General features: G+C 74.2%; 99 protein-coding genes, 4 pseudogenes and 1 riboswitch (1 of these 104 cut by a window edge). Of the genes and pseudogenes, 55 read left to right on the top strand and 48 right to left on the bottom strand.

Features of this window, described 5'->3' with window-relative positions:
• Both AB0J24_RS16450 and AB0J24_RS16445 read left to right on the top strand, forming a co-directional pair.
• Positions 1–127: the 3' end of a 4'-phosphopantetheinyl transferase superfamily protein gene (locus tag AB0J24_RS16450; RefSeq protein WP_358681816.1), read on the top strand. 581 nt of this gene lie to the left of the window's left edge; only the last 127 of its 708 coding nucleotides appear in the window; its start codon lies beyond the left edge, outside the window; its stop codon occupies positions 125–127.
• Positions 124–1,608 (top strand): DNA polymerase IV, encoded by a 1,485-nt coding sequence (locus tag AB0J24_RS16445; RefSeq protein WP_358681813.1) that lies wholly within the window; start codon positions 124–126, stop codon positions 1,606–1,608. Before AB0J24_RS16450 ends, AB0J24_RS16445 begins: the two co-directional genes overlap by 4 nt.
• Positions 1,609–1,624: 16 nt before the next feature.
• Here the strand turns inward: AB0J24_RS16445 and AB0J24_RS16440 are convergent, their stop codons facing one another.
• The 7 genes from AB0J24_RS16440 to AB0J24_RS16410 all read right to left on the bottom strand — a co-directional run bounded on the left by AB0J24_RS16440 (position 1,625) and on the right by AB0J24_RS16410 (position 9,888).
• On the bottom strand, positions 1,625–2,008 hold the full coding sequence (locus AB0J24_RS16440; RefSeq protein WP_358681811.1) for a hypothetical protein: 384 nt from the start codon (positions 2,006–2,008) through the stop codon (positions 1,625–1,627).
• A gap of 37 nt (positions 2,009–2,045) precedes the next feature.
• A riboswitch (cobalamin riboswitch) is annotated at positions 2,046–2,230 on the bottom strand.
• A 46-nt stretch (positions 2,231–2,276) separates the two neighbouring features.
• Positions 2,277–3,497, bottom strand: a complete 1,221-nt coding sequence (gene cobA, locus AB0J24_RS16435; protein ID WP_358681808.1) for a uroporphyrinogen-III C-methyltransferase — start codon at positions 3,495–3,497, stop codon at positions 2,277–2,279.
• A 178-nt stretch (positions 3,498–3,675) separates the two neighbouring features.
• Complete coding sequence (locus AB0J24_RS16430; protein ID WP_358681806.1) at positions 3,676–4,044, bottom strand: cobalamin biosynthesis protein; 369 nt, start codon at positions 4,042–4,044, stop codon at positions 3,676–3,678.
• On the bottom strand, positions 4,041–5,486 hold the full coding sequence (locus AB0J24_RS16425; RefSeq protein WP_358681803.1) for a cobyrinate a,c-diamide synthase: 1,446 nt from the start codon (positions 5,484–5,486) through the stop codon (positions 4,041–4,043). Before AB0J24_RS16425 ends, AB0J24_RS16430 begins: the two co-directional genes overlap by 4 nt.
• Positions 5,480–6,094, bottom strand: coding sequence for a cob(I)yrinic acid a,c-diamide adenosyltransferase (gene cobO, locus AB0J24_RS16420; RefSeq protein ID WP_358681800.1), 615 nt, complete (start codon positions 6,092–6,094; stop codon positions 5,480–5,482). The genes AB0J24_RS16425 and cobO overlap by 7 nt, the downstream gene beginning before the upstream one ends.
• A gap of 12 nt (positions 6,095–6,106) precedes the next feature.
• Positions 6,107–8,359, bottom strand: a complete 2,253-nt coding sequence (locus tag AB0J24_RS16415) for a VWA domain-containing protein (protein ID WP_358681798.1) — start codon at positions 8,357–8,359, stop codon at positions 6,107–6,109.
• Positions 8,356–9,888: a cobyric acid synthase gene (locus AB0J24_RS16410; protein ID WP_358681996.1), complete on the bottom strand. Its 1,533-nt coding sequence runs from the start codon at positions 9,886–9,888 to the stop codon at positions 8,356–8,358. Before AB0J24_RS16410 ends, AB0J24_RS16415 begins: the two co-directional genes overlap by 4 nt.
• A gap of 47 nt (positions 9,889–9,935) precedes the next feature.
• Between AB0J24_RS16410 and AB0J24_RS16405 the strand changes: the two genes are divergently transcribed.
• Both AB0J24_RS16405 and AB0J24_RS16400 read left to right on the top strand, forming a co-directional pair.
• Positions 9,936–10,895, top strand: a complete 960-nt coding sequence (locus AB0J24_RS16405) for an SURF1 family protein (RefSeq protein ID WP_358681795.1) — start codon at positions 9,936–9,938, stop codon at positions 10,893–10,895.
• A gap of 52 nt (positions 10,896–10,947) precedes the next feature.
• Positions 10,948–11,346 carry a hypothetical protein gene (locus AB0J24_RS16400; RefSeq protein ID WP_358681792.1) on the top strand — a complete coding sequence of 133 codons (399 nt, stop codon included), beginning with the start codon at positions 10,948–10,950 and terminating at the stop codon, positions 11,344–11,346.
• A gap of 134 nt (positions 11,347–11,480) precedes the next feature.
• Here the strand turns inward: AB0J24_RS16400 and AB0J24_RS16395 are convergent, their stop codons facing one another.
• Positions 11,481–12,479 carry a cobalamin biosynthesis protein gene (locus AB0J24_RS16395; protein WP_358681789.1) on the bottom strand — a complete coding sequence of 333 codons (999 nt, stop codon included), beginning with the start codon at positions 12,477–12,479 and terminating at the stop codon, positions 11,481–11,483.
• 51 nt (positions 12,480–12,530) lie between these two features.
• On the opposite strand from AB0J24_RS16395, the gene AB0J24_RS16390 reads away from it, so the two are divergent.
• Positions 12,531–13,166 (top strand): flavin reductase family protein, encoded by a 636-nt coding sequence (locus AB0J24_RS16390; RefSeq protein ID WP_358681787.1) that lies wholly within the window; start codon positions 12,531–12,533, stop codon positions 13,164–13,166.
• A gap of 9 nt (positions 13,167–13,175) precedes the next feature.
• Here AB0J24_RS16390 and AB0J24_RS16385 read toward each other — a convergent pair whose 3' ends face one another.
• Positions 13,176–14,873 (bottom strand): AMP-binding protein, encoded by a 1,698-nt coding sequence (locus AB0J24_RS16385; protein WP_358681784.1) that lies wholly within the window; start codon positions 14,871–14,873, stop codon positions 13,176–13,178.
• Positions 14,874–15,054: 181 nt separating this feature from the next.
• Between AB0J24_RS16385 and AB0J24_RS16380 the strand changes: the two genes are divergently transcribed.
• Complete coding sequence (locus AB0J24_RS16380; protein ID WP_358681781.1) at positions 15,055–15,714, top strand: hypothetical protein; 660 nt, start codon at positions 15,055–15,057, stop codon at positions 15,712–15,714.
• A gap of 267 nt (positions 15,715–15,981) precedes the next feature.
• Positions 15,982–16,392: an SsgA family sporulation/cell division regulator gene (locus AB0J24_RS16375; protein WP_358681778.1), complete on the top strand. Its 411-nt coding sequence runs from the start codon at positions 15,982–15,984 to the stop codon at positions 16,390–16,392.
• A 173-nt stretch (positions 16,393–16,565) separates the two neighbouring features.
• Here AB0J24_RS16375 and AB0J24_RS16370 read toward each other — a convergent pair.
• A pseudogene (locus tag AB0J24_RS16370) lies at positions 16,566–16,934 on the bottom strand (DUF5709 domain-containing protein); the annotation flags it as partial.
• Positions 16,935–17,079: 145 nt separating this feature from the next.
• Between AB0J24_RS16370 and AB0J24_RS16365 the strand changes: the two are divergent.
• Entirely contained in the window at positions 17,080–17,589 is a 510-nt protein-coding gene (locus AB0J24_RS16365; protein WP_358681775.1) for a helix-turn-helix domain-containing protein, read from the top strand.
• A 6-nt stretch (positions 17,590–17,595) separates the two neighbouring features.
• Here the strand turns inward: AB0J24_RS16365 and lnt are convergent, their stop codons facing one another.
• From lnt to cobF, 3 genes are all read right to left on the bottom strand, one after another.
• Positions 17,596–19,146: an apolipoprotein N-acyltransferase gene (lnt, locus tag AB0J24_RS16360; RefSeq protein ID WP_358681772.1), complete on the bottom strand. Its 1,551-nt coding sequence runs from the start codon at positions 19,144–19,146 to the stop codon at positions 17,596–17,598.
• Positions 19,147–19,257: 111 nt separating this feature from the next.
• Positions 19,258–20,748: a polyprenol phosphomannose-dependent alpha 1,6 mannosyltransferase MptB gene (gene mptB, locus AB0J24_RS16355; RefSeq protein WP_358681770.1), complete on the bottom strand. Its 1,491-nt coding sequence runs from the start codon at positions 20,746–20,748 to the stop codon at positions 19,258–19,260.
• 20 nt (positions 20,749–20,768) lie between these two features.
• Positions 20,769–21,566 (bottom strand): precorrin-6A synthase (deacetylating), encoded by a 798-nt coding sequence (gene cobF / locus AB0J24_RS16350; RefSeq protein WP_358681767.1) that lies wholly within the window; start codon positions 21,564–21,566, stop codon positions 20,769–20,771.
• 149 nt (positions 21,567–21,715) lie between these two features.
• Between cobF and AB0J24_RS16345 the strand changes: the two genes are divergently transcribed.
• Positions 21,716–22,888, top strand: a complete 1,173-nt coding sequence (locus AB0J24_RS16345; RefSeq protein ID WP_358681765.1) for a glycosyltransferase family 4 protein — start codon at positions 21,716–21,718, stop codon at positions 22,886–22,888.
• Here the strand turns inward: AB0J24_RS16345 and AB0J24_RS16340 are convergent.
• Genes AB0J24_RS16340 through AB0J24_RS16330 form a run of 3 tightly spaced genes read right to left on the bottom strand, consistent with a single transcriptional unit; the run spans position 22,885 to position 27,822 of the window.
• Positions 22,885–23,640, bottom strand: coding sequence for a fumarylacetoacetate hydrolase family protein (locus AB0J24_RS16340; protein WP_358681762.1), 756 nt, complete (start codon positions 23,638–23,640; stop codon positions 22,885–22,887). The two genes, AB0J24_RS16345 and AB0J24_RS16340, sit on opposite strands and share 4 nt — an antisense overlap.
• Before the next feature lie 3 nt (positions 23,641–23,643).
• On the bottom strand, positions 23,644–26,610 hold the full coding sequence (locus AB0J24_RS16335) for an FAD-linked oxidase C-terminal domain-containing protein (RefSeq protein ID WP_358681759.1): 2,967 nt from the start codon (positions 26,608–26,610) through the stop codon (positions 23,644–23,646).
• Between the two features lie 48 nt (positions 26,611–26,658).
• Positions 26,659–27,822, bottom strand: coding sequence for an aminotransferase class V-fold PLP-dependent enzyme (locus AB0J24_RS16330; RefSeq protein WP_358681756.1), 1,164 nt, complete (start codon positions 27,820–27,822; stop codon positions 26,659–26,661).
• A gap of 154 nt (positions 27,823–27,976) precedes the next feature.
• Between AB0J24_RS16330 and AB0J24_RS16325 the strand changes: the two genes are divergently transcribed.
• Positions 27,977–29,377 (top strand): SLC13 family permease, encoded by a 1,401-nt coding sequence (locus AB0J24_RS16325; RefSeq protein ID WP_358681753.1) that lies wholly within the window; start codon positions 27,977–27,979, stop codon positions 29,375–29,377.
• A gap of 132 nt (positions 29,378–29,509) precedes the next feature.
• Here AB0J24_RS16325 and AB0J24_RS16320 read toward each other — a convergent pair whose 3' ends face one another.
• Positions 29,510–30,244 (bottom strand): GntR family transcriptional regulator, encoded by a 735-nt coding sequence (locus tag AB0J24_RS16320; protein WP_358681750.1) that lies wholly within the window; start codon positions 30,242–30,244, stop codon positions 29,510–29,512.
• 82 nt (positions 30,245–30,326) lie between these two features.
• On the opposite strand from AB0J24_RS16320, the gene AB0J24_RS16315 reads away from it, so the two are divergent.
• Positions 30,327–31,505 carry a CoA transferase gene (locus AB0J24_RS16315; RefSeq protein WP_358681747.1) on the top strand — a complete coding sequence of 393 codons (1,179 nt, stop codon included), beginning with the start codon at positions 30,327–30,329 and terminating at the stop codon, positions 31,503–31,505.
• A 29-nt stretch (positions 31,506–31,534) separates the two neighbouring features.
• Here the strand turns inward: AB0J24_RS16315 and AB0J24_RS16310 are convergent, their stop codons facing one another.
• Complete coding sequence (locus AB0J24_RS16310) at positions 31,535–32,962, bottom strand: glycosyltransferase (protein ID WP_358681744.1); 1,428 nt, start codon at positions 32,960–32,962, stop codon at positions 31,535–31,537.
• Positions 32,963–33,560: 598 nt separating this feature from the next.
• Between AB0J24_RS16310 and AB0J24_RS16305 the strand changes: the two genes are divergently transcribed.
• On the top strand, positions 33,561–34,700 hold the full coding sequence (locus AB0J24_RS16305; RefSeq protein WP_358681741.1) for an NlpC/P60 family protein: 1,140 nt from the start codon (positions 33,561–33,563) through the stop codon (positions 34,698–34,700).
• Between the two features lie 140 nt (positions 34,701–34,840).
• Here AB0J24_RS16305 and AB0J24_RS16300 read toward each other — a convergent pair whose 3' ends face one another.
• On the bottom strand, positions 34,841–38,521 hold the full coding sequence (locus AB0J24_RS16300) for an ABC transporter ATP-binding protein (protein WP_358681738.1): 3,681 nt from the start codon (positions 38,519–38,521) through the stop codon (positions 34,841–34,843).
• A gap of 376 nt (positions 38,522–38,897) precedes the next feature.
• Between AB0J24_RS16300 and AB0J24_RS16295 the strand changes: the two genes are divergently transcribed.
• The gene (locus AB0J24_RS16295; RefSeq protein WP_358681735.1) at positions 38,898–39,809 is read left to right on the top strand and encodes an ABC transporter substrate-binding protein; all 912 of its coding nucleotides are present in this window, start codon (positions 38,898–38,900) and stop codon (positions 39,807–39,809) included.
• A 61-nt stretch (positions 39,810–39,870) separates the two neighbouring features.
• Here AB0J24_RS16295 and AB0J24_RS16290 read toward each other — a convergent pair whose 3' ends face one another.
• The 3 genes from AB0J24_RS16290 to AB0J24_RS16280 all read right to left on the bottom strand — a co-directional run bounded on the left by AB0J24_RS16290 (position 39,871) and on the right by AB0J24_RS16280 (position 42,549).
• A complete protein-coding gene (locus tag AB0J24_RS16290; RefSeq protein ID WP_358681732.1) occupies positions 39,871–40,599 on the bottom strand; it encodes a TetR/AcrR family transcriptional regulator in 729 nt (242 codons plus the stop codon).
• Positions 40,600–40,666: 67 nt separating this feature from the next.
• Entirely contained in the window at positions 40,667–41,758 is a 1,092-nt protein-coding gene (gene galT / locus AB0J24_RS16285) for a galactose-1-phosphate uridylyltransferase (RefSeq protein ID WP_358681729.1), read from the bottom strand.
• Positions 41,755–42,549: a DeoR/GlpR family DNA-binding transcription regulator gene (locus tag AB0J24_RS16280; protein ID WP_358681726.1), complete on the bottom strand. Its 795-nt coding sequence runs from the start codon at positions 42,547–42,549 to the stop codon at positions 41,755–41,757. Before AB0J24_RS16280 ends, galT begins: the two co-directional genes overlap by 4 nt.
• A gap of 230 nt (positions 42,550–42,779) precedes the next feature.
• On the opposite strand from AB0J24_RS16280, the gene AB0J24_RS16275 reads away from it, so the two are divergent.
• The 4 genes from AB0J24_RS16275 to AB0J24_RS16260 all read left to right on the top strand — a co-directional run bounded on the left by AB0J24_RS16275 (position 42,780) and on the right by AB0J24_RS16260 (position 46,195).
• The gene (locus tag AB0J24_RS16275; protein WP_358681723.1) at positions 42,780–44,465 is read left to right on the top strand and encodes a sodium:solute symporter family protein; all 1,686 of its coding nucleotides are present in this window, start codon (positions 42,780–42,782) and stop codon (positions 44,463–44,465) included.
• Between the two features lie 19 nt (positions 44,466–44,484).
• On the top strand, positions 44,485–44,790 hold the full coding sequence (locus AB0J24_RS16270) for a hypothetical protein (protein WP_358681720.1): 306 nt from the start codon (positions 44,485–44,487) through the stop codon (positions 44,788–44,790).
• A gap of 279 nt (positions 44,791–45,069) precedes the next feature.
• Positions 45,070–45,696: a YigZ family protein gene (locus tag AB0J24_RS16265; protein WP_358681717.1), complete on the top strand. Its 627-nt coding sequence runs from the start codon at positions 45,070–45,072 to the stop codon at positions 45,694–45,696.
• A 4-nt stretch (positions 45,697–45,700) separates the two neighbouring features.
• Entirely contained in the window at positions 45,701–46,195 is a 495-nt protein-coding gene (locus AB0J24_RS16260; RefSeq protein WP_358681714.1) for a GNAT family N-acetyltransferase, read from the top strand.
• A 6-nt stretch (positions 46,196–46,201) separates the two neighbouring features.
• Here AB0J24_RS16260 and AB0J24_RS16255 read toward each other — a convergent pair whose 3' ends face one another.
• From AB0J24_RS16255 to AB0J24_RS16245, 3 genes are read right to left on the bottom strand one after another with little or no spacing between them, the layout of a single operon-like run.
• Positions 46,202–46,990, bottom strand: a complete 789-nt coding sequence (locus AB0J24_RS16255) for a crotonase/enoyl-CoA hydratase family protein (RefSeq protein WP_358681712.1) — start codon at positions 46,988–46,990, stop codon at positions 46,202–46,204.
• Positions 46,987–48,228 (bottom strand): MFS transporter, encoded by a 1,242-nt coding sequence (locus tag AB0J24_RS16250; RefSeq protein ID WP_358681710.1) that lies wholly within the window; start codon positions 48,226–48,228, stop codon positions 46,987–46,989. Before AB0J24_RS16250 ends, AB0J24_RS16255 begins: the two co-directional genes overlap by 4 nt.
• A gap of 42 nt (positions 48,229–48,270) precedes the next feature.
• Positions 48,271–49,167 (bottom strand): alpha/beta hydrolase, encoded by an 897-nt coding sequence (locus tag AB0J24_RS16245; protein ID WP_358681708.1) that lies wholly within the window; start codon positions 49,165–49,167, stop codon positions 48,271–48,273.
• Between the two features lie 202 nt (positions 49,168–49,369).
• Between AB0J24_RS16245 and AB0J24_RS16240 the strand changes: the two genes are divergently transcribed.
• From AB0J24_RS16240 to AB0J24_RS16220, 5 genes are all read left to right on the top strand, one after another.
• Positions 49,370–49,978 carry a hypothetical protein gene (locus tag AB0J24_RS16240; RefSeq protein ID WP_358681705.1) on the top strand — a complete coding sequence of 203 codons (609 nt, stop codon included), beginning with the start codon at positions 49,370–49,372 and terminating at the stop codon, positions 49,976–49,978.
• A 71-nt stretch (positions 49,979–50,049) separates the two neighbouring features.
• Positions 50,050–51,822, top strand: coding sequence for an SDR family oxidoreductase (locus AB0J24_RS16235; protein ID WP_358681702.1), 1,773 nt, complete (start codon positions 50,050–50,052; stop codon positions 51,820–51,822).
• A 40-nt stretch (positions 51,823–51,862) separates the two neighbouring features.
• Entirely contained in the window at positions 51,863–52,873 is a 1,011-nt protein-coding gene (locus AB0J24_RS16230; protein ID WP_358681699.1) for a metal-dependent hydrolase, read from the top strand.
• A complete protein-coding gene (locus AB0J24_RS16225; RefSeq protein ID WP_358681696.1) occupies positions 52,870–53,889 on the top strand; it encodes a PDR/VanB family oxidoreductase in 1,020 nt (339 codons plus the stop codon). Before AB0J24_RS16230 ends, AB0J24_RS16225 begins: the two co-directional genes overlap by 4 nt.
• A 28-nt stretch (positions 53,890–53,917) precedes the next feature.
• Positions 53,918–54,520, top strand: coding sequence for a TetR/AcrR family transcriptional regulator (locus tag AB0J24_RS16220; protein ID WP_358681693.1), 603 nt, complete (start codon positions 53,918–53,920; stop codon positions 54,518–54,520).
• A gap of 9 nt (positions 54,521–54,529) precedes the next feature.
• Here the strand turns inward: AB0J24_RS16220 and AB0J24_RS16215 are convergent, their stop codons facing one another.
• Together AB0J24_RS16215 and erm are read right to left on the bottom strand one after the other, a co-directional pair.
• Positions 54,530–55,723 carry a phosphodiester glycosidase family protein gene (locus AB0J24_RS16215; protein WP_358681690.1) on the bottom strand — a complete coding sequence of 398 codons (1,194 nt, stop codon included), beginning with the start codon at positions 55,721–55,723 and terminating at the stop codon, positions 54,530–54,532.
• A 170-nt stretch (positions 55,724–55,893) separates the two neighbouring features.
• Positions 55,894–56,667 carry a 23S ribosomal RNA methyltransferase Erm gene (gene erm / locus AB0J24_RS16210; protein ID WP_358681687.1) on the bottom strand — a complete coding sequence of 258 codons (774 nt, stop codon included), beginning with the start codon at positions 56,665–56,667 and terminating at the stop codon, positions 55,894–55,896.
• Between the two features lie 378 nt (positions 56,668–57,045).
• Here erm and AB0J24_RS16205 point away from each other — a divergent pair, with 378 nt between their 5' ends.
• The 4 genes from AB0J24_RS16205 to AB0J24_RS16190 are packed head-to-tail and all read left to right on the top strand — an operon-like array spanning position 57,046 to position 59,079.
• Positions 57,046–57,822 (top strand): DUF1990 family protein, encoded by a 777-nt coding sequence (locus tag AB0J24_RS16205; protein ID WP_358681993.1) that lies wholly within the window; start codon positions 57,046–57,048, stop codon positions 57,820–57,822.
• Positions 57,823–57,835: 13 nt separating this feature from the next.
• A complete protein-coding gene (locus AB0J24_RS16200; RefSeq protein WP_358681684.1) occupies positions 57,836–58,246 on the top strand; it encodes a DUF5313 family protein in 411 nt (136 codons plus the stop codon).
• Between the two features lie 5 nt (positions 58,247–58,251).
• Positions 58,252–58,692 (top strand): nucleotidyltransferase domain-containing protein, encoded by a 441-nt coding sequence (locus AB0J24_RS16195; RefSeq protein WP_358681681.1) that lies wholly within the window; start codon positions 58,252–58,254, stop codon positions 58,690–58,692.
• Complete coding sequence (locus AB0J24_RS16190) at positions 58,693–59,079, top strand: HepT-like ribonuclease domain-containing protein (protein WP_358681678.1); 387 nt, start codon at positions 58,693–58,695, stop codon at positions 59,077–59,079.
• Between the two features lie 61 nt (positions 59,080–59,140).
• Here AB0J24_RS16190 and AB0J24_RS16185 read toward each other — a convergent pair whose 3' ends face one another.
• Entirely contained in the window at positions 59,141–60,403 is a 1,263-nt protein-coding gene (locus AB0J24_RS16185; protein ID WP_358681675.1) for a Glu/Leu/Phe/Val dehydrogenase dimerization domain-containing protein, read from the bottom strand.
• Between the two features lie 209 nt (positions 60,404–60,612).
• Between AB0J24_RS16185 and AB0J24_RS16180 the strand changes: the two are divergent.
• Positions 60,613–61,533 (top strand): annotated as a pseudogene (locus AB0J24_RS16180) (LysR substrate-binding domain-containing protein); the annotation flags it as partial.
• A gap of 396 nt (positions 61,534–61,929) precedes the next feature.
• Here the strand turns inward: AB0J24_RS16180 and AB0J24_RS16175 are convergent.
• Positions 61,930–62,403: pseudogene (locus tag AB0J24_RS16175) on the bottom strand (LLM class flavin-dependent oxidoreductase); the annotation flags it as partial.
• A 73-nt stretch (positions 62,404–62,476) separates the two neighbouring features.
• Entirely contained in the window at positions 62,477–62,575 is a 99-nt protein-coding gene (locus AB0J24_RS16170; protein ID WP_358681672.1) for a putative leader peptide, read from the bottom strand.
• A 695-nt stretch (positions 62,576–63,270) separates the two neighbouring features.
• Between AB0J24_RS16170 and AB0J24_RS16165 the strand changes: the two genes are divergently transcribed.
• The 10 genes from AB0J24_RS16165 (at position 63,271) to AB0J24_RS16120 (ending at position 72,048) form a co-directional block, all read left to right on the top strand.
• Entirely contained in the window at positions 63,271–64,368 is a 1,098-nt protein-coding gene (locus AB0J24_RS16165; RefSeq protein WP_358681669.1) for an ABC transporter substrate-binding protein, read from the top strand.
• A 30-nt stretch (positions 64,369–64,398) separates the two neighbouring features.
• Positions 64,399–65,223, top strand: coding sequence for an ABC transporter ATP-binding protein (locus AB0J24_RS16160; RefSeq protein ID WP_358681665.1), 825 nt, complete (start codon positions 64,399–64,401; stop codon positions 65,221–65,223).
• Positions 65,213–66,250, top strand: coding sequence for an ABC transporter permease (locus AB0J24_RS16155; RefSeq protein ID WP_358681662.1), 1,038 nt, complete (start codon positions 65,213–65,215; stop codon positions 66,248–66,250). The genes AB0J24_RS16160 and AB0J24_RS16155 overlap by 11 nt, the downstream gene beginning before the upstream one ends.
• A gap of 181 nt (positions 66,251–66,431) precedes the next feature.
• The gene (locus AB0J24_RS16150; protein ID WP_358482113.1) at positions 66,432–66,509 is read left to right on the top strand and encodes a putative leader peptide; all 78 of its coding nucleotides are present in this window, start codon (positions 66,432–66,434) and stop codon (positions 66,507–66,509) included.
• Positions 66,510–66,779: 270 nt separating this feature from the next.
• Positions 66,780–67,625 (top strand): ABC transporter permease, encoded by an 846-nt coding sequence (locus AB0J24_RS16145; protein WP_358681659.1) that lies wholly within the window; start codon positions 66,780–66,782, stop codon positions 67,623–67,625.
• Complete coding sequence (locus AB0J24_RS16140) at positions 67,598–68,347, top strand: ABC transporter ATP-binding protein (protein ID WP_358681657.1); 750 nt, start codon at positions 67,598–67,600, stop codon at positions 68,345–68,347. The genes AB0J24_RS16145 and AB0J24_RS16140 overlap by 28 nt, the downstream gene beginning before the upstream one ends.
• A complete protein-coding gene (locus AB0J24_RS16135) occupies positions 68,344–69,471 on the top strand; it encodes an LLM class flavin-dependent oxidoreductase (protein ID WP_358681654.1) in 1,128 nt (375 codons plus the stop codon). The genes AB0J24_RS16140 and AB0J24_RS16135 overlap by 4 nt, the downstream gene beginning before the upstream one ends.
• On the top strand, positions 69,468–70,592 hold the full coding sequence (locus AB0J24_RS16130; RefSeq protein WP_358681651.1) for an Rrf2 family transcriptional regulator: 1,125 nt from the start codon (positions 69,468–69,470) through the stop codon (positions 70,590–70,592). The genes AB0J24_RS16135 and AB0J24_RS16130 overlap by 4 nt, the downstream gene beginning before the upstream one ends.
• A complete protein-coding gene (locus AB0J24_RS16125; RefSeq protein ID WP_358681648.1) occupies positions 70,589–71,068 on the top strand; it encodes a cupin domain-containing protein in 480 nt (159 codons plus the stop codon). Before AB0J24_RS16130 ends, AB0J24_RS16125 begins: the two co-directional genes overlap by 4 nt.
• Positions 71,065–72,048: an ABC transporter substrate-binding protein gene (locus tag AB0J24_RS16120; protein WP_358681645.1), complete on the top strand. Its 984-nt coding sequence runs from the start codon at positions 71,065–71,067 to the stop codon at positions 72,046–72,048. Before AB0J24_RS16125 ends, AB0J24_RS16120 begins: the two co-directional genes overlap by 4 nt.
• A gap of 45 nt (positions 72,049–72,093) precedes the next feature.
• Here the strand turns inward: AB0J24_RS16120 and AB0J24_RS16115 are convergent, their stop codons facing one another.
• Entirely contained in the window at positions 72,094–72,945 is an 852-nt protein-coding gene (locus AB0J24_RS16115) for a hypothetical protein (RefSeq protein ID WP_358681642.1), read from the bottom strand.
• A gap of 28 nt (positions 72,946–72,973) precedes the next feature.
• On the bottom strand, positions 72,974–74,791 hold the full coding sequence (locus AB0J24_RS16110; protein ID WP_358681639.1) for an NAD(P)/FAD-dependent oxidoreductase: 1,818 nt from the start codon (positions 74,789–74,791) through the stop codon (positions 72,974–72,976).
• A 159-nt stretch (positions 74,792–74,950) separates the two neighbouring features.
• On the opposite strand from AB0J24_RS16110, the gene AB0J24_RS16105 reads away from it, so the two are divergent.
• The 4 genes from AB0J24_RS16105 to AB0J24_RS16090 all read left to right on the top strand — a co-directional run bounded on the left by AB0J24_RS16105 (position 74,951) and on the right by AB0J24_RS16090 (position 79,455).
• Entirely contained in the window at positions 74,951–75,619 is a 669-nt protein-coding gene (locus AB0J24_RS16105; RefSeq protein WP_358681636.1) for a response regulator transcription factor, read from the top strand.
• A gap of 4 nt (positions 75,620–75,623) precedes the next feature.
• A complete protein-coding gene (locus AB0J24_RS16100; RefSeq protein ID WP_358681634.1) occupies positions 75,624–77,003 on the top strand; it encodes a HAMP domain-containing sensor histidine kinase in 1,380 nt (459 codons plus the stop codon).
• Positions 77,000–77,935, top strand: a complete 936-nt coding sequence (locus AB0J24_RS16095) for a TAXI family TRAP transporter solute-binding subunit (RefSeq protein WP_358681631.1) — start codon at positions 77,000–77,002, stop codon at positions 77,933–77,935. The genes AB0J24_RS16100 and AB0J24_RS16095 overlap by 4 nt, the downstream gene beginning before the upstream one ends.
• A gap of 104 nt (positions 77,936–78,039) precedes the next feature.
• Complete coding sequence (locus AB0J24_RS16090) at positions 78,040–79,455, top strand: Nramp family divalent metal transporter (RefSeq protein ID WP_358681628.1); 1,416 nt, start codon at positions 78,040–78,042, stop codon at positions 79,453–79,455.
• A gap of 55 nt (positions 79,456–79,510) precedes the next feature.
• Here the strand turns inward: AB0J24_RS16090 and AB0J24_RS16085 are convergent, their stop codons facing one another.
• Positions 79,511–80,338 carry a hypothetical protein gene (locus AB0J24_RS16085; protein ID WP_358681625.1) on the bottom strand — a complete coding sequence of 276 codons (828 nt, stop codon included), beginning with the start codon at positions 80,336–80,338 and terminating at the stop codon, positions 79,511–79,513.
• Positions 80,339–80,429: 91 nt separating this feature from the next.
• Between AB0J24_RS16085 and AB0J24_RS16080 the strand changes: the two genes are divergently transcribed.
• Together AB0J24_RS16080 and dinB are read left to right on the top strand one after the other, a co-directional pair.
• Positions 80,430–82,337: a hypothetical protein gene (locus AB0J24_RS16080; protein ID WP_358681623.1), complete on the top strand. Its 1,908-nt coding sequence runs from the start codon at positions 80,430–80,432 to the stop codon at positions 82,335–82,337.
• Between the two features lie 25 nt (positions 82,338–82,362).
• Positions 82,363–83,622: a DNA polymerase IV gene (gene dinB, locus AB0J24_RS16075; RefSeq protein ID WP_358681991.1), complete on the top strand. Its 1,260-nt coding sequence runs from the start codon at positions 82,363–82,365 to the stop codon at positions 83,620–83,622.
• 114 nt (positions 83,623–83,736) lie between these two features.
• Here dinB and AB0J24_RS16070 read toward each other — a convergent pair whose 3' ends face one another.
• Positions 83,737–85,539 carry an ABC transporter ATP-binding protein gene (locus AB0J24_RS16070; protein ID WP_358681620.1) on the bottom strand — a complete coding sequence of 601 codons (1,803 nt, stop codon included), beginning with the start codon at positions 85,537–85,539 and terminating at the stop codon, positions 83,737–83,739.
• A gap of 110 nt (positions 85,540–85,649) precedes the next feature.
• Between AB0J24_RS16070 and AB0J24_RS16065 the strand changes: the two genes are divergently transcribed.
• Positions 85,650–86,084, top strand: a complete 435-nt coding sequence (locus tag AB0J24_RS16065; RefSeq protein ID WP_358681617.1) for a MarR family transcriptional regulator — start codon at positions 85,650–85,652, stop codon at positions 86,082–86,084.
• 37 nt (positions 86,085–86,121) lie between these two features.
• On the opposite strand, the gene AB0J24_RS16060 is transcribed toward AB0J24_RS16065, so the two are convergent.
• The 5 genes from AB0J24_RS16060 to AB0J24_RS16040 form a co-directional block, all read right to left on the bottom strand.
• Positions 86,122–86,394 carry an alpha/beta fold hydrolase gene (locus AB0J24_RS16060; protein ID WP_358681614.1) on the bottom strand — a complete coding sequence of 91 codons (273 nt, stop codon included), beginning with the start codon at positions 86,392–86,394 and terminating at the stop codon, positions 86,122–86,124.
• Positions 86,395–86,443: 49 nt separating this feature from the next.
• Positions 86,444–87,877, bottom strand: a complete 1,434-nt coding sequence (locus tag AB0J24_RS16055) for a wax ester/triacylglycerol synthase domain-containing protein (protein ID WP_358681611.1) — start codon at positions 87,875–87,877, stop codon at positions 86,444–86,446.
• Positions 87,870–89,360 (bottom strand): HAD-IB family hydrolase, encoded by a 1,491-nt coding sequence (locus AB0J24_RS16050; protein ID WP_358681608.1) that lies wholly within the window; start codon positions 89,358–89,360, stop codon positions 87,870–87,872. Before AB0J24_RS16050 ends, AB0J24_RS16055 begins: the two co-directional genes overlap by 8 nt.
• Positions 89,347–91,698, bottom strand: a complete 2,352-nt coding sequence (locus AB0J24_RS16045) for a glycerol-3-phosphate 1-O-acyltransferase (RefSeq protein WP_358681605.1) — start codon at positions 91,696–91,698, stop codon at positions 89,347–89,349. The genes AB0J24_RS16050 and AB0J24_RS16045 overlap by 14 nt, the downstream gene beginning before the upstream one ends.
• Before the next feature lie 174 nt (positions 91,699–91,872).
• Complete coding sequence (locus AB0J24_RS16040) at positions 91,873–93,279, bottom strand: aspartate aminotransferase family protein (protein ID WP_358681603.1); 1,407 nt, start codon at positions 93,277–93,279, stop codon at positions 91,873–91,875.
• A gap of 119 nt (positions 93,280–93,398) precedes the next feature.
• On the opposite strand from AB0J24_RS16040, the gene AB0J24_RS16035 reads away from it, so the two are divergent.
• Positions 93,399–94,901 (top strand): PucR family transcriptional regulator, encoded by a 1,503-nt coding sequence (locus tag AB0J24_RS16035; protein WP_358681601.1) that lies wholly within the window; start codon positions 93,399–93,401, stop codon positions 94,899–94,901.
• Positions 94,902–94,934: 33 nt separating this feature from the next.
• Here AB0J24_RS16035 and AB0J24_RS16030 read toward each other — a convergent pair whose 3' ends face one another.
• A complete protein-coding gene (locus AB0J24_RS16030; protein WP_358681598.1) occupies positions 94,935–95,987 on the bottom strand; it encodes a glycosyltransferase family 4 protein in 1,053 nt (350 codons plus the stop codon).
• 292 nt (positions 95,988–96,279) lie between these two features.
• Here AB0J24_RS16030 and AB0J24_RS16025 point away from each other — a divergent pair, with 292 nt between their 5' ends.
• Positions 96,280–96,456, top strand: a complete 177-nt coding sequence (locus AB0J24_RS16025) for a hypothetical protein (protein WP_358681595.1) — start codon at positions 96,280–96,282, stop codon at positions 96,454–96,456.
• A 126-nt stretch (positions 96,457–96,582) separates the two neighbouring features.
• Here the strand turns inward: AB0J24_RS16025 and AB0J24_RS16020 are convergent, their stop codons facing one another.
• Positions 96,583–97,212 carry a DedA family protein gene (locus tag AB0J24_RS16020; RefSeq protein ID WP_358681592.1) on the bottom strand — a complete coding sequence of 210 codons (630 nt, stop codon included), beginning with the start codon at positions 97,210–97,212 and terminating at the stop codon, positions 96,583–96,585.
• Between the two features lie 389 nt (positions 97,213–97,601).
• Between AB0J24_RS16020 and tatA the strand changes: the two genes are divergently transcribed.
• Positions 97,602–97,841, top strand: coding sequence for a twin-arginine translocase TatA/TatE family subunit (gene tatA, locus AB0J24_RS16015; RefSeq protein WP_358681590.1), 240 nt, complete (start codon positions 97,602–97,604; stop codon positions 97,839–97,841).
• 64 nt (positions 97,842–97,905) lie between these two features.
• Here the strand turns inward: tatA and AB0J24_RS16010 are convergent, their stop codons facing one another.
• From AB0J24_RS16010 to AB0J24_RS16000, 3 genes are all read right to left on the bottom strand, one after another.
• Positions 97,906–98,544, bottom strand: a complete 639-nt coding sequence (locus tag AB0J24_RS16010; protein WP_358681587.1) for a vitamin K epoxide reductase family protein — start codon at positions 98,542–98,544, stop codon at positions 97,906–97,908.
• Positions 98,541–99,191, bottom strand: a complete 651-nt coding sequence (locus AB0J24_RS16005) for a thioredoxin domain-containing protein (protein WP_358681584.1) — start codon at positions 99,189–99,191, stop codon at positions 98,541–98,543. Before AB0J24_RS16005 ends, AB0J24_RS16010 begins: the two co-directional genes overlap by 4 nt.
• A 79-nt stretch (positions 99,192–99,270) precedes the next feature.
• Complete coding sequence (locus AB0J24_RS16000) at positions 99,271–99,597, bottom strand: hypothetical protein (protein WP_358681581.1); 327 nt, start codon at positions 99,595–99,597, stop codon at positions 99,271–99,273.
• Positions 99,598–99,775: 178 nt separating this feature from the next.
• Between AB0J24_RS16000 and AB0J24_RS15995 the strand changes: the two genes are divergently transcribed.
• The 3 genes and pseudogenes from AB0J24_RS15995 to AB0J24_RS15985 all read left to right on the top strand — a co-directional run bounded on the left by AB0J24_RS15995 (position 99,776) and on the right by AB0J24_RS15985 (position 101,352).
• On the top strand, positions 99,776–100,261 hold the full coding sequence (locus tag AB0J24_RS15995) for a cupin domain-containing protein (RefSeq protein ID WP_358681578.1): 486 nt from the start codon (positions 99,776–99,778) through the stop codon (positions 100,259–100,261).
• Positions 100,262–100,298: 37 nt separating this feature from the next.
• A pseudogene (locus AB0J24_RS15990) lies at positions 100,299–101,087 on the top strand (methyltransferase); the annotation flags it as partial.
• Complete coding sequence (locus tag AB0J24_RS15985) at positions 101,002–101,352, top strand: methyltransferase (RefSeq protein WP_358681989.1); 351 nt, start codon at positions 101,002–101,004, stop codon at positions 101,350–101,352. The pseudogene AB0J24_RS15990 and the gene AB0J24_RS15985, both read left to right, overlap by 86 nt.
• Before the next feature lie 75 nt (positions 101,353–101,427).
• On the opposite strand, the gene AB0J24_RS15980 is transcribed toward AB0J24_RS15985, so the two are convergent.
• Positions 101,428–102,093 (bottom strand): TetR/AcrR family transcriptional regulator, encoded by a 666-nt coding sequence (locus tag AB0J24_RS15980; RefSeq protein WP_358681576.1) that lies wholly within the window; start codon positions 102,091–102,093, stop codon positions 101,428–101,430.
• Positions 102,094–102,191: 98 nt separating this feature from the next.
• Between AB0J24_RS15980 and AB0J24_RS15975 the strand changes: the two genes are divergently transcribed.
• The gene (locus AB0J24_RS15975; protein WP_358681573.1) at positions 102,192–103,247 is read left to right on the top strand and encodes an NAD(P)-dependent alcohol dehydrogenase; all 1,056 of its coding nucleotides are present in this window, start codon (positions 102,192–102,194) and stop codon (positions 103,245–103,247) included.
• Here the strand turns inward: AB0J24_RS15975 and AB0J24_RS15970 are convergent.
• Genes AB0J24_RS15970 through AB0J24_RS15960 form a run of 3 tightly spaced genes read right to left on the bottom strand, consistent with a single transcriptional unit; the run spans position 103,172 to position 106,055 of the window.
• A complete protein-coding gene (locus tag AB0J24_RS15970; RefSeq protein ID WP_358681570.1) occupies positions 103,172–104,158 on the bottom strand; it encodes a DUF418 domain-containing protein in 987 nt (328 codons plus the stop codon). The genes AB0J24_RS15975 and AB0J24_RS15970 overlap by 76 nt on opposite strands.
• Positions 104,155–104,826, bottom strand: a complete 672-nt coding sequence (locus AB0J24_RS15965) for a response regulator transcription factor (protein ID WP_358681567.1) — start codon at positions 104,824–104,826, stop codon at positions 104,155–104,157. Before AB0J24_RS15965 ends, AB0J24_RS15970 begins: the two co-directional genes overlap by 4 nt.
• Positions 104,823–106,055 (bottom strand): sensor histidine kinase, encoded by a 1,233-nt coding sequence (locus AB0J24_RS15960; protein WP_358681564.1) that lies wholly within the window; start codon positions 106,053–106,055, stop codon positions 104,823–104,825. Before AB0J24_RS15960 ends, AB0J24_RS15965 begins: the two co-directional genes overlap by 4 nt.
• A gap of 2,106 nt (positions 106,056–108,161) precedes the next feature.
• On the opposite strand from AB0J24_RS15960, the gene AB0J24_RS15955 reads away from it, so the two are divergent.
• The 4 genes from AB0J24_RS15955 to AB0J24_RS15940 all read left to right on the top strand — a co-directional run bounded on the left by AB0J24_RS15955 (position 108,162) and on the right by AB0J24_RS15940 (position 114,770).
• Positions 108,162–111,749, top strand: coding sequence for an FAD-binding and (Fe-S)-binding domain-containing protein (locus tag AB0J24_RS15955; protein ID WP_358681562.1), 3,588 nt, complete (start codon positions 108,162–108,164; stop codon positions 111,747–111,749).
• Positions 111,750–111,907: 158 nt separating this feature from the next.
• Positions 111,908–112,303, top strand: a complete 396-nt coding sequence (locus tag AB0J24_RS15950) for a hypothetical protein (RefSeq protein ID WP_358681559.1) — start codon at positions 111,908–111,910, stop codon at positions 112,301–112,303.
• Positions 112,304–113,143: 840 nt separating this feature from the next.
• Positions 113,144–114,112, top strand: coding sequence for a substrate-binding domain-containing protein (locus tag AB0J24_RS15945; protein WP_358681557.1), 969 nt, complete (start codon positions 113,144–113,146; stop codon positions 114,110–114,112).
• Positions 114,113–114,131: 19 nt separating this feature from the next.
• A complete protein-coding gene (locus tag AB0J24_RS15940; protein WP_358681554.1) occupies positions 114,132–114,770 on the top strand; it encodes a hypothetical protein in 639 nt (212 codons plus the stop codon).
• The last annotated feature ends 62 nt before the right edge of the window (positions 114,771–114,832 follow it).

Raw genomic sequence — 114,832 nt, 5'->3', positions numbered from 1 at the left:
CGACGTCGACACCCCGCACCCGGACCATCCCGGGGCCGTCGCCGGGGCCGGGCCGGTCGTGCCGCCGATCACGGTCGCGGACGGTGACGCCGTCCTGTCGGTGGTCCGGGGCACCATGGGCAGGTGAGCTCGCCGGACCGGCCGGGCGCGGCCGCAGCGCGCTGGGTGCTGCACCTGGACATGGATGCGTTCTTCGCCTCCGTCGAGCAGCTGACCCGGCCCACGCTGGCCGACCGGCCGGTGCTGGTCGGCGGGGCCGGGCCGCGCGGTGTCGTCGCGGGCGCCAGCTACCAGGCACGGGTGTTCGGGGCGCGCTCGGCGATGCCGATGGGACAGGCCCGGCGGCGCTGCCCGCACGCCACCGTGCTGCCTCCCCGCTTCGGGCTGTACAAGGCGATCTCGGAGGAGGTGATGGGGGTGCTCGCCGAGTTCTCGCCGGTGCTCGAACCGGTCTCGGTGGACGAGGCGTTCATCGAACCTCCCGGGCTGGCCGGTGCCGCCCCGGAGGCCGTGCAGGACTTCGGGGCCCGGCTGCGCGCGGCGGTCCGGGAGCGGACCGGGCTGCCCGCATCGGTCGGCGCCGGGTCCGGCAAGCAGATCGCCAAGATCGCCTCCGAGCTGGCGAAGCCGGACGGTCTGCGGGTCGTGCCGCACGCCGACCAGCAGGCCGTGCTCGATCCGCTGCCGGTGCGCTCGCTGTGGGGCATCGGTCCGGTGTCCGGCGAGGCGCTGCGCCGGATCGGGATCGAGACGATCGGCCAGCTCGCCGCGATGGACGGTCGCGAGGTCACCGGGGTGCTCGGCTCGGCGATGGGCACCGAACTGCACCGGCTGGCCCGCGGGATCGACGACCGCCCGGTCGCCCCGCGCGGCGCGGCTAAGCAGATCAGCGCGGAGACGACGTTCGACACCGACCTGACCGCGATGTCCGCGGTGCACGCCGCCGTCGAGTCGATCTGCGTCGCCGTGCACCGCAGGCTGGTCGCCGACGGCCGCGCCGCACGCACCGTGACGGTCAAGGCCCGCACCGGGGACTTCGTGACCCACACCCGCTCGGAGACGACACCGTTCCCCAGCCGCGACCTGTCGACGCTCGTCGCGGTGGCCCGCCGGCTCGCCGACACCGCGGTGGGCGAGGGCGGCGTGCGGCTGCTCGGGGTGTCGGTGTCGGGGTTCGGCGACGAACCACCGCTGGCGCTGTTCGACGCGGTGCCCTCGGCCCAGGGGTGGCGGGCGGCGCCCGCGGGCTCGGGCGGCGGCGAGCCGGCCGGCAGTGACCCGGTCGCCGCAGTCCCGATCGTCGGGCGGCCGGACACCGAGGGCCGGGGGCACGTCAGCGCACCGGTGGCCGTCGAAGCGGCCGCGGGCGTCCCGGCAGCGGACCTGCCGGTGCACCGGGAGCAGGCCGCCGACCGCCCCTGGCGGGCGGGGGACGACGTCGACCACCCCGATCACGGGCACGGCTGGGTACAGGGTGCCGGGCACGGCCGGGTCACCGTCCGCTTCGAGACGGCGCTGACCGGGCCGGGACGAACCTGCACCTTCGACGCCGCCGACCCGCAGCTGTCCCGCGCCGATCCGCTCCGGAGCTGGCGACCGGCCGGCTGAGACACCGGGACGAGCGTCAGCCGATCAGCGGACTGCGGTGCGGCGGGGCGACCCGGGTGCCCGCAGTGAGCCGGACGTCGATACCGGGTGCTGTGCGGGCCAGACCGTCGAGCACCGCGACCAGCGCGACGTCAGCGGCCGGGTCGCCGGCCACCAGCAGCACCCCGCTGCCGGTGGGCTCGCCTGCCGCCCACCCGGTGAGCCGGGAGACGGCGTCGGGCGGGGAGATCCGCTCCACCCGCCACGCCTCCGCGTAGAACAGGGCCACCGACTCGGGGCCGCCCGGGAAGGCGAAGACGGTGTCCGCCTCCATGATCAGGTCCTCGCCGCCGGAGCCGACCGAGGCTCCGTCCGGCCCGGTGCCGAGTACGACCAGGACCGGGCACGCGCCGACGCTCATCGCTCTGTCCTCCTCGAGGGTCCGCGCCCTCAACAGTGGGAACTCCTGCGACGACGGACAGTCTCCTGGCTCCCGGATCATCGCGCTCCCCCGCCTTCCCACCCTCATCGGGCAGTGGCTGCGGGTGGGGAGCGCTCCCCGGTGACAGTGGCGGGACCGCGCCGGAATCACACCGGCTTCCTGCACCGTCGTCGGGGTCAGCCCATCACGTGCCGGTCGGAGGGTCAACAACGGGGGCCGGTGACGCCCGCCCGGCGGCACGGTCCCGTCACGGCCCGACGGGCGCCTCCAGCCCCGCGACCGGGCCGATCACCACGATCGCGGGCGGGCTGACGTCCTGCTCGGCCGCGACCCGGCCGGCCGTCTCCAGGGTCGCGCGCACCGTCCGCTGGATCCGGGTGGTGCCGTCCTGCACGATCAGCACCGGGGTCTGCGGGTCGCGGCCGTGCTCGACGAGGACCTCGGCGAACCGGCCGAGCCGCTCCACCGCCATCATCAGCACGATCGTGCCGGTCATCCGGCCGAGCGCGGTCCAGTCGGTGAGACTGCGCGGGTCCTCCGGGGCGACGTGCCCGGAGACGACGACGATCTCGTGTGCCACCCCCCGGTGGGTGACCGGCGTCCCGGCGACGGCGGGCGCGGCGAACGCGCTGGTGATGCCGGGGACGACGGTGACCGGCACCCCCGCGGCGGCGCAGGCCTGGACCTCCTCGAACCCGCGCCCGTAGACGAACGGGTCGCCGCCCTTGAGACGCACCACGAACTTCCCGGCCCTGGCGTGCTCCACCAGCAGCTCGTTGATCTTCTCCTGGGCCATGGCACGGCCGTAGGGGATCTTCGAGGCGTCGATGACCTCGACGTCGGGCGGGAGCTCGTCCATCAGGTCCCGGGGCCCCAGCCGGTCGGTGACGACGACCTGCGCCCTGGACAGCAGCCGCCGCCCGCGGACCGTGATCAGCTCCGGGTCACCGGGGCCGCCGCCGACCAGCGCGACACCCGGCTGCGGCGGCTCGGCGTTCTCGTCGACGACGCCGGACTGCAGCGCTTCGACCAGCGCCGTCCGGACCGCGGCCGAGCGGCGGTGCGCACCGCGGGCCAGCACACCGACGGTCAACCCGTCGTGCTCACCGGTCGCGGGGGTGACGGCGGTGCCCCGGGAGCCGTCGTCGGCGCGGACGCAGAACACCCGGCCCCGCTCGGCCTCCGCGACGACGGCCTCGTTCACCGCCGCGTCGTCGGTCGCAGCGATCACGTACCAGGCGCCGGCGAGATCACCCTCGGCGTAGCGGCGGCCGGTCCAGGTGATCTCACCGGCGGTGACCATGCCCTCGACGGCCGGGGTGACCTCGGGGGACACCACCTCGACCAGCGCTCCGGCGGCGATCAGCCGGGTGACCCGGCGCTGGGCGACCTGGCCCCCGCCGACCACGACGACACGCCGGCCGGACAGGTCCAGACCGACCAGGTACTGCTCGTTCTGCGCGCTCAACGACGATCCTCTCCCGGGCGCGGCGTGCCCTTCCTCGCGCTCCGTGCCGGTTCCGGCCCTGCGGACCGGGCCGGCGAACCCCCGGCTCCCGTTCGGCGGCGGCGGTCGAGGATAACGACCGGCGCGCCCCGGCAGACCGCGCCGAGGCCAACCCCACACCCGGGCCGCTGCCGGGCGCTCACGGGGCCGCTGCCCGCGCCACCGCGACGGTCACGCCGCGCCCGGCGGTCTTGGGCACCACCAGCACGGCCCCGGGGCCCGCCGCCAGGAGCGCCGCGGCCTCGGCGACCGAGGGCGTCCCGGTGGCGGCGGCGACCCGGTCGCTCGGCGCCGGCACCACCACCCCGGCGAGTCGCCCGGCCGGGTACCCGCGCGGGATCCGCGGTGCGACGGCCTGCAACAGGCCGGGCTCGCCCGCCCGCCGGTCCAGCGTCGCGACCACCGCCCGGGCCAGGTCGAGGTCGTGCTCGCCGGCCACCCGGCGCAGGAGCTCCACCAGGGCCGCGGCGGGCACCCCGGGCCGCAGCCCGACCCCGACGGCCGTCACCGGTCGCGCGGCGACGGACCCGCCGCGAGCACCCGGGCCGCTGGTCGTGCGAGGTCGACCAGGCGCGCGACGACGTCCGGGTTCCCCGCCGGATGGGTGTGCAGGAACGACGCGTGCACCCCGGCCACGACGTGTCCCTCCGGCTCCCCACCGCGCCACGCCCAGGCCGGCGCGGCACCGGCCCGCGGCGTGACCGCGCAGCGGTGGAACTCGTGTGCCCCCACCCGGGAGCCGGGTGGGAACAGCGGCGACGCCGACACCGCGACCGCCTCCCGGTAGCCCAGGGTCAGGCGGTCGGTCATCGCGGCCGAGGCGTCGAGCACGCCGCACATCGGGATCCCGTCGAGGTCCCGGCACAGGTAGAGCAGCCCGCCGCACTCGGCGTGCACCGGCGCACCGGTCGCGGCCAGCCGGGCGACGGCCGCCCGCAGCGACCGGTTCTCCCCCAGCGCGCCGACGTGCTCCTCGGGGAACCCGCCGGGCAGCACCAGCGCACACGTCCCGTCGGGTAGGTCCGGGTCGCGCAGCGGATCCACGCCGACGACCCGGGCACCGGCCGCCGCGAGCAGCTCGGCGTGCTCGGCGTACCCGAACCCGAACGCCGGGCCGCCCGCCACCGCGACGACCGGCGCGACCGCCGCACGACCGGGCGCCGCGGCCGCTGCGGGCCGGCCGGGACCCGGGGTCCGGCCGGCCGGCCGGTCCGTGACGGCGGCGATCTCCGCGTGCGGGTCCCAGACCGGGCCGTCGGGCAACGGGCGGGCCAGCGCCAGCACCGCGTCGAGATCGACGTGCGCCGCGACCAGCTCCGCCATCGCGTCCACCGCCGCGGTCGCGGCGGCACCGTGCTCCGCCGCGGTGACCAGACCGAGATGGCGGGACGGCACGGCGAGCTCGGCGCGCCGCGGGAGGGCACCGAGCACCGGCAGCCCGACCTCGTCGGCGGCCGAGCGCAGCACCTCCTCGTGCCGCGCCGACCCGGTCCGGTTCAGGATCACCCCGGCCACCTCGACCGACGGGTCGAACGACCGGAAGCCGTGCAGCAGCGCGGCCAGCGACCGGGACTGCCCGCGGACGTCCACCACCAGCACCACCGGCGCGCCCAGCGTGGCGGCGACCTGCGCCGTCGAACCGGCGCCGTCGGGGATGCGGCCGTCGAACAGCCCCATCACACCCTCGACGACGGCGACGTCGCAGTCCCGGGAGCCGTGCCGGGCCAGCGGCGCGAGCCGCTCGGCACCCTGCAGCACGACGTCGAGGTTGCGGCCCGGCCGGCCGGCGGCGAGGGTGTGGTAGCCGGGGTCGATGTAGTCCGGACCGACCTTGAACGGTGCGACCCGGGTGCCCCGCCGGCGCAGCGCGGCCATCAGGCCGGTGGAGACCGTCGTCTTCCCGCTCCCCGACGACGGCGCCGCGACGACCAGGGCGCGGGCACTCACCACTCGATCCCCCGCTGCCCCTTCTGACCGGCGTCCATCGGGTGCTTGACCTTGGTCGTCTCCAGCACCAGGTCGGCCGCGTCGACGAGCGGCTGCGGCGCGTCCCGGCCGGTGATGATCACGTGCTGGTGCCCGGGGCGGCCGGTCAGCTCGGCGACCACCTCGTCGACGTCGATCCAGCCCCACTTCAGCGGGTAGGTGAACTCGTCGAGCACGTACATCCCGTGCCGCTCGTCGCGCAGCCTGCGGCGGATCTCGGCCCAGCCCTCGCGGGCGTCGGCGGCGTGATCGGTCTCGGAACCCCGCCTGCGCGACCAGGACCAGCCCGAGCCCATCTTGTGCCACTCCACGGGGCCGCCCTGCCCGGTCTCGTCGTGCACCCGGCCGAGCGCGCGGAACGCCTCCTCCTCGCCGACCTTCCACTTCGCGGACTTCACGAACTGGAAGACCCCGATCGACCAGCCCTGGTTCCAGCCGCGCAGCGCCATGCCGAACGCTGCCGTCGACTTCCCCTTCATGACGCCGGTGTGCACCACCAGCAGCGGCCGGTTTCGGCGCTGCCGCGTGGTCAGTCCGTCGTCGGGTGTGACGCTCACCTGTCCCTGCGGCACGGTGGCCTCCTCTCAGGCGGCGCGGGCGGACCGGACGAGGTCCCCCACGCTCTCGGCGGTCAGCTCGTCGAGGGTCACCAGCTCGCCACCGGCGGACGCGGCGAGCGGCGCGGCGAGACCGAGCCGGACGTGCCCGCTCTCGCAGTCGACGACGACGGTGTGCACGCCGTCGGCGGCCAGCAGACCGGCGGCGCGGCGGGCGTCGGCCACCGGGTCGCCGCCGGGGCGGGCGGGCACGGTGGCGCGGCCGTCGGTCAGCAGCACCACGAGCGGGCGGCGGCGCGGGTCGCGACGGCGTTCGGCGGCGAGCACCGAGCGGGCCCGCAGGATCCCCTCGGCGAGCGGTGTCCGCCCACCGGTGCGCAGGGTCGCGAGCCGCTGTTGCGCCGTGGGGACCGACGAGGTCGGTGGCAGTGTGAGCTCCGCGGCCCGGGCCCGGAAGGTGACCAGCCCGACCTTGTCGCGGCGCTGGTAGGCGTCGCGCAGCAGGCCGAGGACGGCGCCGGAGACCGCCGTCATCCGCTTCCGTGCGGCCATCGAGCCGGACGCGTCGACGACGAACAGCACGAGGTTCCCCTCGCGTCCCTCGCGCTCGGCGCGGCGCAGGTCGTCGCGCTGCAGGAGCAGCCCGGGGCCGCGGCGTCCCCGCCGTGCCTGGTGCGGCGCCGCCGCCAGGACGGTGGCGGGCAGGTGCAGGTCGGCCGCCCGGGTGGTGCCCGCGCCGGTCGGCCGGACGACCCGGCCGGTGTCGGTGCGGGCCCGCGACCGGCGGCCGGGCGCACCCGCTCCGAGTCCGGGCACGGTGAACTTGCGGATCGTCGCCCGGCGCAGCCGCGCGGCGTCCCCGACGACGAGCGTCTGCCCGCCGTCACCGCCCGGGCGCCGCCCGGCGCCGTCCTCCGGTTCGGTGACCGCACCGTCCGGGAGGCCGGCGGGATCGGGGCCGCCGTGCGCCGGACCGTCCTGGCGGCCGGTGCCGCCGGGGTTCTCCGGGGCCGCGGACTCGGGGCCTGCCGGCCCGGAGCGGCCCCCGCCGTCCGGCTCGGTGCCACCCTGGTCCGGGCCGTCCGGGCCGCCGGGATCCGAACCGCCCGGGTCACTGCCGTCCGGGTCACTGCCGTCCGGGTCGCTGCCGTCCGGACCACTGCCGTCCAGGCCACCGCCATCCGGATCATCGCCGTCCGGACCACCGTCGGGGCCCGGGTCGTCGTCGGGACCGAGATAGTCCTCGGCGTCGCGCAGGGCCTCGTCGAGGTCCTTCTCGTCGATCCCCGGTTCGTCGAACGGGTCCCGGCGGCGCCGGTGCGGCAGCGCGAGCCGGGCGGCGACCCGGACGTCGTCCTCGACCACCGCGGTGCGCCCCTCCCAGGCCGCGTGCGCCGCCGCGGCCCGGCTGATCACGAGGTCGGCGCGCATCCCGTCGACGTCGAACCGGGCGCAGACGAACGCGATCCGGCGCAGCTCCCGGTCCGGCAGCCGGACGGCGGTGACCCGCTGCTGGGCGGCCCGCAGGCGCGCCGCGGTGTCCGCCTCGGCGTCGGCGAACCGGGCGGCGAACCCGTCCGGGTCGTCCTCGAACGCCAGCCGCCGCCGGGTCACCTCGACCCGGGTGTCGACATCACGGGAGGCCCGCACCTCCACGGTCAGCCCGAACCGGTCGAGCAGCTGCGGGCGCAGCTCGCCCTCCTCCGGGTTCATGGTGCCGACCAGCAGGAACCGGGCCGCGTGCGAGACCGAGACACCGTCGCGCTCGACGTGCGCGCGGCCCATCGCGGCGGCGTCGAGGAGCAGGTCGACGAGGTGGTCGTGGAGCAGGTTGACCTCGTCGACGTAGAGCACACCGCGGTGCGCGTCGGCGAGCAGCCCCGGCTGGTAGGCACGCCTGCCCTCGGACAGCGCGCGTTCCAGGTCGAGCGACCCGACGAGACGGTCCTCGGTCGCCCCCACCGGCAGCTCGACGAGCCGGGCCGGGCGGGTCGTCCGCGGCGGCGCCGGCGCGTCGGCGAGCGGGTGCGGCCCGTCCGGGCAGTCCGGGTCGGGGCCGGCCGGGTCGCAGCCGAACCGGCAGCCCTCGACGACCTCGAGGTCCGGCAGCAACGCGGCCAGCGCCCGCACCGCCGTCGACTTCGCGGTGCCCTTCTCCCCGCGCACCAGCACGCCGCCGACGCCGGGGTGCACGGCATTGAGCAGCAGCGCCAGCCGCAGGTCGTCGTGCCCGACGACGGCGGAGAACGGGAACCGGAGGGACGTCACCGCAGCGCTCACCCGGCCGAGGCTGCCAGACCGGACGTCAGGACCGGGAGATCCATCGGCGCACCGTGTCGGATCACATGTTCAAGTGACGACGTTTCCAGGTGTCGTTCCACCAGGTCGGCCAGCAGGTCCGCCTGCCGGGTCCGCTCGGCCGCGAACGACGTGTCGTCCGCCACCCGGAACCCGTCCCGGCCCGCCTCACCGGCCAGCCGGGTCAGCAGCGCGCGCCGGAAGCCGTCGTTCTCGGCGAGGCCGTGCCAGTGGGTACCGAGGACGTGACCCCGGTCGGACCCCTCCGCGCCGACCAGCCCGGGATCACCGGAGCGCACCACCCGGCCGTGGTGGATCTCGTACCCGGCCACCGGGTGCCCCCAGGCCGTCGACGTCGGCCGCGCCAGGTGCTTGGCCCGGTCGAAGGAGATCTCCAGGTCCAGCAGCCCGAGCCCGTCGACGGCGGTCCCCGCGGCGGCCTCCACCCCGTGCGGGTCGGTGATCGTTCGCCCCAGCATCTGGTAGCCGCCGCAGATGCCGAGCACCGGGCGGCCGGCGGCGGCGTGCGCGAGCACCGCGTCGGCCATGCCCGAGGACCGGAGCCACCCGAGGTCGGACACGGTCGACTTCGACCCGGGCAGCACGACGACGTCGGTGTCGGCGATCCGTGACGGTTCGGTCACGTAGCGGACCGCGACCCCCGGCTCGCAGGCCAGCGCCTCGGCGTCGGTGGCGTTCGAGATCCGCGGCAGGCGGACCACCGACACCCGCAGCCACTGCGCACCGCGCGGTGGGGCCGGGCGGCCCAGCACCCCGTCGGCGACGGCGGACAGCGAGTCCTCCGCGTCCAGCCACAGCCCGTCGGCGAAGGGCAGCACGCCCAGGGCGGGACGCCCGGTGAGCGCCCGCAGCTGCTCCAGCCCCGGTTCGAGCAGCCGGACGTCCCCCCGGAACTTGTTGATCACGAACCCGGCGACGAGTGCCTGGTCCGCCGGTTCGAGCACGGCGAGCGTGCCGAACAGGTGCGCGAGCACCCCGCCCCGGTCGATGTCCCCGACGACGAGCACCGGCAGGTCGTTGCGCCGGGCGAGACCCATGTTCGCCAGGTCGGTCGCGCGCAGGTTGATCTCCGCGGGGGAACCGGCGCCCTCGCAGACGACGACGTCGTAGCGCTCCCGCAGCCGGCTCAGGGAGTCGCCCACGACCTCCGCGAGCGCCGCGGTGCGGTGCCGGTAGGACAGTGCCGACACCTGCCCGTCGGCCCGCCCCCGGACCACGACCTGCGACGTCCGGTCGCTGCCCGGTTTCAGCAGCACCGGATTGAGGTCGACACCGGGGGTGATCCCGCAGGCGTGGGCCTGCATCGCCTGGGCCCGGCCGATCTCCCCGCCGTCCGGGGTCACCACCGAGTTGTTGCTCATGTTCTGGGCCTTGAACGGTGCCACCGACACCCCACGGCGGTGCAGCCAGCGGCAGATGCCGGCCACGACGGCGCTCTTGCCCGCGTCCGAGGTCGTCCCGGCGATCAGCACCGCGCCCGAGAGATCCACTGCCACACCGGTCAGTATCCCCGGGCGGCCCGACTACCCTGGACGGCGTGCGTTTCCTGCTCCGGCCCGGCTGGCTCGCCTTCATCGGCGTCGTCTGCGCGTTCGTGGTGGCCTGCTACACGCTGCTCGCACCGTGGCAGTTCGACCGCGAGGCCGAGCGGGAGGCGCAGAACGCGGCCATCGCCGCCGCCGACGGCACCCCGGCGGTCCCGTTCGCCGAGCTGGTCCCGCCGGGTGAGGCCGTCTCGCCCGACGACATCTGGCGCCGGGTCGAGCTGACCGGCACCTTCGAGCAGCAGGCCGAGTCGCTGGTCCGGCTCCGGGTCGTCGACGGCGCACCCGCCTACGAGGTGCTGACGCCGCTGCGGCTCGACGACGGGCGCCTGGTCGTGGTCAACCGTGGCACGATCGCCGGCGGCGAGGGCGGCGTGGTGCCGGAGTTCGCGCCCGCGCCCACCGGCACCGTGAACATCGAGGGGCGGTTGCGGCTCAACGAGAACGATCCGCAGGACAGGCCGCCGCTGCACGAGGGCGGGACCACCCAGATCTACGCCGCCGACTCCCGTGCCGTCGCCGAGGCCACCGGGACGGACCCGGTCGAGGGCGTCGTCACCCTCGACGAGGGCCAGCCCGGGGTGCTGAACCCGATTCCGATCGCACCGCCCGCAGGCGGAGCACCGTTCAGCAACTTCTCCTACGCGCTGCAGTGGCTGACGTTCGGCCTGGTCGCCCTGGTCGCGTTGGGGATCTTCATCCGGCTGGAGCTGCTGCAGCGGCGCGGCGGCCGGGCGGCGCCGGGCAACCTGCGCGACCAGCTCTCCGGCCGGGACGGCTACGGCTCGGACGACGGCCCCGGCGAACACACCGACGAGCGCACGGCCGAACGCACGGGGCAGCGCACGGGGCAGCGCACCGAGGAGCCGACGGCCGAGGGCGCCGCGGCGGGCTCCTCCGTGGTGCCGGCCGGAGACGGCTCCGGCAGCGCCGAGGGCCGCGCGGACCGGTGACCGCCCGGCGCTAGGGTCTCGCGCGCACACATCCCGCTCCCCGAGGAGAGACATGGACCGCGCGACCGCTTTCCGGGCCCTTCGCGACCTCGGCGCCGCCGCCTGGTTCGGGGGCTCGCTGATGGGGGTCTCCGGGCTGAACGCCGCGGCGGACGCGGCGGGCGGCCCGGCCGACCGGCAGCGGGTCGCGACCGCGGGCTGGTCGGCCTGGACGCCGTTCGCGCGGGCCGCGCTCGCCGCCACCCTGGCCGGGGGGATCGGGCAGCTGGCGGTCCGGCGCGGTGACGACGACGCGGTCGGTGTCGGGCTGGCCGTCGCCGCGGCCGGGCTGACCGCGGGCACCGCGGTGCTCGGAGCCCGCGACGACACACCGCAGCCGGCGATCCGCGTGGCCGAGTGGGCCGTCCCGGTGCTGCTCGCAGGCGTGATCCTCAGCGGCGCACGGCGCTGACGCGCGGCAGCAGGCCCCCGGCGCCAGGTCTCCGGCCGGCGTGCGGTTGCAGGGTTCGGGCCTGCGCGGCCTGCCGTCAACCCCACACCTGCGTCGCGGCGATATCGCTCACGAGGTGAGCGACAAGGCTCGACCTACCCCCACGGTGGAGTCACCCGCTGACCGGGCCCGTCGGCTGCTGCACCGGATCCGCTTGCACCGGGTCGGGCCGCGACGAGGGCCACGCCGACCGCCAGCACGCCGGCCGTCGCCGCGACCAGGCGGGACAACCGCGCGGCCCGAGCCAGGTCGGCCGGGCCCGGGCGGCGCCCGTCGCCCAGAGTCGGCCGGTTCTCGGTGCCGTGCGCGTAGGTCGTCGGTCCGCCCAGGCGCAGACCGAGGGCGCCGGCGGCAGTGGCCTCGACCGGGCCGGCGTTCGGGCTGGGATGCGCGGCGGCGTCACGTCGCCAGGCCCGCAGCGCAGCCCTCGGCGAGCCACCGACCAGCGGGGCGAGCGCGACGGTGAGCAGCGCGGTCACCCGGGACGGGACGAGGTTCACCAGGTCGTCGAGCCGGGCCGCGGCGCAGCCGAACCGCTCGTAGCGGGCGGACCGGTAGCCGACCATGGCGTCCAGCGTGTTCACGGCCCGGTACCCGAGCAGCCCGGGCACGCCGGCGAGGGCGCCCCAGACGAGCGGCCCGACCACCGCGTCCGAGGTGTTCTCGGCCAGCGACTCGACCCCGGCGCGGGCCATGCCGCCGGAGTCGAGCAGCGCGGGATCGCGGGCGCACAGGTGGGGCACCCGCCTGCGGGCCGCGGGCAGGTCGTCCGCGGCGAGTTCGGCAGCGAGCGCGCCGCCCTCGCGGACCAGCGACGTCCCACCCAGCACCGCCCAGGTGGACGCGGCGGTGACGACGGTCCGGGTGACCGGCCCTCCCGTCCGGGCGGCCAGCGCACCGACCGCGACGGTGCCGCCGACGAGCACCGCCGTGTACGCCGCGCCGGCGGCCCGGGAGTCGCGGTACAACCGGCGCTCCAGCCGGGTCGCGAGCGAGCCGAACGCCGCGACCGGATGCCCGCGCCGCGGATCACCGAACGCCGTGTCCGCCAGGATCCCGATCATCAGCCCGGCCGCCCGGGCACCGTCGCGCATGCAGGTGACGGTAGGTCGGCGCGCCGATCACCGAACAGGCAGGATCACCCCATGCGCACCGACCACACGCCGGACGAGCTGGGCGCCGGCCCGTTCTACAAGCTGCTGACCAGTGTCGTCGTCCCCCGGCCGATCGCGTGGGTGTCCACCCGCTCGGCCGAGGGCGTCGACAACCTGGCGCCGCACTCGTTCTTCACGGTCTCCTGTGTCGACCCGCCGATGGTGCAGTTCACCTCGGTCGGGAAGAAGGACTCGCTACGCAACGCCACCGAGACCCGCGAGTTCGTGGTCAACCTCGCCGGCGAGCCGCTGTTCGAGAAGATCAACGCGACCGGAACCGACTTCCCCGCCGAGATCAGCGAGTTCGCCTCGGTCGGGCTCACCGCGGAGCCGAGCACCACCGTCACCCCGCCGCGGGTGGCGGAGTCCCCGGTCGCGCTGGAGTGCGTGCTGCACTCGGCGATCGAGCTCGGGAACTCCACCGTGGTGATCGGCCGGGTGGTGAACGCCGCCGTCGACGACGACGTGTTCACCACCGACTCGCGCGGCAACACGCTTCCCGACGTGCGGCGCCTCGCCCCGCTCGCCCGGCTCGGCCGCAACGAGTGGGCCCGGCTCGGCGAGATCCTGGAGATCACCCGGATCCCCTACCGCGACTGGCCGGGCCACTTCGCGGCCGAGGACTGACGCCGGCGCCTAGAGCGTGTACTCCGTCCCGACCCGCGCCTGCGGATCGGAGTGGATCTCGTTCTCCCGGCCGCGCAGCTCCACCCGGCGGATCTTGCCGGAGATCGTCTTCGGCAGCTCGAAGAACTCCAGCCGGCGGATCCGCTTGTACGGCGCGAGGTTGTCGTAGGCGAACCGCAGGATGTCGGTCGCGGTCTCCTCGTTCGGCTCGTGCCCGGCGGCCAGCACGACGTAGGCCTTCGGCACGGCCAGCCGCACCGGGTCCGGCGACGGCACCACCGCGGCCTCCGCGACCGCCGGGTGCTCGATGAGCACGCTCTCCAGCTCGAACGGGCTGATCCGGTAGTCGCTGGCCTTGAAGACGTCGTCGGCGCGGCCGACGTAGGTGATGTAGCCGTCCGCGTCCCGGGACCCGACGTCACCGGTGTGGTAGAAGCCACCGGCCATCGCCTCGGCGTTGCGCTCCGGGTCACCGGCGTAGCCGACCATCAGCCCGGTCGGGCGGTGGTTCAGGTCCAGGCAGATCTCGCCCTCGTCGCCGACTTCGCCGGTCACCGGGTCGACCAGTGCCACGACGAACCCGGGGATCGGGCGGCCCATCGACCCCGGCTTCACCGGCTGTCCCGGCGGGTTCCCGATCTGGACCGACGACTCGGTCTGCCCGAACCCGTCCCGGATCTTGCGTCCCCACGCCTTCTCGACCTGCTCGATGACCTCCGGGTTCAGCGGCTCACCCGCCCCGACCACCTTGGTCGGCGGGTTCGCCAACCCGGACAGGTCGGCCTGGATCAGCATCCGCCAGACCGTCGGCGGGGCGCAGAAGCTGGTCACCCCGCAGGAGTCGAGCACTCCGAGCACCGACTCGGCGTCGAACCGGGCGTAGTTCATCACCAGCACCGTCGCCTCGGCGATCCACGGCGCGAACACGTTCGACCAGGCGTGCTTGGCCCAGCCCGGTGAGGAGATGTTGAGGTGCACGTCCCCGGGCTCCAGCCCGATCCAGTACATCGTGGACAGGTGCCCCACCGGGTACGAGGTGTGCGTGTGCTCCACCAGCTTCGGCTTCGCCGTGGTGCCGGAGGTGAAGTAGAGCAGCAGCGTGTCGCTCGCCGCCGTGCGGCCGTCCGGCACGAACGCCGGGTCCGCCGAGTACGCCTCGCCGGAGTAGTCGCGCCAGCCCGGTACCGCGCCGCCCACCGCGATCCGGGTGAAGTCACCGACGACGTCGTCGAACTTCACGGTGTCCGACGCGGCGGCGACGACGTGCCGGGCCGCGCCCCGGTCCACCCGGTCCTGCAGGTCCACCGGCGTGAGCAGGGTCGTCGCCGGGATGACGACGGCGCCGAGCTTCATCGCCGCGAGCAGCGTCTCCCACAGCTCCAGCTGGTTGCCCAGCATCAGGATGATCCGGTCGCCGCGACCGACGCCCTGGGCGCGCAGCCAGTTCGCGACCCGGTTCGAGCGTTCGGACAGCTCGGCGAAGGTCCAGTGCGCCTGCGAGCCGTCCTGCTCGACGATCCAGAGGGCCCGGCGTGCACCGCGCTCCGGATCGGCGGCAACCACGTCGAAGTGGTCCAGCGCGAAGTTGAACTCGTCGAGCTCGGGCCAGCGGAAGTCTCGGTAGGCGGTGGTGTAGTCCTCACGATGGGTCAGCAGAAAGTCGCGTGCTGCGAGGAACTTCTCCGTCGCCGCGGTACCGGACGCCATTTCTCGTACACCTCGTCGGGCTCGTGCCGGGGCCGCTCCCCGTCGCTCATGAGCGACCCTAACCACTCCGACCGCTCCCGGCACCGTTCGTCCCGCCGGGGCGGCCGGTGGGCGTCGATCACCGGAACGGGGCGGCGTTGCCTCGCGGGCACGGAGCGGACCCGGCTCTACGGTGCCCCGCGTGACCGCACCGGACCTCCCGCAGGTGACCCACGCCGGGGCCGCACGCGGCCGCGCGGCCGGCAACCGGGCGGGACGGCTCGGGCCCCGGGTGGTGCTGCGTGGTGCGTTCGTCGGGCTGGCGATGCTGGTGCTCGTCGTCCTGCTCGTCGGCTGCGGGAACGCCGCGCTGCCCGAAGCGCCGCCGACGTCCGGCCCGCCGGTCTCCGCCCCGCCGAGCACGGACCCGACGACCGCATCGCCCCCGCCCGTCCCGTCCGGTGCGCCCACCCCGGCCGGGGAGCCCGCGCGTCCCGCCCCCGCACCGACCGGCGGGGGCGACGGGACGCACGGGGCGCCGCCCCCTCCGCAGGCGGTGCCAGAACCCCGGGCGGAGCAGGACGTGCCGCTGTGGCCCGCGGGCGACACCGCGACCGCACAGCGGATGCAACAGCAGGCCGATCGCGGCGGTGACCCCTGGCTGCTCGACCCGCGAGAGGTCACGATCTCCTACGTCGGCGCCGAACTCGGCTACCGCGACCCCACGCTCACCGAGCTGGCCCCCGGTGTCCACGACGTCACCGACGGCCGGTCGCCGGCGAGGGCGACCGTCACGCTGGAACAGACCGTGCGCGAGGGCCCCGGCGGGATCTGGTTGGTCACCGCCGTCACCCGGCACTGAGCGCCGCGCCGGGCACCGGGCCCGCCGGCGTCGACCCGAGGGGACTACCCGGTGTCACCGGATCCGGCGACCTCGACGGCCGTCTCCCCGAGCCCGCCCGATCGTTGGACCCGCTGTGCCACTTCCGTATCGTGACGTGAACGACAGATGGCGCGAACGGGTGAATCCGCGTCGGATGTGCAGCGCCGGGGACCTTTCCGGCGATGTTCCCGGTGAGGCCGCGGCACACCACGGCGGTCCGGGGCACGGTTTCGGAGGGCGAGCGAGATGACCAGCGACTCGATCCAGCAGGACGTCTTCACCGTGCTGCACGGCCAGGCGTCCCCGATCGTGAGCCGCTGGGCGTTCCGCGCGGCCGACCCGTTCGCGATCTCGTTCTCCGTGCGCCGCTCCGCGGACCGCTGGATCGACTGGCTGGTCGCCCGCGACCTGGTCATCGAGGGGCTGACCACGCCGACCGGCATCGGTGACATCCGGATGGCGCCGCGGCGGGTCGACGGCTACGACGTCGTCGAGATCGAGATCCGCTCCGACGGCGGGTCCGCGGTCCTCGAGGTCGACCGTGACCTGCTCGCCCAGTTCGTGGAGGCGACGCTGGAGATCGTCGACCTCGGCGAGGAGAACGACCACCTCGATCTCGACGGCGCCATCGCCCGGCTCACCGGCAGCGCTGCCTGACCGGTAACGCGCTCAGCTGCGGTCCGGCCACTCCGGGTGGTTGTCGGCGTCCACTCGGCGTGCGCCGCGGCCTCGTCGGCCCGGTCGGCGTCCTCCGCCAGCTGGGCGCTGACCTCCGGGTCGCCGGCCGGCGACTCGTCGACCACCGGGACGAGCCGCTGGTCCGCCTCGTGCACGGCGGCCTCCTCCGCCCCGGCCGCCCCGCCGTCGATGCCGACGTCGTGCGCCGCACCGTCCACCGCGGGCCCGCCGTCGGGTGAGTCGGTCACGTTCACCAACCGGCCCGAACGGTCGGTGTCCGCCGTCGACAGCTCGTCCGGCACCTCCTTGGCGAGCCGCTCGTCGTGGGTCTCACCGGCCCTCTCCCCGGCCGGGGTGACGGCGTTGTCGTCGACCCCGTACGGCCGGTCCGGCGGCACGTAACCGGAGTCCAGCGGGTCGGCGTCCGAGGGGCCGGTCAGCGCCTCGTCGGTGTCGAGCTGCAATGCCGACGCCAGGTCCGGCGCCTCCGGCTGGAACTCGTTCTCGTCGCCTGCGGCCATGTGTTCCACGTCCTCCGGGTTTCGGATGTCGGCTCGGATGGTCCCTGCGGCTGTACCCGGGCACCGCGAGTGCCATGCGCACGCCGGGTGGGCGCTACCGTCCACTGACCTGATCAATCGCGATCCGCAGGAGAGGAGCCCGCCCGTGGCCGCCGAGTCCGGTGCCCCGCCGCTGCGTTCCGGTGACGCCACCCGACGGGCGCTGCTCGCGGCGGCCGCGGACCTGTTCGCCGAGCACGGCTACGACCGCACCCCGGTGCGGGCGATCGCCGAGCGCGCCGGGGTCAACCAGGCGCTGCTGTTCCGCTACTTCGGCAGCAAAGAGGCGCTGTTCGCCCGGGTCGCCGCGGAACGCGCGCTGGCGGTGCTGCACGGCGGCCCGCCCGAGGAGCTGCTCGAGCGCACGATCCGCTCGATCTTCGACAGCGGTACCGGTCCCGAGCACGATCTGTTCGGCTCGGTCGTCCGCTCGGCGGGCACCTCGGAGGCGGCGGCAGCGGTGCGGGTCGAGCTGCTGCTGGCCTGGCTGCTCGGGCTGAGCCTGGTGCACCCGGTGCTGCCGGACGGTTCCATCGGCCGCAGCACCACCGAGGACCTGCTGACGCACGTCCGGCGGACCGCGACCGCCCTGCTCGACGGCCCGCTCGACCGGTGAGCCGGCTCAGGGCCTGCCGGTCCGGCGCCTGCGGTGTCGCACCGCCCCGGCCAGACAACCGCCGACCGCGGCGGCGACGAACAGCATCTCCACGGCACCGCCCCACCGCGTCGCCGGCGTGACGTCGGTGCGCAGCGGCACCTGCTCGACGACCGTCGCCGCGGTGTACATCTCGGTGGAGCGGGCGACGCTGCCGTCCGGCCGCACCACCGCGCTGACCCCGCTCAGCGCCGGGACGACGACCGCCCGGCCGTGCTCGACGGCGCGCAGCCGGGCCATCGCGAGCTGCTGGTAGGTCATCTCCCCCGGCCCGTACCAGGCGTTGTCGGTGGGGACCACCAGCAGCTGAGCCCCCCGCCCGGCGGCCTCGCGCAGGACCCAGTCGTAGGCGACCTCGTAGCAGATCCCCACCCCCAGCCGGGTGTCCGCGAGATCGATCCGGCCCGGCCGGCCCCCGGCCAGCAGGTCCGGGACGTCGACGAACGGGGTGACCAGGCTGGCGATCGGCCGCAGCGGGATCCGCTCGGCGAACGGGACGAGCTCCTGCTTGGCGTACCGCTCCCCCGGGCCGGTCCGAGGGTCCCAGGCGACGACGGCGTTCTCGGTGCCGTCCGCGTGGCGGTACATGGCGCCGATCAGCGTGGGGACACCGAGATCGGCGACGGCGCGGTCGATCGCCGGGTCGGTGCCGTCGGTCCCGGTGGCCCCCTCCGGCCAGAGCACCAGGTCCGGTCGCGGGACGGTGCCCGCCCGGATCTCGTCCGCCAGCTCGGCGGTGACGGCCAGGTGGTTGCGGCGCAGCAGGTCCCGCGCGCCGAGCAGGCCGAGACCGAGGTCCGGTGCGTTGCCCTGCACGAGCGCGACGGTGCGCGTCCCGGCCTGCGCGTCGGCCGGCGGCGCGGGCACCCCGACGAGCGCGACCACCAGCAGCAGGACCGGTACCGCGCGCAGCAGGGTCGGGCGGGTGACCAGCGCCGCCGCCGTGAATCCGGTCGCGACCACCGCGAAGGTCACCAGCGGGGCACCGCCGAACGCGGCCAGCGGCAGGTACGGGCCCTCAGCCTGGCTGAACGCGACCCTGCCCCAGGGGAACCCGTTGAGCGGGATCCGGCCGCGCAGCGCCTCCTGCAGCACGAATGCCGCGGCCGCCCACAGCGGGGCGCCCGGCAGCCGGGACAGCAGCGGGACGACCGCGCCGAACGCAGCGGTGAACACCGCCATCAGCGCGGAGAGCCCGACCCACGGCGCCGGCCCGAACTCCTGGCCCAGGAAGTTCTCGATCCACACCAGATGCGGCAGGAAGAACGCCAGCCCGAAGACGAACCCGATCAGTGCGGCCCGGCGCACGGTCGTCCGCTGCAGCGCCCACCAGAGCAGGGCGAAGGCGATCGGTGCGGTCCACCACACCAGCCGGGGCGGGAACGCGAGGTGCAGCAGCACCCCCGCCGGGAGCGCCGCGGCGTGGCGCAGCGGGACGCTCCGCAGCGCGCGGAGGCGCTCCCTCGGTGTGCTGCGGCCCCCCGGGCCGTCCGCACGGCCGGTCACGACACCGCTCATCGCTCATCCGCTCCTCGCGATCGACGCCCCCATGATCCGGGACGCCGGGCCCGGACGACCGCACCGGGGGCCCGCATCACACACCGGCGAGCCGGCCCGTTGTCCCGCAGGCTAGACCGCGGGCCGGCCGGTGTGCCCCGCCCGTTCCGCCATCCGGTCCCGGTGCAGGAGCGCCGGCAGTACGGCCCCGGCGACGAGCACCGCCGTCGCGTACGCCACGACCAGTGTCCACGGCCGATCACCGTGATCACCGGCGAGCGGCGGGAGCAGTACCGCGAACACCCCGCAGACGGCGGCGATCCCGGTGCGGGCCCGCGTCGTCAGCGGGGACGCCGCCAGCGGGAGCACCGCCCACAGCAGGTACCAGGGGTGCAGCACCGGACCGAACAACACGATCAGCCCGAGCACGGCACCGCACGCCGGGACGGCGTCGATCCGGCCGCGCAGCTGGCGGTACAGAACGAAGGCGATCCCGGCGACGGTGAACACCGCTCCGGCGATCCGGCCCGCGGCGATGAGCGGGCCGGTGACGTCGGCACCGGCGAGTGCACCTGCGGCGAAGCCGGACCAGTTCGTCGGCGCCATCCAGCTCCACAGCGTGCCCGGGGTGCCGACCGAGCGTGTCCAGCCTAACCCGGCTCCGGTGAGCACCGACACCGCCGAGGCGACGGCGGCGAACGCGACCGCCATCCCGATCCCGGCCACCACGAACTGCCGCGCCGCACCGCCCCGGCGCCGTATCGATGTGGCACCCCGGCGCCGTGCCAGCGCCGTGCCGATCACCGCGAGCGCCGCCAGCACGGGCAGTTTCACCAGTGCCCCCAGCGAGACGAGCAGCACCCCGGCGCCGAGCCGCGCCCGTCCGATGCGCTCCCGCGACGCGTCGAGTGCCTCCAGCGCGAGCGCGGTGCCGGCGAACCCGAGCCCGAGCATCAGCGCGTCGTTGTGCACCCCGCCGACGAGGTGCAGCAGGACCAGCGGGTTGCCGGGGCCGAGCCACATCGCCACCGCGGGCGACGCGCCGGAGAGCGCGCAGAGCCGGGGCACCGCCGCCACCAGCAGCACCAGCCCGGCGACCGCGGCGAGTCGGTGCAGCGCGACACCGGCGACCGGGCCCCCGCCCGCGAGGGCGGCGACGATCCGTGCGGACGCGGTGAACAGCGGTCCGTACGGCGACGGCGCGTCCACCCAGTGCCCGTCCACCAACGCCCCGGGCCCCGAGGCGGTGCCGAGCGCCGCGCGCGGCCCGACGAGATGCGGATCGAGTCCGCGGTGCGCGATCTCGCCCTGGGCGAGGTAGCTGTAGACGTCGCGGCTGAACAGCGGTGGCGCGAACAGCAGCGGCGTCGCCCAGAGTGCGAGCGTCCGGACCGACCAGGCCACCGGCGGCGCCGCGCCGCGCAGCACCCGGCGCCCGACCATCGCCCACGCCAGCACCAGCAGACCGGTGCCGGTGACGCCCGCGGCCAGTACCGGGGCCGGTGCCGGGGCCGGTGCCGGGGGCGCGGTGGCGAGCACCGCCCACGCGCCGCCGGTCAGCAGCACAGCGCCGGCGAACCCGGTCCATCGCAGCGGGCCGGCTCGTGTCGTGTCGCTGCCCATGGACCTGCCGACCGCCGCGCTCAGCGGTCCTCGGCCCCCCGGCGCAGCAGGTAGGTGTCCATGATCCAGCCCTTCCGTTCGCGGGCCGCGGCGCGCACCTGCAGGATCTCGTCGCAGACCTCGTCCAGCGGACCGGCGACCAGCAGCTGGTCGGGGGTGCCGAGATAGGCGCCCCAGTAGACGTGGAGCTCGGCGCGCTGCCGCGGGGGGAGCGTCGCGAACGCGGTGCGGCCGTCGAGCATCACCACGACGTCGTCGACGTCGTCGGGCATCCCCTCGGCGATCCGACGGCCGGTGGTGATCAGGACCGGCCGTCCGACCCGGTTCAGGATCAGCCGGTGCGCTGCGGCCAGCGCGGCGACGCTGGAGATCCCGGCGATCGACTCCACCCGCCAGTCACCGCCGGGCGCGTCGGCCAGCACCCGGTCGAGCAACCGCAGCGTGCCGTCGTAGAGCGAGGGATCGCCCCAGACCAGGAACGCGCCGGTCTGCCCCTCGGCGAGCTCGGTCTCGAGCATCGTGCGGTACAGCTCGGCCCGCCGGTCCTGCCAGTCGACGACGACGTCGCGGTAGCGCGCGTCGTCGTGCACCACGTCCGCACCACGATTGCGGTCCACCTCCGGGGCGACGACGATCCGGTGTTCACCGTCCGGGCGGTGCCGGCGGAGGATCTCGGTGCGCAACGCGAGCAGGTCGTCCTTGGCTTCACCCTTGTCGATGACGAACACGACGTCGGTCCGCCGCAGGGCGTCGACCGCCTGGAGCGTGAGGTGCTCCGGGTCGCCCGCCCCGATCCCGATCACCAGCACCGTGCGCACGCGGTGACGGTAATCGACGGCCCCGCTGCGCCCGGCTCCTGTCCCCCGATACGCGCAGCGTCCCGGCCGTCACGGGTCGTCGTCACTCGGTAGTGTCGACCCCTCGCCGAGGTGACGTCCCCAGATCCGTCCCGGGAGGCAGAGGCACGATGAAGATCGGACACCTGGTCGAGTCGCTCGATCCGTGCGGTGTGTCGGCCGCGGTCGCCGACCTCGCGGCCGCCGGTCCGGCGGCCGGGTACGGCCTCGTCGTGGTCGCGCTGACGCCGTCCGCCCAGCCCGGGATCGCCGCCCGGCTCGACCGGACGGCCACCCCGGTCGTGGAACTGAATCTCGCTCCGTGGGATCCGCGGGCGGTGCCCCAGGTGCTGCGGGCCCTCCGCGAGCACGGGGTCGACGTGGTGCACACCCACGGGCTCCGGCCCGACGTCGTCGGTTCGGCCGCCGCGGCCCGGCTGCGGATCCCGGCCGTCTCGACGCTGCACCACATCCGCACCCAGCCCGCGGACCGCGGCGACCACCTGCGCCGGACGGCGAAGACACTGGCCCGCAAGCGCTTCGTCACCCGGACCATCGCGACGTCGATGCTGCAGCGGGACTGGTACCGGGCCGCCGCCGGATCGACGGCCGGGCTGTCGGTGATCCCGGACGGTGCCGCCGACCCCGGGACCGGGACCCCCGAGGCGGCCGCACGGTTCCGGCGCGGGCTGGGCGTCGCCGAGAACGAGGTCGTCGCGGCCTCGGTGGCCCCGATGCGGCGCGGGCAGGGACAGGACATGTTGCTCGACGCCGTCGCCGAACTCCCACCGGACGAGCCGGTGACGGTCGTGCTGGGCGGTGACGGTCCGCTCCGGCCGTGGCTGGAGTCGCGGGTGGCAGGTGACGAGCTGCTGTCCGGGCGGGTCGTGTTCCGCAAGGACATCGACCCGGTGGAGCTGCTGCAGGCCGCGGACGTGCAGCTGCACACCACCCGGCACGACACGATGCCGCGCCGGCTGGTCCTCGGGCACGGCACCGGGACGCCTGCGGTGGCCACCCGGGTCGGTGGGATCCCGGAGATCGTGACCCCCGAGACCGGCGCGTTGACGCCGGTCTCGGCGTCCCGGATCGCCGAGGAGCTGGTCCGGACGGTCCGTGACCCGCAGCTGCGGGCGCGCCGCGGCACCGCCGCGCGCGCACGTTTCCTGGAGCGGTTCGAGGACTCGGTGTGGGCCGAGGCGCTCGGCGCGGTCTACCGCAGCGCGCTCGGACTCGCCGGCGCCCCGGCCCCGGCCGAGCTGGACGCACCGGAACCGGTGCTGCCGCGACACGGGTCCGGCTAGCGCCGCACCACCGGATTCGTGAGGGCCCCGATCCCCTCGATCTCGACGGTCACCCGGTCCCCCGGGTTCATCGGCCCGACCCCGGCCGGGCTTCCGGTGAGCACGACGTCACCGGGTGCCAGCGTGATCCACCGGGTGACCCAGGCCAGGACGTGCGGCACGTCGAAGATCATCGCTCCGGTGTCGGACCGTTGCACGGTCTCCTCGCCGAGCCGGGTGGTCAGGGTCAGCGGCCCGGGCCCCGGATCGGTCTCGATCCACGGGCCGAGCGGGCAGAACGTGTCGGCGCTCTTCGCCCGGGTCCACTGCCCGTCGGCCCGCCAGTCGTCGGCGGTGACGTCGTTCGCGCAGGTCAGACCCAGGACGTACCGCATGGCATCGGACTCGTCCACGTCCCGGGCGAGAGTGCCGATCACCACCGCCAGCTCGCCCTCGTACTCCAGCCGGCTCACCTCCCGGGGGTGGCGCACCGGTTCCCCCGGTCCGACGACGGCGTTCGGGGCCTTCAGGAACAGCGCCGGACGGTCCGGCCAGGGCCGCCGCTTCTCCTCGAGCTGGCACGGATAGTTGCTGCCGACACAGACGATGGTGCGGGGTTCGCAGGGCGCGGTCAGCCGCAGCTCGTCGAGCCGCCCGGCGACCGCCCCCGGGCCGGTCGGGCCGAGCTCCCGCACGATCTCCCCCCTCGGGCCGAGTTCGATGCAACCGGTACGCACGGGTCCGCCGTCACCGTCGAACCGGACGATGCGCACCGGTCAGCCCCGCCCGCCGAGCGCCTCGCGCACCAGTTCGAGGGGATGCCACGCGGTCCGGCCGGCGCCGTGGAAGATCTGCTGACGGCAGGAGACGCCGGTGGCGGCGACCAGCGTGTCCGCGGGCTCCGCCTCGATCGCCGGGAACAGCCGGTCCCGGCCCACGTCCATCGAGGTCGTGTAGTGCTCGGCCTCGAAGCCGAACGAGCCGGCCATCCCGCAGCAGCCCGCATCGATCTCGGTGACGTCCAGGCCGGGGATCCGGCGCAGCAGCGCCAGCGTGGCGGCGGTACCGACCTCGGCCTTCTGGTGGCAGTGACCGTGGTAGACGACCCGCCGCCCGCTGAGCCCGGACCGCTCCGGCAGCACCAGCGATCCACCGTCGATCGCCTCGACCAGCAGCTCCTCGACCTGCCGGACCCGGACACCGACCTGTGCCGCGTCGGCGGCGTGCGCCGTGTCACCGAGCAGCGCGAGCGTCTCGTCGCGCAGCGTGAACACGCACGACGGCTCGCAGCCCACGATCGGCGATCCGTCCGGGGTGTCCCCGGCCAGCGAGGTCACCAGCCCGGACGCCTTGCGGCGGGCGTCGTCGAGCAGGCCCTTGGACAGGCTGGACCGGCCGCAGCAGCCCCCGCTCGCGAGCTGCACGGTCCAACCCGCGGCCTCGAGCAGCTCGATCGCGGCCCGGCCGATGTGCGGCTCGGTGTAGGTGGTGAACGAGTCGGCGAGCCAGGTGACGGTTCCGGCGCTCCCACCGGCCGGGTGCCGCCTGCGCTGCCAACGGACCAGGTCGTCACGCACGAACCGGGGCAGGGGCCGTGCCGCGGTGATCCCGACGGTGCGCTCCATGATCCGGCGCAGGAAGCCGATCCGGCCGGGCAGGTTGGACAGCGGCGCGGTCGCGGCGCCCAGCCGGTTCAGCGTCCGGATCGCCCCGAACACCCGCGACCGCAGCGGGGTGCCGTGCTGCGCGTGCTGCTGGTACAGGGCCTCGGCCTTCAGAGACGCCATGTCGACGCCCATCGGGCACTCGCTCTTGCAGGCCTTGCACATCAGGCAGAGGTCGAGGATCTCGTGCAGCCGCTCGTCGCCCAGCGCGGCGGCCGGGTCCGGCTCGGACAGCGCCTTCACCAGCGCGTTGGCCCGGCCCCGGGTGGAGTGCTCCTCGTTCAGTGTGACCTGGTACGACGGGCACATCACCCCGGCGGTGGTCTTGCGGCAGAGCCCGATGTTCATGCAGCGGTCGGCGGCGTCGCGCATGCCGGTGGCGGAGCCGGATCCGATCACCTCGAACGACAGCGCCGTGGTCAGCGGCGGGGCGGGCGGCAGGGCGTCCCGGTCGCGCAGGTTGTCGGTCATCGGTGGTGCGTCGACGATCTTCCCGGGGTTCAGCACCCCCGCCGGGTCGAACAACGCCTTGACCCGGCGCATCGCCTCGTACAGCTCGTCGCCGAAGATCTCCCGGTTGAACTCCGAGCGGGCCAGGCCGTCGCCGTGCTCAGAGGAGTTGACGCCGCCGTACTCGGCGACCAGATCCTTGATCTTCTCGGCGACCACCCGCATCGTCGCGACCTGCTCCGGGTCGGTGAGGTCGACGAACGGGCGGATGTGCAGGCAGCCGACGGAGCAGTGACCGTAGAATCCGGCCTCCAGTCCGTGCTCGTCGAGGATCGCGGCGAACCGCTCGGTGTAGGCGGCCAGGTGCTCGGGAGCGACCGCGGTGTCCTCGACGAACGCCAGCGGACGCCGGGTGCCCTCACCGGCCGCCATGAGCAGCCCGAGGCTGGACTTGCGGACCTTGAGCAGCGCGGCCTGTTCGGCCGGGGTGACCAGCCGCAGCGTGTGGTAGCCGTGCCCGTTGCGCTGCCACAGCTCGGTGAGCACGTCCAGCTTCGCGACCAGCTCCGGCTCGTCGTCCCCGGAGAACGAGACGAACAGCAGTGCCGCCGGGTCACCGACGAGATGATTCCCCAGGTCCGCGTACTCGATCTTGTTCCGGGACAGGTCGAGAATCGTCCGGTCCATCATCTCGACCTGGTGCGGACCGCAGCTCAACGCGTCCAGGGTGGCCGACACCGCACCGTGCACGGTCGCGAAGTGCCCCACCGCGTACACGGTCCGCTTCGGCTTCGGCACCAGGTCGACCACCGCCCGGGTCGCCACCACCAGCGTTCCCTCGGCGCCGACGACGAACTTCGCCAGGTCGAACGGGTTCGCCCCGCCGTAGCCAGCGAGCCGGTCCAGCCGGTAGCCGCAGGCCCGTCGCCAGAACAGGGGCATCCCGTCGGCGATCGCCTTCTCGTTCGCGTCGACCAGCGCCGGCAGCTCCCGGTAGATCCGGCCCTCCAGGGTGTCGGCCTGCGCACGCCGCAACCGCTCGGCCTCGTCGACCGGTTCGAGACGGGCGGTGGAACCGTCGGCGAGCACCACGTCGAGCGCGCGGATGTGGTCGATCGTCATCCCGAAGGTGAGCGAACCGCTGCCGGCGGAGTTGTTGCCGAGCATCCCGCCGATGGTGGCCCGGTTGCTGGTGGAGGTGTCCGGGCCGAACATCAGCCCGTGCGCTCCGGCGGCCAGGTTGAGCTGGTCCTGCACCACCCCGACCTCGACGACGGCGGTGCGGGCGGCCGGGTCGATCTCGACGATCCGGTTTAGGTGCCGGGAGGTGTCCAGCACGATGCCGGGGCCGACGGTCTGCCCGGCCAGGCTGGTCCCCGCGCCGCGCGGGACGACCGGCACGCCGAACTCGCCCGCGATCCGGACGGTCTCCGCGACGTCGTCGTGGGTACGCGGGAACACCACGCCCAGCGGCGTGATCGCGTACATGCTGGCGTCCCGGGAGAACAGATGACGGCTGTAGTCGTCGAACGCGACCTCCCCGGCCAGCCGGGAGCCCAGCGTCTGCTCCAGGTCGGGGGCGGCGGCGTGCGGGGTGGTGGTCGTGCCGGCGGTCAGCTCGGTGGTCATGCGGGGGCGTCCTCTCGCGGCGGTGCTTCTCCGACGTGGCGACCGGGTTCAGGCCTGCAGGAGCTCCAGCGCGGCGTCCAACCCTCGTCCGTCCACCTGGACCCCGGCCATGCGCAACCCCATCTGGACCCCGGCCAGGGTCCCGGCGAGTGTCAGGTCGTTGAACGCGCCCAGGTGCCCGATCCGGAAGACCCGCCCGGCCAGTCTGCCCAGCCCGGCGCCGAGCGACATGTCGAAGCGGTCCAGGATCACCGCGCGCACCTTGTCCGCGTCGACACCGTCGGGCACCAGCACCGCGGTCAGTGCGCCGGAGTACTCGCGCTCGTCGAGGGCGAGCACCTCCAGCCCCCAGCCACGGACCGCCGCCCGGGTGGCCTCGGCGTGCCGGGCGTGCCGGGCGAAGACGTTCTCCAGTCCCTCGGCGTGGAGCAGCCGCAGCGCCTCGCGCAGCCCGTAGAGCAGATTCGTGTTCGGGGTGTAGGGGAAGTAGCCGCGCTCGTTCGCCGCGAGCATGGGCCCCCAGTCCCAGAAGGTGCGGGGCAACCGGGCGGTGCGGGACGCGTCGAGCGCCTTGTCGCTGATCGCGTTGAAGCTCATCCCGGGCGGGAGCATGAGGCCCTTCTGCGACCCCGCGACGGTGACGTCGACGCCCCACTCGTCGTGCTGGTAGTCGATCGAGCCGAGCGACGAGATCGTGTCCACCAGGAGCAGCGCCGGGTGCCCGGTGGCGTCGATCGCCGCCCGGATCTCCGGGATCCGGCTGGTCACACCGGTGGAGGTCTCGTTGTGCACCACACAGACCGCCCGGATCCGGTGCGTGGAGTCGACGGCGAGCCGCTGCGCGAGCACCGCCGGATCGGCGCCGTGGCGCCAGTCACCGGGAACGACGTCGACCTCCAGTCCCAGGTTCCGGGCCATCTCCTGCCAGAGCGTGGCGAAGTGCCCGGTCTCGAAGGTGAGCACGGCGTCACCGGGGCTGAGCGTGTTGACCAGCGCCGCCTCCCAGGCACCGGTGCCGGTGGCCGGGTAAATGACGACCGGCCCGGTGGTGCCGAAGACCGGCCGGATGTCGCGCAACAGCTGAGCTCCGAGCTCTCCGAACTCGGGGCCGCGATGATCGATCGTGGGCGCCGACATCGCGCGGAGCACCGAGTCCGGCACGTTCGTCGGCCCCGGGATCTGCAGGAAGTGCCGGCCGGCTGCGTACGTCATGGGTTCCCCTCCGCTCGGCGCCCGCGGTTCCGTATCACGGAAACCGGGTCTCGCGGACAGACGGTATACCGTCTACAGTCTCCCGTCGAGACAGTGCTCGTCTCGGAACATCCCTGAACCCTGACTGCGTCAACGCCGACCACAGAGGATCACGATGTCCATCGAACTCATCACCGTCGTCGCCCTGGGCCTGGTGTTCCTGATAGCGACGGTCCTGCCGGTGCACATGGGGGCGCTGGCCTTCGTGGCGGCCTTCGTGGTCGGAACCGCGTTCGTCGGCGAGGACACCGACGACATCGTCGGAGGTTTTCCCGGGGACCTGTTCGTCATCCTGGTCGGGGTGACGTTCCTGTTCGCGATCGCGAAGGGGAACGGCACCGTGGACCGGCTCGTCCAGCTGGCGGTGCGCGCCGTGGGCGGCCGGATCGCGCTCATCCCGTGGGTGATGTTCGGCGTGACCGCCGTGCTCACCGCGGCGGGCGCGGTGGTCCCCGCGGCCGTCGCGATCATCGCCCCGATCGGGATGGGTTTCGCCCTGCGCTACCGGATCAACCCGATGCTGATGGGCCTGCTGATCATCAACGGGGCCAGCGCCGGTGGGTTCTCCCCGATCAGCATCTTCGGCAGCATCGTCAACGGCGTGGTCGGCCGCAACGGGCTGCCCAGCAACCCCGGTCTGCTGTTCGTGTCGTCGTTCATGTTCAACCTGGTGCTCAGCGTCGTGGTGTTCTTCCTCTTCGGTGGACGCGAGCTGCTGCGCCGCTCGGCGGAGAACACCGCCCTCGGCGGGGGTGGCCGGATCGCTGTCGCAGCGGAGCCCGCGACGTCGGTGGCACTGGGCGGTGGCGCCGTGGGGCACTCGCGGGCCGCGACCGCGACCGGTGGCAACCGTGGTGGCGGTGGCCGTGGCGGTGACACCGACGCGGGGGCCACCGACGGCGAGCCGGAGCACCTCCCGCTGGAGCGCGACCACATCCTGACCGTCCTCGGCCTGCTCTTCCTGGCCGTCGGGGCACTCGCCTTCGGTCTCGACGTGGGCTTCACCGCGCTGACGGTCGCGGTGGTGCTGTCGCTGATCTCGCCGACCTCGGCGAAGGCGGCGGTGGGTCAGGTCGCGTGGCCGACGGTGCTGTTGATCTGCGGGATCGTGACGTTCGTGGCCCTGATGGAACGGGTCGGCACGATCGACTGGCTCGGCAACATGGTGTCGCAGATCGGCGCGCCGCTGTTCGCCGCGATCCTGATCTGCCTGATCGGTGCCGTGGTCTCGGCCTTCGCCTCGACCACCGGCATCCTGGGCGCGCTCATCCCGCTCGCCGTGCCGTTCCTGCTGGGCGGTGAGATCGGTCCGATCGGACTGATCATCGCGCTGTCGATCTCCTCGTCGGTGGTGGACTCGTCGCCGTTCTCCACCAGCGGCGCGCTGGTGGTGGCGAACTCGCCGACGGAACAGACCGACCGGGTGTTCCGCGGCCTGATGATCTGGGGCTTCAGCATGTGCGTCGTGGCACCGCTGCTCAGCTGGCTGATCTTCGTCGTACCCGGCTGGGGCTGATCCGGCACACCCGGCGGCCGGCCCCGCCGGGTCGGCGACCCCGACGACCTGCGACGACCTGCGAGGAGCACGATGTCCGCACCGCCCGCGCCGGGCGGGCGTCCGCGCCCGCCGCACCGACGCCCGGGCCGCTCAGCCGCCGCGGCGCGCGGCGAGCCAGCTCTCCGACTCCGGGCTGCCCCCGTCGAGCTGGTCGACCACGCCGAGCAGGAACGATCCGTGGCCGTGCGCGGTCAAGGCACGCTGGACCGCATCCGGATCGCCGGCCTCGATGACCTCCAACAGCTCGCGGTGCCGCTCGACGTTGTCCAGCAGGCTCTCCCGGTCGCGCCGGGCGGTCCGGTTCAGCGCCATGCAGAGCTGCAGCTGCGAGGACAACGCGCGGTAGGCCTCGGTCAACCGGGAGTGCCCCGCGAGATCGACGACGGCGAGATGGAAGTCGAACTTGTGCTGCAGGAAGCGGCCCTCGTCGGCGGCGCGGGCGGTCTCCGAGAACGACCGCAGCGCGTCGTGGCAGCGGGCCAGCCGGGCGGGCGAGCGCACCGGGATCCCGAACCGGACGGCGATCGACTCCAGTTCCTCGCGCAGCGTCACGATCTCGTAGACGTCGTGCCTGCTCAGGGCGCGGACCGTGGCGCCGCGACGGGGATGGGAGACGACGAGGCCCTCGTGGCCCAGCCGCTGCAATGCCTCGCGCAGCGGCGGACGGGACACGCCGAGGCGTTCGGTGAGCCGCGCCTCGACCAGCCGCTCCCCCAGTGCGAGCTCGCCGGAGAAGATCATCGCCCGGATCGCGTCGGTGGCCAGATCGGCCATGCTCGGCGGGGCGACGATTCGCCCCGGCACTCCGGACTGCACCGCGGTCACGGTCACCACCTCGATTCCGACCCCACTCTGTATACCGTATAGCAGACCGTCACGGCGGCCCGCAGGAACCAGGAGCCCCCGCATGACGACCGATCCTCCCCCGACCGGGGTACTCGTGCTCGAGGTCGGCGCCTTCATGGCCGCCCCCTTCACGACCATGCAACTGGCGGACCTCGGCGCCCGGGTCGTCAAGATCGAGCCGCCCGGTGGCGACCCGACCCGCTCCGCGGGCCCGTTCCTGAACGGTGAGAGCTCCCCGTTCCTGCGGTTGAACCGGAACAAGGAGTCGGTCGTGCTGGATCTGAAGCAGCAGCGTGACCGGGCGGCGTTCCTCGCGCTGGCCGACCGGGCCGACGTCGTCGTGGGGAACCTGCGGCCCGGCGCGATGGACCGGCTCGGGCTGGACGCCGGGACGCTGCGCGGACGGCGTCCGGAGCTGGTCTACGCCTCGGCGTCGGGCTGGGGCCAGGACGGTCCGGCCGCGGGGCGCGCGGGGCTCGACATCCTGGCCCAGGCCGCGAGCGGGCTGATGAGCGTCACCGGCGGACCCGGCGGGGGCCCGGTCAAGGTCGGTGTCCCGGTCTGCGACCTGGTGACCGGGTTGTACGTGGCGCTCGCGGTGACCGCGGCGCTGCGCGAGCGGGACCGGTCCGGCAGCGGTCAGTACATCGACGTGTCGCTGCTGGAGTCCGGGGTCTCACTCGCCGTCTGGGAGGCCGGGATGTACTTCGGCGACGGCGAGGTACCCGTCCGGCACGGTTCGGCGCACCAGCGCTACGCGCCCTACCAGGCCGTCCGCACCGCCGACGGGTACGTGACCGTCGGCGCGAACACCGAGCGGTTGTGGGTGTCGCTGTGCGACGCGCTCGGGCTGGCCGCGCTGCGCGAGGCCCCGCGGTTCGCCGACAGCGCCTCCCGGATGGCCGCGCGCGACGAACTGGTGGAGTTGATCGAGCAGGTCACGACCGGGCTCTCGACGGACGCCGTGTGCACCGCCCCGGACGGGGTCGGCGTCCCGTGTGCGCCGATCGCCGGTTACGACGAGGTGTTCGACGATCCGGTGCTGCGCGAACGCGGGTTCTTCTGGGACGCCCCGCACCCCGGGCTCGGGCCGGTCCGCCAGCTCGGCTCGCCGATGCGCTTCTCCCGCACCCCGGCCCGCCGCGGTGACGCGGGGCCCCCGCTCGGCTCGGCGACCTCGGCGGTGCTCGGGGAACCGATGGCGCGCCCGGTCGGACCGACCGAGCACCCGGGCATCTGAACGCCCGGGGTGGGCCGGCGCGATGTGGCTCAGCGCCCATCGGGTGCGGTCAGCGGCGGACAGCTGCCGCCCTCGGCCAGCACCTGCCGCCGGGTCCGCAGGTAGAGGATCGGGCCACCGGCCAGACCACGCAGCTTCCGCACCGCCGCACCGTCGGGCAGTGCGACGGTCTCGTGACGGCGCTGCCCCGCGTCCGGGGGCGTCCCCGCCGCGCCGGACGCACCCGCCGGGGTGGCCGCCCCGGCACCCGGACCGGCATCCGAGCCCCCACCGGCGCGGGCCGCGGCCGCTGCGCGAGCGGTGGCGCCGGGATCCGGGCCGTCCGCTGCAGCACCGGCCGACTCGCGACGGACGATCTCGCGCAGCCGGGCTATCGCGGCCGGGAACCGGCGCAGCGCGAGCCGGCGGGCCGGCCCGTCCAGCGCGACCTTCCCCAGGAACGCGCCGAGCCCGAGCGCGTAGCCCCCGAGCTGATCACGCAGCTCGCCGTCGGACGGGCGGTGGTGGTGCCACACGTAGGCGGCGGGCAAGTAGGCGAGCGTGCCGCCGTCCAGCACGATCCGGACCAGCAGCTCGATGTCCTCGCCACCGCGGGTGGGCCGGCCGGGGCCGAGTGCCTCGTCGAAGCCACCCAGCTCGCGGACCCGCCGGGCCCGCACGGCGAGGTTGGCGCCGATCCCGAACAGGCCCGGGGAGAAGGGGAACACCGCCGAGTCCGCCGGCGGGTCCTCGAGCCGGAACCGGCGCGGGGAGAACCCCTTGTTCCAGGCCAGCGCGACGTCCGCGGCCCGCTCCTGCGGGGTGTCCAGCCGGGCGGCCAGCACCGGTCCGCTGAGCCCGGTGAGCCCGGGATCGGTGGCGAAGGCACCCGCGATCCGGGAGGCCCAGTGCCGGTCGGGCTCGGTGTCGTCGTCGGTGAAGGCGACGACCTCGGTCCGCGCCTCGGCCAGTCCCCGGTTGCGGCCGACAGACACGCCACGGCGGCGTTCGTGGACGTAGCGCACCCGCTCGTCGCCGAGCGCGGTGACCACGTCCCGGGTGCGGCCGTCCGGCGGGTCGTTGTCGACGACCAGCACGGTCACCCGCGCGTGGTCGCCGGCCAGGATCGCGGCGAGACAGCGGCGCACGCTGTCCGGGCGACCACGGGTGGCGACGACGACGGTGATCGGATCGTCGGAGGTGGGGGGCGGCTCGGGCGGGGTGGCGGCGACGACCGCGGCGGTGGCCCGGTCGATGTCCTCGGCACCGGCCCGGCCCCCGGTGAGCGGGACGTCGACCTGGCCGACGGGCAGGCCGGCGTCGGTGACCAGCAGCCGGGCGGCGGTGAAGCGCGGGGGAACGTTCAGGCCCGCCCCGGGCGGCCCGTCCGGGGCACGCCGGTGGGCGGTCTCCCCGACCCAGATCGGGCCGGGTGGTCGGTCCGGCACTGCGGGGACCTCCGGTGTGAGTGTCGACATGCGGTGGTGGTGGGTTCGTACCGGATGCCCGGTCCCGTTCACCTCACCGGCACCGCCGGACGCGGGCGGTGCCGGCACGGCGTCCCGCGCGAGGTTCAGTCGTGGCCGCTCCGGTGTCCGTTTCGCCCGGCGCAGGACCCCGGCCGCCGACCCGATCGTGGCAGAGCACCCGGCCCGGTGCCGTCGCACGCTCACCGGCGGCCCGGGCGGCCGTGTGAGCGGTAGCCCTGCGCCGTCCGGCCCACCGGTCGATCCGGCACCCGCACCGTCACCCACTCGCACCGACCGTTCGTCGCAGAAACCACCTCCGAGACCTCGAACGGCGCAGTGCGCCCACCGTTCGGCGGCAGTTCTGCGCGTGAATCGCGCAGGAACCGCCGCTCGTCGCACATCCGGCGGGGCTGACAGGCATGTGAGTCACGGAGCGGTTACGGTCCTTCGTGCTGGTCGACGCAACGTCGGCTGGTGCGCCTGGTCGGCCGTCCGAACCCCGCCTGCCGACACTCCCCCTGGCGCCCATCCAGCACGCGGCGGGGGCGGGCAGGTCCGGCTCGACGCCGGTTCCGGCAGTGTCCGCAGCGGCGGCGAGGAACCACGAATGACCACTGCACTGAATCCGGTCGAGACCCCCGCGACCGAGCTCCCCGACATCGGTACCCCACGTCGTCGTCGCGACCGTGACGCCGGCGCCGGCATCTCCGCGGCCGAGCTGCTGTCCCGCTACGCGGAGGCCGGGTTCGACACCCCCACCTCCGGTGGCCGCCGGGCCGCCCGGGCCGCCCGGACCGGCGCCTTCGGCCCGGCCATCGAGCAGATCGACACCCCGGCGACCGGGTTCCCCGTGGCTCCCCTCCCCGGCGCCGACGACTCGATCGTCTCCCGGGACCTCCCGGCGGGCGTCACGTCGCGGTCCGCGATCGGCCTGGTGAGCGGCACCTCCGACACCGGTCCGTTCGGTCGCAACCCGCGTGCGGTGGCCGCCACGATGTCCGCGACGCTCGTCGGGGCCACGGCGGTGATGGGGGTCGTGACAGCGATCAGCGCCCCCGACGACCAGGCCGCGGAGGAGCACTCCGCCGGGGTGGGTCTCGCGGGGGTCAACAACGAGGCGACGATGACGCTGTCGCTGCCCGCCGCGGGCTCCGAGCAGGGCGGCGCCGGGACCAGCGAGGCGGCGACCACCCTCGGGAACGGGCTGGAGCAGGCCACCGCAGCGGTGCCGCAGGCGTTCGAGCAGGCCGACGCGGCGCGGATCGCCGCGGTCGCCCAGCAGGAGGCGGAGGAGCGCGCCGAGCGGGAGCGGGCCCGCGCCGGGGAGCGGGCGGCGAACAACGCGGGCCGGGGCGCCGGATCGGGCGCCGGTGACGTCGTCGGCGACCTGAGCGGGTCCGCCACCGGCCTCCAGGCGCTCGCCACCGCGAAGACCGCCCTCGGCGCCCCCTACAAGTGGGGTGCCACCGGCCCGAACGCCTTCGACTGCTCGGGTCTGATGGTGTGGGCCTTCGAGCAGGCCGGCATCGACCTGCCGCGGACGTCCAGCGCCCAGTCGCAGATGGGCGGCCAGTCGGTCTCCAAGAGCCAGCTGAAGCCCGGTGACATGGTGTTCTTCTACTCGCCGGTCAGCCACGTCGGCATCTACGCCGGCAACGGCAAGATCCTGCACGCGTCGACCAGCGGTGAGCCGGTCAAGTACTCCGACATCGACGCGATGCCGTTCCACAACGCGATCCGGGTCTGACCGGGCACGACGCGACGTGGTGGGGCCGGCCCCTGGGGAGGGGCCGGCCCGACCGGCGTCTCCGGTCCTCCGTGGGCCCGGGCAGGAACCGCGGTTCCGGCCCGGCCGCGGTTCCGGAAGCTCGCCGCGATCGTGACCGTTCAGCCCTCCGCGGCGGCCAGTGCGCGGTCGTGGGCGGCGCGCAGCCTGCGGTAGACCGGGCTGGCCCCCAGCAGCTCCTCGTGACTGCCGACGCCGTCCACCCGCCCCTGGTCGAGGACGACGATCTGATCGACGTCACGGACGGTGTCGAGCCGGTGGGCGATCACGATCACCGTGCGGCCCGCGGCCAGCGAGCCGATCGCCTGCTGGATCCGGGCCTCGGTGTCCGGGTCGACCGATGCCACCGCCTCGTCGAGGACCAGGACCGGCGAGTCCTTGAGCAGCGCGCGGGCGATCGAGAGCCGCTGACGCTGACCGCCGGACAGGCTCGTCCCACCCTCCCCCACGACGGTGTCCAGTCCGTCCGGCAGTGCCGCCACGAACTCGGTGCACTGTGCGGCGTCCAGGGCCCGGGCGATCTCCTGGTCCGTGGCGTCGGGGCGGCCGAGGGTGACGTTGAAGCGCACGGACCGGTCGAAGAGGTAGACGTCCTGGTACACCGACGTCACCGTCGCCAGCACCGACATCGAACCCAGCTCGCGGACGTCGACCCCGCCGATCGCCACACTGCCCGAGTCGACGTCCCAGAACCGCGACACCAGGTTCGCCACCGTCGACTTGCCCGAACCGGACGGCCCCACCAACGCGGTGACGGTGCCCGGCTCGGCGGTGAAGGAGACCCCGCGCAGGGTCTGCTCCCCCGCGACGTAGCTGAACTCGACGTCGCGGAACTCCACCGACGCGGTCGCCGGGGTCCTCGGCTCCGCCGGCTCCGGGAGCACCGGTGCCTCCCAGACCTCGGCGATCCGCCGGGCGATCTGCTGCTGGTTGCGGCGGTATCCCGCGAGCGCGTTGAGCTCCTGCAGCGGCTGGTAGAGCACCAGCGACAGCACCAGGAACAACAGCAGCGTGGTCGCCGAGAGCGAGGCCGGGTAGAGGGCCGTGCCGAGCAGGATGAGCAGCACCGACCCGAGCTCGAGCGAGATCGACGCCAGCGCCACCGACGGGGTCGCCCGCACCGACATGGCCACGCTCGCCGCACGGAGCTCCTCGACCGCGACCCCGTAACGGCGCGCGGGGGCGGAGTCGGGGTAGGCCCGCAGCACCGCGGCGCCGCGGACGTTCTCCAGCAGTCGTGAGGTGGTGCGGGTCCGCACCTCGTGCAACGGTCCGAACACGGCCCGGTAGATCCGGTCCGATACGGCCGTCAGCAGCAGGAACAACGGGAGCCCCGCGAGTGCGGCCAGTGCCAGGCGCCAGTCCAGGACGAACAGCAGCACGGCGGCGAGGACCGGCTGGACGAGGCCGCCCAGCAGCTGCTGCGGGGTGTTCTGGAAGTCCAGCATCACGACGTCGTTGTTCACCATCGTGGACATCCGGCCGCTGTCGAACCGGGACAGCAGGCCGAGCGGCATCATCCGCAGGCGGTCCAGGATGGACAGCGACACGTCGGCCTTGGCCTGGTTCGCCACGGCCCAGACGACCTGGTTGGCGCGTTCGATCGCCACGACCCGCAGCACCATGAACAGGACGAGGTAACCGGTCAGCCCCCACACGACCGCGTCGCTCAGGTCCCCGACCACCGCCTGGCGCAGGGTGAGGAAGATGGCGACCACGGGGGCGCCGCGGACCAGTCCCTCCAGGACCAACCGCAACGTCCCCTGGCGGGCGAGCCGGCCCCAGCCCCGGCCGACGAGTGTCCGCCACTGCCGGAAGAAGCCCATCCGCCCCAGCCCCGGGGTGATGATCGAGGCCGCGGCGCGCGACCACTCCTCACCCGGGTCATCGCTCCGGCGGACGGTAGCCGGGAGCGTGTCCGGGACCTGCGGGGGTGCGGCGGCGGATGTCGCCGAGCCCAGGGTCCAGCCGGTGGTCGACCGGTACGCGTCCCACATCGTCCGGTACCGCGGGGATCGTTCGAGCAGCTCGGCGTGGGTACCCTGGTCCAGGATGCGCCCGTGCTCGAGGAGCACGAGCCGGTCGGCGTGCACCACCGATCCCAGCCGGTGGGCGATCACGATCACGGTCCGGTCCCGGGCCAGCTCGCGCACGGCTGCGCCGGCGGCCTCCTCGTTCTCGGCGTCGAGGAAGGCCGTCGCCTCGTCGAGCACCACGACCGGGGAGTCCTTGAGCAGGGCCCGCGCGATCGAGATCCGCTGCCGCTGCCCACCGGACAATCTGCCCCCGCCGGATCCGAGCACCGTGTGCCAGCCCTGTGGGAGCCCGTCGGCGAACTCGTCGACCCGGGCCCGGACGCCCGCGGCCCGGACCTCCTCGTCGGTGGCCCCCGGCCGGCCGATCCGGATGTTCTCCAGCACGGTGTCGTCGAACAGGTAGTCGTCCTGCTGGACGAGGGCCACCTGGCGCATCAGCTCGGCCGGGTCGACCTCACGCACGTCGATCCCGCCGACCCGCACCGCGCCCTCGTCGACGTCCCAGAACCGGGCGACCAGGCGGGCCAGGGTCGACTTCCCGGCACCGGTCTCACCGACCAGCGCGACGAAGGAGCCGGGGGTGATCTCCAGATCGATGCCGGAGACCACCTTCTGCTCGCCGTAACCGAAACCGACCCCGTCGAACTCGACCCGCATGCCCCCGGGCTCCCGGACGGGGGTGCGCGGCTCGGCGGGCACCGGCAACAGTGGCTCGGCAAGGATCTCGGAGATGCTGCCCGTGGCCATCTGCAGCCGGGTCGTCAGGGTGGCCAGGGTCAGGATGAGCCCGAACAGCGGCGCCGCGTAGCCGAGCCCGATCAGCAGGAACAGCACCAGGGTCGGCAGCTCGATCGAACCGTGCACGTACAGCAGGCCCGCGGTGGGCAGCAGCGCGGCGATCGGGAGCGCGGTGACGCCGGTCAACAGTGCGGCGAACCAGCGGACCGGTGAGCGCAGCAGCCCGTCGGCGGCGTCGCGGAACGCCGCGACCGCCTCACGTGCCTGGTGGTAACCGGTGTCCGGGCGCAGGAACCCCCGGATCACCCGCATGCCCTGCAGGTAGGACAGCACCGCGCGGTTCATCGCGCCGAGCGTCTCGTACTGGGCCGCGTTGTTCTTCTGGGCCGCGGCCATGCCGGCCGCGCCGACCACGACGGCCAGCACGAGGGCGACCAGGGTCACGAGCGCGAGCCGCCAGTCCACGGCGAACAGCACCGCCGTGGTGGCCAGGGGCACCGCGGCCGCGGCCGCGGCGTCCGGCACGCCGTGGGCGAACGCTTCCTCCAGCTGCTCGACGTCGTCCTGCAGCACCTTCTTCAGCTCACCGGGCGAGCGCGACTGGACCCGCCCCAGCGGCATCCCGCGCAACCGGGCCATCAGCTCGACCCGCAGGTCCGCGAGCACCCGGTAGGCCGCGACGTGTGCCACGTGGGTCGCCAACCCGGCGGCCACGGCCCGCACGACCAGCGCGATCGCCGCACCCACGGCCACCGTGACGAGGTACCCGCGGTCCGCCGGGCCGTCCCCGGCGAAGAGTTCGGCGGCCACCAGATAGACCGCGACGTACGGCGCAAGGCCGGCCGCCGCCCCGATCACCGAGAGCACGGCGGCCACGACGAACGCCAGGCGTCTGCGCCGGGTGATCCCTCCGACGGTCGGGGAGTTACGGGGATCCGCGCCGGCCGCCGCCGACGGCTCGGCGGCGGGCTCCTCCCCCGAGCGGCTGCGGTTCTCGACGACGGTCACGACGGGTCCTTCCCGGAGTGCCCACGGCCTCCAGATCGGCGACTGGAACGGCGGAGACCGCCGACGGGTGTTATTAGTACACACTTGGTGACTTTTATGGAAGCCCCGACGGACGCCTCCCGGCCCGGTCTCGTCCACATGGGCCACCCCGCTGGACCGCGCGGTCGAGCGACCAGGCTCAACAGCCGATCCTGCTTCACGATCCGGTCTCGATACCGCCTGTCGACCCCGGGTCAGGTTGACGAGCAGCATCAGATCGGTCGACGTTGGTCAGGTGAGCCTAACCTCTTGTTCATACCTGTTACGGGCAGTCGCCGGCGCCGTGGCCGCCGTTTCGGCGCTCCTCCTCACCGGCTGCGGTGGAACGGTGCCGGCCGTGCCCGCCGCGCCTGATGCCGATGCGGGGGGATCGTTCCCCGTCACGGTGGCCCACGCGCTCGGCGAGACCGTCGTCCCCGGCGAGCCCCAGCGGGTGGTGACGTTGGGGCCCCAGAGCTTGGACACGGTCCTGGCACTCGGGGTCCAGCCGGCCGGTGCGGTGCTCCCCTTCTACACACAGGAGCCGCTCCCCTGGCAGCAACCGCACCTCGACGATGCGACCACGCTGATCCCCGGGGCGCCCGACTTCACGCCGAACTACGAGGCCATCGCGGCACTCGATCCCGACCTGATCGTGGGCCCCGACCTGTTCACGATGCCGGACGCCTACTCGCAGCTCAGCGAGATCGCACCGACGGTCGCCTATGCCGAGAACCCGCAGACCGATGACTGGGAGACCACGACCCGCCTGGTGGGGACGGCCCTGGGCAGGACCGCGGACACCGACCGGTTGCTCGCCGAACTCGACACCGAGGTGACCGCCACCCGCGACGCCCACCCGGGAGCGGCGGGCCGTACCTGGAGCCTGTCGGTCGCCACCGGTCCGGACGGCCTCGGCGTGCTCGTCAACCCCCAGGACCCGCTCGCGGTGCTGCTGGGCGAGCTCGGTCTGCGCCAACCGGAGGGGGTCACCTCCCTGGAGGCCGGCCCGGGCGGTGTCGCACCGATCAGCCTGGAGCAGGTGCGTGCCGTCGAGGCCGACCTGATGATCGTCGTCCACCCCGCACCGGACGTACAGGAGGCGCTGGAGGGCAACCCGCTGTTCGCCGGGATCCCCGCCGTGGGCGGCCCCGGTTACCTCGGGGTCGACCTGGTGACCGGTACGGGACTTCGCACCCCCAGTCTGCTCGCCCTGCCCTGGTCGCTGGACCAGCTCGACCCGGCCCTGGCGGCGATCGCCGAGGGCTGAGACCGGGTACGGAATCGGGTGGCCCGCCCTCCCCCGGGGCGGGCCACCTCTGCTCCGAGGTTCAGGCCACCGGACGCCTGCGGTCGATCCAGCAGACCAGCATCTCCACCAGGTCGGCGAACCGCTGGTCGATCCGGTCCTCCGGGGTGCCGGTGTCGGCGCCGAGGATCCGGTGGGTGTGGGTGAGGTCGAGATCGGAGTGGCTCTCCAGCAGCCGCGCCGGTGTGGGCTGCCACTGCTCCTCCCCGTGGGCGGCCACGACGTTGCGTCGGGTCCGGGCGTCCCACTCCTCGATCTCGGCGAAGCCCGCAACCGTCCCGATGATCAGCTCCCACGCGCGCAGGGTGTCGGCCGGGCTCAGCCCGACCGCCGACAGGAACGCGAAGCACCGTTCGTTGTTGAGCAGCATCTGCGGGTGCACCTCGTCGGTGACGTCCGCGCTCTGCGACAGTGTCAGGATGCCCGGGTACCGGCGGTACCAGGCCCGCGCCACCTGGCAGAACTCCGCGACCGACGCCTCCCAGTCCGCAGGATCCAGCACCGGTGCCTGCCACTCGCCCTGAGCGAGCACCGACGCCGCCATCAGGGCGTCGGCGCGGTCGGCGACCACCTTGTACAACGCACGGGGGGTCACCCCGAGTCGCTCGGCCAGCGAGCGCATCGTCACCGATCCCACGCCGCCCTCCGCGATCAGGTCGAGGACGGTGCGACCGATGGACGAGCGGGTCAGCACAGCGCGTCCGCCCCGGTAGCGCACCCGCTCCTGCTCGGGACCACGGATCGACACCATCTCCGCAGGATAGGCGGCCTTCACCCAGTGAATCCGCACGATCTGCACGGCGCGACGGGGACGCGACTCAGCCGACCGCCCGCAACCGCTCGGCGACCGCCTCGGGCAGCACGTCGGAGATGAACGCACCGGCCCCGGACTCCGAGCCGGCCAGATACTTGATCTTCCCTGGTGCCCTGCGGATCGAGTGCACCCGCAGGTGCAACCGGGCGTCGGCGCGGCCATCGGCCTCCCGGACCGGGGCCTGGTTCCAGCTCGCCACGTAGGGCAGCTCGTCGTCGTAGAGCGCGTCGAGCCGGCGCAGCACGTCGGGGTAGAGCGTGGCGAACTCGGCCCGCTGCGCCTCGTCGAGCGCCGGGAGGTCCGGCGTCGGGTGGTGCGGGTACAGGTGCACCTCGACCGGCCAACGGGCCGCCTCGGGGACGAACGCCGTCCAGTGCTCCCCCGCGACGACGACACGCTCACCGGCCCGCTCGGCGGCCAACCGGAGGTCGAACAGGTTGTCCCCGGTGGCCGCCCGGTGCGCGGCCACGTGCGCGAGCATCCGTTGCGGGAACGGCGGCAGGTAGGGGTAGGCGTAGATCTGGCCGTGCGGGTGCGAGAGCGTCACCCCGATCTCGACGCCCCGGTTCTCGAACGGGAACACGTACCGCACACCCGGCCGTGAACCCAGCTCGGCGGTCCGGTCGATCCAGGCCTCCAGGACCAGCCGCACCCGGTCGGGCGGCAGCCGGGAGAACGGCGTGGCGTGGTCGTCGGTGAAGCAGATCACCTCACACCGCCCGGACTCCGCGAGCGGGCTCTCCCCGGCCGGCTGCGGGGCGGGCGCACCCGGGGCCGAGCCGAACGACGGGAACCGGTTCTCGAACGCGACCACCTGGTACTCCGGTGACGGCACCTCGCTGAGCCGGCCGCCGCGGCTCGGGCACAGCGGGCACTCGTCGGTGGGCGGCTGGTAGGTGCGGTCCTGGCGGTGCGCCGCGATCGCGATCCACTCCCCGGCCAGCGGGTCGAAGCGCAGCTGCGAGGCCGGCACGACCCGGGGCAGGTCGCGACGGTCCACCAGGCCGGCGGGATCGCGCGGCGGTGAGCCCGGCTCGTCGAACCAGCGGATCTCCCGGCCGTCGGCGAGCCGGGTCACCGTGCGGTGCGCGATCACGGCTGCTCCGGTCGGGCCACGATCACGCGGTCGATCTCACCGTCGAGCACCGCGCGGTCGGCATCGGCCAGGCCCGAGTCGGTGACCAGCACGTCCGCCTCGTTCAGCTCGGCGATCGTCGAGATGCCGACCGTGCCCCACTTCGTGTGGTCGGCGACGACGACGAGCCGGCGGCCGGCGTCGACCAGTGCCCGGTCGGTGTCGCGCTCGGTCAGGTTCGGGGTGGAGAACCCGGCGGCGGCACTCATCCCGTGCACGCCGAGGAACACGATCTCCAGGTTGAGCGAGCGCAGCGCGGCGATCGCGATCGGGCCGACCAGGGCCTCGGACGGGGTGCGCACCCCGCCGGTGAGGATCACGGTGGTGCCACGGGCCTCGGCTCCACCGGCGTGGAGCGCCTCGGCGACGGCAGGCGAGTTCGTGACCACGGTGAGCCGCGGGATCCGGGCGAGCCGGTGCGCGAGCCGCCACGTCGTCGTCCCGGCGGAGAGCCCGACCGCGGCCCCCGGTTCGACCAGCGCGGCTGCCTCTACCGCGATCGCCTCCTTCTCCGCGAGCTCGCGGACCGCCTTCGCCGCGAAGCCGGGCTCGGTGGTGGTGTGATCGCCGACCACCGTCGCGCCGCCGTGCACCTTGTCGAGGAGCCGGTGCCGGGCCAGCACGTCGAGGTCGCGGCGCACCGTCATCTCCGACACGCCCAGGTGTTCGGCCAGCTCGGAGACCCGGACCGCGCCCCGGGTACGCACGCGTTCCACGATCATCTCGCGCCGCTGCTCGGCGAGCAGGCTCACGACGGTGCGCCCAACATGTCCTTCACTCGCACAGGCTGCAACAGAACCGCACGTCGGGCAACCAGCCGACCTCCTGAACGAGCCCCACTCGAGTAAGAGTGTTCACTTCTGTCCGTCTTCGGTCTACCTTGTGCGTTGATTTGCGCAACGTAACCGAGCGCAATGCCCACTCGACGGTGAGGAGCGTCCGACATGGACCTGTGCGGGACCGCCCTGCGGACGGGCGCGACATGACGACCGAGGAGATCCTCCGGCTCGACCCGAACCTCGTCGACTACCTGCTCGTCGCGTTCTACTTCGTGCTCGTGCTGGGCATCGGTTACGCGGCCCGCCGCTCGGTCTCGTCCAGCCTGGACTTCCTGCTGTCCGGGCGGTCGTTGCCCGCCTGGATCACCGGCCTGGCCTTCATCTCGGCCAACCTGGGCGCGATCGAGCTGATCGGCATGGTCGCCAACGGTGCGCAGTACGGCATCCCGACCGTCCACTACTACTGGCTCGGCGCGATCCCGGCGATGGTGTTCCTCGGCATCGTGATGATGCCGTTCTACTACGGCTCGCAGGCACGCAGCGTGCCCGAGTTCCTGCTGAAGCGGTTCAACCGGACCACCCAGCGGGTGCAGGCGGTGGTCTTCGCCGTCGCGTCGATCCTGATCGCGGGTGTCAACCTGTTCTCGCTCGGCCTCGTCCTGGAGGCACTGCTCGGCTGGTCGCTGTACCTCGCGATCCCGGTCGCGGCCGTCGTCGTGCTCGGCTACATCTCGCTCGGCGGGCTGTCCGCGGCGATCTACACCGAGGTCCTGCAGTTCTTCGTGATCCTCGCGCTGCTCATCCCGCTCACCGTGGCCGGGTTGAACCGGGTCGGCGGCTGGGACGGCCTGACCCGCGCCGTCACCGAGGGCCCCAGCGGGGGCGCCGACCTGAACGCCTGGCCGGGTACCCCGCTCACCGAGATCGCGAACCCGTTCCTGTCGGTGCTGGGCATCGTGTTCGGACTCGGCTTCGTGCTCTCCTTCGGCTACTGGACGACGAACTTCGCCGAGGTGCAGCGCGCGCTGTCGGCGAAGAGCATGTCCGCCGCACGCCGCACCCCGATCATCGGCGCCTTCCCGAAGGCGCTGGTGGTGCTCGTGATCGTGACCCCGGGCATGATCGCGGCGATCCTGGTCCCGCAGATCAGCGCGGTGAAGGCGGGCGGCGGCGAACCCGTCGACGGCATCACCTACAACAACGCGCTGTCGCTGCTGATGAAGGAGTTGCTCCCCAACGGCATCCTCGGCGTCGCGATCGCCGGGTTGCTCGCCGCGTTCATGGCGGGCATGGCGGCCAACATCAGCTCGTTCAACACGGTCTTCACCTACGACATCTGGCAGGACTGGGTCCGCCCCGGCCGGGACGACCGCTACTACCTGCAGGTCGGCCGGTCGGTCACGATCATCGGCTGCGTCCTGGCGATCGGCACGGCGTTCATCGCGTCCGGCTCGGCCAACCTGATGGACTACATCCAGTCGCTGTTCAGCTTCTTCAACGCCCCGCTGTTCGCGATCTTCATCCTCGGCCTGTTCTGGAAGCGGATGACCGGCCCGTCGGCGTGGATCGGGCTGCTCGGCGGCACCGCTGCCGCGGTCACGGTGGACGTGCTGGTCCGTACCGGGGTGCTCAACATCTCCAACCAGGCGGGGAGCTTCCTCGGCGCCATCGCCGCGTTCGTCGTGGGGGTCGGGGTGGCCGGCGCGGTGTCGGTGGTGACCGCGCCGCGACCCGAGTCCGAGCTGGTCGGCCTGGTCTGGAGCCTCACCCCGAAACAGGCACGCATGCACTCGACCGACGGTGACGACGCCGGCTGGTACCGCTCGCCCGCCGTCCTCGCGGCTGCGGTGCTGGCCCTCACCGTGGTCCTCTACGTCGTGACCGGCTGACCGGAACAGGAGCCCAGAGATGACCGACGAACCGGCCGGCGGCCGGGCGGGCGCGAACGCACCCGTCTCGACGACCGCGACCAACCTGTTCGACCTGCGCTCGGTGATCGCGCTGCTGTTCGGCGTCTACGGCGTCGTGCTCGTGATCATGGGCGTGGTCTCCGGCGACGATCCGGCGAACCTGGCCAAGACCGGCGGGACGAACCTGAACCTGGACACCGGCATCGGCATGCTGGTCATCGGCGCGCTGTTCGTGCTGTGGGTGTGGCTGCGCCCGCTGCGGGTCCCTGCTGCGCCGGCGGACGAGGCCCCGCCGCCCTCGTGAGGGGGGGTCGGCGGCGCTGCGCGCCGGGCGTCGGGTAGACCGGGTCGAGCGCCTGCAGGGTGTGGGCGTCGATCCGGCGACCGAGCCGGCTCAGGGCGGCGCGCAGTCCGCGCGGGAGGTGCAGCGTGGCGACGGTGTCGCTCATGACCGGAGATCCCTGCTCCGTCGAGGAAGTGCGAGTACCCGCACCGGGCCGCGGTGGCACCGGGACGTTCCGGGGTGCACCGGATCCGTCCGGGGCGCTCGGCGGCGCCCTGTGACCGGTGCCGGGGCCGTGCCGTGCGGGTGATCGCCCGGGACGGGCGGCACGAGATCGAGATCCAGCGCTCGCGTTTCGTCTGCACCGTTGCCCGGGTCCCCGACGTGGAGGCCGCGACCGCGGTGATCGACCGGGTCCGGCGGGCCGGGCCGGACGCCACCCACCACTGCACCGCGCTGCGGATCGGCGATCCGGCGACCGGGGCGATGACCGCCCGCAGCAACGACGACGGCGAGCCGTCCGGCACCGCCGGCGTCCCGATGCTGGAGGTGCTGACCCGGCGCGGGCTGACCGACGTCGTCGCAGTGGTGTCCCGCTGGTTCGGTGGTACGAAGCTCGGCGCGGGCGGCCTGGTGCGCGCCTACTCCGGTGCCCTGTCGGAGACCCTGGACCGGGTCGGCGAGCTGCGCCGGGTCCGGCACCGTGAGCTGCTGCTGGCACTGCCGTACGACCGGGCCGGCCGACTGGAGCACGACCTGCGGAACTCGCCCTACCTGCTGCGCGAGGTCGACCACGGCGCCGACGTCACCTTCACGGTCGCCGTCGCCGAATCACGGCTCGACGACTTCGGAGCATGGCTGGCCGAGCACACCGGGGGCTCCGTCGATGCCCTCGACGCAGGGCCGCGGGACCTCTATCTACCCTGATGCCGTGCAGATCCGCGACGCCCACGACGACGACTGGCCCGCCGTGTGGCAGATCCTGCAGCCGATCTTCGCCGAGGGCCGCACCTACACCGTGCCGACCGACGTGGACGAGGGGTGGGCCCGCTCGATGTGGATGCTCCGCCCGCCCGGCCGGGTGGTCGTCGCGGTCGACGACGACGGCGTCGTGGTCGGCACCGCGAAGACCGGCCCGAACCAGCCCGGGCCCGGATCGCACGTGGCGACCGCGAGCTTCGCCGTCGACCTGCGCCGGGCCGGACGCGGCACCGGGCGGGCGCTCGGCGAGCACGTCCTGCAACTCGCCCGGTCGCTGGGCTACTCGGCGATGCAGTTCAACGCCGTCGTGCAGACCAACACCCGGGCCGTCGCGCTGTGGCACTCGCTGGGCTTCACGACCGTCGGGATCGTGCCGGACGCCTACACCCTCCCCGACGGCACGACCACCGGACTGCACGTCATGTACCGCCGCCTCGACGACTGAGCCGCCTCACGCACCCGTCCACACGGGGGCACGCTTCTCGGCGAACGCACTCGCGCCCTCGCGCGCGTCCTGCGAGTTCATGACCGCGGCGACGATCTCGTCCTGGCGGTCCCAGCGGTCCGCTCCCCAGTCCGGGGCCTCCAGCACGATCCGCTTGCTCGCCGCGACGCCCAGCGGGCCGTTGCCGGTGATCCGTCCGGCCAGCCCGAGCCCGGCGTCGAGCGCGGCGCCGTCGTCGACGACCTGGTTGACCAGCCCGGCGGCCTCGGCGCGGGCGGCGTCGATCGGGTCGCCGGTCAGCAGCATCTCCATCGCGAGCGCACGGGGCACCCGGTTCGCCAGCTCGAGCGCCCCGCCGGCCGCCGCGACCAGCGAGCGCTTCACCTCCGGCACCCCGAACCTGGCCCCGCGGGCGGCGACCACCAGGTCGCAGGCCAGCACCAGCTCGAAGCCACCGGCCAGCGCCCATCCCTCGACCGCGGCGATCATCGGCTTGCGCGGCGGGGTCCGGGTGATGCCGCACAGACCCCGGCCGGGCAGCCCCGGCTGCTCACCCTTCAGGAACGCCTTGAGGTCCATCCCGGCCGAGAAGACGCCACCGGCGCCGGTCAGGATCCCGGCCCGCAGCTCGTCGTCGGCGTCCAGCTCGTCGACGGCGGCCGCGACCGCGTGCGCGACGGCGGCGTTCAGCGCGTTGCGCGCGGCCGGCCGGTTGATCGTGATCACCTGGACACCGTCGCGCCGCTCGACGAGCACCTCGTCGTTCGGAACGGTCAGCCCTGACTGTTCGCTCATGGCCCCACAGTAGCCGCCGGCTCGGGCCGGGCCGAGCGCAGCGCCGGATGGACGAGGGCGAGCAGCGCACCGAGCAGGCAGGCGAACGCCGCCACGAACGCGGGCGCCCCGGTCCCGAGCGTGTACAGGGCCGTCCCACCGAGCGGGCCGATCACGAACGTCACACCGTTGGTGGCGTTGACCAGACCGGCCACCCCGCCCTGCCCCTGCGGCCCGGCCTGCAGCGTCGCCGCCGTGGTGTAACCGGGCATCGCCAGCCCGAGCCCGACGGCGAGCAGCACCATCGCCAGACCGATGGTGACCACCCCGGGGGCGACGGCGAGCACCAGCAGCCCCACCGCGGCGATCGGGAGGCCGACCCGCAGCAGCCGCACCGGCGGCCAGCCCAGCCGCGGGACCACGACACCCTGCATCAGCACCAGCGCCACCCCGGACAGGAACGACATCAGACCGGACATCCGCACGGTGCCCGCCGCGTCCAGGCCGAGCCGGTCCTGGACCAGGAACCCGACGACGATCAGCACCAGCCCGAGGGACAGCATCGCCAGGAAACCGGTGAGCAGTACCGGCCACATCCGGGCGTCCCACGGGCGCACCGGACGGGGCGCACCGCCGGGCTCGTCGTCGGCCCGGGGCGCGGCCGGCGCCGGCCGGACCCAGAACGCCACCACCAGCAGCGACACCAGCACCGCGACCGGCGCCAGCCAGACCGGTCCCAGCAGCCCGGCGAACCCGAGCAGCGCGCCGAGTGCGGGCCCCAGCGCGACCGCGACCCCCTGCACCGCACCGAGCCTTCCGATGCCCGCGGTGCGCTCCGGGCCGGGCGCGGTCCGGCGGGCGATCAGCGCCATCGCCGCGGTCGGGACCGCGCCGAGACCGATGCCGAACACCACGCTGCGGGTCGCGATCATCCCGGCCAGGGTGGCGCCCGGGGAGAGCAGCCCGGCCAGCGCGGCCTGCGCGACGACGGCGAACCCGACCAGGCCCAGCCCGGCCGTCGCCAGTCCGGTCAGCAGCACCCGGCGGTGCCCCCACCGGTCCACCACCCGCCCCCAGAACAGGCTGGTGACGGCGAAGAGCACCGCGGCTACCGTCATCACCAGCCCGAGCTCGACCGGGGTCAGTCCGACCTCGCGGGAGAGCGGAGCCAGCACCGGCACCAGGACCTGTTGTGAGATGACCGCGGCCAGCACCGCGAGCAGCAGGATCCCCTGTGCGCGCCCCGTCGACTCGCCCATGACGCCTCCCCCGCCCGGATGCCACACCCAGGCAAGGCCAACCTAACCTACGGACTCGGGCGCGGTCACCGGCACCGAGTACTCCCAGTCCGCCAGCAGCGTCCGCAGCGCACTGAGCAGGGCCAGCGGCTGGTCGATCATCACGTGGTGTCCGGCGCCCGGGATCTCGATCACCGGGGCGGCGCGCCCCATCCGGTCCACCACCATCTCGCCCATGTCGGCCGGGACCAGCCCGTGCTCGGCCCGGAACAACGCGATCCGGCAGCCGGGCCGCCCCAGATCGGCGGGAGTGAGCCCGATCCCGGCGAAGATCCTCGGATCGAACTTCCAGCGCCAACCGCCGTCGACGGCGGTGATGCTGTGCTCGGCGATGTGCCGGTGCACCCAGGGCAGGTCGCCGTCCTGCACCGGAACGGTGCGGAAACGAGCGATCAGCGCCTCCCGGTCGGCGTGCACCCGGGCCGGGCCGAAGGCCCGCTTCGCCCGTGCCGCCTCCTCCTCCGGGGAACGGTCGCGCACCGGGGAGTCGACCGCGACGGCCCCGGCCAGCTCCTCGCCGTAGCGCAACGCGCCGGTCAGCGTGACGAAACCGCCCATCGAGTGCCCGATCAGCGTGGGGCGCTCGCCGAACTGCGCGACGTCGATCACGGCCCGCACCTCGGTCGCCCACCGGTCCAGGTCGTAGGACGGCGCGCGGCCCGAGTCACCGTGCCCGGACAGGTCCACCGCGACGACCCGGCGCGAGCCCTCCACCAGCAGCGGCGCGATGTGGTCCCACCAGTGGGCGTGCGCGGCGCCGCCGTGCACCAGGACGACGCCCGTCCCACCCGGCTCGCCCCAGGTCCGATAGCTGATCGACACCCCACCGGCCTCGACGGTGCCGGTGCCGGACGGCACGGCGAGGGCCGAGGTGAACCAGGCGGGCGGGTCGTCGGGCACGTGGGCCTCCGTCGGTGTCGAGCAGCAGCGAGGTCGAGCAGCAGCGAGGTCGAGCAGCAGCGACCGGACGGCAGCTCGACCCCGGCCGCGCGGAGATCGGGACTTCCAGACAGTACCTCCTCGGCAGATCTGACTACGCCGCGTAACGACGCGCGGCATCCGGGCGAGGCCTTCGACAACGCCGTACGGCCGAGGGGGAACCATGAGCGGATCGACGTCCGGGACGGTGATACGTGCGGTCCCGCGGGACCGGGCCGGGTGGGCGAGGGCCGACCGCGTGGTGTGCGCCGCGCTGGTCGCGCTGTCCCGGGACCCGGCCCCGCCGGACGCGACGGCCGCAGCGGTGCGGGCCTGGTGCCGGCTGTCCGGGGTGCTGCGTTCCGCGCAGGCGCGACCTGCCTACGAACCGGGACCGTGCCCGGACCTCTGCCTGGTCGCGGTCCATCCCTCCGACGTCGAGCCGCTCGGTCGGCTGGCCCACGAACTGGGCCGATGCATGCTCCCCGGTACCCGCGCCGATACCGCCCCGGCGCTGTTGCGGGCCGCGGACGCCGCCGGGGTCGGGCCGTGCGAGCTGGTCGTCGAACTGGCCCGGATGCACGGGCTGCTCGATCTCGACCACGGCCAGGAGGCCGAGCTGCTCTACACGCTCGCCGGCGTCCGGACGGCGGGCACCGCGACCCTCGCGGCGCACGACCGGATCGCCCGACGGGTGGCGGTGATGTGGTCGGCGGGTGCGACGGATCCCGGCCCGGTCCCGGCCGACGGCCTGCCCGGAACCGGGCACGGCCGGCACACCGGCCGGAGGTGACTCTCCGCGATCACCCGCCGACGGAACGCTGCCCTTCGCCCGCTTATTGACAGCTTTTCTATGATGACGTTGTGTCTCACAGCGATGTGGTGGAACGCACGACCGTCGTCACGACGCCGGACGGGCTGCGGCTCGCGGTCGAGGAGCGGGGCGACCGCGCCGGCCCGACCGTCGTCGCCGTGCACGGGTACCCGGACGACCGGCACGTCTGGGACGGTGTCGCCCGCGTGCTCGCCGCCGACCACCACGTCGTCACCTACGACGTGCGGGGGCACGGCGAATCCGAGCAGCCCGCCGATCGCGCCGGATACGATCTCGAACTGCTCGCCACGGACCTGCGCGCCGTCTGCGACGCGGTCTCCCCGGACGCCCCGGTGCACCTGCTCGCCCACGACTGGGGTGCCATCCAGACCTGGCACGCGGTCACCGGGGACGCGCTGACCGGGCGGGTCGCCTCCTACACCTCGATCTCGGGTCCGTGCCTGGACCACGTCGCGCTGTTCCTGCGCCGCCGTTCCCCGCGCGACCTTCGCTCGGTCGTCCGGCAGGGTCTGCACTCCTGGTACACGCTGGCGTTCCGGTCGCCGGTGCTGCCCGAGTCGGTCTGCCGCAGCGGACTGCTCGGCAGGCTTCTCGAGCGGACCGAGCGGATCCCCCGGCCGTCGGTGCGGGACGGGGTGAACGGCCTGGAGCTGTACCGGCGGAACCTCCCCCGCCGGCTCGGGCGGCCCGAACGGCGCCGCACCGGGGTGCCGGTCCAGATCCTCGCCCCGCGCGGTGACGCCTACGTGACGCCCGCGCTGGCCACCAGCGCTGCACCCTTCGCCCCCGATCTGCGGGTCCGCTACCTTCCGGGTGGTCACTGGGTGGTCCGTCACCGGCCGGAGGTGATCGCCCGCTGCACCGCCGAGATGGTCGCCGGGACCACCGAACCGGCGCACCCGGCGCCCGCCCTGTCCCGGGCCGCTGCCCGGGGCCGCGCGCTGGTCGCGTCCGGAGGGCGGCCCGGCCGGGACGTGCGCTGGGAGGGCGGACTCGCCGTCGTCACCGGGGCCGGCAGCGGGATCGGGCGGGCGACCGCGCTGGCGCTCGCCGGCCGGGGCACCCGGGTGGTGGTCGCCGACCTGTCCGCCGACGGCGCTGCCGAGACCGTCGGGATCGTCGACCGCAGGTACGGCTCGGGCCGGGCGCTCGCCGAGATCGTCGACGTCGCCGACGACGACGCGATGGCCGATCTGGCGGCCCGGGTCGCGGCGACGCACGGGGTGCCCGACGTCGTCGTGAACAACGCCGGGATCGCCGTCGCCGGGCCGTTCGCGGAGACCACCGCCGAGGAGTGGCGGCGGATCGTCGACGTGAACCTGTGGGGTGTCGTGCACGGCTGCCGGCACTTCGGGGCGCTGATGCGCGAGCACGGCGAGGGCGGGCACCTGGTGAACGTCGCGTCCGCGGCGGCGTACCTGCCCTCGCGCGCGTTGCCCGCCTACGCGACGACGAAGGCCGCCGTGCTCATGCTGTCCGAGTGCCTGCGCGCCGAACTGGCCGAGGAGGGCATCGGGGTGACCGCGCTGTGCCCGGGGTTCGTCGACACCCCGATCACCGCGCACACCCGGTTCGCCGGAACCGACGAGTCCACCCAGGACGCCCGCAGGCGGGCCTCGGCCGCCGCCTACGCCCGGCGCGGCTACACCCCGGAACGGGTGGCGTCCCGGCTGGTCCGGGCGGTGGAACGGAACCTGCCGCTGGCCCCGGTGACCGCCGAGGCGCACGCCGGGTTGCTGGCCTCGCGCTTGTCCCCCGGGTTGCTGCGTGCCGTCGCCCGGATCGACGGCGGAACCCGCTGACCGCGCCCCGCCCAGCACCCCTTCGAGAGGAGCACTCCCGATGAGCACATCCCCCCAGGACGGGATCGCCCCGGACCGGATCGCCCTGCACGCCCGCGACGTCCGGTTCGACTTCTCGGCACTGCGCACCGACTGGATACCCGGCGAACCGTTCGCCTCGCACCTGATCGACGTGCTGCACCTGCTGCTGCCCGAGGGCGAGCGCTGGTTCGTCGAGGTGTTCTCGCAGGCGTTGCCGCTGGTGCGCGACGACGCGCTGGCCGAGGACGTCCGCGGATTCATCGGGCAGGAGGCGATGCACGCCTCGTCGCACCAGGGCGCGCTGGACCACCTGGGCGAGGCCGGGATCGACGTGTCCCGGTACGTCCGGCAGGTGGAGTGGATCTTCGGTGAGCTGCTCGGGGAGCGCGGGCTGGCCGGCGACGAGGCGCGGGAGTGGCTGGTCGAGCGGGTCGGGCTGGTCGCGGCGATCGAGCACCTCACGGCGGTGCTGGGCGAGTGGATCCTGCACTCCCCCGAGCTCGACGCGGCGGGTGCGGACCCGCAGATGCTGGACATGCTGCGCTGGCACGGTGCGGAAGAGGTCGAGCACCGGTCCGTCGCGCACGACCTGTACGTGCACCTGGACGGGCGCTACCTGCGCCGGATCCGGGCGATGCTGGTGACCGCACCGGCGCTGATCAGGTTGTGGGCCTCCGGGACGGCGCAGCTGTGTGCCCGCGATCCGGGACTGCGCGGGTCACCGGCCCGGCGGGCCCGGGTCCGGGACTATCTCCGGGCGTCGCGGCGGGGCCTGGTGCCGGGGCCGATGCTGTTCGCCCGGGCGATGCTGACCTACCTGAACCCGCGCTTCCATCCGGCGCACCACGGCGACACCGACGCCGCGGTGGCCTACCTCGCGGCCTCCCCCGCCGCCCGGGCAGCGGAGGCGAGCGCCGACACCTCGGCCGCACCGACCACCGGACCGACCACCGGCACCGTCACCGAACCGGCCACCGCCGCGGGTGACCACGTGTCGGAGGCACCGGTCGACCGCGACGGCACGGCATGAGCGTCGCTCCCCCTCCGCATCCGAACGGGGGCGCCCGAGCCCTGGCGAGGGTCGCCGCCGTCGCGCAGAAGGCGTCGGTCCGCAGCGGCCGCCGACGCAGGCCCGCCGCCCCGGTGGACCGGGAGCTGCCGGTCGAGGTCCGGTCGGTCACCCGCACCTGCCCGGACGTGGCCGAGGTGGAGCTGGCCGGGCGCGGCCCGCTGCCCGGGTGGCGGCCGGGCGCGCACCTCGACGTCGTGCTGCCGTCGGGACTGCTGCGCCAGTACTCGCTGTGCGGGGACCCGGCCGACCGGTCGGTGTACCGGATCGCGGTGCGCGCCGTCCCCGGCGGTTCGGGATCGGCCCAGGTGCACCGGCTCACCCCGGGGACCAGGCTGACGCTGCGCGGACCGCGCAACGCGTTCCCGTTGGCGGCGGCGCCGTCCTACCTGTTCCTCGCCGGCGGGATCGGGATCACCCCGATCGCGCCGATGGTGCGCGCGGTGCACGCCGCTGGGCTGCCGTGGCGGCTGGTGCACACCGGCCGTGATCTGGCGTCGATGCCGCTGTCCGGCGGACTCGCCGCACTCGCCCCGGACCGCGTCCGGCGGAGGCCGGACGACGACGGCGGCGGTGTGCCGGGCACCGACGAACTGCTGGCCGGCGTGGACCCGGACGCTGCGGTCTACTGCTGCGGGCCGCCACCGATGATCGACGCGGTGCGCCGGGCACTGCCGGCGCGGCAGCGGTTCCACTCGGAGCGGTTCTCGCCGCCGCCGATCCGGGACGGCCGCCCGTTCACCGTGGCGCTCGCCGGTGGCCCCGAGCTCCCGGTGCCGGCCGACCGGACGGCGCTCGACGTGATCCGCGACGTCCGGCCGGACGTCGCGTACTCCTGCAGGCAGGGGTTCTGCGGCACCTGCCACGTGCGTCTGGTCGAGGGGACCACGGTGGGCGACCCGGCGGGGCCGGGGCTCACCGCGCTGTGCGTCGGACGGGCGGAGGGCGCGCGTGTCGTCGTCGACCTCGGTCGCTAGGCGCGGCAGTTCCGTACCCTTCTCGGTGATGACCTTCCCTGCCCGTTCACCCCGGCGGATGACGCCGCAGGCCCGCCGCGCACAGCTCGTGTCGGCCGCGCTCGACCTGTACGGGAGCCGCTCCCCGGACGAGGTGGCCGTCGAGGACGTGACCAGGGTCGCGGACGTGTCGCGGGCGCTGTTCTACCGCTACTTCTCCAGCGTGGAGGAACTGCACGTCGCGGCGCTGGGCAGCGTCGCGGACGAGTTGATCGCGCGGGTCGCGCTGGCCGGTGAGGGCCCGCTGGAGGAGCAGCTGTCCGCGGCGCTGGACGTGTTCCTCGACGTGGTGCAGCGGCACGCCCGCGCCTACATCGCGCTGCTGCGCAGCGGATCGGTGGTGTCGACCGGTGCGACGGACGCGCTGGTCGACGGGGTACGCGACCACATCGTCGATCTGCTGTGCGTGCGCGGCGGGGTCCCGGATCCGGCTCCGCTGCAGCTGATGACGTTGCGCGGATGGGTGGCGCTGGTCGAGGGCTCGGTGCTGTCGTGGCTGGAGGCCGGGCGGGTGCCGGACCGCGCCACGCTGCGGGACTGGCTGGTGGAGCAGCTGTTCGCGATGCTCGAGGTGACTGCGCGGCGGTCCTGACCGGCCGGTTCAGGGTGCGACGATCCCGAACGCGTTGGGGACGGCCCGGTACGTGTCCTCGGACGGGGCGTTGACGACCCGGCCGCGGAACACCATCGTCGACGAGCCGCCGCCGTCGAGGTTGATCCCGTGCACGGCGCCGGCGCGGCGCAGCTGCTCGGCGGTCTCGGCGAGCGTGATGCCGACACTGGTGGACTCGCGGCCGTCGGCGGTCAGCAGGATCAGCCGTCCCTCGGCGGTGATCCCGGCGGCGCTGCGCGGCTCGCGGACGACGGGATCCAGGCCGGGGACGGCGGCGCCGTCACGCAGCACCGGGCTGCCCCCGACCGCCGTCCGCGGCGGGACACCGGACGCGGCGGACAACCGGTGCTCGACGACGACCGGGTCACCGGGAGCGAGCCCGCGCAGCGCGGCGGCACCCTCGTCGCGCCCGACGAGCACCTGCTCGCCGTCCGGGACCGGGCCGGTGCCGGGCGGGCGGACCTGCGCGACGACACCGTCGCGCACCGCGACCTCGATCCGGTCCGGTGCACAGGGGGCGTCCCGGTCGGTGTCGCTGCCGCACAGCGTGGCGTTGCGGTCACCGCTCCAGTCCGGGGTGAGCAGGCCGATGCCACCGACCGGGACGGCGTAGGCGTTGAGGGTGCGGATCGGCAGCCTCGTCCCGTCCGCGACGGTGACCGACGCGTCCAGGGTGAGCCGGTCCAGGCGGGGGGTGCCGGACCCGTCGACGGCGAGCACGTCCGCGGGGTCGCTGCCGGGGACCGCGGGGGCGAGCCGCCGTCCGGGCGGGACAGGCGAGGTCAGTGCCCGTCCGTCGCGGACCGAGGGTCCGGCGGGGACGTTGCTGCGGGCGAAGTCGAAGAAGTCCCCGTTGACGGCCGCGGTGACGCCTGCCCGCTCGGCGTGCGCCGGGACGGTGGCGCGCTCGCCGACCGTCGCACCGGTGAGCAGGGTGGCGTGCACCCCGGACCGGCGCAGGTCCGCGACGACGACGTCGGTGGTCACCGGCCCGCCCGCGGTGTCGATCCGCTCCTCGCGGTGGGTGATCGCGGGAGCCGGCGTCACGGGCCCGGCGACCGCGGCCGGCACCGTGGCGTCCGCCGCGGTGCCGGGGCCCGCCGGGGTGGAGGCCGGGAGCAGCACCGCGAGCACCGCGGTGACGGCCGGGGTCACCATCCGGTCGCGCATCCGCCTCGTCATGCCCACTCCCCCGGTCGCCGGTCGGCCGGGGAGAGCCGATCACAACGGAGCGGACCGGGGTGGGCCGACGGGGCGTGCCCCGGTGGTGTCCACCCGGTCGTGGGACGCCCGGCCGGGCCCGCGGGCGGTCCGGGTCACCACCGGCCCCCCGGCGTGAGCGGGGCATGTCGTCACCTGCTGCCGGGTCGTCGGTCCCGGACCAGGGCGTACAGGTCCGCCCAGTCGTGCGGGCCCAGGTCCCGGGGCAGCGGGCGGCCCTCGATCCGGGCCCCGGCCGCCCACGCCCGTGCGGTCGCGCGGCCGTACCGGCGAGCGACGACGTCGAGGGCCCCACGACCCCGGCCGGTGAACACCAGGTCGACCATCCGCTGGTAGCCCTCGACCGGACCGTCGAGGAGCGGGCGGCCGCGCCGTGCGATCTCCAGGATCCCGCCGTCCACCGAGGGGACCGGCCGGAACGCGCGGGCCGGTACCCGGCCGAGGAGCCGGAACTCGAACCACGGCCACCAGCGGGCGGTGAGCGCCGTCGTGCCGCCGACGGCTGCCCGCTTGCGGGCCACCTCCCACTGCAGCAGGAGCAGCGCGTGCGCCCACCGGGGGGTGTGCAGCAGCCGGCGCAGCAACGGCGTGGTCAGGGCGTACGGAACGTTGGAGACGACGTCGACCGGTCGGTCGAAACGTTCGCGGAGCAGGTCGCCGTGCCGGACGACGACCCGCGACCCGAAGCGGCGGCGCAGGTGCTGCACCCGGCGCGGGTCGAGCTCGACGGCGGTGACGGGCCGGCCGAGATCCAGCAGCACCTCGGTGAGTGCACCGTCCCCGGCGCCGAGCTCGAGGATCGGCCGTGCCGGGTACCGGGCGACGGCGGTGGCCATCGCAGCAGCGACCGACGGGTCGGTGAGGAAGTTCTGGCCGTACTCGTGACGGCCGGGTTGGCGTGCCAAGGAAGCTCCCGGGAGGGAGCCGGACGCGCACGGGGGCGCCGCCCGGCAGAGGGTTCAGGGACCGGCTGCGGGGACGGCGGTGCCGCGGTGGAGGTGCTCGGGCGCCGCCGTCAGGCGACGCGCAGGCGTATGGAGGCGGCCATGGCGGACACCATAGGCGCCGGTAGCGGCCGGTGCACCCGGTTTCCGCGTGCACCGGTTCCGCGGTACGGCATGTGCCCGTCCCGACATCGCCGCTCGGGTGTAACCGGCCGGTGAGCGGGGAACGCAGATCTCGACGGCCGGGCGGATCGGGGCGAGCGGTCTTCGTGGGCACGCGGCCGTCGATCCCCGGACGATCGGCGGCTCGACGCGCCGCGAGGAGAATGGAGACCGGTCCTGATCCGCACCCGTTACGCCCGCCCGTCCGAACGTCTGCGGGCCGCCGATCTCGACGCGCTCGCGGCGCTCACGGTCAACGTCGATCCGGCTGCCGCGCCACGGACCGCGGACGACCCCGACTGGCACGTCGACCACGGCCGCGCCCTGGTCGGTACCGAACCGCCCGGTGATCCGATCCCCGACGGCGACTGGGAACGCGCCTGCACGGTGGTGCGCGGCTACCAGTTCACCGACCACCGCCGGCTGCGCGGCGTCTTCCGTCCGGACGATCCGTTGCTCGGCCGGGACATGCTGCTGGAGGGCCGGTTCGGCCCGCTGCGCTTCCACATGGGGGTGCGGGTCACCGAGATCGTCGACGAGGTGCGCGACGGGGCCCGGGTGTGGGGCTGGACCTACGACACCCTGCAGGGCCACCTGGAGCAGGGCCGGCTCACCTACGAGGTCGTCAAGGACCTCGCGACGGGTGAGGTCGAGTTCGTGATCCGGGCGTTCTCCCGGCGGGCCCGCATCCCCGACCCGCTGCTCGCCACCGGTTTCGCCCTCTTCGGGCGGGGGGTGCAACTGGAGTTCTACCACCGTGCCGGGCAGCGGGTCCGGGACCTGCTCGGGGCGGCACGGGCCGGGCGACCTCTGCCGCGCCCGGTCCCCGACCCGGACGGCATCGCCGTCGCCCCGGAGGGCAGCAGGCATCTGCGCAGCGACTCGTTCGCGCTGGTCGCCCGCCATCCGGGGGCGTTCGCGGCACCGACGGCAGGCCGGGTTAGGGTAACCTGACTTGGAGGACGTCATGCAACGCCCGAACCCCTTCCGCTGGCTCGCCTACGCCTTCGGTGCCCGGCTGCCCGAGCGCCACCGGCGCTGGGTACTGCACGACGTCACGTGCCGGACCTGGTGGCTGCGCCACCTGGCCCGCACCGCCGTCCAGCTCACCCCGCTGCTGGTGCTGCTCTACCTGGTCGTGCCGGGCCCGCCCTGGGTACGGCTCGGCGCGATCACGGCGGGTGCGTCCATCGGGTTCTTCTACTCGCTGGTCTACATGGTCGAGGCCGCGGAGACGCGGGTGATGAAGGCCGGGTACCCGGTGGGCGCGGCCGCCTCCACCCGGGAGGCCCGCCGCGCCGAGCAACACGTCGAGGCCCGGCGCCGGTACGACGAGAGCCATCGCGACGAACGCGGCCGGGACGACCGCGCGGGCTGAGCCTCGTGAGCGTTCCGCCCGCCGTGCGCCCCGGACCGGGACCCGGATCGGGGCGGCCCGACCTCGACGGCGTGTTCGCCGCGCACGGTGTCGCCGTCGCCTACCTGTTCGGGTCGCGCGCCGAGGGCACCGCGACGCCGGTGAGTGAGCACGACGTCGCGGTGCTCTTCGCTGAGGCACGGCCGGCTCTGGACGCCACTGCGCGGCTCGCCGCCGATCTGGCGCCGGTACTCGGCACCCGGGTCGACGTCGTCGATCTCGCAGGCGCAGGGCTGGAACTGCGCGGAAAGGTCGCCGAGTCCGGGCGGTTGTTGTTCAGCGCGGACGAGCCGGCCCGGGTGCGTTTCGAGGTGGACGCCCGGATGCGGTGGATCGAGTTCCGTCCGGTGCTGGAGGAGACCACCCGGTCGTTTCTCGCACGGGTCGCACGGGAGGGCCTGCGTTAGATGGTGGACATCGACCGGGTGAGACGGCTGCTCGTGATGCTGGAGCGCTATCGGGGTCTGCTCGCCGAGGGCGGGCCCGATCCCTACCGGCGTCGGCATCTGGTGCAGACCGCCGCCCAGATCTGCATCGGCCTCGCCAATCACGTCATCGCGGCCGACGGTCACCGCACCCCTCGCGACTACGGGGACGCCTTCCGGGTGCTCGCCGAGGTCGACGTCCTGGACGACGGCCTGGCCGCGCGCATGATCGCGCTCGCGGGTGCGCGAAACCTGATCGTTCACCTCTACGCCGAGGTCGACGACGAACTGCTGGCCCGCAGCATCGCCGACGGTGGACTGGACGACCTCGCCGCGTTCGCGGCTCGGATCGCGGCCCTCGCGAGCTGACTCGTGCACACCGATGGGCCCGGACCTCACGCGGTCCGGGCCCATCGGGTGGAGCTCACGGTCAGGGGATGACGACCGGGCCGGTGACCGGCGCGGGGTCGTCGGCCCAGCGGTGCCCGGTCTCGCGCGGGGTGATGCCCTCCTCGGCCCACGCGGCGAGCAGCGCTGCGACCTTGGTGTGCATCACGCTGCGGAGCCGGTCGAAGGAGTTCTGCGGCTGGTCGTCGACCTCGCCGAGCAGCAGCCACCAGGCCCAGGCGACCGCGCCAGCGTTCGCGACGAAGTCCGGCAGCACCGGGACACCGCGGGCGGCCAGCATGGCCTCGGCCTCCGGGGTGGTCGCGGCGTTCGCGGCCTCCACCACGACCCGGGCGCGGACGTCGAACGAGTTGTCCGGGGTGATCGCGTAGGAGATCGCCGCCGGAACCAGGATGTCGACCTCTGCGGACAGGATCGCGTTGCGCGGCAGCTCCTCGACTCCCGCGGGCAGCCGGGACCGGTCGATCTCGCCGTAACCGTCGCGCAGCTCCAGCAGTGCCGGGACGTCGAGCCCGTCAGCGCGGTGCAGGGTGCCGGCGGCGTCGGCCACCGTGGTGACCGTCATCCCGGCCTCGTGCAGGTAGTAGGCGGCCGCGCCGCCCATCGTGCCGACACCCTGGATCGCGACCGTGGTCTCGGCGGGGACCTGGCCCCAGGAGACCGCCGCGGCCAGGCAGGCGTGCGCGACGCCGTAGCCGCCGATCACGTCACCGAGCTCGAACCCGCCGTCGACCTCGGCCTTGAGGCCCTTGCGGACCCGCTCCAGGGTGGCCGCCGGGTCCTCGGCACGGCTGATCGCGGCGTGGTAGCTCTGCCCGAGGCCGAGCCGGGCGAAGACCTCGTCGATCAGGTGCTGCGGGACGCCGAGGTCCTCGGCGGTGACCCAGTGCCGGTCGAGCCACGGGCGCATGGCCTCGCAGAACCGCTCCAGCACCTCCACGGCGCGCGGGTCCTTCGGGTCGAAGTCGATGCCGCCCTTCGCCCCGCCGATGGGCAGGTCGAAGGTCGCGGTCTTGTTCGCCATCCCGCGGGCCAGGTCCTCGACCTCGCTCAGCGTGCAGCCGGCCCGCATCCGGGTGCCGCCGGTGGCCAGGCCGCCGCGCAGCGTGTGCACCACGAGGTAGCCGACGGCGCCGGTCACCGAGTCGTTCCACTGCAGTCGCAGGTAGGGCTCGGAACGCCGGACGGCCGGTGCGAGGGGTGCGGCGCCGATGGCGGGGACGGCCGGGGACTGCTGCACCGTCGTCTGCGGGGTGCTCCCGGCGGGGTTCTGCATCGTGGTCATGGCGACCCACCTCCTCGTCGTGCTCGTGCCGGTCGCCTGGCCTGGGGCCACGCCGGTCGCGTCATAGCCTGTGCGGACCTCGTCGTCCCCCCCGGTCATTGGCTCGTCGACCGGTGACCCCAGCGTGCGGCCGCACCGACGGCCGCGTCCATTTACGGATCATTCACGGCGATGTTCAGCGTTCCTGCACAACGCCTAGGCTCCGGTCCATGGATCTGTCGCTGCCCCGGCTGCGGATGCTGCGTGAGCTGCACCGGCGTGGAACCATCACCGCGGCCGCGGCGGCCCTGCACTACACGGCGTCCGCCGTGTCCCAGCAGCTCGCGCAGCTCGAACGCGACGTCGGCACCCGGTTGTTCGAACGGCGCGGTCGCCGGGTGCAGCTGACCGACCTCGGAGTGCTGCTGGCCGAGCACGCCGAGGAGATCCTGGCCGCGGTGGAGCGCGCGACCCAGGCCATCGAGGAGGCCGGGGAGTCGGTCGCGGCGAAGGTCACAGCCGGGGTGTGGGCGTCGGTGGCCTCCGGGCTGCTCCCGGATGCGCTCACCGCGCTGGCCCGCACGCATCCGGGGGTCGTGGTCCGCAGCCGCGAGCTGGCCCCCGAGGAGACGGCGGCCGCGGTCCGTGACGGCGAGCTCGACCTGTCGTTCGTCATCGACTACTCCAACTACCCGATGACCTGGGACCGCAGCCTGGAACGCTCGGTGATCGCCGTGGAGCGGCTCTACGCCGCGGTCCCCGCGGGCGCGGTGCCCGCGGCGAGCGTCACGATGGCCGAGCTCGCCGAGCACCCGTGGATCATGTCCCCGGCCCGCTCGCACTTCGGGCACGCCGCCCGCCTCGCCTGCCAGGCGGCCGGGTACGTCCCCCGGATCGACCACGAGGTGGAGGAACAGGCCACCGCGATGGCGATGGTCGCGGCCGGGCTCGGCGTGACGCTCGTGTCCGACCTCGGTCTGGCGCTGCGACCGCCCGGGGTGGACGTCGTCGCGCTCGGTGACGCCCTCACCCGCACCGTGTCGCTGGCCTACCGGACGAACTCGGGGCGCCGGGCCGCGCTGCTGCTGGTCGTCGACGCGATCCGCACGGCGGCCGCCCAGATGGGTCTGGGCGCGGACACCGCGCTCCCCGCCCCGGCGCCGGTCTCTTCTCCCCCGGTGCCGGACCAGCAGCAGCCGGGGCGGACACCGGGGGCCGGCCGGGCCACCGCGCCGGAGGCCCGGGCGGGGGGCACCGGCGTCGCGTCCACGGCCGAGGACCTCGGGGCGAGCGGCGAGCGGCTCGGACTGAGCTGACCCGGCCACTACGGGTCCGCCGGAACCGCTCACCGGGTGAGCGGTTCCGCGCAGGAGAGACCCCTCCGAACCGTCCGTCAGTACGTTCCGGACGATCCACCGCGTTCTCGAGGGTCACGAGGGACCGTCGGGCCGCCGGGTGGTCCTCGTGCCGGTGAGCCGAGCTGCGACACGCGGGCACCACGGCGATCAGCCAGCGGCCGGGCCGTCCAGCTCGGAGCGCCGCACCGCCGGGACCTCGCGCCTGCCGAAGTGCGCGGCCTCGTCGGCCCGGGCCGAGACCTGGACCCGCCAGCCGGCCCGGCCGTGCGAGTCGTGGTCGAGGGTGGCCAGCGCGGAGGCGATGTGGAAGGGCTCGGTGTGGGTGGTGGTGACCGTCGGGACCAGACCGATCCGCGAGGTCAGCGGCGCGAGGAACGCGGCGAGCAGCGACGCGTCGAGCCTGCCCTGGACCCGGTCGGTCCGCCGCTCGGGGACCGAGAGGTGGTCACCGGACTGCAGGCCGAGGCCGTCCTCGATGGTGATCAGGTCGAGCAGGCCGCGCTCGGCGGTGCGGGCCAGGTCCGCCCAGTGCCGGGCGGTGAACAGCTCGGCGGGGCGGGTACCGGGTTCGCGCCAGGCGGCGGGGTGCCAACCGGCGCCGTCGAGGGCGACCGCCAGGTGCAGCGGTGACGCAGGACGGACAGGGGTGTCCGATGTGGACATCAGGGCATCGCTTCCTCGCCGCGCGGCGGCGCGCGGCGGAACGTGGGCGGGGCGGGGCGGCGGGGTCGCGCGGTCAGGCGCGACAGGCCGCGCCGGCGACCCGCAGCAGGTCGACGTGCCTGCGGTACCGCGGGTGGTGCGCTCCGCGCACCCGGTCCGCCACCGACCGCATGATCCCCTCCATCGTGCCCGGCAGGAGCACCCGCTTCCGCGTGTGCGGGGGGTTGCTGCGGCGTCGTCGAGCCGGGTCTCTCGGCCGCTCCGGATGGTGTCCGAGGTCGACTGTAGGGAGTCGTGCCACGGATGTGTCAACCCGGACGTACCGCAAGTGACCTGGGACGCGTCCGGAATGGCCCGGTCGTCCCGCACCACGGACGGTGACCGGGCGGACTCCCGATGTTGTCCGGACAGGTTGGTCGATTTCCTGGCGGATGGACCCCGGGTTGTCCGGAGAGGTGCCCACCCCGCACCCTGTCCGGGTGACGACGTGCCAGGGACGGCCATCGCGTCCCGGTCCGCGTCTCCGGGGCGCGCACGGCTCCGCAGCGACGCCGCGGGAGGCCGTGCCCGCCGTGGGCGAGGCCCCGTCCCGGCCGGCCCGCACCACGCTCTCGTCGGACCGGTGCGTCCCCGTGTACCCGACCGGCCTCGAACCGTTCTGGCCCAGCCGCCGCGCCCCGGCGTACAGCGAGCTCTGTCGCTGATCCCGCACCGGCCCGCCTGACCGTCCGGCGGTCCGGTCCGACCGCCGCGCGGCCCGCTGCACGCGCCCGGTCCCGTGCACCCGCCCGCACACCGGCGCCCGGTCACCGGCGCCCCCGACCCGCGCCCCCGGCGCGGGCCCCACCACGGAAGGACCCCGTTCCGATGCCCCCGCACGTCCTGCGCCCCGGCTCCCGCAGGCGCACCGCCGCCGTCCTCGTCGCGCTGCTGGCCACCGTCGGTGTGCTGGCCGGTTGCTCCCGCGCCGACGAGGGCGGCGACGCAGCCGCCCCGGCCGAGACCTCCCCCGCCGCCGAGGTCCGGCTCGGCTACTTCCCGAACATCACCCACGCCCCCGCGCTGATCTCGGTGCGCAACGGCCTGTTCACCGAGGAACTCGGTGACACGAGGCTCACCCCGCAGACCTTCAACGCCGGCCCGGACCAGGTCTCGGCGCTGCTCGGCGGTTCGATCGACGTCGCCTTCATCGGTTCCGGCCCGGCGATCAACGCCTTCTCCCGTTCGAACGGCGAGGCGGTCCGACTGGTCGCCGGGTCCACCTCGGCCGGTGCGCAGCTGGTGACCACGCCGGACATCACCACCCCCGATCAACTGCGGGGCAAGACGATCGCGACACCGCAGCTGGGCAACACCCAGGACGTCACGCTCAAGACCTGGCTCCACGAGCACGACATCCCGATCGGCGACGGGCCGGACGCGGTGACGGTGCAGAACATCGAGAACCCGCGCACCCTCGACCTGTTCAGGCAGGGCACGGTCGCAGGCGGCTGGCTCCCGGAGCCGTGGAGCTCCCGGCTGGTCGACGCAGGCGCCTCGGTGTTCCTGGACGAGCGGACCCTCTGGCCCGACGGCGAGTTCCCGACCACGGTGATCATCGTCCGTACCGAGTTCCTGCAGCAGCACCCGGAGACCGTCGAGGCGATCCTGCGCGCCGAGCAGCGGGCGATCGAGTTCATCCGTGACGAACCCGAGCAGGCCCGCACCATCTCCAACCAGGCGATCGAGGAGATCACCGGGAACGCCCTGACCGAGCCGGTGCTCGACCGGGCCTTCGGCGAGCTGACCTTCGACACCGACCCGCTCGCCGCCACCTGGCCGCTGCTGGCGCAGGACGCCGTCACCGCCGGCATCGCGGACTCCGCCGCCGATCTCACCGGCTTCCTCGAACCGACCGCGATCAACACCGTCCGCGAGGCCGCCGGCGAACCCGCCATCGACCCGGCCGGGCTCGACGCGAGCTGACGACCGCCACCACCGACGAGGGGACCACCGATGCCTGCCGATCTCACCGATCGCACCACCGTCACCAGTGTCCGACCCGCACCCGCCGCCGCCGTGGAGCTGCGCGGCGTCGGCAAGACCTTCGGCCACGGTCCGGGGGCGGTGACCGCGCTGAAGGGGATCGACCTGACGGTCGCCGACGGCGAGTTCGTCTGCCTGCTCGGCGCGTCCGGCTGCGGCAAGTCGACGCTGCTGAACCTGCTCGCGGGCCTCGACGACGCCACGGCCGGCACCGTGTCGGTCGGTTCGGTGCGGCCGTCGTTCATGTTCCAGGAGGCCGCGCTGATGCCGTGGCTGACCGCCCGGCACAACGTCGAGCTGCCGCTGCGGCTGGCCGGGCACGGCCGCGCAGCACGGGCCCGGCGGGCCGAGGAGCTGCTGTCGCTGGTCCGGCTGGAGGGGGTCGGGAGCAAGCGCCCGCACGAACTCTCCGGCGGCATGCGGCAGCGGGTCTCGCTGGCCCGCGCGCTGGCCGCGGCCACCGGCCTGGGTGCCGACGACCCCGGTTCGGACACCACCGGCCTGCTGCTGATGGACGAGCCGTTCGCCGCGCTCGACGCGATCACCCGCGACGTGCTGCAGGGCGAGCTGCTGCGCGTGTGGCGGGCGACCGGCACGACGATCGTGTTCGTGACCCACGACGTCCGCGAGGCCGTCCGGCTGGCCGAGCGGGTCGTGCTGCTGTCCTCGCGCCCCGGCACCGTGGTCCGCGAATGGGAGGTCCCCACCCAGGGGCACGGCGCGGAACAACAGGCCCGGCTGCACGACGACATCACCGGACGGCTGCGGCAGGTGATCACCAGCCATGCCGCGTGAGGACCGACGCCGCCCGGTCGGTGTGCTCGGGGACGACACCACCGTCACCGACCACCACGTCTCGGGCCGCCGCACTCCGGGCAGTGACGACCCGGGCAGTGACGATCCGGGCAGCCACTCCCCCGGCAGTGACAATCCGGGCAGCGACTCTCCGGATCGGGGCACCTCCGACCACGACACCGCCGACGCGATCGCCGGGCTGGACGCGCTGGACACCCCGGTGGTGCGGCGGACACCGTGGTGGCGGCAGCTGCTGCGCACCTGGCTCCCGCCGCTGGTCGCGCTCGCCGCGATCGTCGGCGTCTGGCAGATGGTGTGGGCCTCGGCGGTGCTGCCGGAGTTCCGGCTGCCCGCCCCCGGCGCGGTCGGGACGGAGTTCCTCGGCATCGTCGTGGACGGCTCCATCTGGTCGATCCTGTGGACCTCGATCAGCCGCGCCGCGGTGGGTTTCCTGTTCGCGCTGGCCATCGCCACCCCGCTCGGCCTGCTGGTGGCGAAGGTCCCCGTCGTCCGGGCCGCGATCGGCCCGCTGCTGACCGGCCTGCAGTCACTGCCCTCGGTCGCCTGGGTGCCCGCCGCGGTGCTGTGGTTCGGTCTGACCGACGCCACGATCTTCTTCGTGGTGCTGCTCGGCTCGGTGCCCTCGATCGCGAACGGCCTGGTCGCCGGGATCGACCAGGTACCGCCGATCCTGCCCCGGGCCGGACGGGTGCTCGGGGCGACCGGCTTCGCGATGGCCCGCTTCGTGCTGCTCCCCGCGGCCCTGCCGGGATACCTGGCCGGCTGCAAGCAGGGCTGGGCGTTCGCCTGGCGGTCGCTGATGGCGGCGGAGATCATCGCGATGGGGCCCGCGCTGGGGATCGGCCTGGGCGCCTACCTCAAGAACGGGGCCGACGTCAGCAACATCTCCCAGGTGTTCGCCGGCATCCTGCTGATCCTCATCGTCGGGATCGGGATCGAACTCCTGGTGTTCCGGCCGCTGGAGCGCCGGGTGCTGCGGGCACGCGGACTGGCCCTGACCGTCTGAGCAGCGATCCCGGCGCACGCGGGTCCTCCGTGGCACGTCGCCACGGAGGACCGCGCGTGGTCCGCGAAGGACGCGCAACGTGTCCGGACCGGTACGACCCCTTCCCACCTGCCGAAACACGGTGAGTTCAATCCCAACCGCAGGGGTTGGGTTTCGGCCCTGGCCGGGCTACCGTTCACTCATGACCGGTTCGGTGCTGCTGACGACGCGGGGTCACATCGACCTCCTGCGCGTCGCGTCGGCGCTCTGTCGGCCCTGACCGCCGACCGGCCCCACGGACCCGACCGCCCGGCAGCCGGCACCGCGTCACAGTGCCGGAACCGCCGACCTCGGCGGACTCGCACAGGGCTGACAGCGAGCGCGCTGCCGGCCCCGGCAGCTCCGCCGCGCCCGCGGTCCTGCCGGCCCGGACGACTCCGCCCGCGGTGACCGCACCGAGCCCGCGGGCTCCGCCGACCGTGCCGGTCGGGTCGGTCCTCGCACCCCTGCTCGGACCCGCGCCCACCCCGACATCCCGCTGGGAGCATCCATGACCACGACGTCCGAACGCGAGCGCACGCACGCCCCGCCAGAGCTGGAGACACTCCGGACCGGCCACGAACACGGCGCGGGCCGGATCCCGCGCTGGGTGGTGAAGACCGCGTCGCCGGTGGCGCTCGTCGTGCTGTGGCAGGTGCTGTCCAGCACCGGCGTCCTCCCCCGCGACGTGCTCGCCGCCCCGCTCACCGTCGTCGGCACCGCCGCCGACATGTGGGCCGACGGTGCGATCCAGAGCGCGGTGCTCACCTCCACCGGCCGGGTCGTCGCCGGGATCGCGATCGGCCTGGTCACCGCGGTCGTCCTCGCCACCCTGTCCGGGTTGTTCCGGATCGGTGAGGACGTGATCGACGCCCCGGTCCAGATGCTCCGCACGGTCCCGGTGATCGGCCTGATCCCACTGCTGATCATCTGGTTCGGCATCGGCGAGGAACCCAAGATCGCGCTGATCGCGCTGGCCGTGACCTTCCCGCTGTACATGAACCTCTTCGGCGGCATCCGCAACGTCGACGCCACCCTCGTCGAGGCCGCCCGCACCCTGGGGCTCGGCTGGTTCGGCCAGGTCAGGCACGTGATCCTGCCGTCGGCGATGCCGCAGTTCCTGGTCGGTCTGCGGTTCTCGCTGGGCACCGCGTGGCTGGCCCTGGTGTTCGGCGAGACGATCAACGCCACCTCCGGCATCGGCTACGAGATGAACACCGCCCGCGAGTTCTTCCAGACCGACGTGATCGTCGTCTGCCTCGCGCTCTACGCACTGCTCGGACTGCTCGGCGACTTCGTCGTGCGGATGCTGGAGAGGGGGTTCCTGTCGTGGCGACCGGCGTTCAGCGGGAAGTGAGCCGCACCGGCGGCCGGGCCGTCACGGTCCGCGGACTGACCCGCCGCTTCGGCGACCGCACCGTTCTGGACGATCTCGACCTCGACATCGAGCCGGGCCAGTTCGTGGCGCTGCTCGGCGCATCCGGCTGCGGGAAGTCGACGCTGCTGCGGATCCTCGCCGATCTCGACCACGACGTCTCCGGCGTCGTCACGGTCGCCCGGCGGCGCGCGGTCGGTTTCCAGGCGCCCCGGTTGCTGCCGTGGAAGAAGGTGTGGCGCAACGTCGTGATGGGCCTGCCCGGCCGGCCGGACCGGGCCCGGGCGGAGGCCGCACTGGCCGAGGTCGGCCTGTCGCACCGCACCGACGTGTGGCCGAAGGTGCTCTCCGGCGGTGAGGCGCAGCGGGCCGCGCTGGCCCGGGCACTCGTCCGCGACCCGGACCTGCTGCTGCTCGACGAGCCGTTCTCCGCGCTCGACGCGCTCACCAGGATCACCGCCCGCGGGCTGGTCGACGAGCTGTGGCAGCGACACCGGTGTGCCGTGCTGCTGGTCACCCACGACGTCGAGGAGGCGCTGGTGCTCGCCGACCGCGTGCTCGTGATGGAGGGCGGCCGGATCTCCTACGACGCACCGGTCCCGATCGACCGGCCACGCGACGTCACCGATCCCGATTTCCAGCGCCTGCGCGCCGAGCTGCTCGGCCGCCTCGGTGTCCACCAGCACCCCCAGGAGGAGCAGTGACCGCAGCAGCGAGCGCCGAGGTCGAGTTCATCGGCATGATCGGGACCCAGGAGGTCTCCGAGATCCGGCCCGCGACCGGTCCGGTGGTCGACCGCGCCGCCGTGCGCGGGTTCGTCGCCGCGCACGAGGAGGCGGGTTTCGACAAGGTCCTGGTCGGCCACTCGTCGTCCACCCCGGACGGGTTGCAGGTCGCCGCCTACGCTGCCGCGCACTCCGAGCGGCTCGGCTTCCTGGTGGCGCACCGGCCCGGGTTCACCGCGCCGACCCTGGCCGCCCGCCAGTTCGCGACCCTGGACCACTTCACCGGTGGCGGTCGGCTCGCGCTGCACGTCATCTCCGGCGGCAGCGACGTCGACCAGCGGCGCGACGGCGACTGGCTGGACAAGGAGCAGCGCTACGCCCGCACCGACGAGTACCTCTCCGTCCTGCGCCGGGCCTGGACCGAGCCGGAGGAGTTCGACCACCACGGCGAGTACTACCGGGTCGCCGGGGTCCGCCACGAGATCCGCCCGCTGTCGACGATCCCGATCTATTTCGGGGGGTCCTCCGAGGCCGCCTACCGGGTCGGTGGCAGGCACGCCGACGTGTTCGCACTGTGGGGCGAGCCGCTGGCCGGGACGGCCGAGCAGATCACCCGCGTGCGGGAGGCCGCACGCGCGGCCGGGCGGGCCGAGGCACCGCGGATCAGCGTGTCGTTCCGGCCGATCCTGGGCGACACCGAGGAGCAGGCGTGGGCCAGGGCCCGCGACGTGCACGCCCGGATCGTGGCGGCGAACGGCGGCCACGGCTCCTTCACCGGGACCCGGATGCGTGAGCCCGGCGCCCCGGCCAACGTCGGCTCCCAGCGGCTGCTCGCCGCGGCCGCCGCGGGTGAGGTGCACGACCGTTGTCTGTGGACGGCGACGGCGGCGGCGTCCGGCGCCGCCGGCAACTCCACCGCCCTGGTCGGCACCCCGGACACGGTCGCCGCCGCGCTGGCCGACTACGTCGATCTCGGCGTGAGCACGCTGCTGATCCGCGGTTACGACCCGATCGCCGACGCCCGCCGCTACGGCGCCGAACTGCTGCCCGCGGTCCGCGCCGAGCTGGCCCGCCGGGCCACGGCCGTGCGGGTCCCGGCATGAGCGCGCCGGCCACCGCCACCGCCCGCTGGACGCCGGAGAGCGCGTCCCGGGGCACCGTCGTCGTGCTCGGGGGGCGCGGCGAGCACCCGGGCCTCTACGCCCGGCTCGGACGTCGCCTGGCCTTCGACGGCTGGACGGTCGTCGCCCCGGAGAACACCGGGAGCACCGGGAGCACCGGGAGCACCGCCGGGGCCGTCGGGGCGGCGCTCGACGACGCCACCGGCGCCCGGGTGCTGCTCGGCTCGGACACCGGCGCGCTGCGCGCCTGGGAGATCGCCGGCGCCGTCTCGCCGGACGCGCTGGTCCTGGCCGGATTGCCCGCGGCAGCACCGGAGGGCGGCCCGCCGCTCGACCGCGCCGGCGAACTCGACGCCCGCACCGCGTGCCCGGTGCACCGTGGCGTGCTGGAGTCCGATCCGGCGTTCCGCTGGGGCGAGCTCGGCGAACCGGCCGCACCGGTGCCGTCCTCCGCGCTGCCCGAGATCCCGGTGCTGTGGCTGCACGGTGACGCCGACGTCGTCGCCCCGCTCGCCGCGGTGCGGACGCTCGTGCGGCCGACCGACGAGCTCGCCGTCGTCGCCCACGGGGTGCACGACGTGCTCAACGACCAGTTCCACCGGATCGTCGCGGCCCGCCTGGTGCTGTTCCTGGAGCAGGTCGCCAAGGGGGCGAGGTTCCTCGCCCCGGCCGCGGCGCAACCGGTGGCACGCACCCGGCGGGCCGCACCGCTCAACGTGTCCGCCCGGCTCGACCACGCGTTGCGGGCACTCACCGAACTGGCCACGGCCGCCACCGACGACGACGGGACCGGTACCCGCACCTGCGAGGCGATCTCCCGGTCCCGCGGTGTCCCGCTGAACTCGTTGGTGAACATCATGCTGGCGCTGCGCCGGGCCGGGCTCGTCACCAGCAGGCGCGGTTGCGAGGGCGGATACCGGCTCGCCCGGCCCGCCGGTGCGATCACCGTCGCCGACGTCGTCCGCGCCACCGAGGGCGCACTGGCGACGGTGCGCGGCGACGGCCCGGCCGCCGTCCTGTGGGCGGACCTCGAACGCACCGTCGCCGACTTCCTGACCGGTCACACCCTCACCGAACTCACCCCGGAGCGTTCTCCCCGATGAGCAGCACCGATGCCTTTCACCCCGATCTGGGACCGGTCCCCGGCGATCCGCCCGCACACGCCAGGGTGCACCTGATCCGCGGCGCCGATCTGACCGCCGACACCGCCCAGACCAGCGGGATGTCGCGGCGCGAGGCCGTCAGCGGCCGGACCGTCGGCTCGCGGAAGCTGTGGACCGGTGAGACGCACGTCGCGCCGGACACCCACTCCGGCGACCATCACCACGGCGAGGCCGAGACCTCGATCTACGTGGTCAGCGGGCGCCCGCGGTTCGTCTTCCACGACGGCACCGGCGAGGTCGCGCTGCAGACCGAGCCGGGTGACTACGTGTTCGTCCCGCCCTACGTCCCGCACCGCGAGGAGAACCCCGACCCGGAACACCCGGCCGTCGTCGTGATCTCGCGCAGCACCCAGGAGGGGATCGTCGTGAACCTCCCCTCGCTCACCCCGCTCACCGATCCGGAGCCCACCCCGTGAACCGCAGACTCGCGCTCCCCGCCCTGCTCGCCGCGCTCGCGCTGGTCCTGGCCGGCTGCGCAGGCGGTGCCCCGGCCGACGACGGCCCGGTCGATCTCTCGGAGGTGACCCTGCAGGTCGGTGACCAGGCCGGCATCCAGTCGGCGCTCGTCGAGGCCTCGGGCGTGCTGGAGGGTGCGCCGTACACGGTCGAGTGGGCCCAGTTCCCGGCCGCCGCCCCACTGCTGGAGGCGCTGCGCAGCGAGGCGATCGACGTCGGCATCGCGGGTGACGCACCGACCCTGACCGCACTCTCCTCCACCGACCGCATCAAGATCGTGAAGGCGACCCGGGCACCCGCGAAGGGCGGCCTCGCCCTGCTGGTGCCCGGGGACTCCCCGGTGCAGACGGTCGCCGAGCTGCGCGGGGCGACCGTCTCCCCCACCACCCAGGGCAGCATCAGCCACTACCTGCTGCTGCGCGCCCTGGAGGAGGCCGGGGTGCCCTCCGAAGAGGTCGAGATCTCGTTCCTGCAGCCGGTCGACGCGGCCGCGGCTCTGAACTCGGGGGCGATCGACGCCTGGGCGACCTGGGATCCCTACACCGCCATCGCCGAGCGGGAGTCCGGCGCCCGGATCCTGCGTGACGCCGAGGGGCTCGGCACCGGTCTGACCTTCCTCGACGCCAACACCGCGGCGTTGGACGACCCGGGAAAGCGGGCGGCGATGACCGACTTCACCGAGCGCTACACCCGCGCGTTGCAGTGGGCGTGGGAGAACCCGGAGGAGAACGCGAGGATCTTCTCCGAGCTGACCGGCCGCCCCGCGGAGATCGCCGGCCTGGTGGCCGAGCGGGCCCTGCGCGAGACCCCGCCGCTGGACGACGCCCTGGTCGCCGAGGTCCAGGAGGTCGCCGACCGCTACGTCGACTACGGCGTGCTGCGCAACCCGGTCGACGTCGCCTCGGCGGTGGACGAGCTGGGCGGACCGGACGGTTCCTGAGCCCCGTGATGGCCGGTGGCGCCGACCACCGACGGCGACCGCCGCTCAGGAGCGGGTCAGCCCGACCGGGTTGCCCGCCGGGATGTCGCTCGCGGCCACCGCCGTGGCGAGCGGATCGAGCAGTTCGAGCAGCTCCGCCGAGCGGTGCTCGCCGAGCGCACGCCACGGGCCGTCCGCGGCCCGGTCGGTGTCGCGTTCGATCCCGTCCCGCTCGGCGGCGCCGGCCGCGGTGAGCGCGCCGTCGGCGTCCAGCCAGCCACGCCGGCGCAGATCGTCGGCACCGGCCATCCAGTCGTCCTCGCTCCAGCCGCGGGCGGTACGCAGCCACTCGGCGTCGGCCTCACCGGCCGCGGCCTTCAGCAGGTGCGCGGCGACCGGGCCGATGTCGCGGGCGACCAGCACCGCGACGTGCCCGTCGCCGCGGTGCTCGCGCAACGTGGTGGTGGCCTGCCACAGCGTCTCCAGCGGACCGTCCGGCCGGGGCAGCGCGGCATTCGCCGCGGCGAGCACCCGGCCGGCGACGTCCACCGAGGACGCCGCCGACCAGGCCAGCTCCGCGGCCCGGGCGAGCACCGGAGCCGCCGCACCGGCCGGATCCGGGCGGATCCGGCGCAGGGCCGCGCACGCACCGGACGACCGGGCGGCCAGCGCGGCCTCCGGCGGTGCCAGCGACCAGACCTCGGGCAGCGCCCTGGCCACCATCGCCGGGTGGAAGTTGTGGAACGCCGCCGTCACCGGCGCCGCACCCACCGGCCCCAGCGGGGCGGCACGCATCGCGAAGTAGCCCCGCCAGAACCCGCGATAACCCACCGCCTCCGCCGCCGCCCGGGCCTCCGGGGTGAAGTAGACGACGTCGTGGATCGGTTCGAGGCGCTCCCACAGCGCACGCGAGGTCACCACGACACGGTAGGTCGCCCCGGGCCCGCTAGGACAGGTGGTGGCGCTCCTGGAGCCCGTACACCGGTGTCGGGATGCCCTCCTGCCTGGCCTTGAGCTGCAGCGCCAGGTACAGCGAGTAGAACCGGCTCTGGTGCAGGTTCCCGCCGTGGAACCAGAGGTTCGGCTGCTGGGTCGGCTTCCACATGTTGCGCTGCTCGCCCTCCCAGGGCCCCGGGTCCTTGGTCGTGTCCGACCCGAGCCCCCAGACCTTGCCGACCCGGTCGGCGACCTCCTGGCCGACGATGTCGGCTGCCAGACCGTTCATCGACCCGTAGCCGGTGGCGAACACCACGAGATCGGCCTCGAGCTCGGTGCCCTCGGCCAGCCGGACACCGTTCTCGGTGAACTCGCTGACCTGCCCCTTGGCCAGCTTGACCCGGCCGTCGGCGACGAGATCGGCGGCGCCGACGTCGATGTAGTAGCCCGAACCCCGGCGCAGGTACTTCATGAACAGCCCGGAGTCGTCGTCGCCGAAGTCGAGATCGAAGCCGGCCTCGGTGAGCCGCCGGTAGAAGTCGGCGTCGACCTCGCGCGCCTTGTCGTAGGTCGGCTTCTGGAAGGTGTGCATGATCCGGTAGGGCAGCGACGCGAAGATCATGTCCGCGGTGTGGGTGTCGATCCCGGCCGCGACCGCCCGCTCCGAGTAGAGGTCACCCAGGCCGAGCTCCATCAGGGTGTCCGACTTGATGATGTGGGTGGAGGAACGCTGCACCATCGTGACCTCGGCGCCCACCTCCCACAGCGCGCCGCAGATGTCGAACGCCGAGTTGTTCGACCCGACGACGACGACCTTCTTCCCCTTGTAGGCGTCCGGGCCGGGATGCTGCGAGGAGTGCTGGACCTCCCCGGTGAACCGCTCCTGCCCCGGGAGCGTCGGCATGTTGGGCTTCCCGGACACGCCGAGCGCGAACACGAGCTGCCGCGGCCGCAGCGTGATCTCCTCGCCCTCCCGGTCGACGACGAGGTCCCACCGTCCGCTCGCCTTGTCGAAGGTGGCCGAGCGGGCGGTGGTGGAGCCCCAGTAGTTGAGCTCCATGATCCGGGTGTAGAACTCCAGCCAGTCGCCGATCTTGTCCTTCGGCGCGAACACCGGCCAGTTGTCCGGGAACTTCAGGTAGGGCAGGTGGTCGTACCAGACCGGGTCGTGCAGGGCGAGGCTCTTGTACCGCTTGCGCCAGGAGTCGCCCGGCCGCTCGTTGCGCTCGACGATGATCGTCGGGACACCGAGCTGGCGCAGCCGTGCACCCAGCGCGATCCCGCCCTGGCCGCCGCCGACGATCACGACCTCCGGGTCGCGCGTGCGGCCGAGCTCGGCCAGTTCCCGCTCGCGCTGCTCCTTCCAGGTCACCCGGTCGGGGTTCGCGCCGTGCTCGGTGCCGAACGGCCGGTTCTCCCCGCGCGGCTCCTCGTGGCCCTTCAGCTCGTCGAGGGTGGTGAGGAACGTCCAGGCCCGGGTCGCGCCGTCCTCGGTGACGAGCCGGGCGTGGCCGGAACCGCGGCCGACGGCCGTCTCGAAACCGAACCAGAACTCGGTGACACCGCCGGCCTCGGTGGGCTCGGCGGTGATCGTCCAGTTCGTCGGGTCGGTGCCCTCCAGGGTCGCACCGAGCAGGCCCCGGACACCCTCGTGGTGCTCGACGGTCTTCAGGTTCCAGGTGAACGCGACCAGGTCGCGCCAGTAGCTCTCGGCGGCGAACAGCCCGACCGCCCGGTCGACGTCGCGGGCCGCCAGTGCGTCGCCGAACGCGGTCAACCAGGTCTGCGCCGTGTCGCGGGCCGTGGACTTCTCGAGTGTCTCGGTCACGTCGGAACCTCCTGCGAGCGGGTTCGCACGACCGCGGCGGTGCTCGCCGTCCGTGCCACGGTCGTCGGGGCAACCCGTGCAGTGAACACCACACGTCGAGTTCCACGACACGGTTGCGGCAAGGTTGCATCCGCTGTTCCGAACAGGGATCGGTACGGCATGCTCGCCACCGTGCGGGTGCTCGTGATCGAGGACGACGACGGAGTCGCCGGGGCCGTCGTGGACGCGTTGCGGACGCGGGGCCACGGCGTGCTGCACGCGGCGACCGCCGGGGCCGCGGCGGCCCTGCTGAGCGAGGCGGAGCTGGTGCTGCTCGACCTCGGGCTGCCCGACGGCGACGGGCTGACCCTGTTGCGCAGGCTGCGCCGCGACTCCAGCGTCCCGGTGATCGTGCTGACCGCCCGGTCCACCGAGCGCGACGTGGTCCGCGGGCTGCACCTGGGTGCCGACGACTACCTGGTGAAACCGGTCCGGTTGCGCGAGCTGCTGGCCCGGGTGGACGCCGTCGCCCGCCGGGTACCCTCTCCCGCGTTCGTGCCGAACGTGGTCGACGCGCAGGACGTCCGGATCGACCTGGACGCCCGGCGGGTCACCGTGGCGGGCCGGGAGCTGTCGCTCACCGCGACCGAGTACGCCGTGGTCGCGGTGCTGGCCCGGCGGCGGGGGGTGGCGGTGAGCCGCCAGCAGGTGCTCGACGAGGTCTGGGGGGATGCCACCGTGTCCGGTTCCAAGGCGCTGGACGTGCACATCGCGGCCCTGCGTTCGAAGCTCGACCGGCCGGGGCTGGTCGCCACCGTGCGCGGTTTCGGCTTCCGGTTCGGTGGATGACGGCGTGCGCAGACGTCTCCTCCTGGCGCTGTCCCTGTGCTGTCTGCTGACGGTCGCCGCGTTCGTGGCACCGCTGCTCGACGAGCGTGCGACCGCACGGGCGCAGACCCTGGAGATGAGCCGGGCGCACGACCTGGACCGCTTCGTCGCCCTCGCCGCGGTGAACGCCGACCTCGAGTACGAGCTGTGTGCCGAGCTGCAGCGCAGCGTCCACCGGCACGCCGAGCTGTACGGCGAGGGAGTGCTCGTGGTCGACGAGCTGGGCACCCCGCTCGTGTGGTCCGGGCTGGAACCCGACGACCCCGGCGTCCCGGCCGCCCTGGACGCCGCACTGCGCAACGAGCCGCCCGCCGTACCCGACCGGATCACCCCGTTCGACGCCGAACCGATCCTCGCCTGGAAACCGGTCGGCGTCGGCAGCCGCGCCGAGGGGGCGGTCCTGCTGCAGATCGACCCGTCCCGGGCCGCCGCCGACGTGACCGCCGCGTGGTCGCTGGTGCTCGCCGGGGCGCTCGCGGCGGCGGTGGCGTTCGTGGGTATCGCGCTGGCCGTCGCGCGCTGGGTGCTGCGCCCGGTCGACGCGCTCGCGGAAGGGGTCGGCGCGGTGGCGCAGGGCCGGGCCGGTGAGCAGATCGCGGTGTCCGAGGGTCCCGCCGAGCTACGGGCGCTGACCGAGTCGTTCAACCGGATGTCGGCGGCGGTACGGGCCGGTGCCGAGGAGCAGCGACGCCTGGTCGCCGACGCCTCCCACCAGATCCGCAATCCGCTCGCCGCGCTGCGCCTACGGGTGGACGGCCTGGAGCCGCACGTCGACGAGATCGGCCGCAGCGCCTACGACTCGGCTCAGCAGGAGGTCGACCGGCTGGAACGGCTGCTGGACGGCATGTTGGGGCTGGCGTCGGCCGAGGCGACGGCGTCCGCGGTCGCCGCCGGTTCGGACGAGGTCGCGCGCTGCGACGCCGGCGAGGTCGCCGCGCGGCGGGTGGACGCCTGGCGACCGGTCGCCGACGCCGCGGGCGTCGCACTGCTCGGCGACGGCACGCCCGGCCTGTTCACCGGATGGCCGGACACCGACCTGGAACAGGTGCTCGACGTCCTCATCGACAACGCCATCCGGCACACCGGCTCCGGCACCACGGTGCGGGTCCGGTGGACGAGCGACGCCACGACGGTCACCGTCACCGTCGCCGACGACGGCCCGGGGCTCGCCGACGGTGACCTGGAGCGTGCCCGCCAGCGCTTCTGGCAGGCTCGTTCGGCCGGTGGTTCCGGTCTCGGGCTGGCCATCGCCGACCGGCTGGTCGCCGGCCGTGGTGGCGTCCTGACCCTCGGCCGCAGCGCCGCGGGAGGGCTGCTCGCGACGGTGGCGCTGGAGCGGCTGTGACGGGTGCGGTCCGGCGCCGTGCCTTCCTCGGCGGGTTGCTCCTCCTCCCGCTCGCGGCCTGCGGTGCGTCCCCCCGGCCGGTACTGCGGCTCGCCACCGGTGAGAACGGCGGCTTCTACTCCGAGTTCGGTCGTCTGCTGGGTGCCGCCTCCGGCGGTCGCGAACGGGGGATCGACCCCGTCGCCACCGGTGGGTCCCGGGAGAACGTGGAGCTCGTGGCGCGCGGGGCGGCCGCCGTCGGGCTGGCCATGACCGACGTCGTGCGCGACGCCCGGGCCGGGACGCCGCCGTTCGAGCGGCCGTTGGACCTGCTCGCCCTGGGCCGGGTGTACGAGAACTACCTGCAGCTGGCCGTCCGGGCGGACTCGCCGGTCACCGGACTGGCCGATCTCGCCGGTCGGCCGGTGTCGCTCGGCTCGTCCGGGTCCGGTGCGGCACTCGCCGGTGCGCGCCTGTTCGCGGTGGCCGAGGTCGGGGTGCAGGCGCGGCAGCTGTCGCTGGCCGAGGCCACCGCGGCGCTGGCGGACGGCCGGATCGAGGCCATGATGTGGTCGGGAGGGTTGCCGACCCCGGCCGTCGACGCGCTCGCGAAGCGCGTGCCGATCCGGTTGCTGCCGCTGGCCGACCACATCGGCACGCTCCGGCTGATCGTCGGGGCCGGGTTGTACACGGCGGGCGTCATCCCGTCGGGGGTCTACGGATCGACCGGCCCGGTGGTCACGATCGGGGTGCCGAACCTGCTGGTCAGCAGCTCCGAGCTGACCGACGACGACGCGGCGGCCATCGCCCGGTTGCTCGTGGAGCGGGCGCACGAGCTCACCCCGGTCTCGGCGCTGGGCACCCAGTACCTGGATCAGCCCTCGCTGATCGACACGGTCGGTGTCCCGATGCACCCCGGCGCCGCCGCCGCCTACCGCGAGATGCACGGCTAAGCGCTTGCAGCGCAACACTAAGAGCTCACTAAGAATGCCGGAGGGGGCTCCCCGGGGCATCTAGCGTCCCGGCGTCCGGGAACGGCGAGGAGGAGCCCCGACCCATGAGCAACGAGACACTGCAGCAGGGTCCCGTGGAGCCCCTGCTCCCACCGACCGGGAAGGACCGGTTTCGCAGCCTCGGGCCCGGTCTGCTGGCGGCGGCGACCGGTGTCGGCGCCGGCGACCTGGTCGCGACGATGATCGCCGGTGCGCAGTACGGCACCGCGCTGCTGTGGGCCGCCCTGCTCGGCACCGTGCTGAAGCTGGCACTCGGCGAGGGCGTCGGGCGCTGGCACCTCGCCTCCGGTTCCACCCTCCTCGACGGGTGGCGCCGGCTCGGGCGCTGGGCGACGACCTTCTTCGCGGCCTACATCGTCATCTGGGGGTTCGTGTACGGGGCGACCGCGATGTCGGCGGTCGGTCTGCCGTTGAACGCGCTGTTCGGCGGCCTGTCCGTGCGCTACTGGGCGATGATCGCCGGTGTGGTCGGCCTCGCGCTCGTCTGGGCGCAGCGCTACCACGTCTTCGAGAAGTTCATGACGGTGCTGGTCTTGATCAAGTTCGTGTCCGTGGTGTCGGTGGCCGTGCTGGTCACCCCGGACCTCGGTGAGCTGGCGAACGGGCTGGTCCCGCGGCTGCCCGACGGCTCGGTCGTCTACGTGCTCGGGCTGATCGGCGGTGTCGGCGGGACGATCACGATGGCCGCCTACGGCTACTGGATGTTCGCCAAGGGGTGGAAGGGCACCGGCTGGCTGTCGATGATGCGTCTCGACAACACCGTCGGTTACGTGATGACCGGCATCTTCGTGATCGCGATGCTGGTGGTCGGCTCGACCATGCTGCTCGGCCAGGACCTCACCGAGAACGACCGCGGTCTGCTCACCCTGGGTGAGGCTCTCGGCGCCGGTTACGGGGAGTGGGCCAGGATCCTGTTCCTGGTCGGCTTCCTCGCGGTGACCTCCAGCTCGCTGCTGGGTGTGTGGAACGGGGTCAGCCTGCTGTTCGCCGACATGGTCCGCACGCTGCGGCTGCCGCACGGCAAGGCCGCCGAGACGGTCGGCACGGACGCCGCCGTCGGCGCGGCGGCGACCACGGACGCCGCCGTCGGCGCGGCGGCGACCACGGCCGCCGCCGGTGACGGCGCCGCCGCCCCGGGAGCCCCCGCAGAGCGCTCCGGTGCCTTCGTCGCCACCGAGATCGAACGCTCGCTGCCGTTCCGCGGTTACCTGCTGTGGCTGACCGTCCCGCCGATGGCGCTGCTGTTCATCGACCGCCCGTTCGGGCTCACGCTCGTGTACGGCGTCCTCGGCTCGGTGTTCATGCCGTTCCTCGCGATCACGCTGATGCTGCTGCTCAACTCGAAGCGGATCGCGGCCGAGGGGCGCTCGCGGTGGTTGTCGAACACCCTGCTCGCCGCGTCCTCGGCACTCTTCCTCACGCTCCTGGTGACCGACCTGTACCAGCGTTTCGCCGGCTGACGGCGCGAACGCTCCCCGGCGCCCGGCCCGCCCCCCTCGGGCCGGGCGCCTCCCCTCAGTGCACCCGCCTGCGCTGCGAATCCGGGTCGGGCCGGGTGAGCGCGACCACCCCGGCCAGCGCGACCAGGACCCCGAGCAGCGCCGCACCCTCCCAGGCGGGCCGGATCCGGTCGCCGAGCAGCGCGATGCCGACCACACCCGGCACGACCACCTCGGTCACCGACAGCACCGCCGTCGCGGTGCCCACGGCGCCGTCCTGCAGCGCCTTGGCGAAGGTGAGCACCCCGAGCACGCCCATCACCACGACCCCGTACACCAGCGGATCGAGCAGCAGGTCGGCGACGGTCCCCCAGCGGATCGGGCCGGGGTGGACGGCGCGCACCGCGAGCGCCGTCCCGCCGAACCCGAGCCCCGACAGGAACGCGAGCAGCATCGGGCGGCCTGCCCGCCACACGAACGGTGTCGCGACCAGCAACAGAGCGAACGACACCAGCAACACCGGCGTCGCCACCGGGGGTAGTGCCTCCGGGCGTTCCGGTTCGGCGCTCGCCGCGACCAGGACCAGGCCGGACAGCACCGCCACGACCGCCCATCGGTCGCGCCGGATCAGGTTCCACGGGTTCCAGCCGTGGTCGGCCAGCGTGGTCAGCGCGATCGCCCCGGCCAGGATCGACTGCACCGCGAACACCGGCAGGTAGCGCAGCGCGACGACGGTGAGCACCCAGGCGACGATGTCGGCGAACAGCCCGACCAGGAACCACGGCTGGAACCACACCGGCCGGCCGTACTTGGCCAACCGGCTGCCCTTGGCCTCCCAGAGTGCGGCGACGGTGTTGCCGATCATCGCGGCGACGGCGACGAGCAGCGCGAACAAGGTCGTCATGGCCCGCCCCATCCTGCCCGCTGTGCAACGAACCGGTGCCGGACACGCCGGTGGTCTGCCACCACCGGGGCCGCAGGGCACACTCGACGTCATGCGCATGCAGTTCGGTGTGGACGAGAGCGACGCGTTCCATGAGCGTCTGGCGGAGCTGAGCACCGGTTTCGCGGCGTGGCTCGACGAGCACGACCTGGCCGGCGAGCCGATGTCCGCCGAGCTGCTCATGCAGTACAAGTGGCTCACCGCCGACGGTGATCTCGCGAGCTGGCCGCTCGACCAGCTCACGCACTTCCTGGACGAGTGGTGCCCGCACGTCATGGCCGAGCACCGGCTCCCGCTGCGGCTGGTACCGCTCACCGTCGTGGTGTTCGTCGAGTACCTCGACGAGCAGGGCCTGCTCGCGCCGACGAGCCCGCGCCCCTCGGCGATCCGGCGGCTGTGCACCGGCTTCGCCGACACCTACGACGAGCTGGAGGCCGGCCCGATCGAGCCGCTGCTCGCCGAGTTCGAGTCGCCACCGGCACCGGTGCGTATCCCGTCACCCGCCGACCGCGCGGCCTGCGCGGCCCAGGCGCCGATCCTGCGGGACGCACGCGCGCTGGCACAGTGGTGCGGCGAGCGTGGACGGGCCCTCACCGCGACCGGGAACCTGCGGCTCGCCGACGCCCGGCACCTGGTGGAGCTGCTCGGCACCGGGGACGTGCCCGACCCGGCCGGCGGTCGCCGGCTCGCCCGCTCCGATCAGCTGCCCACCCTCACCTGGGTGCTGGAGACCGCGGTACGGGCCGGGGCGGTCCGGCGCGAGGGCGGGCGGTTGGTCGCGGAGCCGCGCTTCGCCGGGGCGGACGACACGACCGCCCACGAGGATCTGGTGCTGGCCGCCCGTGACGAGGGTGTGCTCACCGTGCTCGGGGACCGGCGCACCGAGGACGACGAATGGTCCGGCGACCTCATCGACGAGGGCATCGACGGGCTCCTCGACTCCGCGGACGAGTCCCTGAACGAGGTGGAGCGGCACGCCGTCGAGATCCTGCAGGCGCAGCTCGAGTCGGTCGCCGGTGACCTGGCCGACGAGGACGACGAGGACGAGCCCCTCCCGCATCCGGCCGACGACGCGACGCCTGCGTTCCTGGCCCTGCTGCGCCACCCCGCCGACGGGCTGGAGTTCGACACCCTCGCCGAACTGCTCGGCCTCGTCCTGGGCTGGTCGGAGTGGTTCCGGGTCCTCGACGTCGTGCCCGCGGCCACCGGCGACCTGCTCGCGCGACTCGAACGGCTGGGGCTGGTCCGCTGGGACGGTGCCGAGGCGCTGCCCGACCCGTCCGGACAGCCGCGGCGGGCCGGCGGTCGGGTCGCGCTCACCCCGGGCGGGGTCGCGTGTGCGCTGCTGGTGCTCTCCGCCGAGGGTCTCGACTTCCCGACCAGGCCCGACCCCGCTGCCGCCACGGCCGCCGACATCGTCGGTCTCGCGGGCGAGGTGCCTCCCGACCAGTGGCGCGCCGACATCGACGCCTGGTACGCGGCGCAGCCCGATCCGGCGCGTGCGGTCTCGGCGTTCGTGACCGCCGCGCTCGACCCGGACCGCCCCCTGGTCGCCGTCCTGTCCGCGACCAACGTCGCAGCGGAACGGTTCGGCTCCGGACTCGTCGACGATCTGTTGCGCGAGCATCTCGACGGGCCGCACCGCGCGCAGGTCGCCCGGCGCCTGGTCGGGCGCGGTCTGCTCGATCCGGCCGAGCTGGAACCGGACCTGCTGCTGCACGCCTCGGTCGACGTGCTCGCCGTCACGATTGACACGATCGCCCCCGACCAGTGGCCGGAGCTGTTCGCGCAGGAGTTCCCGCCGGAGACGGCCCCCGTGTTCGAGACCCTGTGGCGGTTGGACAACCCGCACCTGGGGGACGTGCTCGCCGAACTCGGCACGAGCCATCCCGACAAGGCCATCGCGAAGGCCGCGCGGCGGGCCCGGATGCGTTGGCAGAGCCGCACCGGAGGCGCGTGACGCGAGACGGGCCATGTGCGAACATATGTTCGTGCGCGGCCTGGCCACGATCCTGCACGCCGACCTGGACGCGTTCTACGCCTCGGTCGAGCAGCGTGACGATCCGCGCCTGCGCGACCGGCCGGTGATCGTCGGCGGCGGAGTGGTGCTGGCGGCGAGCTATGAGGCGAAGGCGTACGGGGTCGCGACCGCGATGGGCGGTAGGCAGGCCAGGGCGCTGTGCCCGGCCGCCGTCGTCGTCCCGCCGCGGATGGCCGTGTACGCCGCGGCGAGCCGTGCGGTCTTCGCGATCTTCCGGGACCTCACACCGCAGGTCGAGGGCCTGTCGATCGACGAGGCGTTCCTGGAGGTCGGCGGACTCGCCCGGATCTCGGGGGCACCCCGGGACATCGCGGTGCGGTTGCGTGAGCGGGTGCTCGCCGAGGCGGGCCTGCCGATCACCGTGGGCGTGGCACGCACGAAGTTCCTGGCGAAGGTCGCCAGCGGGGTCGCGAAGCCGGACGGGTTGCTCGTGGTGGACCCGGACCGGGAACGACAGTTCCTGCACCCGCTGCCGGTGGAGCGGCTGTGGGGCGTCGGGGCGGTCACCGCGGCCCGGTTGCACGAACTGGGGGTGCGCACCGTCGCCGAGGTCGCGGATCTCGGCGAGGCGGCACTGATGTCGCTGCTCGGCCCGGCCGCCGGGCGGCACCTGCACGCGCTGGCCCACCTGCGCGACCCACGCCCGGTCGAGACCGGCCGATCGCGACGCTCGATCGGTTCGCAGCAGGCGCTGGGCCGCCGCCGGCGCGAACCGGACGAGCTGGACGCGATCCTGGCCGGCACCGTCGACCGGCTCGCCCGGCGTCTGCGCGCGCCGAGGGACGGCGGTTCCAGCGGCTCGACCGGCTCCGGCGGCCCGGCGGCCCCCGGTGGCGGGCGGGTCTGCCGCACCGTGGTACTGCGACTTCGTTTCGCCGACCACAGCCGGGTGACCCGGTCGCACACGCTCCAGGTGCCGACCGCGCACACCGCGACGATCCTCGGTGCGGCCCGCCGGTTGTTGGCCGCCGCGCTGCCGGAGATCCGCGAGCGCGGCATCACGCTGCTCGGCCTGTCGCTGACCAACCTCGACCGCGACGACGCCCTGCAGTGGGAGCTCCCGTTCGACGCCCGGTCCGGGCAGGCGCTGGACACCGCGCTGGACGCGGTGCGCCGCCGGTTCGGCGCCGGGTCGCTGTGCCGGGCGACCGGGCTCGGCCGCAGCGACGACCCGGGGGTGCCGCTGCTACCCGAGCACGAGTGACCCGCCGCGGCCGCCCGACCGGTGGCGAACCGGCGGCGGTGCCCCGGCACCTCCGGCCGGAGGGGTGCGCACCGTCCCCCAACCGCGGCGATGAGCCCGGCCCGGTGGAAGGGATCAGGCGGTGGCCAGCGCGGCGTAGCGACCGGCGCCGGCCAGCAGCTCGTCGTGGGTACCCGTCTCCGCGATCCGCCCGTGGTCGACCACCGCGATCCGGTCGGCGTCGCGGACGGTGGAGAGCCGATGCGCGATCGTGATCGTCGTGCGGCCGCGGGACAGTTCGTCGAACGCGGCCTGCACGGCCCGCTCGGTCCGGGCGTCCAGCGCACTGGTGGCCTCGTCGAGTATCAGTACCTTCGGATCACGCAGCAGCGTGCGTGCGATCGCGATCCGCTGCTTCTCCCCGCCGGAGAACCGGTGCCCGCGGGAGCCGACGACCGTGTCGTAGCCGTCGGGCAGCGCGGTGATCAGGTCGTGCACCTGCGCGGCACGGGCGGCAGCCTCGATCTCGGCGTCGCCGGCGTCCGGGCGGGCGTGGCGGAGATTCTCCCGGACGGTGGCGTGCAACAGGTAGGTCTCCTGGCTCACCACGCCGACGATCCGGGTCAGATCGGCTGAGGCCAGGTCGCGGACGTCGACACCGTCGATCGTCACCCGCCCCGACGTCGGGTCGTGCAGCCGCGCGACCAGCCCGGCCAGAGTGGACTTGCCCGAGCCGGTCTCACCCACCAGCGCCAGGGTGCTGCCGGCCGGTACGTCGAGATCGATCCCGGCGACGGCGGCCGTGCCGCTGCCCGGGTAGGCATAGGTGACGTTCTCGAGGCGCACGTGCCCGCGCACCCGTGCGTGGTCCACCGGAACCGGGTGCGTCGGCTCGGCGACGTCGACGGGCAGGTCCAGGTACTCGAAGATGCGAGCGAACAGTGCCAGCGAGGCGACGATCTGGACCCCGGTCGAGAGCAGCCCCATCGCCGGCCGGAACAGGCCGGCCTGCAGCGCGGTGAACGCGACCAGGGTGCCGATGCTCGTCGTGCCCGCCGTGAACGGCAGACCTGCCGACAGATAGATGACCGCCGGGACGGCGGCGAACATGACCTGGGTGACCGCCATCGACCAGCGACCGGCGAGCTCGGAGCGCAACTCCAGGCCGATCAGCCGGGCCGACGAGTCGGTGAACCGGCGGGTCAGCTCCGGCCCGCTGCCCAGCGTCTTGGACAGGGTCGCACCGCTGATCGACAGGCTCTCCTCGACGGTCACGTTGAGATCGGCGAGCTCGCGCTGTTGCGCGGCGGTCACGGCCCTGCGGGTGCGGGCGACCCGGCGGGCCACCAGGACAGCAGGTGGCAGCACCACCAGCGAGACCAGCGTGAGCTGCCAGGACAGCGCCAGCATCGCGACCAGGGTGGCCACCGTGGTGGTCAGGTTCGACGCGATCGAGGTGGCGGTTCCGGTGATCACCGACTGCATGCCGCCGATGTCGCTCATGATCCGGGACTGCACCTCACCGGTGCGGGTCCGGGTGAAGAAGGCCATGCTCTGACGCTGCAGGTGCGCGAACACGCCGGTCCGCAACCCGTGCATGACCTCCTGCCCGATCCGGGTCGCGATCCAGGTCTGTACGACGCCGAGCACCGCGGTGACCGCTGCCACCGCCACCATCCCGCCCGCCAGCCAGGCGAGCAGCACGACGTCACGCTGCGGCAGAGCGACGTCGATGACCTCGCGCAACAGGAACGGCGAGGCCATCGCGACGATCGAGGAGAGGGCGATCGTCACGAGGACGACAGCCAGCCGGCCCCGGTGCGGGGCGAACAGGGCGGCGATCCGGCGCAGCGAGACGGTGCGGGCCGCCTCCTTCTCCTCCGGGGTCGCCGTGCGAACGTCCGGCCGCCCGGGCCGGTCGGGGATACGGGGCGCCACGTGGGCCTCCTTCACGGGCGATCTACTCATTTACTGTGGTTGCCTCACTATGAGGTTACTGTACCACCGGCTGCTAACCTGCTCCCGTGCCTGATCCCGACCCTGCCTCCGTGGGCGATCTCGTCGACTCCTTCTGGGCCGTCGCCCGCCAGGTCCGGCACGTCTCGGCCACGATGCTGGCCGCCTGGGACCTGAACCCCTCGCAGGCCAGGGCGCTGCGAGCGCTGACCCGGCACGGCGAGATGCGCCCGGGCGAGCTGGCCCGGCACCTGCGGATCACACCGCGCTCGGCCACCGAGTTCGTCGACGGACTGGCCGACCGGGGCCTGGTGGAACGGATCGCCGACCCGGGCGACCGGCGCGCCGTCCGGCTCCGACTGACCGAGCGGGGTGCGAGCACCGCCGCCGCGATCCACGAAGCCAGGGCCGAGGAGGCGCGGCGCGTCTTCGACCGGTTGCCCGAGCACGACCGGGCCGAGCTCGCCCGGATCCTGACGGTGCTGCGGCGGGCCGCCGAGGATCACCCCGCGGCCGACGGGTGCTGATCCCGGTCCGTCCCCTCCGTCGCGCGCTCGGCCGGACTCACCGCTCGCGCGACGCCACCTCGTAGCGGGTGCGCTGCAGGATCGTCCACGCCACCAGGGCGGGGTTGTCGACCATCGGGACGTGTCCGACGCCCGGCAGCACCACCAGGTCGGCGTCCGGCACGGCCGCCATCATCGGTCCGGCACAGCGGGCGTACGGGATCGTGCGGTCGGCACCGGCCCAGGCGATGCGGACCGGGCACGGTGACTCGTCGAACGGCGCGATCAGCATCGGCAGCACCGGGCGCGACGCCCGCCACGACGACGTCATCCCGTGCAGCAGCAGAAACGCTCGCCCGAACCGCCGCGACGGTGACCGGTCACCGGACGATCACCGGCTCCGCGGCCCCCCGCCGCAGCGACAGCACCTCGGTGAACCCGGCGGCGAGGCACTCGGCGAACAGCTCCCGGTCGGTGACGGCGGCGGCGTCGAGGTTGGCCCCGACACAGCAGGTGTCACCGTGGGTCACCACCGAGATCATCGCGGCGCAACCGGGCAGCGGGGCGAACGGGTAGACCCGCTCGATCCGCGCCCCGCACAGGAACGCCTCGGAGCGCAGGCCCGGCACGTTCGACGCCTGCAGGTCGTTCCCCGCGGTCGAACCACCCGCGACCAGGGCGAGCAGCGGACCGGGCAGCCTGGCCAGCAGCGGCGCGACGACGTCCGGGCTCTCCAGCGCCGGCTCGTCGCGGGCGGCCCGCATCAGCGCACCGACCGCCCGGACCCGTTCGGCCGGGTCGACGACGCCCATCGGCGCGGCCAGCCGGGCCGGCGCCCAGCGGTTGCCGCCCGCGGCGTCACCGGTGCGGCGCACCGACACCGGGACCGAGGTACGCAGCGTCGCCGCCGGGTCGACCGGACGCCCCAGCTCCTGGTGGTAGAGCCGGAACGCCCCGAGCAGCGCGGCGACGTAGGCGTCGTTGAACGAACCGCCGGCCGACTTCCCTGCCGCGCGCAGATCGGTGAACCCGGCGTCGAGCGCGACGAACCGCCAGGACAACCCGCGCGGTGCCAGCAGCTCCGAGGCCTCACCGGGCGGCGGCGCGAGTACCCGGGTAGCGGACTCCACCCACCGGACGGTCTCCCGGGCCGCCGACACCGGGTGGGTCAGTGCACCGAACACGTCCCGGGCCGTCCGGGCCGCCGCCGGCAGCAGACCGGCCTCGCGGCGCACCAGCCGGTCGACCTCGGCCAGCGGGTCGGGTGCCTCGGTCGGGGGCGCCTCGGGCTGTGGCTTCTGCGGATCGTGCTCGCGGCGGCGGCTGTGCAGCTGGGACAGCAGCTGGACGACGCCCATGCCGTCGGTGAGCACGTGGTGCAGCTTCAGCAGGAACGCGGCGCGCCCGTCCGGCAGACCCTCGACCAGCATCGCCTCCCACGGCGGCCGCTCCCGGTCGATCGGGGTCATCATGAACTGCTCGGCGATCGGGGCGAGCCCGGCCCAGAATCCGGGCCCGGAGCCGGGGAGCCGCACCCGACGCAGGTGGTAGTGCAGGTCGACCTCGGCGTCGTGGATCCAGTAGGGCGTGCCGAGCCCGGCCAGCGGCTCGCGGACCCGCTCCCGGAACCGCGGCACCATCCGGGTCGCCCACTCGGTCGCCGCCATGAGGCGCGCCCACTCCGGGGCCCGGTCGAGCAGCTCGACGGCCAGCACCGGTGCGCGGTAACGGGGATCGGACTCGGCCCGCCACATCATCACCTCGAACGGCGACATCTCACGAACCGATCCCCAGGTCAGCGGCGCCTCACTCACCGGCCGCCCCCAGATGCGGACGGCGCTCGGGCCAGCGCGCGAGGGTGTCCAGGAACAGCGTGCGGACCTCGTCGGCGTGCTTCCCGGCGTCCTCGGGCACCCAGTGCGTGGTGTCGATCGGCGGATGCACGACGACCTGCACGGTCCCCCCGCGCAACGTCTGCGCGCCCCGCCACATGATCTCCCCGGCGTTGCGGATGACCAGCGGCACGATCGGAACGCCCGCCTGCATCGCGATGTGGAAGGCGCCCTTCTTGAACCGGCCCAACCGTGGTGTCGGTGAGCGGGTGCCCTCCGGGGCGATGGCCAGCGAGATGCCCTCGTCGCGCAGTTTCTCCACGGCGGGCCGCAGCGCCTCCCTGGCCTGGGTGGTGTTGCCGCGGTCGACGAACGCGACGTCGGCGATCTGGAACAGCTGCCCCCAGACCGGGATCGAGGCGGCCTCCTTCTTCGCGACACCGGTGAAGCCGTCGCGCAGCAGCTTCATCAGGATCGGGACGTCGAACTTGGACTGGTGGTTGAACACGAACACGCACGGCCGGGCGGACACCAGGTGCTCGGCCCCGGTCACCTCGACGTCGATCCCGGACAGTCCGAACGCGACGTCGGCGCCGACGCCTGCGGCCAGGTCGACGAACTTGCGCCGCGAGCCGTGCAGCAGCCCGGCGCCGGCCGCCGCGGCGAGTCCACCCGCCATTCCGCCGTAGAAGATCGCGGTGCGGGCGACGTCGGTGAGCCCTGGGAACAGCCCTCCGCGGGGCGCGCAGTCCAGCACCGGCCAACCGTTGCGGCCGGCGAGCTCGCGCAGCGAGTCGGTGGGCGACACCGCGACCGGGTGGCCGACCGAGGAGAGGAACTCGGCGTCCTCGGTGCCGTTGGCGTACCCGAAGCAGTCGGCCGGGTCGACACCGTGGGCGGCGGCGTCGGCGAGCACCGCCTCGGCCTTGCCCGGCCCCCACAGCGAGGTGCCGACGACCCGTCCGGTCAGCACGCCGCCGTCGACCTCCAGCTCGGTGCACAGGACCCGGTCGGCGCCCAGCTCGTCGGCCATCGGCTGCACCTGGAACCGGGTCGCCGAGGACGCCATCACCACCTGGTGCCCCTGTTCCTGGTGGGCGGCGACGAGCTCCCACACCTCCGGGTGCAGCGCTCCGGCGATCTCGTCGCGGAACAGGTCGTTCCCGAGGGTGACGAGCTCGGCCTCGCTGCGCCCCTTCCAGGTCGCGAGCGTGATGGAGAGGAACTCCTTGAAGTCGTCATCGGTGCGGATGCCGCGCATCCCGGACAGCACGGTGCGCACCATCTCGAGCGGGCCGACGTCGAACTCGCGCAGCCGTCGGCGGTAGAACGCACCTGCCGAGTAGCCGTCGATGACGGTGCCGTCGTAGTCGAAGTAGGCGATGGTGCCCGGTCCGGGCGGCGCCGCCCGGACCTCGGCGAGCCGCTCGGCCCGCGCCGTGGACGTTCCCTCAGCTCGCGACACCGCTGTCCCCCTCCACGTGTCCGGTCGCCCCGGGGATCGGTACAGCCGCGCTGTCCTCCCCCTCACCGAGGACGACCTCCAGCCGGGCCCGCTCCAGACCGGCCAGCCGCCCCAGATCTTCGATCACCGCGCTGACCTCGGCCAGCCAGGCCGCCCGCCGGGCACCCGGCGCCCCACCGGCGAGCAGGCCCCGGTTCTCGGCCAGCCGCAGCGCCGTCGCGTACAGCTCGCGCGACACCGAGTCGGGCCGGTCCAGCTTGCGCTGCATGAGCATCTGCCTACCGACGCCGAGGCAGCCGTCGAGGAAGTCCTTCTCCTCCGGCATCGGGTCGTCACCGAGCACGGCGAGCCGGTCGGCGACGACGAGCTGGGCGTCGAAGAACGACCGGAGCACGCCGGGGGCGACCAGCAGCGGTGCCCGCCGCAGCGCGGCACGCGCGTCCGCGGGCTTCCCGGCGCGGTGCCGCCACTCGGCGTCGACCAGCTCGGCCTCGTTCATGATCTCGTCGCGGAACTCGGCGCGGGTGGAGAAGAAGAACTCGAACTTCAACAGGTCCCGTAGCCGGGCCAGCTCACGCCAGGCGACCTCGACCGGGTCGTCGCCCTCGTCCGCGTCGCCGACCCGCAGCAGTGCCAGCTCCAGCATCGCCCGGTTCAACAGATGGTGCAACGCCCCGTTGCGGTAGAACGCGGCGACGTGGTGACGGCCCGCACTGATCGAGAACACCGGCTCGGTACCGCCGGAGTAGATCGTGACCACACCCGCCTCGGCGAGCCGGTCCAGGGTCATCCGCAGGCCGTGCCGGGTGCGCAGCTCGGCGATCGGCACCGGGACGCCGCGGGCCTCCAGGTAGTCGGCGAGCGGGGCGACGACCTCACGGACCTGCTGCAGGGTCAGCGCCCGGTCGCGGGCGCTGAGCAGCGCGAACGTCGCCAGCGACGTCGCCGTGGCCGGGGTGACCCGGTTGATCCCCGCGCACACCCGGAACGCGACCTTCTCCAACCGGGCCGAACCCTCACCCGCATCGGCCAGCGCCTGGCGCAACGACAGGGGCTCGGCGAACCGGACCCGCGCGGTGCCGACGTGACGGCGCTGCTCACGGAAGTAGCCGTAGAGCCAGCCCAGGCCCTCGGCCTTCTTGTCCCCGCCGCGCTGCTCCGCCGCCATCGCGCCGACCTCGTGCAGCTGGTCGTAGACGATCGAGACCGGGACCAGCACCGCGTCCAGCTCCGGCCGGTCCTCCAGCGCCGCGACCAGGTAGCGGAGCAGGCCGTAGCGCGGGCGCCGCAGCTTGCCGGTACGGCTGCGGCCGCCCTCGATGTACCACTCCAGGTTGAACCGCTTCGCCAGCAGATGGCCGAGGTACTCCTGGATCGCCGCCTTGTAGACGGTGTCGCCGCCGAAGCTGCGCCGGATGAAGACCACGCCGGCCCGGCGGCCGAGCGCACCCATCGGCCAGAACGACAGGTTGTTGCCACCGAGCACGTGGTTGCGCGGGAAGTTGCGCTCGTGCAGCACCTCGGCGAACACCAGCGGATCGGCGTAGGAGCGGTGGCTGGGCAGGAAGACGAGCGCATGCTCCTTGTTGAGCTCGCGCAGCCGCTCCAGCCCGGACTCGTCGACCTGGACGTCCCAGGCCTTGGTGTGCATCGGGCCCATCATGGCCCGGAAGACGTCGATCGCCGGCGGGCTCTGCACCGCCGCCATCTCGTGCAGGCAGCTCACCAGCCGCCGTTCGATCTCGGCCCGGGTCGAGCCGGTCTGGCGAACCAGCCGCTCGACCAGCTTCGGGAACCGGTGCGACGAGGTGATCTGCTCGACCATCCGCCGGGGCACCTTGTAGCGGTCGCCGAGTATCCGGCGCTCCGCACGGTCGCAGGCCAGCACGGCCTGCCGGGCGACGAACCGGGCGAACCCCCCCGATCCGGGGCGGGACCCCTCCTGGACGGCGAACCGCTCCGCCAGGCCGGCGACGGTGGCCGGTTCACCGACGACGACCCGGGCCGCGTCCGGCCGGAACCGGGCCATCGTCGGGTGCAGCGGGGACCAGGCGATCCGCATCGCGGCGGTGGTCGCGAGCCCCCTCAGCTTGCGCAGCGCGCCGGACTCGTCGGGCTCGGGGGTCACCCAGGTGATCCGCGCCGGGATGATCACCGTGTCGTCCCCGTCGAGCGCCGCGCCGAGCGCACCGGGCGCCTCCGGCCCGGCCCCGAGCGGGACCACCCGGGCATCGGGATGCTCCTTCTCCGCCCAGCGCTGCAGGATCGACCGTTCGGTGAAGGAGCGGGGCTGGATGATCACCACCTCGCGCGTCCCGGCCAGTCCGTCGGTCGTCATCGGTCCCCCTCGCGCCGGCCCGCCGCGTCGCGACGCTTCCCCCCGGCACAACGTAGTTACCGCGAGATTGCCGAACAACTTCGCGACACGGTGTGCCAGCCCCGCCGACCTGCGGCTCGGCGGGACGTGCCGATCGCGGCGGCCCGCTGAGCTGCGCCGCGGCGGTGGCGCGCGTCAGACGACGCCGCTCGCCTCGGTGAGGGTGTGCCGCAGGATCCGTTCCATCTCGTCGAACTCGGCCTGCCCGGCGATCAGCGGCGGGGCGAGCTGGACGACGACGTCCCCGCGGTCGTCGGGACGGCAGTAGAGACCGTTGCCGAACAGCGCCCCGGGCAGGTACTGCTTGACCAGCCGCTCGCGCTCCGCGGCGTCGAAGGTCTCCCGGGTGGCCTTGTCCTTGACCAGCTCGATCGCCCAGAAGTAGCCGTCGCCGCGCACGTCGCCGACGATCGGCAGGTCCAGTAGCCGGCGCAGGGTGTCGCCGAAGGCCTGCTCGTGGGCCAGCACGTTGCCGTAGAGGTCCTCGTGCTCCATCAGGTCCAGGTTGGCCAGCGCGACGGCGGCCGCGACCGGGTGCCCGCCCCAGGTGTACCCGTGCGGGAAGCTCACCCCCGGCTGCAGGAACGGCTCGATCACCCGCTCGGAGGCGATCATCGCCCCGAGCGGGCCGTACCCGGAGGTCATGCCCTTCGCACAGGTGATCAGGTCGGGGGTGTAGCCGAACTTCGTGCAGGCGAACGCGTGCCCGTGCCGGCCGAACGCGTTGATCACCTCGTCCGAGACGAGCAGCACGTCGTGCCGGTCGCAGATCTCCCGCAGGCGGGCGAAGTACGACGGCGGCGCGGTCAGGCAGCCACCGGAGTTCTGCACCGGCTCGACCACGACCGCGGCGACGGTGTCCGGGCCCTCGAACCGGATCGCCTCCTCGACCCGGTCGGCGGCCCAGCGGCCCAGCGCCTCGGCATCGCCGTCGAACTCCGGATGCCGGTAGAGGTTGGTGTTGGGAACCCGGAAGCCCCCCGGGGCCAGCGGCTCGAAATCCTGTTTCATCGCGGGCAGGCCGGTGATCGCCAGCGCCCCGTGCGAGGTGCCGTGGTACGCGGTCATCCGACTGATGACCTTGTGCTTGGCCGGCTTGCCGCGCAGCGTGAAGTACTGCTTGGCCACCTTCCACGCCGACTCGACGGCCTCGCCGCCACCGGAGGTGAAGAAGACCCGGTCGAGATCCCCCGGCGCGAGGTGCGCGAGCCGCTCCGCCAGCTCCGCGGCCGGCGGCGTGGTGTACCCCCACACCGGGAAGTACGCCAGCTCCGACGCCTGCCGGGCGGCAACCTCGGCGAGCTCGCGGCGCCCGTGCCCGGCCTGCACGACGAACAGCCCGGCCAGGCCGTCGAGCACGCGGTGGCCGCGGTCGTCCCACAGGTACACGCCCTCACCCCTGGTGATCACCGGGATCGGCTGCGCGCCGTCCCGACCGTGCATCCGGGCGAAGTGCATCCACAGGTGCCTGCCGGCGGCCCGGGCCGCATCGGACATCGGCCGGCCGTCGGAGGCGGGGGTCCGGTCCTCGAGAGCGGTCATAGGGGCTCCTGTCCGTGCCGTCGGTCGCGGTCGTCTCCCCGATCGTCGCGGCTGCGACGCTCCCGACCCGGATACGATTCGTATCGTATGGCCGCACGACCGGAACGGAGTGTCGCGGCATGTACCCGACGATCGCGGACGTCCTGGCCCGACCCGAGGTCCGCATCGGAGGGCCGGTCGTGCGCGCCGGCCGGAACGCGCTGGACACCGAGGTCCGCTGGGTGCACGTCAGCGAGCTGGCCGACCCGGCCGGGACGCTGCCCGACGGCGTGCTGGTGCTGTCGGTCGGACTGCCGGTGGCCGACCCGACCACCGACCCGGCACGCTACGTCACGGCCGTGCGGGCGGCAGGCGCGGTGGGGTTGCTCGTCGAGATCGGCCAGCACCTCACCACCCTGCCCGGCCCGCTGGTGCAGGCCGCCCGCGCCGCCGGCTTCCCGTTGGTCGAGCTGCGCCGCACGGTGCGTTTCGCCGACGTCGTGGCCGGGGCGCTGGAGACCGTGCTGACCGAGCGGCACGACCGGGCGTCGTTCACCGAGCACGCCGGCGGCGTGTTCCGGACGCTGACCCTGCACGGGGCGAGCCCGGAGCGGGTGGTCGCCGAGGCGGCCGCCCTGCTGGAGGGTCCGGTGGTCTGCGAGGACCTGGCGCACCGGGTACTGTTCACCGCCGGGGAACCGGACCTGCGGGACTGGCCGGCCCGTTCCCGGTTGGCCGGACCGGCGGGCCCGGAGGGCTGGCCGACGGCACCGGTCGGCCTGCCGGGTGCGCGCTGGGGCAGGCTCGCCGTCCCCACCCGCCCGGTCCCCGGCGCCGAGGACCGGGTCGCCGCGGTGCTCGCCCACGCGGCGGACGCGCTGTCGCTGCTGGTCCGCGACCGCGCGCCGGGCGGGCTGCTCCGGGCCGCGCACGACGCGCTGCTCGCCGCGCTCGCCGCCGCGACGCCGGTGGACACCGAACGGATCGCCCTGCGCGCCCGCGCCACCGGCATCGACACCACCGCGGCGTTCGAGGTGGTCCTGGTCGACGGTGGGCCGTCGGGGAACGCGCCGGCGGTGGTCCCGGGTGCTGTGGTCGGGACCGTCGACGGCGCGGAGATCGTGCTGGTGCCGCTCCCCCGCCGGGCCGGCACCGGCGCCCGCACCGACGAGCTCGTCCGGCTGCTCCCGCCCGGCACCGTCGTGGCCGTCACCGGCCCCGGCCCGTTCGACCAGCTGCCGGAGCTGCTGCGGGAGGCCCGGACGAGGGCCGATGTGCACCGGTCGACGGCACCGCCCGGCGCCCGGCCCGCGCCGCCGCCGCGGCGCACCGGGCTCGGTGCGCGCAGGCTGGTGTGGCAGCTCCGTGACGACCCTCGGCTGCTCGGCTTCGTCGAGGAGCAGCTCGGGCCGGTGCTCGCACTGCCACGCACCGAACGTGATCAGGCACTGGCCGGGCTGGACGCGCTGGTCGAGGCCGGTGGCGTCGTCGCCGAGTTCGCGCGCCGGATCGGCACCGGGCGTCCCGCCGCCTACGCGCGGCTGCACCGGCTGTCCACGCTCCTCGGCGCCGACCTCACCGAACCCGAGGTGCGGACGTCGGTGCACCTGGCGCTGCTCGGGTTGCGCCGGGCCGGTCACTGACCGCCGCCGGAGACCTCGCAGCGTCCGCGGCCCCTAGCCGAGCAGCTCCAGTTCGGACTCCGGCTCCGGCTCCGGCTCGCCCACCAGCTCGCCGTACAGCGCGGTCAGGGCGACCGCGATCCGGGCCCGGTCGAACCGGGACACCGCGCGGTCCCGCCCGGCGATGCCGTAACCGACCCGCATCGCGTCGTCCCCGAGCAGGTCGCGCACCGCGGCGGCGACCTCGGCGGGGCGGCCGGGCCGGACCAGCAGGCCGGTCACCCGGTCGACCACGGCATCGGCCGCCCCGCCGACCGACGACGCCACCACGGGGCGGGCGCAGGCCATCGCCTGCAGCACCGGGGTCGCCGGGACGTCACGGTCCGGCACGTCCAGTACGACGTCGGCGGACCGCAGCAGCCGGGGCCGCAGCGCGTCGTCCACCGGGCCGAGGAACCGGACCCGCCGGGCGACGCCGACCTCCCTGGCAAGGGCGAACAGCCGGGCCCGATCCGGATCGTCACCCCGCGCACCGCCCGCGACCAGCAGCTCGGCGTCGCGGGTCCGGGCGAGCGCACGGATCGCGGTCCCCACCCCCGCACCCGGCGCGAGCGGGCCGACCACGACCAACCGCGGGTGCTCACCACGGCGCAGGGCCGGGCCGGCCGGGGTGTAGGCGTCGGTGTCGACGCAGGCGGGCACGGTGCGCAGCTGCGAGCGAGGTACGCCTGCGTCGAGCAGGGCGGTGTGCCGGTGGTCGGAGTCGGCGAGCACCATCGCGACCCCGGCGAGCGACCCGGCCGGACCCGGCCCCCCGGCCGGGCACGACGCGACGATCGGCACGCCGGCCGCGGCCGCGCGGGCGACGGCAGCGGGACCCACCGCGTGCACCAGGTCCGGCGGGTCGTCGCCCCAGCCGGTCCCGGTGGCCGGCAGCGGCCGGACCACGAACTCCCCCGGCCCGTCCACCGGCCCCGGGCCGTCGTGATCGTCGGCCCGGTCGGTGAGGAACAGGACGCGGTGACCCGCGACGGCCAGGGCGCGGGCCGCGGTCACGGTCCCGCATCCGTCGGGAACCTCGGACGTGCGGATGACGGCGATGCGCAACGGGCCCTCCTCGGCGTGCACGCTGGGCTGCGGGCACGCGCAGGTGGCTCTACGCGTCGAACACCCGACGGTACCCGCTCCGCGGCGGATCGCCAGCGGGGACGAACCGCTGCAGACGGTGCCGGTGCACCGCCCGGCCCCGTGCGTGGCACGACCCCGGGGTGTCGGCGGCGATGAGCGATCACCGGTGGCGGAGCCGGGCCGCACCAGAGCTGCCGGCCCGCTGCCGGTTCGTGCATGAGGCGGTCGTCCGCCGGGTAGGTTCTGCTCCGACCGACCGAAAGGAGGCACGATGCGCCCCGACACCCCGCTCCCCGAGACCGATCCGGCGGACGCGCTCGAACAGCGGCGTCCGGCGTTCCCCGAGGACGACGACACACCCGTCGGCCCCACCGCCGACCGCGAGGCCGACCCCGCCGATCTCGCGGACCAGTACCGCGACGCCGGCCAGGACGAGGACGCCTACTGACCGCTGCACCCGGGCCCGTCGGCACGACGGACCCACGATCTCCCCGTGACACCCGCGGTGCTCGCGCTGGGGCCGGCCCGAGAACCGGGCGGGGTGGGCGCCGCGGCGCCCACCCCGCGCCGCGGCTCACTCCCTGAGCGCCGCGACCTTCTCGCGAGCCTCCACCTTGCGCACCTCGGCCCGGCGACGACGCGCCCTCCAGGCGATCGCCCCGAGCACCAGTCCGATCCCGAGCAACGCCCAGCCCACCATCCCGAACGCGTGCTCGAACTTCTTTGCGGCCTCCCGCAGCAGGTAGCCGGCCGCGACGTGCAGCGAGGCCCATGCGACGGCCCCGGCCACCACGGCGGGGAGGAAGCGGCGCAGCGGCAGCCCCGAGGCGCCGGCGGCCGCCGGTGTCATCGTCCGTACCACCGGCAGGAACCGGGCGCACAGCACCGCCCACGACCCGTGCCTGCGCAGAGTGCGGGCGGCATCGTCCCATTTGTCCTGCCCCATCCGCCGGATCAGCCGGGAGTGCCGCAACCGGGGACCGAGCCGGCGTCCGATCGTGTACCCGATCGAGTCCCCGCCCATCGCCGCGAGCGCGACGACGCCGGTCACCAGCACCGCCGACGGGACGTCCGGCACCGCCATGGCCGCCGCGATCAGCACGGTCTCGCCGGGTAGTACCAGGCCGACCCCGAGCGTGGTCTCGCCGAGGGTGATCAGGCCCGCGACGAGCACCACCACCCACAGCGGGACGGAGTTGAGCAACTCGATGATCTCGGAGATGGGAGCTCCTCGGCTCGGGGCACGTGCCCTGCACGGGGGTCGGTCCACACAGGGCACGCCGTCGGCGGTCAGGTCGGGCGGGGGGCGCCCGCGGGTTCCGGCCCCGGCGCCGGGTCCCCCCGCAGGGCAGCGCTGCCCGCGCCCGCGCCGATGGCGGGCGCAGTGTCGGCCTCCACAGTGCCCGCTCCGGCGATCTCTCCGGTGTCCGGCGCAACGGATCGTCGGTGGGCGGCTGCTCCGGGGCGGTGAACCCCACGAGGAACCCGGTCAGCAGGCCGCGGTGGTGGTGACGGACGTCGCGTTACCCTTCACCGCGGTCGCCGTACCTGCGTCACGTGCTGGGCATCGGCCCGGCGGACAAGGAGTGAGACATGACCCCTCCCGGACCGACCCAGCTGCTGATCATCCTGCTCGTGGTGGTGCTGCTGTTCGGCGCGAAGAAGCTGCCCGACCTGGCCCGCTCGGTGGGGCGCTCCAGCCGGATCCTGAAGACCGAGCTGAACGCCGGGGACGACAAGACCGGTGACGCGACGCCGCCCCGGGAGCTCCCCGAGGCCGGTGCTGGTCGGGAGCCGCAGCGGACCGAGCCCAGCAGGGACACCCGGCCCTGAGCGAGACCCCGGCCCGGCGCCCCGGCGGGTGCAGGAGACCCTGCGGCTCCCGCACCCGCCGGGATCAGAGCAAGGTCGACCAGTAGTCCCAGAACCGGTGCAGGCACAGCCCGATGACGGCGACGAACCAGAGCACCACCGGTACCGCGTGATACTGGCGCAGCCCGGCGTAGAGCGCCCGGGCGCCGCCGCTGCGGTCGAGCGCCGCGAGCGCCGAGTACCAGAAGATCGGGATCGTGACCGCCCACACGACCATGCAGTACGGGCAGAGCGCGCCGATCCGGTACAGGCTCTGGACGATCAGGTAGTGCACGAACACGACGCCGGCCGCCGAGCCTGCGGTGAGGCCGATCCAGTACCAGGTCGGGAAGCGGGCACCGGCGAGCAGCGCCACTCCGGTCGTGACCACGACGGCGTACGCGCCGATCCCGAGCAGCGGGTTCGGGAACCCGAAGAACTCGGCCTGCTCGGTCGTCATCACCGACCCGCAGGACAGCACCGGGTTGATGCTGCAGGAGGGCTGGTAGGTCGGATCCTGCAGCAGCACGATCCGCTCGACGGTCAGGGTGAAGGCGGCGAGCAGACCGAGCCCACCACCGACGATCAGCAGCCAGGGCAACAGCCGGGGCAGCGGCCCGGGGACCGCGGGTGCGGGTTCGGCGGGCACGCGGGCGAACTCCTCGGTGGGGGCGGCGGCGGTCACGGGTTCACCGCCGCGTCGAGTGCGTCGGTGATGTCCTGCACGGACTCCGGGTTCAGCTTCTCGCCGTTCACGAAGAACGTCGGGGTGCCCTGCACGCCCGCCGCCAGGCCTGCCTCCTCGGCCTGGTTCACCGCCTCCAGGGTGGCCGGGTCCGCGACGGCCGCGTCGTAGGCGGCCATGTCGAGTCCGAGCTCCTCGGCGTAACCGCGGAAGATGCCGGCCGCGTCGGACGATCCGGCCCACTCGGCCTGGGTCTGGAACACCCGCTCGTACATCGGGACGAAGCGGTCCTGACGGTGCGCGGCCTCGGCGGCGACCGCGGCCGGCACGGCGTTGCTGTGGTTGGGCAGCGGGAAGTAGCGGATGACGAACTCGACCCGGTCGCCGTACTGCGCGACGAGCTGGCTCATCACCGGCTGGATCTGGGCGCAGGACGGGCACTCGAAGTCGAGGAACTCGACCATGGTCACCGGTGCGCCCGGGTTGTCGTTGAGCCGGGGCGCCTCGGCCGGGGCGAGGGTGTCGGCGGCGAGGGCACCGCCCGGAGCGGTGTCCGGGGTGTCGGGGCGGGTGGCGAACAGCAGGCCCGCCAGGATCAGCGCGAACGCGCCGACGACGGCGAGGGAGATCTTGACGTTGCGGGTCATCGGGAGGGTGCCTCCACGGAGGGGCCGGCGGGGTGCCGGATCACGGGGGTCGGGGACGGGCGGACCGGGCTCCCGCGGGTCAGTTCCGGTCGACGCAGAGATGCTCGACCGGTGAGGGCGTGCGCAACGTCCGTTCCGGCGGATCCGGTGCGACGAGCGCGGGCGGCGCGGCCGGAGCGTGCGCGACCGGGACGACCGCCGGGGCGATGTCGGCCACCGGCGGCCCGTCGTCCGCACGCCGCGGGACCTGCTCGGAGTCGCCCGCGTGCAGCGTCGAGGGCGGGTGGTACGGGCAGTCGGCGGCACCGAGGGCCGCACCGTGCTCGGGCGGCGGGCCCGCGGCGGCCGGGCCTGCGCAGACCAGCAGCGCCAGGACCAGCAGCAACAGTGAGGCGAAGGCGCGCACCGACCTCACCTCGCTCCTCCGCTCCGGCCACGGCGGATCCCCTGCACCCGCACCACCGACGATACCGACGGCCGCCGTCGCCTCCCCCGCTCCCCCGGGCTGCGGCCGTGCGGGCGGCCCGGATCGACCGGCCGCCGCAGCGGAACACCCGGTCACCGGGCGACTACCGTCGGTGGACGTGAGCTTTCCCGAGCCGACAGCGGTCCGGCGTCCGGCGGGCGCGACCGAGCACGTCGTCACCTCCCGGACCGGGTCCTGGACCCGCTTCGCCGCGCCCGGCGACGCCGTCGGCGGCGGTTTCGGTCTGTTCGAGTCGTGGATCCCACCGGACTCGCCGGGGGCGATGCCGCACTACCACTCCGGTTTCAGCGAGAGCTTCTACGTGATCGAGGGCCTGCTGCGGATCATGACCGGCACGGACCGGACGGACGCCGGCCCCGGTGACCTGGTGCACGTCCCGCCCGGTGGGGTGCACGCGTTCCGCACCGGGCCGGACTCGGATGCACGGTTCCTGATCCTGTTCGTCCCCGGCGCCCCGCGGGAGCGCTACTTCCGCGGGCTGGCCGAGTTCGCGGCCCGGGCGCAGCCTCCCACCGCGGAGGAGGTCGACGCGTTCGCGCTGACCTGCGACCAGGTGAACCTGCGTGACCATCCCGGTCCCTGACCGCGACGCGCACAGGTGTGACCGGGACGCTCCCGATATGGACACCCCCTCCCCCTCCCCCGCCGTCGAGCTGCTGGGCATGATCCAGGCGCACTGGACCACCGACGCGATCTGCGCCGCGGCCGAGCTGGGCGTCGCCGACGTGCTGGCCGGTGGGCCGATCGGCACCGCGGACCTGGCGACGGCGACGGGCGCGCACGCGCCGGCGCTGGACCGGTTGCTGCGCGCGCTCGCCGCGCTCGGCCTGTGCACCCGCGAGCCGGACGACCGCTGGGCGAGCACCCCGCTCGGCGACGCGCTGCGGCGCGACGCCCCCGGTGGGGCGCACGCCAGGGCGCTGCTGACCTCCCGGCTGTGGCGCCCGTTGTGGGACGACCTGACCGCGTCGGTCCGCACCGGCGAGCAGGCCTGCAGCCGGGTCAACGGGCGCCCGCTGTTCGATCACCTCGCCCGCCGTCCGGAGCTGGGCGCGCTCTACGACGTCACCCAGCGCGGTCTGATCGACGACGCCGGTGCGCGGTTCGTCGAGGCCTACGACATCCCGGACGGGGCCACCGTGGTCGATCTCGGTGGTGGGACGGGGGCGCTCCTGCGGCACGTACTGGCGGCCCGCCCGGCCTGCCGCGGGATCCTGGTGGACCTGCCGCAGGTCGCTCGGCGGGCGCGCGCCGAGCTCACGGCTGCCGGTCTCGCGGACCGCTGCGACGTGATGATGAGCAACTTCTTCGAGGCGGTGCCCGGTGGCGCGGACGTCTACCTGCTCTCCTTCGTCCTGCACGACTGGACCGACGACGAGTGCGACGTCCTGTTGCGCACCATGCGCACCGCGACCGGCCCCGGACGCCAGGGGGCTGGTCATCGAGCAGGTGCTGCCCGACGACGGGCCGGGCGATCCCGGCCCCGCGCTGTACGACCTGCACATGCTGGTCGGCACCGGGGGTCGCGAACGGACCCGCACCGAGTACGCGCAACTGCTGGCCGGCGCCGGTTTCCGGGTCGAGTCGGTGATCCCGACGGCCGGGCCGCGCAGCGTGATCGACGCGCGTCCGGTTCCGCACGGTGCGGCCCGCCACTCGCCGAGATGCACCTGAGCGGGAATTGTTGATCTTCGCGGCCCGCTGAGCTGCATCTCGGCAGGTCCCGCAGGGGATGAGCAGCGGGCCTGGTCAGGTAAGGCGGTGCGGCGCGCCAGGTGCTGACAGCCGGAGCGTGCCGATGCCGTCGAGCACCAGCTCCAGACCGACGTCGAACTCGTCGCCGAAGGCGTAACCGGGGCCGATCCGCTCGGCGACGAAACGCGCCAGGTACGGGTACCCACCGTCCGGGAGGCCGGCGACGATCTCCCGGGCGCCGTCCTCGATGGCCTCCGGTGCGAACGGGATCGTGGCCTCCTGCAGCGCGAACCCGTAGACGAACGCGTCGAGCAGGGCGAACGCGTGCCCGGCGGCGGGCACGTCGAACCCGTCGGACAGCAGCGTCCCGAGTACCGCGTCGTGCTGGGCGAGGGTGGCGGGGCCGGGCCGACGGCGGCTCTCGAGCAGCGGCGTCGCCCAGGGGTGGCGTGCCAGCGCAGCTCGTGCCGAGTGGCTGCGCCGGGCCAGCTCGGGCCGCCACGGCCGGCCCGGCACGGGCTCGTCGATCTCGGCGTAGACGGCGTCGACCAGGCCGTCGAGGATCTCGTCCTTACCGGCGACGTGGTGGTAGACCGCCATCGGCGCACTGCCGAGACGGTTCGCGACGGCCCGGATCGTGAGCGCCCCGATCCCCTCCCGGTCGGCCAGCTCGATGGCCGCGGCGAGCACTCGCTCGCGACTCAGCTGCTGCCGCGCCATCGACACCCCCGCTTCCTGGTGGTCATCGCCCCTTGTGGTGACCGTGGCCCGACCGTATCGTACAACGTACGTTTTCGTACTTAGTACAGGAGCTGACGATGCGCGCTGTGGTGCAGGAGCAGTACGGCACGACCGGGGTGTGGCAGGTGGCGGAGCTGCCGGTACCCGAGCCCGGCCCGGGTGAGGTGCTCGTCCGGGTGGCGGCGGCCGCGCTCGATCGCGGCACCTGGCACCTGATGGCCGGTCTGCCGCTCGCGGTCCGCCCGGCCGTCGGGCTGCGTGCCCCCCGCAACCCGGTGCCCGGGCGCGATCTCGCGGGCACGGTCACCGCGGTCGGGCCGGGGGCGAGCGGGTTCGCCGTCGGCGACGCGGTGTTCGGGACGGCGCCGCGGGGCAGTCTCGCCGAGTACGCCGTCGCGCCCGCGGACCGGCTGGCGCACGCCCCGGCCGGACTCGCGCCGGAGGCGGCCGCCACGCTGGGCGTGTCCGGGCAGACGGCGTGGCAGGCGGTGCACACCGCGGGCCGGGTCACCGCGGGTGCATCGGTGCTGGTGCTGGGTGCCTCCGGCGGGGTGGGGACGTTCGCGGTGCAGATCGCCCGCGCGGCCGGCGCATCAGTGACGGCGGTCTGCCGGACCGGATCGGTCGAACTGGTCCACGGGCTCGGCGCCACCGAGGTGATCGACCGCACCACGACCGAGGTGTCGGAACTCGGCCGTCGCTGGGACGTCGTGCTCGACATCGGCGGCAACCCTCCGGTCACCCGGCTGCGCAGGCTGCTCACCCCGCGCGGGACCGCTGTGCTGATCGGCGGGGAGCAGCCGGACGCCCGGCTCACCGGTGGCTACGGCAGACTGCTGCGCGCCGCCGCGCTCTCACCGTTGGTGCGGCAGCGACTCGTCGTGCTGGTGGCGAGCGAGAACAGTACCGACCTGGGACACCTGCGCGACCTGGTCGAGGCCGGTGAGCTGGCGCCGGTGCTCGACCGGACCGTCCGCCTGGCCGACGCCGGCGCCGCGATCGAGGATCTCGGCGCCGGCCGGGCCCGCGGCAAGATCGCCGTGATGATCGGTCCGGGTCAGCGCACGGACCGGCGCAGCGGAACCGGTGCCCACCAGGAGACCGTCCGCCAGAGCCACTCCACCGGCCCGTAGGCGAAACGCCCCAGCCACCACCGGCTGAACAGCACCTGCACCAGCAGGATCGCCCCGGCGAGCACGAGCACCATCGGGTAGCGCTCGGTCCCGGGCAGGCCGATCAGCGGCGCGAGCCCGAGCACCAGCACGGTCGCGCCCAGGTAGTTCGTCAGCGCCATCCGGCCGAGCGGTTCGAGCACCGCGGACAGGGCGGGGCCGGCCGGGGTGCGCAGCAGCAGGGCGAGCCCGGTCACGTACGCCACGGCGACGACCAGCCCGGCTGCCGGGGACACGTGGTCGAACCCGCTGGTCTCGATCGACCCGGCCTGCAGGACCACCAGCGGCACCGCACCGGCCACCGCCACCGCGCACACCGCACCGACAGCCGCCCCGGGGCGTTCCAGGCGCTCCGGGACGCCGTAGGCGGCCGCGGCCATCCCGAGCAGGAACATGCCCGGGATCAGCATCAACCCGCCGTGCGCGACGAACACGGCGAGCCCGGTGGCGGCGATGCCGCCGAGCAGCACCACCACCCGGGGCAGCCAGGACGCGGGCAGCAGGACGACGATCCCGACGATCGCGTAGGGCAGCAGCGCCTCCCCGGGGTGCAGCAGCTGGTGCAGCGCACCGAGCACCCCCAACGCCACGAGCCGGCGCAGCAGCACCAGACGGGGCCGGTCGGTGCGGGTCGCGGCGCGCTGGAGGAAGATCGCGAAACCCAGGCCGAACAGGAACGAGAAGACCGGGAAGAACCGCTGCTGGACGAGCAGCTCGAACCACTGCTCGGTCCCGCCCTCCCAGCCGTCCCGGGCCGGGGAGGACATCCGGGTCAGCGACGGGATGTTGACGACCAGGATGCCGCACAGGGCCAGCCCACGGATCGCGTCGAGTGCCCGGATCCGGGTGCGCTCGGTGTTCGTCGTGCTCACGTCACGATCCCGGCGCGGAAGGCGAGCGCCACCAGCTGCACCCGGTCCCGGCACTGCGTCTTCGCCAGCAGATGTCCGATGTGGGTCTTCACGGTCGCCTCGGAGACGACCAGCTCGGCCTGGATCTCGGCGTTGCTCATGCCCCTGCCGACCAGCACCAGCACCTCGCGTTCGCGCGGGGTCAGGCCGGCGAGCGCGGCCGACGCCTCAGGTGCCGCCGCGGACGGTTCAGGCGCGGACAGCAGCGGCGCGGTCGCCCGGAGCAGCCGCCGGGTGGAGACCGGGTCGACGACCGAGTCGCCCCGGTGGACGGTCCGGACGGCGTCGATCAGCTCCTGCGGCCGGACGTCCTTGAGCAGGAATCCGCTGGCCCCGGCACCGATCGCGGCGGTCACCGACTCGTCGAGGTCGAACGTCGTCAACACCATCACCTTCAGTTCCGGATGTGCGGCGATCGCCCGCCGGGTCGCCTCGATTCCGTCGAGTCTCGGCATCCGGACGTCCATCAGCACGACGTCGACCTCGGTGCGTTCCAGCTCGGCCAGCGCGGCCTCGCCGTCGCCCGCCTGTGCGACCACGGTCAGGTCGTCGCACGAGTCCAGCACCATCGCGAAGCCCGCGCGGACCAGTTCCTGGTCGTCGACCAGCATCAGACGGACGGCGGTCACCGTTCTCCTCTCAGCGGGAGCCGTAGCCGGACGGCCCAGCCGCCGTCCGGATGCGGTCCGGTCTCCACGGAACCGCCGTGCAGGGCGGCCCGTTCACGCATGCCGATCAGGCCGTGCCCGCCGCGCGGCGGGCGCGGGACGGGGCCGCGCGCACCCTCGTCGCGGACCCGGACGACCAGTTCGTCATGAGTCCACTGTAGACCGACGCGGGCAGGGGTGGTGGGCCCGGCGTGCTTGAGCACGTTGGTCAGCGCTTCCTGCACCACCCGGTACGCGGTCAGTGCGCTGCCGCTGCCGATCGGGCGCGGTGCGCCGGTCACGGTGAGCTCGACCGGCAGTCCGCCGGCCCGCACCTGTTCGACGAGTGTGGCGATGTCGTCGGTCCCGGGCTGCGGGCGTCCGGGCTCGTCGGCGATCGGGTCGTCCAGTCCGGTGTCGCGCAACATCTCCAGCAGGCCGCGTACGTCACCGAGAGCCTCCCGCCCGGTGCTGGCGATCCCGGCCAGCACCTGCACCGCCTTCTGCGGGTCGCGCTGCGCGGCGAACTGGCCGCCGTCGGCCTGGGCGATGATCCCGGACAGCGAGTGCGCGACGACGTCGTGCACTTCCCGCGAGATCCGGGACCGCTCGGCCAGCAGCTCGATCCGCACCTCCTGGCGACGGCTCTCCTCCAGCAGACGTGCCCGCTCGCGGAGCTGCTCGGTCCGCCGGACCGCGGCCCGGCGCAGCGATCCGGCCAGCCAGACGAGCAACGCCAGCATCAGCGCGAACCCGAACACCAGCGGTAACACCCACGGTCCGGGCGGGTCGACGGTGGTCGTCAGCAGGGCGATCGCCGGCTGGATCACCGCGCCCAGCCCGATCAGCAGGAACGCGACCGCACCCGCCCAGCGCGGCCCGTAGGCGATCGCCGAGTACCCCATGACCAGCGCCGGCAGCAGGATCACCGCGCCGACCCCGGGGAAGAACAGCTGCGCGGCGGCCGCGACGACGGCGGTGGTGACGGCGGCCGGGATCGGATGGGTCCGTCGGAGCACCACCGGCATGGCGACCAGCACCGCCACCACCAGGGCCACGGTCCGGTCGTCCCGCGGGACCTTGCCCTCGAGCGTCCAGGTGAACGCGACGTACAACAGCAGCGCCGCGAGGACGGCGTCGACCACGACCGGATTGCGCCGGCACAGCGTCACGAACCGCTCGACCACCGTGGGCCGCTCCGCCGCGATCACCGCACGCCCCCGCCGGGCAGCACCGCACGCCCACCGGGACCCTCCACGGCGAGCCATGATGCTCGGTACCCGGTCGCGGTGGTCGGTGACCCCCCGCCCGGTCTGTGCGGCGTCGCTCCCATGGGTACGAGCCTGCCGCTGCGGACCCGTGCCCGCCTCGGAGCACGGGCGGATCCGGACCGCAGGCTCCGCCCGCACGGTCAGACCACGGTCGGAGAGCCGGTCCGAGCCGGCACCGGCAGAGCCCTCCCCGGTGGGGCCGCCTGCGGGTGGCCGGTGCGGGCCGTGCACGGCCCGTCCGCGCGGGGGCTGATCGTCAGGGCGCCACCGGGAGGGTGGCATCGGTGCCGGTGCCGGTGCCCGGGACCGGCGGCGCGGCCGCGGTGGGAGAGGTGGCGCCGGATCCCGGGCCGGGCGCGCCCGGCCGAGGGTCGCCGGCACCCACGCCGTCGTCGCCCGGGGCACCGGCGCCGGGTCCCACCGGCCCGGGCCCATCCGCACCGGACCGATCCCCGCCCGGATGTGCGGAACCCGGGCTTCCGCTCCCCGGCTGACCTGCACCGGGGTTCGCGGTCCCCGGCTGACCTGCACCGGGGTTCGCGGTCCCGGGCTGGCCCGCGCCCGGGCCTGCGGCTCCCGGCTCGCCCGCACCCGAGCCCGCCGCCCCCGGCTCGCCCGCACCGGGGCTGCCGCCGCCGGGCTCGCCACCGGCACCGGGTGGTCCGGCACCCGCCCCACCTGCGTCGAGCTGTCCGGCACCAGGCAGGCCGGCGCCGGGAGTCGCGACGCCCGCCGCCCCGGCACCGGGCAGGGCCGAGCCCGGCGGGCCGGCCCCCGGACCACCGGGAGCGGCGTCGGGCCCACCGGGCCCCGATCCCGAGGAGCCGGACCCGGCCCCGGTCCCCGTGCCGGACCCCGGACCGTGCCCGCCGTCCCCGTGCCCCGCCGCGCCCGCGTCGGGACGCCCGACCCCCGACCCGGGGGGTGGGGCCGCGGCCCGCTCCGGTCGTGCACCCGGGTCGGCAGCTGCCGGACCGGCGGGCCCCGGTGGATCGAGCACCGCGGCCGGTTCACCTGCCCGGGGCCATCCGCCGTCCTGCTGCACGGCCGCCGACGCGGCGACGACCGCCACCGAGGCGCCGGCAGCGGCGAGGAACACCCCGGCCAGCCCGATCCTCAGCGCACGCGAGGCCGGCCGGCCGGGAACCGGCTGCACCCGGAGCTGGGGCCGAGTGCACGACGACGGCCCGACCGGCGGCAGCGGGAGCGGCACCGCACCCGGCGCCGGCGCTGGCGTCGGCGACGCGGGCAACCGCGGTGCAGATGCGGTCGGCAGCGGCGGTGAATCCGGACCGGAGATCGGGGCGGGCCGAACCGGCGGCCTGGGTGGCATCGCCCGGCGGGTGGTGTCCACCACCCGGTCCGGTGCCCGGCGGATCGTGTCGGGGCCGCGATCAGGCGCCGGCGCACCCTCGCCGGCGGGCTCGCCGGAGGTCACCGCCGACCACCGGTGAGCACCTGTCCTGAACCCGGCATCGTGTCCCCCCGTCGCACCGTGTCGAGTCACGCGGTGTCCGACCGACGATCCTCGGCACCCGGGGCGCGGAGTTCCAGCCCTTCCGTCCGAACCTCCACCACCGGTACCGGAACACCGCACGGCCGGGTGAACCCCGCCCGGGAGCCGGGTCGGTAGCGCGCCCCGGGCCGGGGAGCACGACCGCTCCGGTCGCGCCGCCGGCATCGCCGATGCACCGCCGTCGGCGACCGGGGGTCGCGCCGTGGTGACAGCGGGTGGGCGATCAGGGTGTTCTGCGCCTCGAACGGCGCACGACAGCGGGTCGCGGGCCGGCCGATAGGTACGGTGCGTAGCGATCACCAGGGCCGGCCGGGTGGCCGGCCGACGACCGGAGAGGGGCCGACGACCATGGACGACGGTGCCTTCACCGGTTCCCCGCCCCTGCGCGAGGGCCCGGGCTCCGACCCTGGGCCGACGGCGCACGCCAGGCGCTGCGGGCGCGACACGACCGGGCGGCCACCGACGTACGGGCCGCCGGCCGTGCGGGCGACGAGACGGGACTGACCGACGCGACCCGGCGCCTGGAGCGGGTGCTCGCCGATGCCCGCCGCTGTCTGGGCCCGCGCGACGCCGACACGCTCGTCGTGGAGGGCAGCCTCGCCGTCGCCTACCTGCTCGGCGACGACGAGGCCCGCGGCCTCGCGCTGGCCACCCGCAATCTCGCGACGCGCGAGCAGGAGCTGGGTGCCGACCATCCGGCCTCGCTGGCCGCCGCCGACGCCCTCGCCGCCGCACACCGCATCGTCGGGGACCCGCAGGAGGCGATCACCCGGCACCGCGACGTGATCGACCGGCGGACCCGGGTCCTCGGCCCGGCGCACCCGTGCACCATCGCCTCGTGCGCCGCGCTGGCCCTGGCCCGTGCCGACAACGGCGACCTGCGCGGGGCGGGCAGCCTGCTGTCCGCGACCGCCGACACCGCCGAGGCGATCCTGGGCGGGACGCATCCGGTCACCGTCGACGTCCGCGAGCTGCTGGCCGAGGCCACCGCAGCGGGGACACCGGAGCGGCCCGCGGTGGCAGGACCGGTCGGGGAGCCGGCGCCCGACCCGTCGACCGGGGGGTGCTCCCGCTGCTGCCGCGGGTTCCCGGTCCGCGCGGGAGCCACCGGCCGACGCGCCTGGACCGGCCGGTGGCTGCCGCGCCGGTGCACGCCACGACCCGGATCGACCCGACGACGTAGCCGCGGATCCCGGGGCCCACGCTGCCGCCGTCGGAACCCGGCGACCCGCCCGCACGGGCAGGCGGGCTCGGCAACGGAGGTGCCGGCAGGGCAGGCTGTTCTCGCGCGTCCCACCACACGCGAGGAGCCGCACGTGAGCACCGACCTGCACGACCGGCTGGCCGAGGCCGTCCCGCCCGGCGCCGTCCGGACCCGGGCCATCGACCGGCTCGGTATGGCCCACGACGCGTCGCACTTCGCGCGGACCCCGCGGGCGGTGGTGACGGCGACCGGAGCCGATGACGTCGCCCGGCTGTTCCGGGTGTCGGCCACGACCGGTGTGGCGCTGACCTTCCGCTCGGGCGGGACGAGCCTGTCCGGGCAGGCCGTCACCGACGGGATCCTGGTCGATGTCCGGCGGCACTTCCGGGGGATCGAGGTCCTCGACGACGGCGCCCGGGTCCGGGTCGGCCCGGGGGCGACCGTGCGCGCGGTGAACACCCGCCTGGCCCGCCACGGCCGGATGCTCGGCCCGGACCCGGCCAGCGAGGTCGCCTGCACCCTCGGCGGGGTGGTCGCGAACAACTCGTCCGGGATGGCCTGCGGGACGGCCGCGAACAGCTACGCACTGCTGGACTCGCTGCAGATCGTGCTGCCCTCCGGCACGGTGCTCGACACCGGCGCCCACGGCGCCGACGAGGAGCTGCGCAGCCGCGAGCCCGACCTGTGGGCGGGCCTGGCCCGCATCCGGGACCGCCTGCGGAACGACCCGGTCGCCCGCACGACGATCGAACAGCAGTTCGCCCTGAAGAACACGATGGGCTACGGCCTGAACTCCTTCCTCGACCACGACCGACCGGTCGACGTCCTGGCCCGGCTGATCGTGGGCTCGGAGGGAACACTCGCGTTCATCTCCTCGATCACCATGCGCACCGTCCCGGTCCTCCCGCACACCCGCACCGGCCTGCTGGTGTTCGACGACCTGGCCGCGGCGAACCGCGCCCTGCCCTCCCTCGTCGACTCCGGCCCCGCGACGATCGAACTGCTCGACGCCACGTCGCTGCGGGTCGGCCAGGCCGACGCCGACGCCGATCCCCGACTGCGCGCACTCACCGTGCGCGACCAGGCCGCGCTGCTCGTCGAGTACCGCGGACACACCGCCACCGAGGCCGACGAACTCGCCGGGGCCGCCACCGGGCGGATCGCGTCCCTGCCGCTGCAGGGCCCGCGGGAGCTCTCCGGTGACCCGGCCGGCAAGGCCGGGCTGTGGAAGCTGCGCAAGGGCCTCTACGCCAAGGTCGCCGGTGCCCGCCCGTCCGGCACCGCGGCGCTGCTGGAGGACATCGCGGTCCCGGTACCGGACCTCCTGCCGACCTGCGAAGGGCTGATCAAGCTGTTCGGCCGGCACGGCTACGACCACGCGGTGATCTTCGGACACGCCAAGGACGGCAACGTCCACTTCATGCTCACCGAGCGGCTCGGCGACACCTCGGGCCGGGACCGGTTCGGCCGGTTCACCGACGACATGGTCGAACTGGTGCTCGCCCACGGCGGCACCCTCAAGGCCGAGCACGGCACCGGCCGGATGATGACGCCGTTCGTCCGCCGCCAGTACGGCGACGACCTGTACCAGGTCATGCGCGAGATCAAGCGGTTGTGCGACCCGCGCGGGGTGCTCTCCCCCGGCGTCGTCCTCGACGACGACCCCGCCGCGCACCTGTCCGACCTCAAGTCCGCCCCGACCGTCGAGTCCGAGGTCGACCGGTGCGTCGAGTGCGGCTTCTGCGAACCGGTCTGTCCCAGCCGGGACCTGACCACCACACCGCGGCAGCGGATCGTGCTGCGCCGCGAGCTGGAACGGGCCCGGTCCGAAGGTGACGACGCGCTGGTCGCCGAGATCGAGGCCGACTACGCCTACGACGGCGTCGACACCTGCGCGGTCGACGGCATGTGCGCCACCGCCTGCCCGGTCCTGATCAACACCGGGGACCTGGTGCGACGGCTGCGGGCCGAGCGTGCGCCGAAGCTCGCCGCCGGCGGCTGGACGTTCGCGGCGAAGCACTGGGCGGCCACCACCCGGGCGGCGGGCGCGGCGCTGTCGCTGGCACAGCGGCTACCGGGCGCCGGACCCGCCTCGGCCGCGCTCCGCCGCGTCGCCGATCCCGAACAGGTCCCGTTGTGGTCGGCCGACCTGCCCGGCGGCGGTGGTCGGCGGGAGCCCGACGGGCTCGTCACGGCCGACGCCGAACTGGTGCTGTTCTCCTCGTGCACGGGGGTGATGTTCGGCTCGACCGGCAACGGTGCCGCCGACGCGTTCGTCCGGCTCTGCGAGCGCGCCGGGATCCGGGTGACCGCGCCCGACGACCTGCCCTCACTGTGCTGCGGCACCCCCTGGAAGTCGAAGGGCTTCACCGACGGCGCCGCGGTGATGGCACACCGGGTGCTACCCGCGCTCTGGACCGCGACCCGGCACGGCGCGCTCCCGGTCGTCACCGACGCGTCGTCGTGCACCGAAGGCCTGCGGGTGATGATCGCCTCCGGGCCCGCCGAGTACCGGGACATCGAGGTCGTCGACTCCGTCGCCTACACCGCCGAACACCTGCTGCCCGCGCTCACCGGGGCCGTGCACCCACGGCTGGGCCGGATCGTGCTGCACCCCACCTGCTCAGCCACCCAACTCGGGCTCGTCGACCCGCTCCGACGGATCGCCGACGCGGTCGCGGACGAGGTCGTCGTGCCCGATGCGTGGGGCTGCTGCGGGTTCGCCGGGGACCGCGGCCTGCTCCATCCGGAACTGACCGCATCGGCCACCGCGGAACAGGCCCGCGAGATCACCGCGGTGACCGCCGACGGATACGCCTCCTGCAACCGGACCTGCGAACTCGGAATGAGCCGGGCCACCGGGAAGGACTACCAACACGTGATCGAGATCCTGGAGAGACTCACCCGAGGTTGACCCGGACGGGTGGACCAGCAGCCGGGCGCCACCGTCCGCAATGACCGTCCTGAGCACTTTCTCGATCCAGTTCTTGTTTGGGACGGGGAGGACCGGGAAAGAATGGCCCGAACGCGCGCTTCATCGGGGCGGGCGCGCAACGGAAGGGGCCACCGACCATGAGCGCTGTCAGTGCAGGCAGGCCGAATGCCGTGATGGCCGTGGTGCGGGTCGAGGCGCCGGCCGGCGCCGAGGCTCAGACCGTCGAGTCCGAGCTGACCAGGGCGCTGCACCAGCACGAGAAGCGCCCGATGACGGTGGAGCTGTCGCTCGCCGACGGCACCGGGCCGTGGCCGCGCCGCGGGCCCGTCCGTTACGCCTTCGTCGCCGTACTGACCCTCGCCGGGCGGACCGTCCCGGAGCGACTGGCCCACAAGATCGAGAAGGTCGCCCGGAAGGCGATCAAGCGGCGGTTCGGCTGCCCCGCCGGGGTCTCGGTGCGGACCGACCTGAGCGACGCCGAGGCCGGCGCCTTCTGGTACAGCCTGCGCGGGACCCCGCACCGCCCGGCCTGATCCTTCCGTCGCCGCGCCGGCGACCCGCGACCGGACGACGCTCGCGGAGCCCACCTCCGGCCCGGTCGCTCGAGCAGGTGCGCCGTCGGCCTCCGCGCGCCGGGCTGCGTCCGCCCCGGCGCCCCCGGCCGCGTCCGGCTCCGGGTGTCGTGCCGTGGGCCGTCCCGTGCCCGACACCGTGCCCACCGACACCGTGCCCACCGACACCGTGCCCACCGACATCGTGCGCGGGCTCGTGCCCCACCGCGCCCCCGGTTCCGCATCCAAGGCCGCGCGCCCGGTTCGGCGCCCGGGGCCGCGTGCCCGACCACGTGCCCGGTTCGGCACCGGCACCTGTGTCCGACCAGGCGCCCCGCACCCCTGTCCGACCAGGCGCCCCGCACCCCTGTCCGACCAGGCGCCCCGCACCCCTGTCCGACCAGGCGCCCCGCACCCGCGTCCGACCGGCGCCCCGCACCCGCGTCCGACCGGCGCCCCGCACCCGCGTCCGACCGGGCGCCCGGCGCCGGTGTCCGACCGCGAGCCCGGCACCGCGTCCGCTGTTGGTCCGGCCTCGTGCCCGGCTGCGAGACCTCCCCGTCACCCGCCACGTCGGTCCGATGCGCCGCGTCCGGCCCACGGGCCGGGCCGGCCCCGGTTCGACCCGGCCGGCCCGACGGACACGGCGTGGATCGGCCCGGTATCACCCCGGGGCAGGAGCAGAAATCGTCTCAACGATGCTGCGATTTTGTACGGACAAACTCTTGATCTGATGCGAGCGGATGCGTACACCTGTGCGTGGTGCACCTCACTCCCCACTCCGGCTGCACGTCACCACTTCACAGAGAGAACAGATGTTCGATGAGGAGAGTTCGGAACACCTTCACGGTGGCCGTCGCCGCAGCCTCGGCGCTCGCGCTCGCCGCATGCAGCAGCCAGGGCGGCGCGCAGACACAGACCGACGCGACCGACCAGAGCTACGTCATCGCGATGATCACCCACGAGGCGCCCGGTGACTCCTTCTGGGACAAGGTGCGTGCCGGAGCCGAGCAGGCGGCCGAGAACCTGGGCGTCGAACTGAGGTACTCGAACAACCCGGACGGTGGCCAGCAGGCCACGCTCGTGCAGAACGCGATCGACTCCCAGGTCGACGGCGTCGCGGTGACGCTCTCGCAGGCCGACCAGGTCGGTCCGGCCGCGCAACGGGCGGTCGAGGCAGGCATCCCGACCGTGGCGTTCAACGCCGGGATCGACGACTACGCCCGCTACGGCGTCGGGATGTACTTCGGCTCGGACGAGAACCTCGCCGGCCGCAGCGCGGGCGAGCGGATCACCGAGGCAGGTGGCGGCAAGGCCCTCTGCATCATCCACGAGCAGGGTTCGGTCTCCCTGGAGGCCCGATGCGCCGGGGTGCTCACCACCTCCCCGGGATCGGAGAACCTGCAGGTCAACGGCACCGACCTGCCATCGGTGCAGCAGACGATCGGCGCGAAGCTGCAGCAGGACCCGTCGATCACGCACATCGTGGCCCTCGGCGCACCCGTCGCCCTCGCCGCGACCCAGGCTGCGGCCGAGACCGGCAGCCGGGCCGAGGTGATCACCTTCGATCTCAACGCCGACGTCGCGACCGCCGTGCAGGACGGCCGGATCGCCTTCTCGGTGGACCAGCAGCCCTACGTCCAGGGATACATGTCGGTGCAGAGTCTCTGGCTCAACCTCACCAACGGCAACGACCTGGGCGGCGGCAAGCCGGTCCTCACCGGCCCGTCCATCGTCGACAGCAGCAACATCGCCGAGATCGCCGGGTACGCGGCGAACAACACCCGTTGAGCCCCCGGGAGCACCTGCGATGAGTGTCGCCACCCCACCCACCTCACCGCCCGTGTCCGGCGGCCGCGCCCCCGTGCAGCGTTCGCTCGGCGCACGGGTACTGGCCCGCCCGGAGATCGGCGCGACCGCGGCCGCGATCGCGATCTTCGTCTTCTTCTTCGCGGTCGCGCCGCCGTTCCGCTCCGTCGAGGCGCTGTCCACCGTTCTCTACTCGGCGTCCACGATCGGCATCGTGGCGCTCGGCGTCGCCCTGTTGATGATCGGCGGCGAGTTCGACCTGTCGTCCGGCGTCGCGGTGACCACGGCCGCACTCGCATCGGCGATGATCAGTTTTCAGCTCTCGCTCAACGTCTGGGTGGGCGCGGCGGTCAGCCTGGCGATCGCGCTCGCGATCGGCTTCCTCAACGGCTGGCTGCTGGTCCGGACGAGATTGCCGAGCTTCCTGATCACCCTCTCCACGTTCTTCGTGCTGCAGGGTGTCAACCTCGGTGTCACCAAGCTGGTCACCGGCACCGTCGCCACCGACAACATCTCCGACATGGACGGGTTCGCCTCGGCCAGGGCGTTCTTCGCCGGCGACGTACCGCTCGGCTTCATGACGGTGAAGATGTCGGTGCTGTGGTGGCTAGTGCCTTGTCAGGCAACGTTCGGTAGGTAATCGGGTCTGCGGATCTTGGACTCGGGTGCGAAGCGCCGTTTCGGGGTGGCGTGGCGGTTGGC

The organism is Pseudonocardia sp. NPDC049635 (assembly GCF_040659795.1).
Classification (GTDB): domain Bacteria; phylum Actinomycetota; class Actinomycetes; order Mycobacteriales; family Pseudonocardiaceae; genus Pseudonocardia.
Note: the sequence above shows the minus strand (reverse complement) of the source record. Positions and strands in the feature narration are given on the sequence as shown.

Excerpts from the sequence above, each read along its gene's own strand:
- dinB (WP_358681991.1), top strand. The coding sequence starts at position 82,363 with ATGTTCGTGCGCGGCCTGGCCACGATCCTGCACGCCGACCTGGACGCG.
- AB0J24_RS16145 (WP_358681659.1), top strand. The coding sequence starts at position 66,780 with ATGACCACGACGTCCGAACGCGAGCGCACGCACGCCCCGCCAGAGCTG.
- AB0J24_RS16390 (WP_358681787.1), top strand. The coding sequence starts at position 12,531 with ATGCGCACCGACCACACGCCGGACGAGCTGGGCGCCGGCCCGTTCTAC.
- mptB (WP_358681770.1), bottom strand. The coding sequence starts at position 20,748 with ATGGGCAGCGACACGACACGAGCCGGCCCGCTGCGATGGACCGGGTTC.
- AB0J24_RS16035 (WP_358681601.1), top strand. The coding sequence starts at position 93,399 with ATGTACCCGACGATCGCGGACGTCCTGGCCCGACCCGAGGTCCGCATC.
- AB0J24_RS16270 (WP_358681720.1), top strand. The coding sequence starts at position 44,485 with ATGACCGACGAACCGGCCGGCGGCCGGGCGGGCGCGAACGCACCCGTC.
- AB0J24_RS16240 (WP_358681705.1), top strand. The coding sequence starts at position 49,370 with ATGAGCGGATCGACGTCCGGGACGGTGATACGTGCGGTCCCGCGGGAC.
- AB0J24_RS16150 (WP_358482113.1), top strand. The coding sequence starts at position 66,432 with ATGACCGGTTCGGTGCTGCTGACGACGCGGGGTCACATCGACCTCCTG.
- AB0J24_RS16125 (WP_358681648.1), top strand. The coding sequence starts at position 70,589 with ATGAGCAGCACCGATGCCTTTCACCCCGATCTGGGACCGGTCCCCGGC.
- AB0J24_RS16310 (WP_358681744.1), bottom strand. The coding sequence starts at position 32,962 with ATGTCGACACTCACACCGGAGGTCCCCGCAGTGCCGGACCGACCACCC.
- AB0J24_RS15975 (WP_358681573.1), top strand. The coding sequence starts at position 102,192 with ATGCGCGCTGTGGTGCAGGAGCAGTACGGCACGACCGGGGTGTGGCAG.
- AB0J24_RS16440 (WP_358681811.1), bottom strand. The coding sequence starts at position 2,008 with ATGAGCGTCGGCGCGTGCCCGGTCCTGGTCGTACTCGGCACCGGGCCG.
- AB0J24_RS16160 (WP_358681665.1), top strand. The coding sequence starts at position 64,399 with ATGCCTGCCGATCTCACCGATCGCACCACCGTCACCAGTGTCCGACCC.
- AB0J24_RS15980 (WP_358681576.1), bottom strand. The coding sequence starts at position 102,093 with ATGGCGCGGCAGCAGCTGAGTCGCGAGCGAGTGCTCGCCGCGGCCATC.
- tatA (WP_358681590.1), top strand. The coding sequence starts at position 97,602 with ATGACCCCTCCCGGACCGACCCAGCTGCTGATCATCCTGCTCGTGGTG.
- AB0J24_RS15940 (WP_358681554.1), top strand. The coding sequence starts at position 114,132 with ATGAGTGTCGCCACCCCACCCACCTCACCGCCCGTGTCCGGCGGCCGC.
- AB0J24_RS16025 (WP_358681595.1), top strand. The coding sequence starts at position 96,280 with ATGCGCCCCGACACCCCGCTCCCCGAGACCGATCCGGCGGACGCGCTC.
- AB0J24_RS16335 (WP_358681759.1), bottom strand. The coding sequence starts at position 26,610 with ATGACCACCGAGCTGACCGCCGGCACGACCACCACCCCGCACGCCGCC.
- AB0J24_RS16255 (WP_358681712.1), bottom strand. The coding sequence starts at position 46,990 with ATGAGCGAACAGTCAGGGCTGACCGTTCCGAACGACGAGGTGCTCGTC.
- AB0J24_RS16220 (WP_358681693.1), top strand. The coding sequence starts at position 53,918 with ATGACCTTCCCTGCCCGTTCACCCCGGCGGATGACGCCGCAGGCCCGC.
- lnt (WP_358681772.1), bottom strand. The coding sequence starts at position 19,146 with ATGAGCGGTGTCGTGACCGGCCGTGCGGACGGCCCGGGGGGCCGCAGC.
- AB0J24_RS16130 (WP_358681651.1), top strand. The coding sequence starts at position 69,468 with ATGAGCGCGCCGGCCACCGCCACCGCCCGCTGGACGCCGGAGAGCGCG.
- AB0J24_RS16325 (WP_358681753.1), top strand. The coding sequence starts at position 27,977 with ATGTCCATCGAACTCATCACCGTCGTCGCCCTGGGCCTGGTGTTCCTG.
- AB0J24_RS16165 (WP_358681669.1), top strand. The coding sequence starts at position 63,271 with ATGCCCCCGCACGTCCTGCGCCCCGGCTCCCGCAGGCGCACCGCCGCC.
- AB0J24_RS16060 (WP_358681614.1), bottom strand. The coding sequence starts at position 86,394 with ATGACGTCGTCGTGGCGGGCGTCGCGCCCGGTGCTGCCGATGCTGATC.
- AB0J24_RS16005 (WP_358681584.1), bottom strand. The coding sequence starts at position 99,191 with ATGACCCGCAACGTCAAGATCTCCCTCGCCGTCGTCGGCGCGTTCGCG.
- AB0J24_RS16225 (WP_358681696.1), top strand. The coding sequence starts at position 52,870 with ATGAGCGTCGCTCCCCCTCCGCATCCGAACGGGGGCGCCCGAGCCCTG.
- AB0J24_RS16215 (WP_358681690.1), bottom strand. The coding sequence starts at position 55,723 with ATGACGAGGCGGATGCGCGACCGGATGGTGACCCCGGCCGTCACCGCG.
- AB0J24_RS16375 (WP_358681778.1), top strand. The coding sequence starts at position 15,982 with ATGACCAGCGACTCGATCCAGCAGGACGTCTTCACCGTGCTGCACGGC.
- AB0J24_RS16230 (WP_358681699.1), top strand. The coding sequence starts at position 51,863 with ATGAGCACATCCCCCCAGGACGGGATCGCCCCGGACCGGATCGCCCTG.
- AB0J24_RS16315 (WP_358681747.1), top strand. The coding sequence starts at position 30,327 with ATGACGACCGATCCTCCCCCGACCGGGGTACTCGTGCTCGAGGTCGGC.
- AB0J24_RS16395 (WP_358681789.1), bottom strand. The coding sequence starts at position 12,479 with ATGCGCGACGGTGCCCGGGCGGCCGGGCTGATGATCGGGATCCTGGCG.
- AB0J24_RS15950 (WP_358681559.1), top strand. The coding sequence starts at position 111,908 with ATGAGCGCTGTCAGTGCAGGCAGGCCGAATGCCGTGATGGCCGTGGTG.
- AB0J24_RS16200 (WP_358681684.1), top strand. The coding sequence starts at position 57,836 with ATGCAACGCCCGAACCCCTTCCGCTGGCTCGCCTACGCCTTCGGTGCC.
- AB0J24_RS16385 (WP_358681784.1), bottom strand. The coding sequence starts at position 14,873 with ATGGCGTCCGGTACCGCGGCGACGGAGAAGTTCCTCGCAGCACGCGAC.
- AB0J24_RS16155 (WP_358681662.1), top strand. The coding sequence starts at position 65,213 with ATGCCGCGTGAGGACCGACGCCGCCCGGTCGGTGTGCTCGGGGACGAC.
- AB0J24_RS16400 (WP_358681792.1), top strand. The coding sequence starts at position 10,948 with ATGGACCGCGCGACCGCTTTCCGGGCCCTTCGCGACCTCGGCGCCGCC.
- AB0J24_RS16305 (WP_358681741.1), top strand. The coding sequence starts at position 33,561 with ATGACCACTGCACTGAATCCGGTCGAGACCCCCGCGACCGAGCTCCCC.
- AB0J24_RS16170 (WP_358681672.1), bottom strand. The coding sequence starts at position 62,575 with ATGCGGTCGGTGGCGGACCGGGTGCGCGGAGCGCACCACCCGCGGTAC.
- AB0J24_RS16275 (WP_358681723.1), top strand. The coding sequence starts at position 42,780 with ATGACGACCGAGGAGATCCTCCGGCTCGACCCGAACCTCGTCGACTAC.
- AB0J24_RS16330 (WP_358681756.1), bottom strand. The coding sequence starts at position 27,822 with ATGACGTACGCAGCCGGCCGGCACTTCCTGCAGATCCCGGGGCCGACG.
- AB0J24_RS16290 (WP_358681732.1), bottom strand. The coding sequence starts at position 40,599 with ATGGTGTCGATCCGTGGTCCCGAGCAGGAGCGGGTGCGCTACCGGGGC.
- AB0J24_RS16040 (WP_358681603.1), bottom strand. The coding sequence starts at position 93,279 with ATGACCGCTCTCGAGGACCGGACCCCCGCCTCCGACGGCCGGCCGATG.
- AB0J24_RS16345 (WP_358681765.1), top strand. The coding sequence starts at position 21,716 with ATGAAGATCGGACACCTGGTCGAGTCGCTCGATCCGTGCGGTGTGTCG.
- AB0J24_RS16090 (WP_358681628.1), top strand. The coding sequence starts at position 78,040 with ATGAGCAACGAGACACTGCAGCAGGGTCCCGTGGAGCCCCTGCTCCCA.
- AB0J24_RS16190 (WP_358681678.1), top strand. The coding sequence starts at position 58,693 with ATGGTGGACATCGACCGGGTGAGACGGCTGCTCGTGATGCTGGAGCGC.
- AB0J24_RS16250 (WP_358681710.1), bottom strand. The coding sequence starts at position 48,228 with ATGGGCGAGTCGACGGGGCGCGCACAGGGGATCCTGCTGCTCGCGGTG.
- AB0J24_RS16045 (WP_358681605.1), bottom strand. The coding sequence starts at position 91,698 with ATGACGACCGACGGACTGGCCGGGACGCGCGAGGTGGTGATCATCCAG.
- AB0J24_RS16105 (WP_358681636.1), top strand. The coding sequence starts at position 74,951 with ATGCTCGCCACCGTGCGGGTGCTCGTGATCGAGGACGACGACGGAGTC.
- AB0J24_RS15945 (WP_358681557.1), top strand. The coding sequence starts at position 113,144 with ATGAGGAGAGTTCGGAACACCTTCACGGTGGCCGTCGCCGCAGCCTCG.
- AB0J24_RS16085 (WP_358681625.1), bottom strand. The coding sequence starts at position 80,338 with ATGACGACCTTGTTCGCGCTGCTCGTCGCCGTCGCCGCGATGATCGGC.
- AB0J24_RS16080 (WP_358681623.1), top strand. The coding sequence starts at position 80,430 with ATGCGCATGCAGTTCGGTGTGGACGAGAGCGACGCGTTCCATGAGCGT.
- AB0J24_RS16185 (WP_358681675.1), bottom strand. The coding sequence starts at position 60,403 with ATGACCACGATGCAGAACCCCGCCGGGAGCACCCCGCAGACGACGGTG.